108 protein-coding genes, 2 tRNA genes and 1 pseudogene (1 of these 111 running past the window's edge) are annotated in these 113,935 nt (G+C 69.4%); 41 read left to right on the top strand and 70 right to left on the bottom strand.

Features of this window, described 5'->3' with window-relative positions; genetic code table 11:
* Nucleotides 1-318 carry the 5' portion of a resuscitation-promoting factor gene (locus FL583_RS07225; RefSeq protein ID WP_142703695.1) on the bottom strand. It extends 690 nt beyond the left edge of the window, so the window shows 318 of its 1,008 coding nt (coding positions 1-318); it begins with the start codon at nt 316-318; its stop codon lies off the left edge, out of view.
* Nucleotides 319-631: 313 nt separating this feature from the next.
* A complete protein-coding gene (locus tag FL583_RS07230; protein WP_142703696.1) occupies nt 632-1,663 on the bottom strand; it encodes an aldo/keto reductase in 1,032 nt (343 codons plus the stop codon).
* Nucleotides 1,664-1,732: 69 nt separating this feature from the next.
* Here FL583_RS07230 and FL583_RS07235 point away from each other — a divergent pair, with 69 nt between their 5' ends.
* Nucleotides 1,733-2,356, top strand: coding sequence for a TetR/AcrR family transcriptional regulator (locus tag FL583_RS07235; RefSeq protein ID WP_142703697.1), 624 nt, complete (start codon nt 1,733-1,735; stop codon nt 2,354-2,356).
* A gap of 1,260 nt (nt 2,357-3,616) precedes the next feature.
* Here the strand turns inward: FL583_RS07235 and FL583_RS07240 are convergent.
* Both FL583_RS07240 and metG read right to left on the bottom strand, forming a co-directional pair.
* Complete coding sequence (locus FL583_RS07240; RefSeq protein WP_142703698.1) at nt 3,617-4,432, bottom strand: TatD family hydrolase; 816 nt, start codon at nt 4,430-4,432, stop codon at nt 3,617-3,619.
* On the bottom strand, nt 4,429-6,219 hold the full coding sequence (metG, locus tag FL583_RS07245; RefSeq protein ID WP_142703699.1) for a methionine--tRNA ligase: 1,791 nt from the start codon (nt 6,217-6,219) through the stop codon (nt 4,429-4,431). Before metG ends, FL583_RS07240 begins: the two co-directional genes overlap by 4 nt.
* Before the next feature lie 105 nt (nt 6,220-6,324).
* Between metG and FL583_RS07250 the strand changes: the two genes are divergently transcribed.
* The gene (locus FL583_RS07250; RefSeq protein ID WP_142703700.1) at nt 6,325-7,236 is read left to right on the top strand and encodes a hypothetical protein; all 912 of its coding nucleotides are present in this window, start codon (nt 6,325-6,327) and stop codon (nt 7,234-7,236) included.
* A gap of 11 nt (nt 7,237-7,247) precedes the next feature.
* On the opposite strand, the gene rsmI is transcribed toward FL583_RS07250, so the two are convergent.
* On the bottom strand, nt 7,248-8,087 hold the full coding sequence (gene rsmI / locus FL583_RS07255; RefSeq protein WP_205751911.1) for a 16S rRNA (cytidine(1402)-2'-O)-methyltransferase: 840 nt from the start codon (nt 8,085-8,087) through the stop codon (nt 7,248-7,250).
* On the bottom strand, nt 8,084-9,235 hold the full coding sequence (locus tag FL583_RS07260; protein ID WP_142703701.1) for an FAD-dependent oxidoreductase: 1,152 nt from the start codon (nt 9,233-9,235) through the stop codon (nt 8,084-8,086). Before FL583_RS07260 ends, rsmI begins: the two co-directional genes overlap by 4 nt.
* 61 nt (nt 9,236-9,296) lie before the next feature.
* On the opposite strand from FL583_RS07260, the gene FL583_RS07265 reads away from it, so the two are divergent.
* The gene (locus FL583_RS07265; protein ID WP_205751912.1) at nt 9,297-9,764 is read left to right on the top strand and encodes a MarR family transcriptional regulator; all 468 of its coding nucleotides are present in this window, start codon (nt 9,297-9,299) and stop codon (nt 9,762-9,764) included.
* 7 nt (nt 9,765-9,771) lie between these two features.
* Here FL583_RS07265 and FL583_RS07270 read toward each other — a convergent pair whose 3' ends face one another.
* Genes FL583_RS07270 through FL583_RS07290 form a run of 5 tightly spaced genes read right to left on the bottom strand, consistent with a single transcriptional unit; the run spans nt 9,772 to nt 15,516 of the window.
* Nucleotides 9,772-10,776, bottom strand: a complete 1,005-nt coding sequence (locus tag FL583_RS07270) for a DUF6879 family protein (RefSeq protein WP_142703703.1) — start codon at nt 10,774-10,776, stop codon at nt 9,772-9,774.
* On the bottom strand, nt 10,773-11,750 hold the full coding sequence (locus FL583_RS07275) for an SCO2521 family protein (RefSeq protein ID WP_338081117.1): 978 nt from the start codon (nt 11,748-11,750) through the stop codon (nt 10,773-10,775). Before FL583_RS07275 ends, FL583_RS07270 begins: the two co-directional genes overlap by 4 nt.
* The gene (locus tag FL583_RS07280) at nt 11,747-12,718 is read right to left on the bottom strand and encodes an SCO2522 family protein (RefSeq protein WP_142703705.1); all 972 of its coding nucleotides are present in this window, start codon (nt 12,716-12,718) and stop codon (nt 11,747-11,749) included. Before FL583_RS07280 ends, FL583_RS07275 begins: the two co-directional genes overlap by 4 nt.
* Nucleotides 12,715-13,635, bottom strand: coding sequence for an SCO2523 family variant P-loop protein (locus FL583_RS07285; protein WP_142703706.1), 921 nt, complete (start codon nt 13,633-13,635; stop codon nt 12,715-12,717). The genes FL583_RS07280 and FL583_RS07285 overlap by 4 nt, the downstream gene beginning before the upstream one ends.
* Before the next feature lie 6 nt (nt 13,636-13,641).
* Nucleotides 13,642-15,516: an SCO2524 family protein gene (locus FL583_RS07290; RefSeq protein WP_142703707.1), complete on the bottom strand. Its 1,875-nt coding sequence runs from the start codon at nt 15,514-15,516 to the stop codon at nt 13,642-13,644.
* Between the two features lie 229 nt (nt 15,517-15,745).
* Here FL583_RS07290 and FL583_RS07295 point away from each other — a divergent pair, with 229 nt between their 5' ends.
* Complete coding sequence (locus FL583_RS07295) at nt 15,746-16,600, top strand: GNAT family N-acetyltransferase (RefSeq protein ID WP_170323531.1); 855 nt, start codon at nt 15,746-15,748, stop codon at nt 16,598-16,600.
* Here the strand turns inward: FL583_RS07295 and FL583_RS07300 are convergent, their stop codons facing one another.
* From FL583_RS07300 to FL583_RS07330, 7 genes are all read right to left on the bottom strand, one after another.
* Nucleotides 16,601-17,158 (bottom strand): hypothetical protein, encoded by a 558-nt coding sequence (locus tag FL583_RS07300; protein WP_142703709.1) that lies wholly within the window; start codon nt 17,156-17,158, stop codon nt 16,601-16,603. It abuts the gene before it with no gap.
* Nucleotides 17,159-17,196: 38 nt separating this feature from the next.
* Nucleotides 17,197-17,949: an SCO2525 family SAM-dependent methyltransferase gene (locus FL583_RS07305; protein WP_142703710.1), complete on the bottom strand. Its 753-nt coding sequence runs from the start codon at nt 17,947-17,949 to the stop codon at nt 17,197-17,199.
* A 160-nt stretch (nt 17,950-18,109) separates the two neighbouring features.
* Nucleotides 18,110-19,048: an SCO2521 family protein gene (locus FL583_RS07310; protein ID WP_142703711.1), complete on the bottom strand. Its 939-nt coding sequence runs from the start codon at nt 19,046-19,048 to the stop codon at nt 18,110-18,112.
* Between the two features lie 18 nt (nt 19,049-19,066).
* On the bottom strand, nt 19,067-20,044 hold the full coding sequence (locus FL583_RS07315; RefSeq protein ID WP_142703712.1) for an SCO2522 family protein: 978 nt from the start codon (nt 20,042-20,044) through the stop codon (nt 19,067-19,069).
* Nucleotides 20,041-20,955, bottom strand: a complete 915-nt coding sequence (locus FL583_RS07320) for an SCO2523 family variant P-loop protein (RefSeq protein ID WP_142703713.1) — start codon at nt 20,953-20,955, stop codon at nt 20,041-20,043. The genes FL583_RS07315 and FL583_RS07320 overlap by 4 nt, the downstream gene beginning before the upstream one ends.
* Before the next feature lie 2 nt (nt 20,956-20,957).
* On the bottom strand, nt 20,958-22,817 hold the full coding sequence (locus tag FL583_RS07325; RefSeq protein ID WP_142703714.1) for an SCO2524 family protein: 1,860 nt from the start codon (nt 22,815-22,817) through the stop codon (nt 20,958-20,960).
* Between the two features lie 30 nt (nt 22,818-22,847).
* On the bottom strand, nt 22,848-23,828 hold the full coding sequence (locus FL583_RS07330; protein ID WP_142703715.1) for an SCO2525 family SAM-dependent methyltransferase: 981 nt from the start codon (nt 23,826-23,828) through the stop codon (nt 22,848-22,850).
* 470 nt (nt 23,829-24,298) lie between these two features.
* Here FL583_RS07330 and FL583_RS07335 point away from each other — a divergent pair, with 470 nt between their 5' ends.
* Nucleotides 24,299-24,805, top strand: coding sequence for a GNAT family N-acetyltransferase (locus FL583_RS07335; RefSeq protein WP_142703716.1), 507 nt, complete (start codon nt 24,299-24,301; stop codon nt 24,803-24,805).
* On the opposite strand, the gene FL583_RS07340 is transcribed toward FL583_RS07335, so the two are convergent.
* Nucleotides 24,745-25,593: an SCO2525 family SAM-dependent methyltransferase gene (locus tag FL583_RS07340; protein WP_142703717.1), complete on the bottom strand. Its 849-nt coding sequence runs from the start codon at nt 25,591-25,593 to the stop codon at nt 24,745-24,747. The two genes, FL583_RS07335 and FL583_RS07340, sit on opposite strands and share 61 nt — an antisense overlap.
* Before the next feature lie 317 nt (nt 25,594-25,910).
* Here FL583_RS07340 and FL583_RS07345 point away from each other — a divergent pair, with 317 nt between their 5' ends.
* The gene (locus tag FL583_RS07345; protein WP_170323532.1) at nt 25,911-26,843 is read left to right on the top strand and encodes a GNAT family N-acetyltransferase; all 933 of its coding nucleotides are present in this window, start codon (nt 25,911-25,913) and stop codon (nt 26,841-26,843) included.
* Here FL583_RS07345 and FL583_RS07350 read toward each other — a convergent pair.
* From FL583_RS07350 to FL583_RS07375, 6 genes are all read right to left on the bottom strand, one after another.
* A tRNA-Ala gene (locus FL583_RS07350) sits at nt 26,832-26,908 on the bottom strand. The genes FL583_RS07345 and FL583_RS07350 overlap by 12 nt on opposite strands.
* Before the next feature lie 96 nt (nt 26,909-27,004).
* On the bottom strand, nt 27,005-28,045 hold the full coding sequence (locus tag FL583_RS42385) for a hypothetical protein (RefSeq protein ID WP_142703719.1): 1,041 nt from the start codon (nt 28,043-28,045) through the stop codon (nt 27,005-27,007).
* 180 nt (nt 28,046-28,225) lie between these two features.
* A complete protein-coding gene (locus FL583_RS07360; protein WP_142703720.1) occupies nt 28,226-28,840 on the bottom strand; it encodes a GNAT family N-acetyltransferase in 615 nt (204 codons plus the stop codon).
* Between the two features lie 74 nt (nt 28,841-28,914).
* The gene (locus FL583_RS07365; protein ID WP_142703721.1) at nt 28,915-30,186 is read right to left on the bottom strand and encodes a molybdopterin molybdotransferase MoeA; all 1,272 of its coding nucleotides are present in this window, start codon (nt 30,184-30,186) and stop codon (nt 28,915-28,917) included.
* On the bottom strand, nt 30,183-31,112 hold the full coding sequence (locus FL583_RS07370; RefSeq protein ID WP_142703722.1) for a UTP--glucose-1-phosphate uridylyltransferase: 930 nt from the start codon (nt 31,110-31,112) through the stop codon (nt 30,183-30,185). The genes FL583_RS07365 and FL583_RS07370 overlap by 4 nt, the downstream gene beginning before the upstream one ends.
* Before the next feature lie 61 nt (nt 31,113-31,173).
* Nucleotides 31,174-32,628 carry a HAMP domain-containing protein gene (locus FL583_RS07375; RefSeq protein WP_142703723.1) on the bottom strand — a complete coding sequence of 485 codons (1,455 nt, stop codon included), beginning with the start codon at nt 32,626-32,628 and terminating at the stop codon, nt 31,174-31,176.
* A gap of 46 nt (nt 32,629-32,674) precedes the next feature.
* On the opposite strand from FL583_RS07375, the gene FL583_RS07380 reads away from it, so the two are divergent.
* The 3 genes from FL583_RS07380 to mscL all read left to right on the top strand — a co-directional run bounded on the left by FL583_RS07380 (nt 32,675) and on the right by mscL (nt 37,046).
* The gene (locus FL583_RS07380; protein ID WP_142703724.1) at nt 32,675-33,316 is read left to right on the top strand and encodes a 5-formyltetrahydrofolate cyclo-ligase; all 642 of its coding nucleotides are present in this window, start codon (nt 32,675-32,677) and stop codon (nt 33,314-33,316) included.
* Between the two features lie 104 nt (nt 33,317-33,420).
* On the top strand, nt 33,421-33,780 hold the full coding sequence (locus FL583_RS42710; RefSeq protein ID WP_142703725.1) for an FmdB family zinc ribbon protein: 360 nt from the start codon (nt 33,421-33,423) through the stop codon (nt 33,778-33,780).
* Nucleotides 33,781-36,665: 2,885 nt separating this feature from the next.
* Nucleotides 36,666-37,046, top strand: coding sequence for a large conductance mechanosensitive channel protein MscL (gene mscL / locus FL583_RS07395; protein ID WP_142703726.1), 381 nt, complete (start codon nt 36,666-36,668; stop codon nt 37,044-37,046).
* 1 nt (nt 37,047) lies between these two features.
* On the opposite strand, the gene FL583_RS39990 is transcribed toward mscL, so the two are convergent.
* On the bottom strand, nt 37,048-37,215 hold the full coding sequence (locus FL583_RS39990) for a hypothetical protein (protein WP_170323533.1): 168 nt from the start codon (nt 37,213-37,215) through the stop codon (nt 37,048-37,050).
* 75 nt (nt 37,216-37,290) lie between these two features.
* Nucleotides 37,291-39,900, bottom strand: a complete 2,610-nt coding sequence (locus FL583_RS07400; RefSeq protein WP_205751913.1) for a penicillin acylase family protein — start codon at nt 39,898-39,900, stop codon at nt 37,291-37,293.
* A gap of 80 nt (nt 39,901-39,980) precedes the next feature.
* Between FL583_RS07400 and FL583_RS07405 the strand changes: the two genes are divergently transcribed.
* Nucleotides 39,981-40,982, top strand: coding sequence for an MBL fold metallo-hydrolase (locus FL583_RS07405; protein ID WP_142703727.1), 1,002 nt, complete (start codon nt 39,981-39,983; stop codon nt 40,980-40,982).
* 12 nt (nt 40,983-40,994) lie between these two features.
* On the opposite strand, the gene FL583_RS07410 is transcribed toward FL583_RS07405, so the two are convergent.
* Nucleotides 40,995-41,597, bottom strand: a complete 603-nt coding sequence (locus FL583_RS07410) for a TetR/AcrR family transcriptional regulator (RefSeq protein WP_142703728.1) — start codon at nt 41,595-41,597, stop codon at nt 40,995-40,997.
* Nucleotides 41,598-41,939: 342 nt separating this feature from the next.
* On the opposite strand from FL583_RS07410, the gene FL583_RS07415 reads away from it, so the two are divergent.
* The 5 genes from FL583_RS07415 to FL583_RS07430 all read left to right on the top strand — a co-directional run bounded on the left by FL583_RS07415 (nt 41,940) and on the right by FL583_RS07430 (nt 47,482).
* A complete protein-coding gene (locus FL583_RS07415) occupies nt 41,940-43,304 on the top strand; it encodes an amino acid deaminase/aldolase (RefSeq protein WP_142703729.1) in 1,365 nt (454 codons plus the stop codon).
* Between the two features lie 10 nt (nt 43,305-43,314).
* Nucleotides 43,315-44,637, top strand: coding sequence for a D-arabinono-1,4-lactone oxidase (locus FL583_RS07420; RefSeq protein ID WP_142703730.1), 1,323 nt, complete (start codon nt 43,315-43,317; stop codon nt 44,635-44,637).
* A gap of 391 nt (nt 44,638-45,028) precedes the next feature.
* Nucleotides 45,029-45,187: a hypothetical protein gene (locus tag FL583_RS39995; protein ID WP_170323534.1), complete on the top strand. Its 159-nt coding sequence runs from the start codon at nt 45,029-45,031 to the stop codon at nt 45,185-45,187.
* Between the two features lie 116 nt (nt 45,188-45,303).
* Nucleotides 45,304-46,314, top strand: a complete 1,011-nt coding sequence (locus tag FL583_RS07425; RefSeq protein ID WP_142703731.1) for a glycosyltransferase family 2 protein — start codon at nt 45,304-45,306, stop codon at nt 46,312-46,314.
* 28 nt (nt 46,315-46,342) lie between these two features.
* Nucleotides 46,343-47,482, top strand: a complete 1,140-nt coding sequence (locus FL583_RS07430; protein ID WP_142703732.1) for a lysylphosphatidylglycerol synthase transmembrane domain-containing protein — start codon at nt 46,343-46,345, stop codon at nt 47,480-47,482.
* A 49-nt stretch (nt 47,483-47,531) separates the two neighbouring features.
* Here FL583_RS07430 and FL583_RS07435 read toward each other — a convergent pair whose 3' ends face one another.
* From FL583_RS07435 to FL583_RS07475, 9 genes are all read right to left on the bottom strand, one after another.
* On the bottom strand, nt 47,532-48,266 hold the full coding sequence (locus FL583_RS07435; protein ID WP_142703733.1) for a class I SAM-dependent methyltransferase: 735 nt from the start codon (nt 48,264-48,266) through the stop codon (nt 47,532-47,534).
* A 5-nt stretch (nt 48,267-48,271) separates the two neighbouring features.
* A complete protein-coding gene (locus FL583_RS07440) occupies nt 48,272-49,393 on the bottom strand; it encodes a glycosyltransferase (protein WP_142703734.1) in 1,122 nt (373 codons plus the stop codon).
* A gap of 62 nt (nt 49,394-49,455) precedes the next feature.
* Entirely contained in the window at nt 49,456-51,057 is a 1,602-nt protein-coding gene (locus tag FL583_RS07445) for a phospholipase D family protein (RefSeq protein WP_142703735.1), read from the bottom strand.
* Between the two features lie 30 nt (nt 51,058-51,087).
* Nucleotides 51,088-53,703, bottom strand: coding sequence for a class III lanthionine synthetase LanKC N-terminal domain-containing protein (locus FL583_RS07450; protein ID WP_142703736.1), 2,616 nt, complete (start codon nt 53,701-53,703; stop codon nt 51,088-51,090).
* A gap of 499 nt (nt 53,704-54,202) precedes the next feature.
* Nucleotides 54,203-54,655 (bottom strand): hypothetical protein, encoded by a 453-nt coding sequence (locus FL583_RS07455; protein WP_142703737.1) that lies wholly within the window; start codon nt 54,653-54,655, stop codon nt 54,203-54,205.
* Nucleotides 54,656-54,781: 126 nt separating this feature from the next.
* Nucleotides 54,782-55,339 (bottom strand): MarR family winged helix-turn-helix transcriptional regulator, encoded by a 558-nt coding sequence (locus FL583_RS07460; protein ID WP_142703738.1) that lies wholly within the window; start codon nt 55,337-55,339, stop codon nt 54,782-54,784.
* Nucleotides 55,340-55,471: 132 nt separating this feature from the next.
* Nucleotides 55,472-55,957: a DUF421 domain-containing protein gene (locus FL583_RS07465; RefSeq protein WP_142703739.1), complete on the bottom strand. Its 486-nt coding sequence runs from the start codon at nt 55,955-55,957 to the stop codon at nt 55,472-55,474.
* Nucleotides 55,957-56,475, bottom strand: a complete 519-nt coding sequence (locus FL583_RS40785; protein WP_205751914.1) for a hypothetical protein — start codon at nt 56,473-56,475, stop codon at nt 55,957-55,959. Before FL583_RS40785 ends, FL583_RS07465 begins: the two co-directional genes overlap by 1 nt.
* A gap of 8 nt (nt 56,476-56,483) precedes the next feature.
* Nucleotides 56,484-56,951 carry a MarR family winged helix-turn-helix transcriptional regulator gene (locus FL583_RS07475; protein WP_142703740.1) on the bottom strand — a complete coding sequence of 156 codons (468 nt, stop codon included), beginning with the start codon at nt 56,949-56,951 and terminating at the stop codon, nt 56,484-56,486.
* A 54-nt stretch (nt 56,952-57,005) separates the two neighbouring features.
* Here FL583_RS07475 and FL583_RS07480 point away from each other — a divergent pair, with 54 nt between their 5' ends.
* Nucleotides 57,006-58,280 carry a multidrug effflux MFS transporter gene (locus tag FL583_RS07480; RefSeq protein WP_205751915.1) on the top strand — a complete coding sequence of 425 codons (1,275 nt, stop codon included), beginning with the start codon at nt 57,006-57,008 and terminating at the stop codon, nt 58,278-58,280.
* Nucleotides 58,271-58,343: transfer RNA gene (locus tag FL583_RS07485), tRNA-Arg, on the top strand. Before FL583_RS07480 ends, FL583_RS07485 begins: the two co-directional genes overlap by 10 nt.
* A gap of 16 nt (nt 58,344-58,359) precedes the next feature.
* Here FL583_RS07485 and FL583_RS07490 read toward each other — a convergent pair.
* Nucleotides 58,360-58,674 (bottom strand): annotated as a pseudogene (locus FL583_RS07490) (tyrosine-type recombinase/integrase); the annotation flags it as partial.
* Between the two features lie 875 nt (nt 58,675-59,549).
* On the opposite strand from FL583_RS07490, the gene FL583_RS07500 reads away from it, so the two are divergent.
* Complete coding sequence (locus tag FL583_RS07500) at nt 59,550-60,842, top strand: P-loop NTPase family protein (RefSeq protein ID WP_170323535.1); 1,293 nt, start codon at nt 59,550-59,552, stop codon at nt 60,840-60,842.
* Nucleotides 60,843-61,111: 269 nt separating this feature from the next.
* Nucleotides 61,112-62,398: a tetratricopeptide repeat protein gene (locus tag FL583_RS07505; protein WP_170323536.1), complete on the top strand. Its 1,287-nt coding sequence runs from the start codon at nt 61,112-61,114 to the stop codon at nt 62,396-62,398.
* 655 nt (nt 62,399-63,053) lie between these two features.
* On the opposite strand, the gene FL583_RS07510 is transcribed toward FL583_RS07505, so the two are convergent.
* Both FL583_RS07510 and FL583_RS07515 read right to left on the bottom strand, forming a co-directional pair.
* A complete protein-coding gene (locus tag FL583_RS07510) occupies nt 63,054-63,593 on the bottom strand; it encodes a hypothetical protein (protein WP_142703743.1) in 540 nt (179 codons plus the stop codon).
* Nucleotides 63,594-64,142: 549 nt separating this feature from the next.
* Nucleotides 64,143-64,859 (bottom strand): TetR/AcrR family transcriptional regulator, encoded by a 717-nt coding sequence (locus FL583_RS07515; protein ID WP_142703744.1) that lies wholly within the window; start codon nt 64,857-64,859, stop codon nt 64,143-64,145.
* 58 nt (nt 64,860-64,917) lie between these two features.
* Here FL583_RS07515 and FL583_RS07520 point away from each other — a divergent pair, with 58 nt between their 5' ends.
* Entirely contained in the window at nt 64,918-65,778 is an 861-nt protein-coding gene (locus FL583_RS07520) for an SDR family NAD(P)-dependent oxidoreductase (protein WP_142703745.1), read from the top strand.
* Between the two features lie 86 nt (nt 65,779-65,864).
* Here the strand turns inward: FL583_RS07520 and FL583_RS07525 are convergent, their stop codons facing one another.
* From FL583_RS07525 to FL583_RS07550, 7 genes are all read right to left on the bottom strand, one after another.
* Nucleotides 65,865-67,952 carry a xanthine dehydrogenase family protein molybdopterin-binding subunit gene (locus FL583_RS07525; RefSeq protein ID WP_142704013.1) on the bottom strand — a complete coding sequence of 696 codons (2,088 nt, stop codon included), beginning with the start codon at nt 67,950-67,952 and terminating at the stop codon, nt 65,865-65,867.
* 2 nt (nt 67,953-67,954) lie between these two features.
* A complete protein-coding gene (locus FL583_RS07530; RefSeq protein WP_142703746.1) occupies nt 67,955-68,914 on the bottom strand; it encodes an FAD binding domain-containing protein in 960 nt (319 codons plus the stop codon).
* Nucleotides 68,911-69,408: a 2Fe-2S iron-sulfur cluster-binding protein gene (locus FL583_RS07535; RefSeq protein ID WP_142703747.1), complete on the bottom strand. Its 498-nt coding sequence runs from the start codon at nt 69,406-69,408 to the stop codon at nt 68,911-68,913. Before FL583_RS07535 ends, FL583_RS07530 begins: the two co-directional genes overlap by 4 nt.
* Nucleotides 69,409-69,437: 29 nt before the next feature.
* Nucleotides 69,438-70,271, bottom strand: a complete 834-nt coding sequence (ppk2, locus tag FL583_RS07540; protein ID WP_142703748.1) for a polyphosphate kinase 2 — start codon at nt 70,269-70,271, stop codon at nt 69,438-69,440.
* A 72-nt stretch (nt 70,272-70,343) separates the two neighbouring features.
* Nucleotides 70,344-70,814, bottom strand: coding sequence for a protein kinase family protein (locus tag FL583_RS07545; RefSeq protein ID WP_142703749.1), 471 nt, complete (start codon nt 70,812-70,814; stop codon nt 70,344-70,346).
* Nucleotides 70,815-70,824: 10 nt separating this feature from the next.
* Nucleotides 70,825-70,980 carry a hypothetical protein gene (locus tag FL583_RS40000; RefSeq protein WP_170323537.1) on the bottom strand — a complete coding sequence of 52 codons (156 nt, stop codon included), beginning with the start codon at nt 70,978-70,980 and terminating at the stop codon, nt 70,825-70,827.
* A 751-nt stretch (nt 70,981-71,731) separates the two neighbouring features.
* Entirely contained in the window at nt 71,732-72,175 is a 444-nt protein-coding gene (locus tag FL583_RS07550) for a winged helix-turn-helix domain-containing protein (protein WP_142703750.1), read from the bottom strand.
* An 81-nt stretch (nt 72,176-72,256) separates the two neighbouring features.
* Here FL583_RS07550 and FL583_RS07555 point away from each other — a divergent pair, with 81 nt between their 5' ends.
* Entirely contained in the window at nt 72,257-72,685 is a 429-nt protein-coding gene (locus tag FL583_RS07555; protein WP_205751917.1) for an EVE domain-containing protein, read from the top strand.
* The gene (locus FL583_RS07560; protein WP_142703752.1) at nt 72,678-73,190 is read left to right on the top strand and encodes a flavoprotein; all 513 of its coding nucleotides are present in this window, start codon (nt 72,678-72,680) and stop codon (nt 73,188-73,190) included. Before FL583_RS07555 ends, FL583_RS07560 begins: the two co-directional genes overlap by 8 nt.
* Here the strand turns inward: FL583_RS07560 and FL583_RS07565 are convergent.
* The gene (locus FL583_RS07565; RefSeq protein ID WP_142703753.1) at nt 73,184-73,948 is read right to left on the bottom strand and encodes an AraC family transcriptional regulator; all 765 of its coding nucleotides are present in this window, start codon (nt 73,946-73,948) and stop codon (nt 73,184-73,186) included. The two genes, FL583_RS07560 and FL583_RS07565, sit on opposite strands and share 7 nt — an antisense overlap.
* A 63-nt stretch (nt 73,949-74,011) precedes the next feature.
* On the opposite strand from FL583_RS07565, the gene FL583_RS07570 reads away from it, so the two are divergent.
* Entirely contained in the window at nt 74,012-74,539 is a 528-nt protein-coding gene (locus tag FL583_RS07570; RefSeq protein ID WP_142703754.1) for a TIGR03086 family metal-binding protein, read from the top strand.
* A gap of 2 nt (nt 74,540-74,541) precedes the next feature.
* On the opposite strand, the gene FL583_RS07575 is transcribed toward FL583_RS07570, so the two are convergent.
* Both FL583_RS07575 and FL583_RS07580 read right to left on the bottom strand, forming a co-directional pair.
* The gene (locus FL583_RS07575) at nt 74,542-74,970 is read right to left on the bottom strand and encodes a hypothetical protein (RefSeq protein WP_142703755.1); all 429 of its coding nucleotides are present in this window, start codon (nt 74,968-74,970) and stop codon (nt 74,542-74,544) included.
* Nucleotides 74,971-75,032: 62 nt separating this feature from the next.
* Nucleotides 75,033-75,455 carry a Fur family transcriptional regulator gene (locus FL583_RS07580; protein ID WP_142703756.1) on the bottom strand — a complete coding sequence of 141 codons (423 nt, stop codon included), beginning with the start codon at nt 75,453-75,455 and terminating at the stop codon, nt 75,033-75,035.
* A gap of 100 nt (nt 75,456-75,555) precedes the next feature.
* On the opposite strand from FL583_RS07580, the gene FL583_RS07585 reads away from it, so the two are divergent.
* Nucleotides 75,556-76,512, top strand: a complete 957-nt coding sequence (locus FL583_RS07585; protein ID WP_142703757.1) for a 2-hydroxyacid dehydrogenase — start codon at nt 75,556-75,558, stop codon at nt 76,510-76,512.
* A 212-nt stretch (nt 76,513-76,724) separates the two neighbouring features.
* Here the strand turns inward: FL583_RS07585 and FL583_RS07590 are convergent, their stop codons facing one another.
* Together FL583_RS07590 and FL583_RS07595 are read right to left on the bottom strand one after the other, a co-directional pair.
* Entirely contained in the window at nt 76,725-77,015 is a 291-nt protein-coding gene (locus tag FL583_RS07590; protein WP_142703758.1) for an HAD family hydrolase, read from the bottom strand.
* A 54-nt stretch (nt 77,016-77,069) separates the two neighbouring features.
* Nucleotides 77,070-77,276 carry a hypothetical protein gene (locus FL583_RS07595; RefSeq protein WP_142703759.1) on the bottom strand — a complete coding sequence of 69 codons (207 nt, stop codon included), beginning with the start codon at nt 77,274-77,276 and terminating at the stop codon, nt 77,070-77,072.
* 231 nt (nt 77,277-77,507) lie between these two features.
* Between FL583_RS07595 and FL583_RS07605 the strand changes: the two genes are divergently transcribed.
* Nucleotides 77,508-78,401 carry a tyrosine-type recombinase/integrase gene (locus FL583_RS07605; RefSeq protein WP_142703760.1) on the top strand — a complete coding sequence of 298 codons (894 nt, stop codon included), beginning with the start codon at nt 77,508-77,510 and terminating at the stop codon, nt 78,399-78,401.
* Between the two features lie 527 nt (nt 78,402-78,928).
* Entirely contained in the window at nt 78,929-79,504 is a 576-nt protein-coding gene (locus FL583_RS07610) for a hypothetical protein (RefSeq protein WP_142703761.1), read from the top strand.
* Between the two features lie 200 nt (nt 79,505-79,704).
* Here FL583_RS07610 and FL583_RS40005 read toward each other — a convergent pair whose 3' ends face one another.
* From FL583_RS40005 to sigK, 4 genes are read right to left on the bottom strand one after another with little or no spacing between them, the layout of a single operon-like run.
* Nucleotides 79,705-79,857 carry a hypothetical protein gene (locus FL583_RS40005; RefSeq protein ID WP_170323538.1) on the bottom strand — a complete coding sequence of 51 codons (153 nt, stop codon included), beginning with the start codon at nt 79,855-79,857 and terminating at the stop codon, nt 79,705-79,707.
* 12 nt (nt 79,858-79,869) lie between these two features.
* Entirely contained in the window at nt 79,870-80,211 is a 342-nt protein-coding gene (locus tag FL583_RS07615; RefSeq protein WP_142703762.1) for an MmcQ/YjbR family DNA-binding protein, read from the bottom strand.
* Nucleotides 80,211-80,921 carry an anti-sigma factor gene (locus FL583_RS07620; RefSeq protein ID WP_142703763.1) on the bottom strand — a complete coding sequence of 237 codons (711 nt, stop codon included), beginning with the start codon at nt 80,919-80,921 and terminating at the stop codon, nt 80,211-80,213. Before FL583_RS07620 ends, FL583_RS07615 begins: the two co-directional genes overlap by 1 nt.
* Nucleotides 80,918-81,505, bottom strand: a complete 588-nt coding sequence (gene sigK, locus FL583_RS07625; protein ID WP_142703764.1) for an ECF RNA polymerase sigma factor SigK — start codon at nt 81,503-81,505, stop codon at nt 80,918-80,920. Before sigK ends, FL583_RS07620 begins: the two co-directional genes overlap by 4 nt.
* Nucleotides 81,506-81,647: 142 nt before the next feature.
* Between sigK and FL583_RS07630 the strand changes: the two genes are divergently transcribed.
* From FL583_RS07630 to FL583_RS41535, 3 genes are read left to right on the top strand one after another with little or no spacing between them, the layout of a single operon-like run.
* Entirely contained in the window at nt 81,648-82,487 is an 840-nt protein-coding gene (locus FL583_RS07630) for a helix-turn-helix transcriptional regulator (protein ID WP_142703765.1), read from the top strand.
* Nucleotides 82,488-82,520: 33 nt separating this feature from the next.
* Nucleotides 82,521-83,276, top strand: a complete 756-nt coding sequence (locus tag FL583_RS07635) for an SDR family NAD(P)-dependent oxidoreductase (protein ID WP_142703766.1) — start codon at nt 82,521-82,523, stop codon at nt 83,274-83,276.
* 56 nt (nt 83,277-83,332) lie between these two features.
* A complete protein-coding gene (locus FL583_RS41535) occupies nt 83,333-84,034 on the top strand; it encodes an alpha/beta fold hydrolase (protein ID WP_142703767.1) in 702 nt (233 codons plus the stop codon).
* A 30-nt stretch (nt 84,035-84,064) separates the two neighbouring features.
* Here the strand turns inward: FL583_RS41535 and FL583_RS07645 are convergent, their stop codons facing one another.
* From FL583_RS07645 to FL583_RS07660, 4 genes are all read right to left on the bottom strand, one after another.
* A complete protein-coding gene (locus FL583_RS07645; protein ID WP_142703768.1) occupies nt 84,065-85,042 on the bottom strand; it encodes an ABC transporter substrate-binding protein in 978 nt (325 codons plus the stop codon).
* Between the two features lie 39 nt (nt 85,043-85,081).
* Complete coding sequence (locus FL583_RS07650; RefSeq protein WP_205751918.1) at nt 85,082-87,040, bottom strand: ABC transporter permease; 1,959 nt, start codon at nt 87,038-87,040, stop codon at nt 85,082-85,084.
* Nucleotides 87,037-88,101, bottom strand: coding sequence for a quaternary amine ABC transporter ATP-binding protein (locus tag FL583_RS07655; RefSeq protein ID WP_240746613.1), 1,065 nt, complete (start codon nt 88,099-88,101; stop codon nt 87,037-87,039). The genes FL583_RS07650 and FL583_RS07655 overlap by 4 nt, the downstream gene beginning before the upstream one ends.
* Before the next feature lie 238 nt (nt 88,102-88,339).
* Nucleotides 88,340-89,635 carry an esterase-like activity of phytase family protein gene (locus tag FL583_RS07660; protein ID WP_142703771.1) on the bottom strand — a complete coding sequence of 432 codons (1,296 nt, stop codon included), beginning with the start codon at nt 89,633-89,635 and terminating at the stop codon, nt 88,340-88,342.
* Between the two features lie 128 nt (nt 89,636-89,763).
* Here FL583_RS07660 and FL583_RS07665 point away from each other — a divergent pair, with 128 nt between their 5' ends.
* The 4 genes from FL583_RS07665 (at nt 89,764) to FL583_RS07680 (ending at nt 95,890) form a co-directional block, all read left to right on the top strand.
* Nucleotides 89,764-90,555: a CAP domain-containing protein gene (locus tag FL583_RS07665; protein ID WP_170323539.1), complete on the top strand. Its 792-nt coding sequence runs from the start codon at nt 89,764-89,766 to the stop codon at nt 90,553-90,555.
* A gap of 21 nt (nt 90,556-90,576) precedes the next feature.
* A complete protein-coding gene (locus FL583_RS07670; RefSeq protein ID WP_142703773.1) occupies nt 90,577-94,182 on the top strand; it encodes a CHAT domain-containing protein in 3,606 nt (1,201 codons plus the stop codon).
* A gap of 65 nt (nt 94,183-94,247) precedes the next feature.
* On the top strand, nt 94,248-95,045 hold the full coding sequence (locus tag FL583_RS07675; protein WP_142703774.1) for a PrsW family intramembrane metalloprotease: 798 nt from the start codon (nt 94,248-94,250) through the stop codon (nt 95,043-95,045).
* A 44-nt stretch (nt 95,046-95,089) separates the two neighbouring features.
* Nucleotides 95,090-95,890, top strand: coding sequence for an SDR family NAD(P)-dependent oxidoreductase (locus tag FL583_RS07680; RefSeq protein WP_142703775.1), 801 nt, complete (start codon nt 95,090-95,092; stop codon nt 95,888-95,890).
* A 66-nt stretch (nt 95,891-95,956) separates the two neighbouring features.
* Here FL583_RS07680 and FL583_RS07685 read toward each other — a convergent pair whose 3' ends face one another.
* Together FL583_RS07685 and FL583_RS07690 are read right to left on the bottom strand one after the other, a co-directional pair.
* On the bottom strand, nt 95,957-97,141 hold the full coding sequence (locus tag FL583_RS07685; RefSeq protein WP_142703776.1) for a zinc-dependent alcohol dehydrogenase: 1,185 nt from the start codon (nt 97,139-97,141) through the stop codon (nt 95,957-95,959).
* A gap of 56 nt (nt 97,142-97,197) precedes the next feature.
* Nucleotides 97,198-98,379 carry a sensor domain-containing phosphodiesterase gene (locus FL583_RS07690; protein ID WP_142703777.1) on the bottom strand — a complete coding sequence of 394 codons (1,182 nt, stop codon included), beginning with the start codon at nt 98,377-98,379 and terminating at the stop codon, nt 97,198-97,200.
* A 119-nt stretch (nt 98,380-98,498) separates the two neighbouring features.
* On the opposite strand from FL583_RS07690, the gene FL583_RS07695 reads away from it, so the two are divergent.
* The 5 genes from FL583_RS07695 to FL583_RS07715 all read left to right on the top strand — a co-directional run bounded on the left by FL583_RS07695 (nt 98,499) and on the right by FL583_RS07715 (nt 103,518).
* Complete coding sequence (locus FL583_RS07695; protein WP_142703778.1) at nt 98,499-100,361, top strand: sensor domain-containing diguanylate cyclase; 1,863 nt, start codon at nt 98,499-98,501, stop codon at nt 100,359-100,361.
* A 238-nt stretch (nt 100,362-100,599) separates the two neighbouring features.
* Nucleotides 100,600-101,076 carry a hypothetical protein gene (locus FL583_RS07700; protein ID WP_142703779.1) on the top strand — a complete coding sequence of 159 codons (477 nt, stop codon included), beginning with the start codon at nt 100,600-100,602 and terminating at the stop codon, nt 101,074-101,076.
* Between the two features lie 14 nt (nt 101,077-101,090).
* Nucleotides 101,091-101,783: an SDR family NAD(P)-dependent oxidoreductase gene (locus FL583_RS07705; protein ID WP_142703780.1), complete on the top strand. Its 693-nt coding sequence runs from the start codon at nt 101,091-101,093 to the stop codon at nt 101,781-101,783.
* Between the two features lie 115 nt (nt 101,784-101,898).
* A complete protein-coding gene (locus FL583_RS07710) occupies nt 101,899-102,678 on the top strand; it encodes a hypothetical protein (RefSeq protein ID WP_142703781.1) in 780 nt (259 codons plus the stop codon).
* A gap of 15 nt (nt 102,679-102,693) precedes the next feature.
* Nucleotides 102,694-103,518 carry an SDR family oxidoreductase gene (locus tag FL583_RS07715; protein ID WP_142703782.1) on the top strand — a complete coding sequence of 275 codons (825 nt, stop codon included), beginning with the start codon at nt 102,694-102,696 and terminating at the stop codon, nt 103,516-103,518.
* A 37-nt stretch (nt 103,519-103,555) separates the two neighbouring features.
* Here the strand turns inward: FL583_RS07715 and FL583_RS07720 are convergent, their stop codons facing one another.
* Nucleotides 103,556-104,284 carry an ABC transporter permease gene (locus FL583_RS07720; RefSeq protein WP_142703784.1) on the bottom strand — a complete coding sequence of 243 codons (729 nt, stop codon included), beginning with the start codon at nt 104,282-104,284 and terminating at the stop codon, nt 103,556-103,558.
* Entirely contained in the window at nt 104,281-105,234 is a 954-nt protein-coding gene (locus FL583_RS07725) for an ATP-binding cassette domain-containing protein (protein ID WP_142703785.1), read from the bottom strand. Before FL583_RS07725 ends, FL583_RS07720 begins: the two co-directional genes overlap by 4 nt.
* 62 nt (nt 105,235-105,296) lie before the next feature.
* Here FL583_RS07725 and FL583_RS07730 point away from each other — a divergent pair, with 62 nt between their 5' ends.
* Complete coding sequence (locus FL583_RS07730; RefSeq protein WP_142703787.1) at nt 105,297-106,325, top strand: helix-turn-helix transcriptional regulator; 1,029 nt, start codon at nt 105,297-105,299, stop codon at nt 106,323-106,325.
* Here the strand turns inward: FL583_RS07730 and FL583_RS07735 are convergent.
* Together FL583_RS07735 and FL583_RS07740 are read right to left on the bottom strand one after the other, a co-directional pair.
* The gene (locus FL583_RS07735; RefSeq protein WP_142703789.1) at nt 106,296-106,961 is read right to left on the bottom strand and encodes a response regulator transcription factor; all 666 of its coding nucleotides are present in this window, start codon (nt 106,959-106,961) and stop codon (nt 106,296-106,298) included. The genes FL583_RS07730 and FL583_RS07735 overlap by 30 nt on opposite strands.
* Nucleotides 106,949-108,115 carry a sensor histidine kinase gene (locus tag FL583_RS07740; RefSeq protein WP_205751920.1) on the bottom strand — a complete coding sequence of 389 codons (1,167 nt, stop codon included), beginning with the start codon at nt 108,113-108,115 and terminating at the stop codon, nt 106,949-106,951. The genes FL583_RS07735 and FL583_RS07740 overlap by 13 nt, the downstream gene beginning before the upstream one ends.
* A 157-nt stretch (nt 108,116-108,272) precedes the next feature.
* On the opposite strand from FL583_RS07740, the gene FL583_RS07745 reads away from it, so the two are divergent.
* Entirely contained in the window at nt 108,273-108,689 is a 417-nt protein-coding gene (locus FL583_RS07745; RefSeq protein ID WP_142703790.1) for a DUF6069 family protein, read from the top strand.
* Here the strand turns inward: FL583_RS07745 and FL583_RS07750 are convergent.
* The 4 genes from FL583_RS07750 to FL583_RS07765 all read right to left on the bottom strand — a co-directional run bounded on the left by FL583_RS07750 (nt 108,650) and on the right by FL583_RS07765 (nt 112,375).
* Nucleotides 108,650-109,372 (bottom strand): FAD:protein FMN transferase, encoded by a 723-nt coding sequence (locus FL583_RS07750; RefSeq protein WP_142704015.1) that lies wholly within the window; start codon nt 109,370-109,372, stop codon nt 108,650-108,652. The two genes, FL583_RS07745 and FL583_RS07750, sit on opposite strands and share 40 nt — an antisense overlap.
* Before the next feature lie 80 nt (nt 109,373-109,452).
* Complete coding sequence (locus tag FL583_RS07755) at nt 109,453-109,911, bottom strand: FMN-binding protein (RefSeq protein WP_205751922.1); 459 nt, start codon at nt 109,909-109,911, stop codon at nt 109,453-109,455.
* Between the two features lie 11 nt (nt 109,912-109,922).
* Entirely contained in the window at nt 109,923-111,308 is a 1,386-nt protein-coding gene (locus FL583_RS07760) for a ferredoxin reductase family protein (protein ID WP_142703794.1), read from the bottom strand.
* A gap of 80 nt (nt 111,309-111,388) precedes the next feature.
* On the bottom strand, nt 111,389-112,375 hold the full coding sequence (locus FL583_RS07765; protein WP_240746627.1) for a LacI family DNA-binding transcriptional regulator: 987 nt from the start codon (nt 112,373-112,375) through the stop codon (nt 111,389-111,391).
* 134 nt (nt 112,376-112,509) lie between these two features.
* Between FL583_RS07765 and FL583_RS07770 the strand changes: the two genes are divergently transcribed.
* The gene (locus FL583_RS07770; RefSeq protein ID WP_142703798.1) at nt 112,510-113,286 is read left to right on the top strand and encodes an ATP-binding cassette domain-containing protein; all 777 of its coding nucleotides are present in this window, start codon (nt 112,510-112,512) and stop codon (nt 113,284-113,286) included.
* Nucleotides 113,287-113,935 lie beyond the last annotated feature (649 nt).

The raw sequence follows: 113,935 nt of genomic DNA on the forward strand, positions 1-113,935 counted from the left end.
CACGGCGCCGTTCAGCGGAAGGCGCGAGCTCCTGGACGCGGACAGTTTGACGTCGCGCCGTCCCATGCTCAGTTCGTCGAGCGCCTCGTCCACAGTGGGCGCGGTGACCCAGACCTCGCGGGTCTCACCGTCCACGGTGACCTTGAGCTTGCGGGCCCGGTCGATCTCGATCGTGTCGCCCTTGCGGACCTCGGAGTCCAGCGCCGGGATGACCTCGTCGCGGTCGCCGACCTTCACGTCGGCGGCGGCCAGCACACCACGGACGTCGTCCGCGTGGGTGTGCACGGTCTGCTGCTCTCCGTCTACACGGAGGGTCACGGCGCGATCGGTGGCTACCCAGGCACCTCCTCCGACGAGTAAGGCCGCGACCGAGGCGATCTTGATACCGGTAGCTACTTTTTTCGCGCGTGGCGAGCGGTCCTGCACCCTGCTCCAGACCTCTGAGTACCCGGGCAGGACGGTGATGCGAACTGCGGTCCACCCCGGCTATCCGGGCCGCTGGGCGACCCGACGGGCCACCATACGTGGGGTTCTTCCACGCGGCCACCCGCACAAGCAGGGATTAATACGACATACAATCCGTGTGAGGTCCGATTTGTAACGGGGTTCCGGGGTGTTTTCGTGGCGGTGATCACGCCGTCAGGGGTGGGTTGATCCGGGCAAATCCCTCCTGGCGGTGGTACGGGAAGTGGGGATACGGAGCGTTACGAACGCTGGCTTCGTCGAGTCGGCGCACCTGCTCCGGGGCGAGCGTCCAGCCGACCGCGCCGAGGTTCTCGCGCAGTTGCTCTTCGTTGCGGGCTCCGATGAGGACGGAGCTCACGGTCGGCCGTTGCAGGAGCCAGTTGAGGGCGATCTGGGGCACGGTTTTGCCTTCCTCCGCGGCGATCTCGTCGAGCACGTCGACGACGCGGTAGACGTCTTCGTCGGCGACCGGAGGGCCGGCCTCCTTGGTCGCGTGCAGGCGGCTGTTCGGCGGGAGCGGGGTGCCGCGGCGGACGCGGCCGGTGAGCCGGCCCCAGCCGAGCGGGCTCCAGACCGTGGCGCCGACGCCCTGGTCGGCGGCGAGCGGCATCAGCTCCCACTCGTAGTCGCGGCCGACCAACGAGTAATAGACCTGGTGGGAGACGTAGCGGGGCCAGCCGTGGCGGTCGGCGAGCGCGAGCGATTTCATCAGCTGCCAGCCGGCGAAGTTGGACACCCCGACGTAGCGGATCTTGCCCGCGCGGACCAGGTCGTCCAGCGTCGAGAGCGTCTCCTCGATCGGGGTGTGAGCGTCGAAGCCGTGCAGGTGGAAGACGTCGATGTAGTCGGTTTCGAGTCTTTTCAGGGCGTTCTCGGCCGCTCGGGTCAGGTGGTGACGGGAGGAGCCGGCCTCGTTCGGACCGTCGCCGGTGGGGAGGCCGGCCTTGGTGGAGAGCAGGACGGCGTCGCGGCGGCCCTTGATCGCGGCGCCGAGGACCTCTTCGGAGGCGCCGTCGGAGTACACGTCGGCGGTGTCGAACATCGTGACGCCGGCGTCGAGGCAGAGGTCGACGAGCTTCTTGGCCTCGTGGACGTCGGTGGTGCCCCAGGCGCCGAACAGGGGGCCGCGGCCGCCGAACGTGCCGGCGCCGAAGCTCAGGACCGGGACCTCGAGGCCGCCGAGTCGTCGGTAGTCCATGGTTCTCCCTCCTAAGGGAACTAGAGTTCCGTTAGGAACCGTAACACTAACGGAACTGGAGTTCCATTAATGGAGTTTCGCCCTGGGGGACGCACGGCCCGGGTGCGCGCTGCCGTGCTGCGGGCGGCCGAGGACGCGCTGATCGAGAACGGGTTCGCGGGCCTCGACCTGGCGGACGTCGCCCGCCGGGCGGTCGTGGGCAAGACGACCGTGTACCGGCGCTGGGGGACGGTGCCCGCGCTGGTCGCGGAATTGTTGACCGAGATGGCGGCGTCCTCGTCGCCCCGGACCGAGTCCGGGTGGCTGGACGAGGATCTGCGGGCGAACGCCCGGCTGGTACAGCGGACGCTGACCGATGCCCGGCAGGGGCCGCTGTTCCGGTCGATCCTGGCCGCGGCGCTCACGGACGCCGGGACCGCGGCCGCACTGCGGGACTTCTACGAGGTGCGGGTCGCGGAGTGGGCGCCGGTCGTGGAGGCCGCGGTCGCGCGGGGCGAGCTGCCGGCCGGGACGGATCCGGAGAAGGTGATCCGGGCGGTGTCGGCGCCGCTGTACTACCGCCTGCTGACGGCGGCCGGTCCGGAGGAAGCCGACGCCGACGCCGCGGCATCCGTAGCGGCCGCCGCCGCCCGAGCGGGGGCCTTCCGAAGCCCTGGCCCGCCGGTTCGGGGAGCTGACCGTTCGGCGGGGTGAGGCGGTGGGGAACGAGCCCTTGGCGGGGCCCTACCGCCGTCCCGGGCCGTCGGCCGCCGCGTCCGCGACGGCGCGGTCGACGATGCGATCGATGGCGGTGCTGACCGGCAGGACGCGCCGGAAGGGATGCCTCGACGGAGACCGCCCACGGACAATGGAGCGCGGACCGCGTCAGGCAGTTCCGCCGGGGAGGGCCGAGGCCCGTGCTCGACCGAGCAGCGGAGGCCAGTCAGCGCCGCGAGCGGTTGCTGATCACCGCCGGCCCAGCCGGCGAGCCACGTCCCCGCGCCGAAGCCGATACAGCCACCGGCCGCGACGGGGTCTGGCTAGCACGGGGCGCGGCCGTCCCGGAAGCACAGCCACCCCGAAGACACAGCCGACACGGCCGCAGCCACCCCGAAGGCACAGCCGACGCGGCCGCAGCCGTCGCGGGCGCGCAACCGTCGCGGGCACGCAACCGTCGCGGGGGCGCGGCCATCCCGGGCCGCAGCCGTCGTGGAGGCGCACCCGTCGCCGCGGGGCGCAGCCATCACGGGAGCTGCAGCCGTCCCGGGGGCGTAGCTAGCGCGGGGCACAGCTGGCGCGGAGGCGCACCCGTCGCCGCGGGGGCGCAGCCATCACGGGAGCTGCAGCCGTCCCGGGGGCGTAGCTAGCGCGGGGCACAGCTGGCGCGGAGGCGCAGCTGGCGCGGGGGCGTAGCTGGCGCGGGGGCGTAGCTGGCGCGGGGGCGTAGCTGGCGCGGGGGCGTAGCTGGCGCGGGGCGCGGCCATCCAGGGGCGCAGCCGTCGTGGAGGCGCACCCGTCGCCGCGGGGGCGCAGCCATCGCGGGAGCTGCAGCCGTCCCGGGGCGCGGCTGGCGCGGGGGCGCGGCCGTCCCCGGGGGCGCGGCTGGGGCGCCCCTCCCAGAGGCGCTGCCGTCCAGAGGCACGGCCCGCGCACGACCTGGCCCGCGCACGACCTGGCCCGCGCACGACCTGGCCCGCGAGCCACCTGCGTTGCTGCGCAATCGGCGCCACCGTCCCGACCCCATCGCCGCCGCCGCGGCCGGCCCCGGCACTCGACACCGAGACCCACGACCGGCATCACACCGCCGAATGCAGCATCAACCGCGCCACGCGCCCCACGCAGTCGCCTCCGCCGCGACCAAGACCCGCCCCTCGACCCTGCGCATCGCCGCGATCAGCTCAGCACACCCGACGGTGCGTCCGCCCGGCGCAAACCGACGAGCCGCCCAGCGCAAACCGGCCGGGCACGCGCCCCTCAGCCGGCCGGGCCGAAGATTCGATCTCCCGTGGCCATCATCGTGGCCGCCAATTCGTCGACGTCCTCGCCGCGGTATTCGGCGATCGCCCGCAGCGTCAACGGGATCAGGTACGGCGCATTCGGGCGCCCCCGGTACGGCATCGGCGTCAAGTACGGCGCATCCGTCTCCACCAGCAACAACTCCCGCGGCGCGACCGCCACCGCATCGCGCAGATTCTGCGCGTTCTTGAACGTCACCGTCCCGGCGAAACTCATCACGTACCCGAGCGACGCACACCGACGCGCCATCTCCGCGTCGCCCGAGTAGCAGTGGAACACCACGCGATCGGGCGCGCCCTCCGACTCGAGCACCCGGAAGATGTCCGAGTGCGCGTCCCGGTCGTGGATCACCAGCGCCTTGTCGTACTGCTTGGCCAGCTGGATGTGCGCCCGGAACGAGTACTCCTGGGCCTTCACGCCGTCGGGACCGGTGCGGAAGTAGTCGAGCCCCGTCTCGCCGATCCCGCGCACCTCCGGCCGCGCCGCCAGCGCCTCGATCTCGCGCAGCGAAGCGTCCAGATCAGAGACGTCCGGAGCCTCGTTCGGATGCAGCGCAACGGTGGCCGACACCGACGGATGGACCGCGGCCAAGTCCGCGGCCCACACCGACGACGGGACGTCACAACCGACCTGGATCACCCGGGTGACGCCCACCGCCGCGGCCCGGGCCAGGGCCGCGGCGGGGTCGCCGCCCACGATGTCGAGGTGGGTGTGGCTGTCGAGAACGGGTGTCCTCAGCGGCGGCGGGTCAGGTGGGGCCTCGCCCCGACTCACTCCCCCTCCAACCGCTTGATCTCGTCCTCCACGATCGACTCGTCGAGCTTCTTGAACACCGGCTTCGGCGGCGCGAGCGGCCGGCCGACCTCGATCGGCCGCGACGCCCACCGGGCCTGCGCGGCCGCGTAGTCGCCCTGGATCACCGGGTAGTCGGGTCCGCCTTCTTCAGAAACCTCGCGGATCTCCGGCGACCCCGACCACACCCCGCTCTCCCCCAGCAACTCGTGGATCTTCTGCGCCGAGTGCGGCAGGAACGGCGTCAGCATGGCCTTGCAGTCGTCGACGACCTGCAGCGCGGTGTACAGAACCGTGTCCCGCCGCTCGTGCGTCGAAGGATCCTTGAGCGCCCACGGCGCCTGGTCCGACAGGTACTTGTTCGCGTCCCCGACGACCCGCATCGCCTCGCCGAGCGCCGCCTTGAAACGCGACCGTTCGAGCAGCCCACCCACCGTGGCGAACGCGGCTTTGGACGAGTCGAGCAGCGCCGCGTCGGCCTCGGTGAGCGTCCCGGGAGTGGGCACCGCCCCGACGTTCTTGGCCGCCAGCGAGATCGACCGGTTGACGAGGTTTCCCCAGCCCGCGACCAGCTCGTCGTTGTTGCGGCGCCGGAACTCCGTCCAGGTGAAGTCGGTGTCCTGGTTCTCCGGCCCGGCGGCGGCGATGAAGTACCGCAGCGAGTCGGCGTCGTACCGGGACAGGAAGTCGTTCACGTAGATGACGACCCGGCGCGACGACGAGAACTTCTTGCCCTCCATCGTGAGGAACTCGCTGGAGACGACCTCGGTCGGCAGCTCGAGCGTGCCGTACTCACCCGGGCTGCCCCCGTGCGCGCCGAGCCCGTTGTAGCCCAGGAGCTCAGCCGGCCAGATCTGCGAGTGGAACGTGATGTTGTCCTTGCCCATGAAGTAGAACGAGGACGACTCGGGGTTGCACCACCACGACTTCCACGCGTCGGGCTCCCCGGACCGGCGGGCCCACTCGATCGACGCCGAGAGGTACCCGATCACCGCGTCGAACCAGACGTAGAGCCGCTTGTTGGCGTTGTTCTCCCAGCCGGGCAGCGGCACCGGGACGCCCCAGTCGATGTCCCGCGTCATCGCCCGCGGCTTGAGGTCGTCGAGCAGGTTCAGCGAGAACTTGAGGACGTTCGGCCGCCAGTCGGTGCGGGTCTGCAGCCAGGACCCGAGCGCCTCGGCCAGCGCGGGCAGGTCGAGGAAGAAGTGCTCGGTCTCGACGAACTTCGGCACCTCACCGTTGATGCGCGACTTCGGGTCGATGAGGTCGGTGGGGTCGAGCTGGTTGCCGCAGTTGTCGCACTGGTCGCCGCGGGCGCTCGGGTAGCCGCAGATCGGGCAGGTGCCCTCGATGTAGCGGTCGGGCAGCGTCCGGCCGGTGGACGGGCTGATCGCACCCTTCGTCGTCTTCTCGATCATGTACCCGTTGCGGTGGAGCGTCTTGAACAGCTCCTGCGCCACCGCGTAGTGGTTACGGGTGGTGGTGCGGGTGAACAGGTCGTACGACAGCCCGAGGCCTTGCAGGTCGTCGACGATCACCCGGTTGTAGCGGTCGGCGAGCTCGCGGGGAGTCACGCCCTCCTGCTCGGCCTGGACCAGGATCGGCGTCCCGTGCTCGTCGGTGCCCGAGACCATCAGTACCTTGTTGCCCGCCATGCGCTGGTACCGGCTGAAGACGTCGGAAGGAACGCCGAATCCGGAGACGTGGCCGATGTGCCGCGGGCCGTTTGCGTAAGGCCACGCGACCGCGGTGAGGATGTGACGGGTCATGCATCTACCCTAGGCCGTCGGTAGGAAAGCATTTCCTCCCCAGGGCGGCACGCCGAACGCGGGGCGGTGCGACAAATCGGACACCGCGCGCGGTCCAATGGATCCGTGGGTACCAGCAAAGACGCGTCGCCGGCCTTGGCTACCGAGGTGCCGACATTGGCCGAGCCGGTCCTCTTCGAGATCGACGCTCCGCGGACGATGCCGATGCCGGCTCTGCCGCCGGTCCTCCCGGAGGACCCGCCGGTCGCGATCGACCTCCCGCCGCACGAGATGCCCGGCACGCAGCCGCTGCCGTTCGAGCTCCCCGACGCGCCGTTCGCCGGGTCCGCCCATTCGGCCGACGACGACGAGCCGGACATCGACGGGCTGGCGTCGCTGCGGAGCCACCTGCGCGCGGCCCTGGTGAGCGAGCGGATCGCCGGGGCCAGCGTCCGCCGGACCGCGTCGCACGCGGCGAGCCGCCCGGTGCCCGTCGCGCTCCCGCCCGCTCCCCGCGGACCGGCGCTCGGTGGCCCGGAGCTGCGCAACCCCGTCACCGGCCTGGTGCTGGCGATCGCGCTCGGGCTGCTGGCGCTGTTCTTCGCCTCGGTGAGCGCGACCCCGTTCTGGCTCGCGACCGGCGTCGGGAGCACCGGCACCGCGACCGTCCTCCGCTGCCAGGAACGGACCCTCGGCGACACCTGCACGGCCCGCTTCACCCCGGCCGACCACGCGTTCGCCCAGGACGTCCGGCTCGCGAACGTCTCCGCGGCCCAGCTCCGGCCGGGCACCCCGGTGCCGGCCCGGCTGCTGCACCGCGACAGCACCGTCGCCTACGCCGGCCCGGCCGGCGACCTCCACCTGCGCTGGGTGCTCGGGTTCCTGCTGGTGCTGGCCTGCGGCGTCGGGATCGGCGCGGCGACCGGCGTCCCGCGCCTGCGTCGCGAGGGTCCGCAGCGCGTGGCCGCGCTGTGGATCCTCTCGCTCCTCGGCCCGGTCCTCCTGCTGGCCGCGAGCCTGGTCATCGCGCTCTTCTGACCCCGACGGGGTCAGGGCGCGTGCTTGGCCGCCTGCACCGCGTCGTAAACGACACTGCGGGGGACGCCGACGGCGCCGGCGACTGCTCGCATGGCCTCTTTCCGTGGCACTCCCCCGGCCTCGGCCAGTGCGACGCGGCGGGCCAGTTCGGCCGGCTCGGGGACGTCGTCGGGGCCGGGTCGAGGGGCTCCCCCGACCACGACCGTGATCTCGCCCAGCAGCCCGTCGGCGGCCCAGATCGCGAGCTCGCCGAGCGTCCCCCGACGTACTTCTTCGTGGGTCTTGGTGAGCTCGCGGCAGACGGCCGCCGGACGTTCGGCGCCGAAGGCGGCGACCGCATCCTGCAGGGACGATCCGATGCGCCGCGGGGACTCGAAGAACACCATCGTGCGCGGCTCGGTCGCGAGGGACGCGTAGGTGGCCCGGCGCTTGCCGGGGGCGTGCGGGAGGAATCCCTCGAAGCAGAAGCGGTCGGACGGGAGGCCGGAGAGCGTCAGCGCGGTCGTGACCGCGGACGGACCGGGGAGCACTTCCACGGGGATCTCGGCCGCGATCGCGGCGACGACCAACCGGTAGCCGGGGTCGGAGACGCTCGGCATGCCGCCGTCGGTGACCAGCAGCACCGTGTCGCCGGCCCGGGCCCGGTCGACGACGGCGGGTACCTGACGCTGCTCGGTGACGTCGTCGAAGCGGATGACCTGGCCGCTGATCGTGATGCCGAGATCGGCGGCCAAGCGCTTCGCGCGGCGGGTGTCCTCGGCCGCGACGACGTCGGCTTTCTGCAGGGCATCGCGCAGACGGTCGGTCGCGTCGCCCGGGTTACCGAGGGGAACGCCGGCGAGGATGATCACTTCTCCAGTATCACGGGCTCGTCCCAGTCGACGTGGTACCGGTACATCCAGTCGTTGTTCATCGACCGGGACGCGAGTTTCAGGAAGAGCGGCATCATCGCGTCCCGGATGACGCGGCCGACCGGGCCGGCGGCTTTCATGTTGCTGGTGCGGGCGCCGGCGGCGACGACTTTCTCGACGCGGGGACGCCGGATACCGGTGTAGGTCTCGAGGGCCTGGTCGGTCGGCAGGTCGCGAAGGCACTTGGCCAGCACGACGCCGTCCTCGATCGCCATCGAGGCGCCCTGTCCGGAGGACGGGGACGTCGCATGGGCGGCGTCCCCGGCCAGGACCATCCGGCCGCGGTACCAGTGCGGGACGACCGGCAGGTCGTACGTGGCCCAGGCGCCTATCGGGGTGGTGGACGCTTCGATCAGCGCGGTGGCCGGGCCGTCGTCGTCCTTGAAGAGGTCGAGCAGGTCGATCCGGGCCAGCTCGGACGCCGACGGCGGGTGCGGGAACGGCGGGTTGGCGAACCACCAGACCTCGCCGTTCGGGGCCGGGACGTAGCCGAAGAACGCGCGCTTGCCGAAGATCATCGTGAACGTGCCCGGCTCGGCGCCGGTATCGACTCCGGTCGTGTACCCGCCGGTGTTGAGGACGGGAACGTAGCGGGGCGTCGGGGCGTCCGGATCGATCGCGGTGCGCGTGGGCGAGTGGAGGCCGTCGCAGCCGATGATGACGTCGGCAGTGGCCTCGGTGCCGTCGGCGAAGACGGCGGTGTCGTCGGTGATGCGCACGAGTCGCTTGCCGTACTCGATGGGAATGCCCCGGCTGAGGGCCTCGTCGCGTAAGGCGCGGTAGAGGTCGGCCCGGCGGATCGTGCGGCTGACCGAGTCGTCGGTGCCGTGGGACATCGTGCCGAGGACCCGGCCGGTACCGCTGCGCATGACCATCCGGGGCGTCTCGAAGGCCGCCTTCTCGATGGCGTCGGCGGCCCCCAGCACCCGGAGCGCGTCCATCCCGTTGCCGGCGAAGGTCAGGAAGAGGCCGGCGTCGTCGGCGGTGTGGTCGTGACGTTCGTAGATGGTGGCGTCGATGCCGGCGCGCTGGAGCGCGATGGCAGTGGCGGGCCCGGCAACGCCGGAGCCGATGACGAGCGCTCGCATGAGTTCACCTCTCGAGACTTATTTCGTTCGGACGAACTAAGTATTAGCTAGCATGTCAAGCGTGGGAGCAGACCGGGAGGACCTGATCGCCCAGCTGGACCTGGCCGGGAGGGTGCAGAGCACCGTCGCGGTGATGTTCCATACGGCGCTGGCCGAGCTGTCGGGGCTGAGCGCGACCGAGCAGAAGGCTCTGGACCTGATCGAGCGGTTCGGGCCGCTGACGGCCGGCGAGTTGGCCGAGAGGTCGGGCCTGGCGCCGGCGTCGGTGACGGGGTTGCTGAGCCGGCTGGAGCGCAAGGGCTTCGCGAGGAGGGTTCCGAACCCGGACGATCGGCGGAGCGTGCTGGTGGAGATGGTGAGGGGGCGGCTGGACGCGATCGGGCCGCATTTCCTGGAGTTGCTGAGGCCGTTGCATCAGCTGTACGACACGTTCACTGACGACGAACTCCGCGCCGTTCTGCGGTACTTGACCGCGGCATCCCAGATCCAGCAGGAGGCGACAACTCGTCTACCCAAGCCGGACCACTGACCAGGTCTCAGCGAGAGTACGACGGGAGCGGCTCCCCCAAATCCCAGAGATACTCGAAATCCGCCGCCCGCTTGCGTATCTGGCCGATATCCAGAACCAGCTTCGTATTCAAGATCGATGGATTCGCGATCGCGCGGCTGGCCGATACGACGGTCTCGTAGCTCACGCTGTTATCGAAAATAATGAAGTCGCGTAGATCCATGTGCGATTGAGTGATGTGGCTGTAGTCGAGCACACGCACGTCGATGCCGGCGTCTTTCTGCGCGGAACAGATCGCGTTGAACTCGCGATCTGTCGGCAGATCCGGCTTGTCGAAGATGAAAATGCGCCGAACCGTCACGCCACGCTCGGCCACCGCATCATGCTGCGCCTGCAGGTAGCGCCGGCCGAGCGGGCTCTGCCAGAAGCCGTCACCGAAGCTTTCTCCGCCGGCGTCCACCGTCGCGAAGCTCGTCGCATCGATGTGTGAGCGGCTGATGTCGGTCAGCCCGATCAACCAGTCGCGGTCTTCACCCTCGTAGGTCGCTTCGCCGGCCGCCAGCGCCTTCAAGAACGACGAGGTCCGGCTGATCTCGTTCTGCGCGAACTCGTACACCAAACCGGAATCACCGGGCTTGATCAGGATCGCGTGCTGCACCATCTGAGTGACTGCGTCCGACCGCGCCGCGGTCTGCTCCAACAGTCCGAACAGAGAAGCGGCGTCATTGATCTGGACGAACGCTCCGTGCACCAGATCGTGAATGCTTCGCTCGTGTTCGACCTGACGCGCTTCGATCGATTGAAGCCGGTTGTCCAACTCCATCAGGTACTGGACCAGCAGGACGATGCCCCCGAGAAACACCGACAGCGTGAGCGACATCAGCGCGGCCTGATCGTCCGGACCGATCTCGCCGCTCGTGAGGTTCGTGAGTCCGTAGGTGAGCCCGCCGATGCCGAGCGACACGAAGATTCGCCGAATGAGTCGGCCGTTGGTAGTCCTCAGCGCGGCCCGGACGCGCCCCGGCTCGGTCATGCGACGTCCGTAGTCTGCTGAGCGCGGTCCGAGGCCTCCTCGAGAAGCCCGACGGTGTGCAGGGCTAGCTGGTCACGGATACGGGAGACCTGGATCTGCCACTGCTCGGTCAAGCCGGCCGCGCCGTCCAGGGCCTGCCAATACGGGCGGAGCGTCTTGTCCATCCGCGCCGCGGGCATCCAGAGATGCAGGAAGCGATCGATGGTAGGGCGCAACCTCGCCAAGCACTTCGAGTCGACGCCCAACTCCAGCCGACTCCTCTGGATCGCGTCGAGCACGATCGTCAGCAGCCAGTCGTGCATCGCGACGGCGGCGCAGAAGTCGTTCACCGCACGAGCTGAGAGCGCAGCGCCGGACATTCGAATGGTTCGGTACTCGCCAGACTCGACGGACAGCTCGACTTCGGGCCTGGATTCCGAATACTCGAGGATCCATCGGACCCGCGTCCTCGGTGTCCAGATCGCTACCGCCTGGTCCAGCAACGGCGATTCCTGGATATCGACGTGGAGCCGATCGGCAATCGCCGCCAGGTTGGGGAGGGCGGTCTCGGACGTCCTCCACGCGGACGCGACGTGATGCAAGTTCGCCGGGCTGACCGTCTCGATCACACCAGGTCGGGAGAGGTAGTGACCCCACGGCATGCGTCGGCCCGCTGTGCCCTCGATCAGCGTCGCCACCGAGGCGGCCTGCAGGATCTGGCCAGCGGTGATCGACGCCTGCGTGGCCACCGTGCCGACAGCGCGAGGCCGACCGCCCGCGGTAGCCGACAACCGGCAATCGATGCCATCGAAGAGATCGGGTGAGACCACGGAAGGAACTGGACGCTGTGACGACCGGACTTCTTGCCCCAGCCGGAGCGCCAAGATTCGCGCCGATACCGCTTGTGACACCGGCACGGAATGTCGAAGAAGCCCGGTGTGTACCTCGCCCACTATCAGCACTGCGGCCCCCCGGTGAGCGTCGAGCCGACTCACGGGTCGCCGGCCACGTTCCCATCCAGAACGTAGTTGATTCGCCGAATGATTTCGGCGGGAAGCCGGAATCCTTCGGCGCTACTTCGTTGAGTGATCGTCTCCTGTATCGCATCGTCCACAACGATCTGACTCAGAATCACCTGTACCGCGAGTTCTACTTGCAGAAAGCGGTTCGAAAGAACTGAACACGTTTGGTATGCACAGAACGGAGCGGCGTCAGGTTCGAGTTGGACGATCGGCGGCAAATCATCCCAGCTCCTCGCCGTTTCCAGCCTAGGCGGCTCCGGAACCATCACTGGTGACCCGTTGTGACGCACCATTCCAAGGCGAACAAGTTGCCAAATCGCGGCCAGAAATGACACCGACCAGAGGCGCTCGCCCTGGTCTTCCCACCAGAGTTCGACGTCGACGAAGATCGAGTGACGGCGCGCCGAGGTCTGCACGGCCGGAGCCCACTTCCGTGATCCTGACATCGCCGGCGCCACGCCCTCCTGCGCGCGCCTGCCATTGCTCAGCCAGCCGGACTCGAGCACCGGCGGCCGCGATCCATCGGTGTCCAGCGAGGGCTCAGGCACGAGTTGATGGAGCACCAGGGTTGCCAAGTCGACGTCGTTCGCCCGCGCGCACGACGCCTCACGGACGAGGTAGTCGATCGACAGCCCAGCTTCCGCGGCCGCTTCGATGATCGCCGGGATCACGACCTGCGGGGTGCTGAACGGTGCGAAGTAATCGTCGATCAGAAAGCACGTGCTGATCCGAGGACGACGCCCCCCGGATGGGCTGTACCGCTTGATTGCCCCTGGCACCCAGTCCGCCACCGATGCGAAGTGCTCCCGGAGCTTGCTGCCCTCGGGGTCGAAATCCTCGCGGTAGAGATGGCCCAGCTCGATTGACAGGTGGGAGAGCGGGATCTGGCTCGTCTTGACGCGCGCGGTGGCTTCGCTGAATTCCGCCCTGACGTCGCTCACAGCATCTCCCAGCACTTCCGGTCGAACAATCGGTCGGCGAGGCTCTCGAACGCCTCGAGAGTGTCCAGGTTCGCCACCTGACGCGCGTAGACGTCATCGTCGAGCAGCAGTTGCTCGCGCCACTGCAACATTGGTTCGAGAGGGATCTCGCCGAGCATCATCGTGTGCCCCAGTCCGTGCTTTCCGGCGAGTTCCTGCAGCTCCCGATTGCACCGCCGTAACCACGCGACCTGTGCCGGACGAAGACCGGACAGCTGGCTCGAATCCGGATCGACGACCGCCGTCCGGACGAAGCGCACCAGCGGTTCGGGGTTTCGTCCGGCGCTGGCGAGGATCCCGTTCTCTCCGAACACCAATCCGGACGCCGCGATGATGTGCTGCTTCGTCCAGCGGTGGAAGACCAGCCACCGGGACTCGACGCCCTTCAACAACGGAGACCGAACCGCCTCCAGCACCAGGTCGGTCGCGTACGACCGCCCGGCGCTCAGGTCAACCAGGCAGAGTCCGAACTCCTCGTCCAGCGTCCGGAACAATCGCGCGACCTGCTTGACGTCGCCGGCCACCCGGGGCAACTCTCCGCCACCTTGATCCCCGGGGAGGAGGACGAGCCGCCCACCGCTCGTCGGGTTGTCGCGCATCTCCGAGCGGTCGGTGGTGCGCCAGACGTCCAGCCGCACCGGGTCGCTGATCTCGCCCTGCACATAGGAGTGCAGACCGCGGCCATTCCTGGCGCCATGGACCTTCGGGATCCCGCGTGCGGCTTCGTTGATGTGGAAGATCGCTCCGGACGTCGGTGACCCGAAGTCGAAGTCGAGATAGCAGACGTCGTCGCCGTGCAGTGCGCGACGATACGCAACGTTGCTCACGGTGACGGAACGACCGGTGCCGCCCTTGTCGGAAGTCGCGAAAACGATCACGGCGGCTCACTCCGCCGCGTTCTCTTGCGCGGCTTCCAGCTCGTCCAGCCCCCGCAGGACTTCGCTGGCCAGCGCGTCCGCGGTGGCCGGTGTCTCGGCCAGGACACGCTGGGCCCGCTGAAGTTTGGAGCGCAACTCCTGCAGGCGTCCGCGCACGGAGGGCCCGGCCTCCATCGCACCGGCGAACAGCTGGCGGTCGACCAGCTGCTCAGCTTCGGTGATCCGATCCCGCGCTTGTTGGGCCAGCAGGTCGCTTCTCGTCGGCTTCGTCAGGATCACGTCGGACAGCATGACGAGGCACTCCATCACGCGTTCGGTGTGGTACCAGGACGGCCGGTCGACGACTGCGCCGTCGCGTGCGGCGTCCGGCAGGTCCCAGGACGCCGGTGCCTGATCCCAGAGCGAGCCTGGCTGCCCGTCGTCCATTCGCCGTTCCGCTAGGTGGTCCCATACCTGATCGATCAGCGCAGTCAGCTGACTCCGCAACTCCGGACTGCGTGCGAGGATCGCTAGCGTCGCCGCCCGCTTGAGGAGCATCACCGAGAAGTCGGAGACGACCCAGTTCAGCTGCGGTGTCGTCGCCGTCTTGGTGCCGCCGAGGCGCAGCGGGACACCGGGCCAGTGCAGCTCGACCGCCACGTCGTTCGCCAGCGGACGCCGGGTGACCCGGCCACGGCTGCCCAGTTCCTGCAACACCGAGAGCACACGACGGAGATCGCTGTCCGGCGCACACCGCTTGCTCAAGTCGTGGGTGACCAGCGAGGCGACGAGGAGACTGAAGTAGTCGGACTCTTCGCCGTCACTCGTCCGCCAGGGGATGTCTTCGAGTGGCCACCGATCCTCAGCGAGCCGGACACCCGTCGTCGTCTCCGAACTGGCGATCGTCGCCCAATACGACCGCGTGAGGTCGTACCGGAGCTGCAACGCCTGCGCCAGGCGCTGCTGTTCTTCGTTCAGGAGGCGAAGCACACGGGTTCGCTCCGACGTGAGGTCGACGATCCCGGCCAGGGCGCTTGTGGTGAAGTACAGCTGCGGGCGATCCTCAGCGAGCCCTTCGGCCTGGGGGCCGACGTCCTCCGTCGTCGTGATCTCCGGCGCTCCGGCCAATGTCCCCCAGGTCCAGCCACACTCGAACAGCTGCGACGAATCGCTCAGGTCGTCGACGACCTGACCCGAACCGATGGTCAAGCCACGGAGCCCCGACCGGACCTCCTGCAACCGATCATTCAGATCCGCCACCAGACGTTCGCTCGACTGTCCGCGCTTGCCGACGGTGCGCAGCAGCGTTCGCCAGGGCAGCGAGTCTTCGCCGAAGACGTTCACCGTGAAGCTCCGCAGCAGGCCGACCATGGCCGCGCTGAGCCGCCGGCTGGCCAGCGTTTCGAGGTGGTCGACCTTGACCAGGAGGTCGGTACGCGTGATCTGACGCCGGAAGATCCGGACGAAGCCGAGTGTGGCAAGTGTCAGCGTCACGGAAATCGAGTAGGAGTCGACGACGTGCAGCCTCAACTGGTCGTCGGTGACCTTCGTCCCTGCCTCAGCCGACCGGAAATACGATCCGCCGGAAAAGTCAGGGGCTCCCGTCTGATCAGTGTAGGTCTGCAGGTACTCGGTTAACAGGTCTAGGAGCCGACGTGGCAGGTCGGAACGGTCTCCTATTCTTGCGAGGGCGGCCAGCATCGCCTTCTCGGTATTGTCTGGACGGTCAAGCTGAAAGCTCTTGACCAGCGAGGCCGGGTACATGATGCAGAGGAGTTGCTCGGCGTCGGAGATGGAATTCCGTCCGAACCGGCCTTCCCAACCCCACTCCTCGTCAGCCCTGCTGTAATGTGCGACCGCGCGCCAGATTTCGAGCATCTCACGCCGTGGCTGCAGTCTCATCGGGCCATCCCCTCCTGACGCGCCGAATCAAGGCGCTACCGCGTTCGGGAATCGGATATATCTTACATAGATACACGTACTGGAAGTACCGGCTCCGCCGGCATACTGCTTGATCGAACCGCGGACCAGCGCTCATCGTATTAGTCCTGGGGACTGTGCACGTCGCCTTGCCAGCGATCCGCTATACATGCACAATCGCCGCGGACCTCCGAACATTCGAAGGATTGGTGTGACTGCACCCGCCGAAGATCTTCCCGATGACGTGGCCGTTCGAATGCGCTCGTGCCGACCGGACGATCTAAACCAGGTATCTGACCTCGACCACCAAGCATTCGGCCGGAACTCTCCACCGCGCTTCGTGTTCGCGCAGCTCAGGGATATTGTCGGATCCGGCTTCCGGGTCGTCGAGCAGCACGGTGAAATCGTCGCCTATACAATCTCCGTTCAGACCGGCACCCTGTTGAGCGCGACGGCTCCGGGTCCGGGCCGCATCAACCTATTGGCCGAGGTTGAGAAGGAAATCAAAGGCGCCGCTGCGACAAGCACCGGCATCGGGCACCCAACGCATCATACGATGCTGCCCGGTAAGCTCGCGCCCAAATATGAGATCCGCAGATTCGCAACCTCGGATATCGATGAGCTCTACCAAGTGGAGAATCAAACATTTGTCGAGGATCCGTATCCGCGGCGCCTGCTCGGCCGACTGGGCGCCGTCTTCCGGGACGGATTTCTCGTGGCTGAGCGCCATAGTCGGCACGCTGCCCCCGAAATCGTCGGCTCCCTCGTTTCCGTCGTCGACGCCGGCTGCCCCGGAGTCGGCTGGATCATGTCGCTCGGAGTTCTCGAAGCTCATCGCCGAGAGGGCGTCGGCACCTGCCTCATGAACGCGGCAGAGGCGTACCTCCACGAGGCCGGCTGCGAAAAGATCAAATTGACGGTCGACCCCGTGAACAAGATCGCTCTCCACCTCTACCAGCAACGGAACTATGCACTGGTGGAGCGCATCGACGACTATCACGGAACTGGCCGGAGTCGCCTCCTGATGGTGCAGGACGCGAGCGATGCACCGTCCCATCGACGCTAGTCACGGTCGAGCAGGAGTGATCTGGCGACTGCGTATGACAATCAATACGCTCAGCGCGATTCCGAGCAACGCCAGGTAACCCGCGAATGCGGTAACCGCAAAACCTCGCTCGGGCGACGACGCGTACGTGATCAACCCACTGGCGGCCAGCAACCCGTACAGCCTCCAATTCTCCGTCGCCGGATCTACGAATGCTTTGCGGAAGGTCGGCACCGCCGCTAAAGCATCGGCGACGATCGCGAACAGGATGGCCAGCCGCGCCTCCCAGAAGACGGCCCAGAGGATCAGCCCGACCGCCGCCGCGACACCACAGGCCACATCGAAGCGCGAAATCCGCCACGTGGAGTTACCGTAGAATAGAGCAACGAAGAAAATAACTGTCGGATCGAGTCCGACCACGAACGTGACGAGCGCTGGAAGCCCTACCCCCTCGCTGAGTTGAGCCGCAAAGGCCAAGTACGGCCCGATGGACCAGAACAACCAGGTCACCATGTGCGGCACTATTCGCCGTTGTACGACTTGCGAGACGAAGATCCCGCCGTTGACGAGGTTGATCACAGCCGCGACGTATATGAACTCCGGCGGTAGTAGCAGCGCTAGCCCCTCTTCCGACCGACGGCGAGAAGCATCCCCGCGTATCCGTGGCGGAGGGGTGCATCCGAGGCAGGAACGTACCAAGTTTTCAGCTCATCGGCTAACGAGCCAAGTGATTCCTTGATCTTTTCTTGCTCGACCGAGACGGCCGGGTACGACGCGCCATCAACGTTGTAGCCATCAGATTCGACCATGAACGCGCTCGCGAATGGCGCGCCCCTCTTCAAGATGGCGAAAAATTTGGCCACCGCCTTCTCGAATTCGTCCTTCTTGTCAGTCAGTGACTCCGCCACGAAGAACATCGTTCCGATGTCATAGGTCGGATCAGAAACCAGTCTGAACAGATCGCGGCGTTCCACTGATGTCTTGCTGGACAAATCGGCCCGCGGGTTCCTGACGCTCCGATACGGCTCCACCGTGCTCAACTCGCGCCAGAAAGGATCCCAGTATCTGGCATAGCCGGCAGCTCCGTGCACCTGTTCCCTCAACCATCTGACGTTCGATACCGAAAAGTCCAGGAGTATCAATCTTCCGACATGAGGGAGCATGGCGAACGCAGGATACAAATTCGGCCCGGCCCCCAAATCGACCCCGATCGAATCCGGCGCCGGGGCGCACGCGACGAAATGGTCTCGCATGAGACCCAGGAAGTACTGATCGTCGGGCCGAAGCTTCGCATAGTTGGTGTCGGCATATCGCTTCGCATTGAAATGCGCCCAATCGAAGGCGCGATTCCCCTTCGGCTTCGTCGTCATCAGCGCCCCCGCATCCGTGACACCCTGACACAGGCGGCCGCCGACTAGCCGTCACGTCGCCGAGTTCAAGAGTAAGGGCGCGTCGAACATCCCACGGTGGTTTCAATGAAACCAGGAACAAGGAAGCAGTACCGATGACGGAGGGACAGCAGGGAATCTCCTACGCTGACCGCCGCGGAGCTACGGAATCCCGTTGCATCGCTATCCCGTACATCTGTAGTTGATCCCGGACGCGTGCGACCTGCGTTTCCCATTGCCGGCTGAAGCCGGACGCCCTGTCGACCTGCTCCCAGAGTCCGCGAAGTTGATCGTCGGCCCGGGCCGCGGGCATCCAGAGGTGAAGGAGGTGATCGACTACCGGCTGTAGGTCGTTGACCACGCGCGGACTCATCCCGTCGTCGAGTCCGCTGCGCCGGAGCAGGTCGAGCAACGACGTGAGTAGCCAATCGTGCCGGGCGACGTCAGTTGCGAGGATCGCAGCGTTCTGGGGTGTCACGCTCGACGACGATATTCGCAGCGTGCGGAGTTCGTCTTTTTCGACATTGAACTCGATTCGGTCCACTCCATCCGCCGGGTCTTCGAGGATCCACCGCAGGTTCGTACGGTTGGAGCGAAATGGTTGTCGACCGTCGAGCCGGTTGGAGTGCTGGACATCATCCAGCACCCGGGCGGCGATGCTGCCGAGATCGAGCCCGGCGCCTTCGTCTGCCCTCAGGAAGCCCGTCTGAATGGCGTCGATCTTGAACGAACCGATCGTTTCGGCGATGCCTGGCCGCGCGATGTAGTACGACCAGGGCCGTCGGCCCGACGAGGAGGCCGGTTCTACCTGAACCGTCGCCGAGGCCTGCAGGATGCGCCCCCCCGTCAGGAACGCCTTCTCCGAGACGACTCCGACCAGCCGCGGACGCTTGCCGGTCGACACCTCCAGAGTGCAGTCCACCCCCGTCAGACGGCCGGAGTACTCGGCATAGGCAATCGGCCGTTCACGCGTCCGCACGGGCACGCCGAGCGTCAGGGCGAGCACTCGACGTGCATCATCGTCGGTCAGCGGCTGCGAGTTCCGAAGGAGACCGGTCCGAACCTCACTCAGAACCAGCATGGTGTCACTCGTCCTTCGTCACAGACCCAAGAACAGGTAGCTGACCCGATCGACGATTTCCGTAGGCAGCCGGCAGCCCTCGTCCTCCGCGCGTTCGCTCACCTTCTCGGCTACGGCCGGATCCACTCGTACTGAGCTGAGGATTGCCCGCACGGCATGCTCGGTCGGCAGGAAGCGGTTCGTCATCAGGGAGACCGTCCGATGGGCAAAGAACGACGCGGCCGACTTGTTCACCTGCATGACCGCGGGCAGGTCGGACCACGTCTCCGGCCAGTTCCCGGAGGAGTCCTCGAGCACCGCATCGATGCCGACGACCTTGGTGACGGCCTTGTCGTCGTACCGCAGTAGTCCCAAGCGGACCAGTTGCCAGACTGCAGCCAGAAACGCGCAGGACCACTTGAGCTTCTCGTCGGCGCCGTTGCGCAGCTCCACGTCGAGAAAAACCGAATGTTTCCGGGCGGCGTTCTCGATCGGCTGCCGCCACTCGCCCTTGGGCGCCATCGCCTTGCCCTCGGGATAACCCGGCGAACGGATGCCGTTGCAGAGCCACCCGTCCTGGGTGAGTGGCGTGCGTGTCCCGTTCGTGCCGGGCGGCGGGTCCGGTACGAGTTGGCCCTGGACCAGCCAGGCCAGCTCGATACCGTCCGCCTCCGCGCAGCCGGACTCCCTCGCGATGTAGTCGATCGGCACGCCGACGGCCGCTGCGGCGCGGAGAACCGCCGGAATCACCTGCGCAGGCGAGTAGTCGTCCCGGAAGTAGTCGTCGATGAGGAAGCACGTACTGACCCGTGGCTTCCGGCGGGTCACCGCGAGTTCGTTCCGCGCCACTTCCACCCACGGCGCTAGACGTTTGAAATACGACTCGATCGCCGCGTCGCCTCCGGCGAAGTCCTCCATATAGAGGTGGCCGAACTCGATCGAGAGGTGCGACCAGTTCAACGCCTCGACCCGCCGCCGCTCGCTGGCCTCGCCCTGGATCGCGATGATCGAGCTCACAGCGCCTCCCAGACGTCCTTACGCACCTGCATGGCGAGGTCGATGAATGCCTTGACCGTCTGCTCGTTGGCGACCAGTTTGTGAGTATCGTCCTCGAGAATCAACTGTTCGCGCCACTGCAACAGTGGGTCCAGCGGCACCGTTCCCAGCGTGGTCGTCTGCCCGAGACGATTCTTGCCCGCCAGCGCGGTCAGTTCCTGATCGAATTTGTGCAGCCACGAGATCTGCCCGGACCGGAGACCTTGCAACGCCTCGGCCTCGGGATCCACGTACGCGGTACGGACGAATCGGAGGTTCCGCTTGAACTTCGCCGGATCGTGCCCGTGCTCCTCCGCATTGGCGAGGATGCCGTTGTCGCCGTAGACCAGTCCGTTCGCCGCGATGATGTGCTGGCGCGTCCAACGGTGGAAGATCAGCCACCGCGCATCGGTGTGGACGAGATCCGGCGTCCGGGTCGCTTGAAGGACGATGTCCGTCGCGAAAGATCGACCGGCGCTCAGGTCGACCAAGCAGAGATCGAACTGTTCGTCGAGACGTCGGAACAGGCGCGCGCAACGCTCGACGATCGCCGGATTCGAACTGAACTCACTGCCGCCTTCGTCTCCGGGATAGAGCACCAGCCGCCCCGAGTTGCGCGGCCGGCGGCGGAGTTCCGGCCGGTTGGTCTGCTCCCAGACGTTCACCGCAACCGGGTTCGGGCCGTCGTCGAAGAGATAGGTGTGCAGGCCGTCGCGGTTGGGCGTGCCGCGAGACTTGTCGCTGATCTGGAAGATCGCGCCCGCGGTCGGAGATCCGAAGTCGAAGTCGAGGTAACACGCGTTGGCACCGTCCGAAGCGGCCTGATAAACGATGTTGGCGCTGGTGACGGACCTTCCAGTGCCGCCCTTGTCAGAGGTCGCGAACACCAGCATCGCTACATCGCTTCCGCATTCGCCCTGGCGACCGCCCAGTCGTCCAAGCTGAGCAGAACCTTGTTGCACTTCGCGACCGAGGTCGCCGGCGAGTCCGAAATGATGTCACGCGCTCGGGCCAAGTCGGTCTCCATCCCGCGCATCTCAGCCACGATCTTCGGATTGTTCAGCGCGCTGCTTCGCTCCTGCTCCTGGTCGAAGCGCGCCTCGGCCTCGCCCAGCACCCTCCATGCGTGTTCGATCAGTTCATCGCTCGAGAACTGGCGGCTCTCGAGGACTCTCGACAGCACGACCAGCGATTCGACTATTCGCTCGGTGTAGTACCACGACGGCTGGTCTTGCCGATCGAGACCGGCTTGCGGGAAGGCTTGCGATGGTTGGTCCCAGAGTCCGGCCGGCCCTTTTTCGGATTCCTCGTCCCGGAAGCGCCGACGGAGCAGGTAGTCCCAGACGCGCTCGGCCAGATCGAGGAGGTCCTGGCGTAGCTTCTGACTTCGAGCCAGGCCGGCCAGCGCCACGATCCGCTTGAGCAACGTCGCCGCGAAGTCGGACACGATCCACTGGAGTTCGACCGTGCCGACCGAGTCACTACCGACGAGCGTGAGCTGCACCCCAGGCGCGTGGAGCTCGATCGCGGGATCCCGCTCGATCGAGCGACGGGTGATTCGCCCCCGTCCCGCCAACTCCACGAGCACGGCGAGGATCTTGCTGAGCTCCGTATCCGTCGCCCGGCTCCGGTCCAGATCTTCGGAGACCAGCGACGTCATCAGCAGCGTGAAGTAGTCGGACTCCTCCGCATCGCTGGTACGCCACGGCATGTCTTCCAGCGGCCACTGGCCGTTGCCGAACGTCGCGAGTGTGGCCCAGTACTGGCGGGTCAGGTCGTACCGGAGTTGCAGCGCTTGCGCCAAGCGTTGCTGCTCCTCGTTGAGAAGGCGGAGCACTCGCGTCCGCTCCGTGGTGAGGTCGAGAATTCCGGCCAGGGCGTTCACCGTGAAGTACAGCGATGGGCGCCCGGGCGCCACGCCATCGTTCTGCGGGCCGATCTCCTCGGTCGTCTCGATCTCCGGCGCGCCGCGGATGATGCTCCAGGACCACCCGCATTCGAACAACAGGTTGGGATTGCCGAGGTCGGACTCGACCTGACCGGATCCGATCGTGAGGTCCCGCAGTCCGGCGCGCACTTCCTCGAGCGACCTGCGAAGCCGGGCGATCACCGTCTCTTTCGGCTCATTGCTCTGGTTCGCGGTGCCGTAGAGGATCTCGCCCGACCGCGATTCGACCGGGAAGACGTTCACGGTGAAGCTCCGGAGCAGGCCGACCATCGCGGCGCTCAATCGCTTGCTGGCCAGCGCCTCGAGCGTGGCGATCTCCTCCAGAACCTCCGGGCGGGATACCCGGGTGCGGAAGATGCGCACGAAGCCCAGCGTGGCCAAGGTCAGCGTGAGCGAGACGGAGAACGACTCGACGATCGGGAGAGCACGTTGATCGGGGCTCACCTTGTCCACGTCCGGCCCGTCGTGCGGACCGTAATACGTGCCGCCGGAGAAGTCGGGCGCCTGGTCCTTGGCGACGTAGTTCTTCATGTACTCGGTCAAGATGCCGACCAGGCGGCGCGGGATCTCGATGTTGTCCCCAAGTAGCCGCAGCGCTCGGACCGAGTCCCGGGAGGTCTGATCGGGGTCGTCCAGTTTGAGGGCCTTGACCTCGGAGGCCGGATACATGATGCAGAGGAGCTGCTCGGCATCGCTGACCGAGTTCGGCTTGACCCGGCCACCCCAGGTCCACTTGCCATCGACCACCGTGGCCTCAGCGACGGCGGCCCAGATGTCCAGAAGATCTTGTCGCGGTTGTGCCTTCATCGTCGAGTAGACACCTCCGGAGACATTCGATCAGCACCTGCGGCCCATGGCGACGAGCATCGCGTGGTGATCGGCACGGAGCTGTTCGCCGTTACCGTAGGTCACCCTCGCTACGTCGTCGAGAGTAGCGATGTCAGCGAGCGCCAATGTGATCTCGTCCTTACCTACGCCGAAGGCAGGGAACTGAATGCCATCAACCTCGTAACCGTGCGAGTCTTCCATGAACGCAACCGCAAACGGCGCACCCGGATGCAACGAGCCGATGAATTTGGTCATCGCGCCCGAGAACTCCTCGTACTCGGTCGACATGGACTCGGCCACGAAAAACATCGTACCGAGATCGTACGTGTCCACGGGCAGATCGAAGAGGTTCCCCTGCCGCACTTCGGCCTTTTGCCGGAACATCGTCCGCGGGGAGCGCACCCGCTCATAGTCGGGACGGCCGCCCCGCAGGATCGACCAGAAGTCCAACCAGTTGTGATCGAACTTCAGCCGCTGCTGCTTCAGCCAGGCCACGTTCGCGGCACCGCGTTCTATGAGGTGCACCTTGTGCGCGAACGGCAACATCGATAGCGCGGGATACAGGTTGGCGCCGCATCCGACGTCTACGGCTACCACAGTAGATGCCGCAGGCCTCTCGGAATCACCCACACCCCTCGAGTTACCTTTTACTCCCGGCCGGAACTTCAGACCCGCCTGCGCGAAGTGATCGCCGATGAGATTGACGATCTGCCGATCATCGTCTCGCACGCGCCGATAATTGACCGCGATGTACGACTCCGGATCAAATTGATCCCAGTCGACGTCCGCATTTCGCACTTTGACTCGGCGCGATTTACTCAAAGGCGGAGTCACCCAACCGAGCAAACTAATCAGCGAAACAACGGAAAGAAAGCGGCGAATCTTCCGCGTCCGCCGCTCACGAACGACCGGCTCCGTCTCGGCACTGATCGCCGACTGCGCCCCGGAAACGCTTAAATCAACATGACTTTGGACATCTTGACCAAACACCGGAGAGCTCCAGCAGGTTCATGAATGAGTGGGAAGTAGCGCGCGCACAGTTCTACCACGCCGAGGGTAAGCCGCATGAGCCGCTATGAAGATCGCGTGGACAACACCCGAGAGCTGGGTAGACAACACATAACCGTTCGGCCCACTCAGGCCAATATGAGCCGTGAACTCGTTCCGCCGCGATACGCCCGGCGTCCCCGGAATCACGCTTGAGCGAAATGAGCGCTATGCGCTCTATTCCTATTTAGACCGGTTCAGCGCGACCCGCGTGACCGCAGAACGCGCCGACGCAGGAGCGTCGACAAACCGACGTGGACGGACACTTGGGCGAAATTTGAAATCGATCGTCACGTCAGCCCCACTGGGAACCGATGACGGCAAATCAGGCCCGCCACTTCGAATGGCAGGTAATATCCGTTTACTCCGACAGATTTTCGCATATCACTCCGAGCTAGGGAGACGAGCAGAGAGTGGCAAACGAAGACCGGTCAGCGACGACTCTACTGCCTCTGCAACCCGGGTACAGCATTCGGCACTGCGAACGGAAAGACATCGACGCGGTGACAGTGGTGGAACGCGAGGCTTTCGCCGGCAAGACGCTCTACCCCGATTTCTTCTTCGCCCAGACGCTGGACATCAATCCGGAAGGATTCTTCGTCGCGCACTATGACGAACTCGTTGTGGGTTACGTCATCGCCGCGCTCGGACAAGGCACCGGCAAAGGATGGATACAGTCACTCGGCGTCGTTCCGGCGCACCGGCGGCGCGGCGTCGGCAGCAACCTGACGGCGCACGCCGAGAAATTCATGGTCGGGCAGGGACAAAAAGAATCCGTACTGACCGTGGATCCGGACAACGACGTCGCCCTTCGCTTGTACCGACGCCTCGGGTACACGCAGATAGAAATGCTGAGCGGTCACTTCGGCAAAGACGGCGACCGCTTACTGATGGGCCTGACGCTGGAGGGGTCCGAGTAGTCGAGCGCGCACGACCAGGCCTCTGAGGACATCGACAGCTCAGGCTTCGCCCGACCCACCGCGAGAATCATCCCGTCGTAGCCGGCGCGCAGCGCATCGCCCGAGGAGCCGGCCGGTTCGTAATGGACAGTCAAGCCCTCGGCCGCCACCGACAGCACCTGCCGGACGTCCTCTTGGCCGATCCGCACGGCCGGAAAGTGGGTGTCGCCGACGTCGTAACCTTTGGAGTTCTCCATGAACGCCGCCGCAAAGGGTGCGCCCGGCTTGAGAGCGCCGAGAAACCGCGCGACGGCCGTCTCGAACTCCGCGGCGCTGTTCGAGATGGACTCGGCTACGAAGAACATCGTCCCCATGTCGTAGCGGTCGTGCGGACGGAACGAGAAGATGTCGCCCTGGACGACGTCGGCGGTCTTTCGCAGCGCCGCGCGCGGGTCGGTCACCACCGCGTAGCGCGGGTTCCCGAGCAAGACCTTCCAGAACGGATCCCACGACGGGTCATAGGACGCGACCTGCTCCTCGAGGTAGCGCACGTTCTGTGAACCCCGATCCAGCAGGGTCACACGCTGGACGAACGGCAGCATCGCCAGCGCGGGGTACAGGTTGGTACCGCTGCCGAGATCGACTCCGATCGCGCTCGGCGGCAGCTCGAAGTCAGCGAAGAAGTCCCTCATCGCTTCGATGAAGCGATGGTCGTCGCCGCGCAGCGTGCGGTAGTTGTGGTCGAGGTAGCGACCCGCGTCGAACTCGTCCCAGTTGACGTCGCAGTTCCGCCGCGTCCAGTTGACCAATGCGGGCTCCGTCGTGTCGGCAAGTTCTTCGCATATGCCCGGCTTAGGGCATCATAGCGAAAGACCTCCCGCAAGGTCCCTCCTGTGACAAAGACGCGCGATGCTGCCGTTCGGTTCATTTTCCGGTGTGAGGCTAGAGGCGCTGCGCGAGGCCAGGTCGCCGGCGAGCCGGGTGCGCCCTCCTCGCCTCGGACGGCGAGGCCGGACTTTGGATCCACGGTCGCTACACTCCGTGGTGCTTCAGCCAGTCGATCCACGGTAATCAACAACCAATGGCGCAGGCAGCAGACCGTGACGACCCAGTTGGCCGGATACGAATGAACGTGAAGGTCCGAGCCTTTCGAACTGAAGATCTTTCAGCTGTCCATCCGGTCGAGACTGGCCTTTTCGGCCGCGAAGCTCTTCCGCGATTCGCGTTTGCGCAGTTGCTCGACATGGTCCACGACGGATTTCAGGTCGCCGAGGTTGATGGCAAAGTAGTCGGGTACGTCGTTGCCGTCCGGAAGGACTATCGGGCAGAGCCGACCGTCCTCACCAGCGCGATGCTCCCGATCCCGGGTCATGAGCACCTGCTTCCGCGCCTAACGGCAGCGGCGACAGTCGCTGCCGCGAACGCCTACCCGGTCGGTGTGAGTGGCACTCCGGACCAGCCCGCCGAGACGCTCGGGTATTGCGTCCGACGTTTCCGCGTCGACGACGTCGAGAGCCTGTTCGAGGTCGAGCTGAGCGCCTTCGGCGGCGAGCCCTACCCGCGGCGGCTGTTCCGTTCGCTGGCGGTACTCGGCGACGGCTACTTCGTGGCCGAGCGCCTCGACGAGCGCCGCGCGCCCGAGGTGGTCGGCTACCTTGCCGCGTTTCGGGACACGAACGACCAGAAACTTGGCTGGGTCATGTCGATGGCCGTGCACCGAGAGCATCAGGATCGGGGCGTCGGCACCCGGTTGCTGGCTGCCGCCGAGAAGTACTTTGCCGACAACGGCTGTCGCGAAGTCATGCTTACGGTCGACCCGCAGAACGCGGTCGCACTGCATCTTTATGAAAAGCGGCATTACACCGCGATCGAGATGCACATCGACCACCACGGGCTGAAGCTGTCGCGGCTCCTGATGCGGCAGCACTCCTACGTCGACCAATATGTCGCGCCGACCAGGCCGCTCGACATCCGGCCCGACAATCGATCAGGGTCAACCAGGCAAGACAAAGGCCAGCTCCCCGAACGGAGAACTGGCCTTCAGACTTGGTGGAGATGAGGGGATTCGAACCCCTGACCCCCTCGATGCGAACGAGGTGCGCTACCGGGCTGCGCTACATCCCCAAGCCCTCGACTACCTTACCAGCACTCTGAGAGTGCTTTCACCCGCCCCGGACCCGCAGGCCCGGGGCGCGCAGGGAGCCCGGCGGCTCCGACCCATCAACCGTTGACAACCCGCGGCAGGCGGGCCTCAGCGGCCCTCGCCTCACGCCGCGCGACCGCATCCCGCCGTACGGAATCCCGCGTCGCCACCGCAACCGGCCGTACCGCCCAGGCTCCATCCGCCGCCAGGTACACCTCACGGCCCGCCGCGGCCAGCACCCGCACCACGTCCCGCGCCGGGCGCTCACGCTCGGCCCTCGGCATCGCCAGCCACCCCGCGGCCGCACCAACCGCCTCGGAGCCCAGCCAAGCCTCGCGGTCGGCACCCGCCGGCACCTGGCGCAGCGCCCGGCGGACGAACGCCTCGGCGCGGTGGGCACGCGCACGCGCCACCAGCGCTTGGGCGTGCCGCTCCTGGGCTTCGCGCTTCTGGCGCTCGGCGGCCACCGCGCGCAGCCGGCCCAGCAGGCCGGCGGCCACTACCGCCGAGACCACGGCGCCGATCAGGAACGCGGCACCGAGGAACAGGCCGACCACCGCCTGGCCGACGACCAGGGCAGCCAGGATGAGCACCAAGCGGCGACGCCGGGCGCGCTGCAGCTCCGCGGCCCGCCGGACGGCCGCCGCCGGCACGACGGTCGGCCGCGCCGACGGAGGGGCCGGAACCACGCTCACCGGGCGGTTGGCCGCCACCGGCATCGCCGAGACCGGGATCGGCACCGCGCTCGTCGGCCGGTTCCCGTTCGCCGGCCGCCGCACCCGAACCCGAGTCCGCGCCCCGGAAACCGGCGCCCCAGCCCCGGCCCCGTCCAACACCTCACGCACCAGCGAAGCCCGCACCGCGGTCAAGTCCCGGCCCTCAGCCGTGACCCCGTGCGCCGTCCGCACCGCAGCCGGGACGATCAGCGACGTCGGCGGCCGCACCGGGCCACCCGACGGCACCGTCCGACGACGACGCTCCCGGGGAAGCACCCGCATCGACGAAGCACGAAGCTCCGCCTGACCCCGCAGTGCGGTGTCGTAGCGGTGGGCCAGGGCCGGCATCAGGATCAGCACCCCAGCAGCAACGACCAACGCGAGCAGGACAGACGACGGCATAAGCCCTCCCTCCCCAGATCCGGCGGAATTACACGTACGTAGTTCTGAGGCTACGAGCAAAGTCCAGGACATTCGGGAACTCAACGGGCGTGTCTGGTTCTCGACCACAACAACACCCGCAACAAGAGGAGGGCACTATCGGAGATTCAGTTGGCCGATCGGGACATCTGTCCCGGACGATCAGGACACCCGCGCGCTCCGCCAGCGCGCCAACAGCCCGGCCGGCGCCACGTCCTCCACCGTCAACGCGTAGCCCACGTGATCCCGCCACCCACCGTCGATGTGCAGGTACCGGGGGTGGAATCCCTCCTGCCGGAAGCCCAGCTTCTCGACGACCCGCCGGCTCGAGGTGTTCTCCGGCCGGATGTTCACCTCGATCCGGTGCAGCGCCGCGTGCGCGAACGAGAAGTCCACCGCCATCGCCAGCGCCGTCGGGATCACCCCACGGCCGGCGACCCGGCTATCGACCCAGTAACCCGCGTACGCCGAGCAGAACGCCCCCCGGACGATGTTCCCCAGGGTCAACTGGCCGACGAACTCGTCCTCGTACGTGACGACGAACGGCATGATCTGGCCGAGCCGCACCCCGCGCCGCAGCGACCGGTACAGCTCGTAGTAGTCACTGACCCGGTGCCGGTCGGCCCACGGGCGCATCGAGGTCGGCTCCCATCTGGCCAGCCACTCCTCGTTCGCCAAGCGCACGTCGGACCACGCACGCGCGTCACGGATCCGGTGGGGGCGGAGGCCGACCGGGCCTTCCGCCAGGGTGGCCGGCCAGCCGGGCAATGCGGTCATCGGCGTCCTCGCGGCGGTAACTGGTGCCGGAAGCTTAGACACCTTCCGCGCCAATGCGCACGGGCGCCCGAAGATCAGTTGCCCAAGAGCAGTGCCGGGACCTCCGCTCCGGCCGGGACATCCGTCGTCGCCTCCGGGATCGCCAGCAGAGCGTTCGCCGTCGCGTACCCGGTGAGAAATGCCTCACCCCCGCCGAGTGGCTCCGCGTCGTAGCCCGAAACCCGCGCCGGCCGGAACTCCCGGACTCCCGCCCGCGACCGCATCGGCGACAGCACCCGGGCCAGCACCGCCGTGCGGAACACCTGCGAGGCGCCGGCCAGCCGGCGCAGCATCGGCCGCAGCACCAGCTCGAAGCCCAGCAGCGCGCCCGCCGGGTCCCCCGGCAGGCACAGCACCGGCATCCGCGTCGGACCCACCCGTCCGTACCCGACCACCAGTGGCGGTTCCATCCGCAACGTCTCGAAATGGACGAGGTCGTCGAGACCGAACAACCGGCGCAGCACGTCGGTGCGACCGCTGCCGGTACCGCCGGTGGTCACCAGCAGGTCGGCGCGGTGGGCGTGGTTCTCGACCAGCACCCGCAGCGCCTCGTCCTCGTCCGGCACGATGCCGACCCGGTGGGCGTGCGCACCCGCTTCGCGGGCCGCGGCCGCGATCCCGAGCGAGTCGACGTCGACGACCCGCCCCGGTCCGGCGCCCGGCCGCGACGAGTCCACGAGCTCGTCCCCGGTGGCCGCGACCAGCACCCGCGGCGGTGGCGAGACCAGCACCGAGTCGACCCCGGCCGAGGCCAGCAACGCGATGGTGGCCGCGGTCACCCGGGTGCCGGCCGGCGCCAGTACGGCCCCCGCCGCGACGGTGCTGCCCCGTCGCCGGATCCCCTCGCCCGGGCTCGGCACCCTTTCGATACGGACGCTCGCCAGCCCGCCGTCCGTGGCGTCGCCGGGCACGATCGCGTCGGCCCCGGCCGGAACCGGCGTCCCGACCGTCACCGTGTAGCTGGCCCCGGCCGACACGGTCGCCGGCTCCCAGGACGCCGCGGTCAGGTCGCCGATGACGTGCAGCCGGACGTCCGCATGGTGCTTGGACGGATCATCGGACCACTGCGCGTCACCCAGCGCGTCGTTCGAGCGGACGGCGTAGCCGTCGACGGCGGCGACGTCGAACGCGGGCACCGCCGCGGGAGCGACGACGTCCTCCGCGAGGAGGACGCCGAGCGACTCCAGCAGCGCCATCGGCAGTGGGCGCAGCGGCTCCAGATCGGCCAGCGCCGTGTCCACGAAACGCTGGGCCCCCGCACCCAGCAGTTCCGGTCGTACTCCGAGCAGCCCCCCCGAGCCGGTCACGCCAGTGACGTCCGTACGTACTCGGTGAGCCAGTCGCGGAATTCCGACCCGAGCTCCTCGTGGTCGACGCCGAGCTGGACGACGGCCTTCAGGTAGTCGATCTTCGCTCCGGTGTCGTAGCGGCGGCCCTTGAACACGACGCCGTGCACCGGGGTGCCCTCGGCCAGCAGCGCGGCCATCGCGTCGGTCAGCTGGATCTCGCCGCCCGCGCCCGGCTTCGTCTCGCGGATCGCGTCGAAGATCTCCGGCGGCAGCACGTAGCGGCCGATGATCGCCAGGTTGCTGGGGGCGTCGTCGGGCTCGGGCTTCTCGACCATGCTGGTCACCCGGACGATGTCGCCGAGGTGGCCCTCACCGGTGCGGCCCGTGGTCTCGACCGCGACGATGCCGTACCGCTTGATGTGCTCGCGGGGCACCTCGAGCAGCGCCAGCACGATGCCGCCGTGCTCGGCCTGGACGTCGAGCATCGTCGGCAGGATCGGGTCGCGGGCGTCGATCAGGTCGTCGCCGAGCATGACCGCGAACGGCTCGTTGCCGACGTGGGAGGCGCCGCACAGCACGGCGTGGCCGAGGCCCTTGGGCTCGCCCTGGCGGCTGGTGTTGATCGCGGCGATCTCCGACGACCGGCGGATCGCCTCGAGGCGCTTCGTGTCGCCCTTGGCCTCGAGCTGCTGCTCCAGGTCGGGGCGGCGGTCGAAGTGATCGACCATCGCGCTCTTGCCCCGGCCGGTGACCAGCAGGACGTCGTCGAGCCCGGCCGCGGCCGACTCCTCGACGATGTACTCGAGCGCGGGCTTGTCGACGACCGGCAGCAGCTCTTTCGGCACCGCCTTCGTCGCCGGGAGGAACCGTGTGCCCAGTCCGGCGGCCGGGATCACGGCCTTGCGCGTCGAACGGGACTTGTTGGCGGCAGAAGTGTCGACCATGTCGGGAGACTAGCCAACAAACCCAGGCGCGTCTCCGTCGGCTGACGGGTGTCGGCCGAGGTTAACGGCGGCCGACCGGCAGGGAGATCCGCCAGGGATTGGAGCTGACCGTCACCCGGGCCGACCCGTGCAGCAGCGCGTTCTCGAGCGCGACCGCGGCCTGCCCGGCGAAGCTCCGCACGGTCAGCAGGTCCCCGTCGTCGAAATCGTCTCCGCCCAGGCGGTCGTAGAGCGCGAGCACGCCGAGCAACCGACCGCCGGGCAGCGCCGGAGGGTGGGGCGGTCCCACGATCGGGACCGCGATGAACGTCCGGCAGTCCGGCTCGTCCGCGCTGAGGTGCACGTCCGCGGTCACCCGGCCGATCCGGCCTTCGGCCGTGGCAGCCACCCCGCCGAGCAGTCCCTCCCCTACCTTCACTCGGACGTCCGACGGACGGACGCCGCGGGCGGCGAGCCCGAGCGCGCGTTGCCCGACGAGGTGCGAGTCGCGGGCGAGCAGCACGATCCCGCCCTCGGCCGCGGTCGTCGCGACGACGCTCTCGAGGATGACTTCGAGGATCCGATCGACGTCGTTCGTGCTCGACATCGTGTCGCCGAGCAGGGCCAGCGTTCTTCGGAGCTGGTCCCGGCCGGCCGTGAGCGCGGCGACGTAGGCCTGCATGCTGCGGGTCATCCGGTTGAACGTGCCGGCCAGGTGCCCGATCTCGTCGCGGGCGCGGACCGGGACGCGGGCGGCCAGGTCACCGTCGGCGACCTGCTCGGCGGCGAGCGCGACCTCCTGGAGCGGCTTGGTGAGCGCGCGGGCCAGCACGTTGGCGGCGACCAGCGAGGCCCCGGCGGCGGCCAGGACGACGAGCGTCAGGGCGCCGTAGAGAGCGGTGGCGTCGGGGGCGGGGGTGGTGAGCGTGGTGTCGAGCGGCCGACCGGGGGCCGGGGGGATGCGGCGCTGTCGGGTGGCTGTTCCCAGGGCATCGACCTGGACGCCGGGGATCCTCACCAGGCTCTGGAGATCGGCGGGGGTGATGGTGAGCGCGGTGGTGACCCGTCCCGCCGGGGCGCCGTCGGATCGGTGCAGCGGGACGGTCGCGGCGATCAACGTCGGACGTCCGTGCGGTGGGGTTCCCCGGGTGCAGTCACCCCAGCCGGGGTCGGGCTCGCGGGGGTCGGTCAGGCTGAGGCCGGCCGGGCCGGCCGGGCCGGCCGAGGCGACGACCGCGCCGGACGTGTTCTCGACTCGGGCCGCGTCGGCGAGCCCGCGGGTGACGACGAAGGTCGCGGCGGCCGTGGGCCGGTCGCCGCGCGAGATCGTGGCCGCCAGCGCCTCGGACGCGGCCCGGGCCCGCTGGCAGACGCTCTGCACCGCGGTGCCGACGACGGTCGCGGCGGCGTCCAGCCGCTCGGTGGCCCGCTCCTCGGCCAGCCGGGTCGCTCCGATCCCCACCGCGACCGCGCCGAGCAGCAGCGGCCCGAGCACCACCGCGAGCAACGACGCGGCCAGGCGTCTGCGTAGGGTCATGGCGACCTCCCTGGGTCTCTGTTGCCGGTCGCCGAGAGGAGCAGTGATGAGCTCGATCGCGGCGAAGGCGGCGAAGGCGGCGCTGCGGGCCGCTCGGCGGAACGCTCGCGCCGAGCGTTTTGCACGGCTCTCCCCGGCCGAGGTCGCCACCGAGAGCCGTCGCCTGGTCGCGCATCTTCTTGCCGGACTCAACGAGCGCGGGGTGTGGTCGGTCGCGGCATACGTTCCGGTCGGTTCCGAGCCGGGTGCCATCCCCGGGCCGCCGGACCTGTTCGGCGCACCGAGGGTCGGCCTGCCGGACGCCCTCCGCGAGGCTGGGATCGGTGTGTTGCTGCCGGTCAGCCGGCCAGACCGCACGCTCGACTGGGGTGGGTACGAACACCGGCAGGAGCTGGTGCGGGGGCCGCACGATCTCTGGGAGCCGCCGCCGGAGGCGATCCTCGGGCCGTCGTCCCTGGATACGGTGGACGCGATCGTGGTGCCGGCGCTGGCCGTGGGGCGGGACGGGTCGCGGTTGGGTCGGGGTGCGGGGTATTACGATCGGGCGCTGGTGGCTGTGGCGCAGAGCACACCGTTGATCGCGTTGGTGTACGACGACGAGTTGCTGGAGTCGGTGCCTGCTGAGCCTCATGACCGGCCGGTCACGGATGTGGTGACGCCGGGTGGGGGCTGGGTTTCGCTCTTGTGAGGAGAGCGACAGTGGTCGCGAACTGGCGTCTGAGCGCGGAATATCGCACACTTGGCACTCGTTCGACCTGAGTGCCAAGCGAAGCTCCAGCTTAGGAGGCGGCCGTGCCGACCTACCAATACAAGTGCACGGCCTGCGGCCACCGGCTCGACGCGGTCCAGTCGTTCTCCGACGCTCCGTTGACCGAGTGCCCGAATTGCCAGGGTGAGCTGCGGAAGCTGTTCTCGTCGGTGGGGGTCGTGTTCAAGGGCTCTGGGTTCTATCGGACGGATTCGCGGTCGGGGTCTTCGAGCTCGGAGCCGGCGAAGAGCACGGCGGATTCTTCTTCTTCCTCGACGAAGTCGGACAGCTCTTCTTCTTCGTCCTCGTCGGGGGGGTCGGGGTCTTCTGGGTCGTCGGGGTCTTCTGGGACCTCCGGGTCGTCGGGCTCGTCGGGTTCGTCTTCGACGAAGGCTGCGGTCTAAGTCGCGTAGGTCTTTCCAGCCGGTCCCTAGCAGGTGGGGGCCGGCTGGTTGCGTTTGTGCACGGGGTGGGCGGTTGTCCACAGGGCGGGTGGCGTGGGCGTGGGGGGTGGGGGTTCGGGGCTTAGCGTCGCCCGGGGAGGTGGGGCGGGCGCGGCGGACGGAGCGGCTCGATGCCCCGCGGTTGTACTTGCCTCGGGTCACGGTCCGGGGCGTCTGCGCGAGCGTGTTGGTGGCCGCGGCCGCGGTGATGGTGGCGGTTGATCGGGGCAGCGCGCCCGGCGAGGGCGCACCGCCGCCCACGACGACGGCGGGTGCTCCGACGACGGCAGGCGCTCCGACGACGGCAGGCGCTCCGACGACGGCAGGCGCCTCGACGACGGCGGGCGCTCCGACGACGCGGGTCTCGACGACGGCAGGGGCTCCGACGACGGCGGGGGTTTCGACGGCGGCAGGGGCTCCGACGGCGGCGGCGACGGCGGTTTCGACCGCGGAGCCGGAGCCCGCGCACTCCGGCTCGGCAGGCAGCAGCCCGACCTCGAACGGCGGCCCGGTCTCCGCTGCTGGCGGCGTGGCACCGGGCGGCCCGGATCCGCGGACCGGCGCCGCACAGGAAGGGACCCCGCTCCCCAACCCCGCCCCAGGGGGCACCGCTGCCCGTTACGGCAACCCGGTGCCGGATCGCACCACCCAGCCGGATGAGAACGCTGGGACCAATGGGCGCACAGGGCCACCCGCAACCACCGAAAAGGGCGACAACGCCGCGAGGAGCCGCAGCGGCTCTTAGCGCCACACCTCGCGGGGGGCGCCGGCGCACGCGGAGACCCGCATGTCTTCGCCCAGCGTCAGGCCAGCCGGCCAGACGGGATCAGGCGTCACCGGACCGCGACGACACCGGACCAGCCGCCGATACGAGCAGCCGCGGAGTTCTAAGCAGCCGCAAGGGCTGGGTGGCCGCGGGGCCGCGCGGGGCCACCCATGACCGCGCAGCGGCGGGAGGCCGCGCACCGCCGGGAGGCCGCGCAGGGCTGATGGGCCGCGCAGGGCTGATGGGCCGCGCAGGGCTGGGTGGACCCCATGCCCGCGCGAGCCACACGGCACACGGGGCTGAGTAGTCGCGCAAGGCTGGGTGGACCCGATGCCCCCGTCGGGCAACACGGCCGCACGGACTACAGAGGGGGCAGACAGCCGCATGGGGCCACATGGCCGCCCGGGACTGGATAGCCGCGCGAGGCTGGGTGGCCGCGCAGCAACGGCGCTCGGCGGCGTACGGCGGGCAGGGTCGCTCGAGATCGCCCACTAGCTCTGCGCCTTGCCGCAGCGTCGGAACGAGCGGTCGGGACGGCCGGTGAAAGCCTCGGTTCGCAGCGGCGCAGAATCACCCGGCAGCATCCGACCGGCGGCCATTTCCTACCGGAGGGACGCGCCGATCATCGGCCCGCCCCCACGCCGAGGCGCAGGCTCTGCCTTGCGCGATCGGCCGGCGTCGAGCAGAGCGGAGGGCGGGCGGCAGCACCGGCCCGAGGCCCTTAGCGGCAGAACGCCTGCCGAGCGGCGCCCATCTAGCGCAGGTCCGGCGAAGCCGTTGCGGCATCGTGGAGCCAGCGCCACGGACAAATCAGCTCACGGATGTGGCTCAGCAGCGCGCATCTGCCGAGTGGGCGCGCGTTGAGCGGTGGGTCCGGTCGGTGTGCCGGCCCCGGAGGCGACGGCAGGGTTCACGATCGCCGGATCGACGATGCACCAATATCGCGGTGCGGGCAGCACCGGCCCGAGGCCCTCAGCAGCAGAGCGTCTGCGAGCCCGGTGCACTTCCGGCGCCGGTCTGGTCGAGCCACTGCGGCATCGTGGAGAGCCGCGACGGACAGTGCGTCTCGCGGTTGTGGCTCAGCAGCAGGCATCTGACGCGTGGGGCGCGCCGAGTGGTGGGTCGGTGAGCACGGTGCCCGGAAGCGACGGCAGAGTCCGGGATCGCCGGTGCACCCCTGCCGCGGTGCGCCTGTGCCGTGGGCGGGCGGCACCGGCCCGATTCCTCGGCGGTAAAGCGTCTGCCGAGCCTGGCGCGCGTTTCGCGCAGGTCCGGCGAAGCTGCTGCGGCATCGTGCAGCGGTCGGCCCGGACAGTGCAGCTCCCGCTGGGGGCTCAGCAGCGGCATCTGCTGAGTGGGGCGTGCGCCGAGCGGTGGGTCCGGTGAGCACGCTCCCGGAGGCGACGGCAGAGTTCACGATCGCCGGATCAGCGGTGCGCCCATGCCGCAGAGCCCGTACGCCGTGCCCCGGTGCCCCATGCCGCGGTGCAACGGTGCCCCCGCGCGGCGGTGCAACGGTGTGCCCGTGCGGCGGATGCGCCCGCGCGGCGGTGCAACGGCGCGCCCGTGCCCCCGGTGCGCCTGTGCCCCGGTGCGCCTGTGCCCAGGTACGCCCGTGCCCCGGTGCGCCTGTGCCCCGGTGCGCCTGTGCCCAGGTACGCCCGTGCCCCGGTGCGCCCGGGCTGCGCTGTAGCGGTGCGACCATGCCGCCGCGACCGCGCCGCCGCGACCGCGCGGCGGTGTAGCGGTGCGCTCGTGCGGCGGTCCGTTTGGGCGGCGGCTCGGCGGCGCGGGAGATAAAGCCGATGACCTCGACCACGCGCACCAGCAACAGGCCCGTCCGGACTCGCTCCAGGGATTCGCCCCCGGCCGGGAGAGGCGCCGGCCCTAGCCGAGAACTGCCCTGCCCTCGCGCCCGCGAGCACGACCGACGGCTCCGTTACAGTGCGGTCGCCCGGCCTAGAACCGCCTCATCGCGGGATTCGTCGCGGCCACTGCGAGGCACTAACAAACTGCCCCGTCCCGGACGGGACGAACTACCTACCAACCCCCACTCACCGAACCCTCGAGGACAGCGCACATGTTCAGTGGATTCCGCGACTTCATCCGGCGCGGCAACGTCATCGACCTCGCCGTCGGCGTCGTGATCGGCGCCGCCTTCACCACGCTGGTGTCCCAGTTCGGCAAGTCGTTCCTCACCCCGCTGATCCAGCTGGTCACCGGCGGCAACAAGGTGAGCGGAACGTTCAAGATCCGCGAAGCCGTTTTCGACTACGGATCGTTCATCACCGCGCTCATCGTGTTCCTGCTGACCGCCGCGGCGTTGTACTACGTGGTGGTCGCTCCGATGAACCGGCTGAACGAGCTGCGCCGGCGTGGTCAGGAGCCCGACCCGGCCCCGCCGTCCGAGGAGGTCGTCCTCCTGACCGAGATCCGCGACGAACTGCGGAACCGGCGCTGAGTCACGCGTCCCAGTGCGGGGGACGATCCTCCAGCAGCTGCAGGTCGCGAAGTTTGCGGGCGGCGGCGTCGCGCCAGTCGGTGTCGACGTCGTCGGCCGTCTGATCAGGGAGAACGATGAGGTCGGTGTCGTCGACCATCGGTACCTCGCGGTCATCGTCCGACGCCATGCTCCCCGTCCTTCCACGCTTCCTGCGGTTGACCCGCCCCAAGCCTACGCGGCTCGCGACACCCCTGGATCCGCCTCAAGGCGTCAGATTCTGGACATACTTCGCCTCGGATCGGATCGTTTCCGGGCGCCACCTCATCGCCGTTGTCTCACCGTTCCGCCAGAGTTCAACCTGGTCGCTGTAGTGATCGGAGAACGGATGGCCGGACTCCCCGGTCAGGTTCACCCAGCGTGACCGGTCGAGGTCGGCCAGGTCGACGACCATCCGCATCGACGGCACCCAGTCGACCTGATAACCGTCCGGCGCGTACGACCCGGTCGCGTCCACCACGCTGCTGCCGCCGGCCAGCTTGTACGGCCCGCGATTGAAGATCGCCTCGATCAACCCGATGCCGGAGTCCCCGAACGACTGGTTGCGGATCGTGAGCGTGTGCAGGTCACCCCACCGCCACTCCGACGGGTCGTCGCCGAGCCGGTCGGTCAGCTCGTCCACGGCATCCGACGACGCCAGCCGCAGGATGTCGTCCCGCTTCTCCACCGCCGCCGTACCCTTCCGGTCCCACCAGGGCGACGTCGGATCACGCAGCAGATTGCTCACGACCTCGAACCAGCGGCTCCCGCCGTCCGGCCGTAGATCCGCAGGCAGCTCGTCGAACGTCCGCGACAGCAGCGCCCGCCAGACCGCGTTGAAGTACGCGGCCGCGGCCGAGTTCTCGGTCTGGTTGTAGTCCCACGTCTTCAGCAGCGACGTCGAGTCGAACGGCTCCAGCAGCGGCACCAGTTCCTTGGCGATCCCGCTCTGAGTGTCCATCTGAATCTCCGACATGTCGGCCGCGTCGATCTTCCCGACCGCGAACTTCGCCTGGAGCCGGGCCTCGATCCGGGAACTCCGGTAGCCGTAGTCCCAGTCGTAGCCCAGGATCGGCCCGGCCCCCTCGGCCACCGGCGCCTGGTTCGCGGTGACGACGTATCCAGCGGGCGGGTTGTAGGCGTACGGCATCTGCTCGAACGGCACCGAGCCCGCCCAGTCGTAGCTGGGATTCCAGCCCGGCACCGGGAACAGCCCGTCGCCGCTGCCGCGGACCGGGATCGTGCCCGGGGCCTGGTAGCCGATGTTCCCGTCGACGTCGGCGTAGATCATGTTCTGGGCCGGCACTGCGAAGTTCCGGGCGGCCGCCCGGAACTGGTCGAAGTTCTGCGCGGTGTTCAGCGCGAACAGCGCGTCCGCGGTGCGGCCGGGCGTCAGCGCGGTCCACTGCAGGGCGACCGCGTAGGCCGGCGACGCCGGCCTGGCCTTCTGCGTCGGCACCCCGGCCGCGTCCACGCCCGGTTTCGCGCCGACCTTCCTGAGGTCCGCGTCCTGGTCGGACAGCAACGGTCCGTGCACGGTGCTGCGAATCGTCAGTCGGACGTCGTCCCCGCCGGCGACCTTGATCGTCTCCGTGCGGGTGACCAGCGGAACCTGGTCGCCGTCGCGCTCGTACGAGTTCCCGTCGACCTTTTCCAGGTACAGGTCGGCGACGTCCGGCCCGAGGTTCGTGAAGCCCCAGGCGATCCGGGCGTTGTGGCCGATGACGATGCCGGGGACGCCGGAGAAGCCGAACCCGGAGACGTCGACCGGGCAGGCCGCGCTCGCCCTCGTGCAGTGCAGGCCGATCTGGTACCAGATCGACGGCATGACCGGCCCGAGGTGCGGGTCGTTGGCCAGCAGCGGCTTGCCGGTCGTCGTGTGGGTGCCGGAGACCACCCAGGAGTTCGATCCGAGCCCGTCGCCGATGCCGAGCAGCTGCGGGATCCGGTTCAGCCTGTCCCCGAGGTCTTCGAGCGACCCGCTCAGCGAGCTCAGCGCGGCCTGCACGGCCGCGTCCGGGCCGGTGCCCCCGCCCCCGCCGCCCGCGGTACCCGGCCGGGCCGCCCCGGAGGATCGGCTCGGCGACGTCGGGGACGGCGCCGACGGCTTGAACGCCCCGTCGACGATCGCGCCGGACTTCAGGATCGGCGGGTGCTCCTGGTACGGGTAGGCCGGGAACAGCTCGTTGATCTGGTCCCAGGTGAGGCCGGCGGCCAGCAGCCGGGCCCGCTCCAGCTCCTCGGACATGTTGCTGCGCAGGTCCCAGGCCATCGCCTTGAGCCAGGCCAGGCTGTCGACCGGCGACCACTTCTCGATGCGGTACCCCGAGTTCTGCAGCTTCAGCACCGCGTACTCGACGCCGGCCGACGTGCCCTGGTGCTCGCTGATCCAGGCGTTGACGCCGGCCGCGTACGACTCGAGCCAGCTCCGGGTCTGCGGTGAGAGCAGCGGCAGCTCCTGCTCGGCGACCCGGCGCCAGCCCATCGTCCGGATGTACTTGTCGGTGTCGACCTGCGACTTCCCGAACAGCTCGGAGAGGCGGCCGGCGGTGACGTGCCGACGGAAGTCCATCTCCCAGAACCGGTCGGTCGCGTGCAGGTAGCCCTCGGCCTTGAACAGGTCGTCGGCGTTGTCCGCGTAGATCTGCGGGACGCCGTAGGAGTCCCGGTAGACGTGCACGGTCGACGAGAGCCCGGGCACGGCCACGGTCCCGGTCCAGTCGGGCAAGGATTTGCGGAACGTGAAGAACACCGTGCCCGCCACCAGGCAGGCCACCACCACGATCGTGATGACCAGATACAGGCCGAACAGCCGCAGAACCCTAACCGCGTTCACAACCGGAGAATTTAAGCCCTGGGGCACTCGCCGGGCGCAGTTAGCCTGGTAATCAGCTCTCTGGAAAAAAGGGGTGGCTCATGTTGGACGCCGACCGGCTCGCCCGCGCTCGTCGAACCCGCCTCAACGCCGACCGCCGCAAGCGCGGCGACCGGATCTGGCCCGAGTCCTTCACCGACCGTCTGACCAGCCCGCTCCCGGGCCCCAGGGAGCAGCTCCAGCTGTTCCGCAACGGACGCCCGAAGGTCGACCGCGCCGACGCCGTCGACATCCCGGTCGACCGCTCCGGCTTCGTCCGGGCGACCGGCCAGGAGCAGCTCGTCGTCACCTGGGTCGGGCACGCCAGCTACGTCGTCCAGATCGGCGGGCTCACCGTGCTCACCGACCCGATCTGGTCCGACGCGATGCCCGGCGTCGCCCGCCGGGTCACGCCGCCCGGCGTCGCCTGGGCCGACCTGCCCCCGATCGACGCGGTCGTGATCAGCCACAACCACTACGACCACCTGGACGCTCCGACGATCCGGCGTCTCCCCCGCGACACCCCGATCCTGGTGCCGGCCGCGCTCGGCGAGTGGTTCACCCGTCGCGGGTTCACCGACGTCAGCGAGTTCGACTGGTGGGAGTCGACGACGCTGGCCGGCGTCGCGTTCGACTTCGTGCCCGCCCACCACTGGAGCCGCCGGTCGCTGACCGACACGTGCAAGACGCTCTGGGGCGGCTGGGTCCTCACCGACGACGCCGGCCGGCGTCTGTACTTCGCCGGCGACACCGGCTACGGGCACTGGTTCAACGAGATCGGCAGCCGCTACGCGGGCATCGACCTCGCGCTGCTGCCGATCGGCGCCTACCACCCGCGCTGGTTCATGCAGCCGGTGCACCTGGACCCGGAGGAGGCCGTGCGCGCGTGCGGCGACCTGCGCGCGACGCGGATGGCGACGATGCACTGGGGCACGTTCGTGCTCACCGGCGAACCGCTCACCGAGCCGCGCGAGCGGGCCCAGCGGGCCTGGGCCGACGCCGGGCGCCCGCGCGAGGACCTGTGGGACCTCGCGGTCGGCGAGTCCCGCGAGCTGCCTCGTTGAGCGCGAGCCCGGCTACTCCCGCGATCCCAGCTGCACGTACCCCTCGAGGTGGATCCGCAGCATCCGCCGACCCTGGGTGAGCACTTCCTCGTCGCCCTGCGGATCCCGGCTGAACGCGAACTTGATCAGCGCGTCCGCGACCTTCGTCGTCGTCAGCAGGGCCAGCCGTAGCGACGGCGTGTCGACGACGCCGAACCGGGTGTGCAGCAGCGTGGCGACCCGCCCGGCCAACACCGAGTCGTTGTCCTGGGTCGGGTCGAGCAGGTGCGTGTCGACGATGTCGCCGAAGCGCACGGCCCGGAACCCGGGGTGATGACGGCACAGGTCGACGTAGATGTCGAAGGCGCCCTCGACCGTCGCCCACCAGTTCTCGTAGCCGCTCTCGGCCAGCATCGTGTCGAGACGCTCGGCGAACACGGTCATGTTGCGGGCCGACAGCGCCTTCACCGCGGCCCGCTTGTCGGCGAAGAACTGGTAGAAGGACCCGGGCGAGACCCGGGCCCGGCGGGCGATGAGGCTCGTCGTCGTCGCCTCGTAGCCGCGCTCGGCCACCAGGTCGCCGGCCGCGTCGAGGATGCGCTCGACGCGCTGCCGACTTCGCTGCTGGCTGGGCATCCTTCGGAGCGGCTCGGCCGAGGAGTGCTCGGGAAGCCACAGGTCGGGCTCACGCCCCGGGCCCCGTCTCGGACCCGGACGCGCTCCAGCACGACCGCCGAGCGGTCGTGACGGCTTTCCGGGGATCTGCGCCGTCTGTCGGACTGTGGTCACGGACTGAGTATCTCTTGTGAAGACGCTTCAGAGGTGCACGGCCGGACTTAGGCTGTGGTCCGGCCCGATCCGGACCTGGGGAACGACGACTGGAGGCGCCGGATGGCACGGCCCGGCAATTCACCTGGCAATTCGCCTGGTCACGCGGGTTTCCCCGGCTCCGAAGGCACACCCGACGATTCGCCGACGATGCCATTGCCGGCCGCCCACCCGGCCGCCGAAACAGAGCCTCGGCGCGCGCATCCCGCACCCGCTCAGCCCCGTACCCGCGGTGGTTCGCCGCATAGCGTAGAAAAAAGTGCGGAACCGGACATCGAGCCGCGCAACCACCTGTCGCCGGAGGCGACCTTCGCCCGGCTCGAAACGGCGACCGCCCACCTGGAGCCACCGTTCGCGATCCTCGACCGGAGCGCGTTCCGCGCGAACGCGGTCGCGCTGACGCGGCGGGCCGCGGGGACGCCGATCCGGATCGCCAGTAAGTCGGTCCGCTGCCGGACGGCGCTGATCGAGGCGCTGTCGCTCGACGGGTTCGCCGGAGTGCTCGGGTACACGCTCCCGGAGGCGCTCTGGCTGGCCGCGGGCGAGGGCGCGAGCGCGTTCAGCGACGTGGTCGTGGGCTACCCGACCGCCAACCGGGCCGCGCTGAAGCAGCTGGCCGACGACGAACGGCTGGCCGGCCGGGTCACGCTGATGATCGACTCGATCGACCAGCTCGACCTGATCGACGAGGTCGCGCCGCCCGGACGCCGGGCCGAGCTCCAGGTCTGCCTCGACCTGGACTCCTCGCTGCGGATCGGGCGCCGGGTACACATCGGTGTACGGCGGTCGCCGGTGCATACCCCGGCCGACGCGGCCGTGCTGGCCCGGCGGGTCGCGCTCCGGCCGGGTTTCCGGATCACCGGCGTGATGTCGTACGAGGCGCAGATCGCCGGGGTCGGCGACGCGCCGCCGGGGCGGTTCTTCCGCGGGCTGGCCGTCCGCTGGATGCAGCGGCGCTCCTGGAAGGAGCTGCTGGAACGGCGGGCCACGGTGATCGACGCGGTGCAGAACGCGCTGCAGCAGGTCGGGGCCGAGCCGCTGCGGTTCGTGAACGCGGGCGGCACCGGCAGCGTGGAGAAGACCGCCGCGGATCCGGTGGTGACCGAGGTCGCGGCCGGTTCCGGCCTCTACGGGCCGACGCTGTTCGACACCTATCGCGCGTTCACGCCCCGCCCGGCCGCGATGTTCGCGGTCCAGGTCGTGCGCCGTCCGGCCCGCGGCTGGGTGACCGCGGCCGGTGGCGGGTGGATCGCGTCCGGTCCTCCCGGACCCGACCGCTTGCCGACGCCGGTTTTTCCTCCGAACCTGACGATGGCCCCCACGGAAATGGCCGGTGAGGTGCAGACTCCGCTGCATGGCGACGCTGCGGACGCGCTGAAGCTCGGTGACCGCGTGTGGTTCCGGCACGCGAAGGCCGGCGAGCTCTGCGAGCACGTGGACGTCCTGCACGTCGTCGACGGAGACCGGGTGGTGGACGTGGTGCCGACCTACCGGGGTGAAGGCCGAGCATTCTGAGGAGCAGCCGATGACGGTCGTGGCGCCGCCCGCCCAGACGTGGGTGAACTGGGGTCGCAATCAGCGCTGGACACCGGCGGCGGTGGCGACACCGGCGAGCGTCTCCGACCTGGCCGCTGTGCTGATGGAGGCAGCCGACCGCGGGCTGCGGGTCAAGCCGATCGGCGCCGCGCACTCGTTCACCGCGATCGCGGCCACCGACGGGGTCCAGATCTCGCTGGACGCGCTGACCGGCGTGGTGCGGGCTGATACCTCGTCGGGGCTGGTCACGCTGCGGGGCGGCACCCGGCTGCGGGACATTCCCCGGCTGCTCGCGCCCTACCGGCTGGCGATGACGAACCTCGGCGACATCGACTCCCAGTCGATCGCGGGCGCGATCTCGACCGGCACGCACGGCACCGGCGCGTCGTTCGGAGGCATCGCGACGCAGGTGCGGGGGCTCACGCTGGTGCTGGCCGACGGGTCGGTCGTCGAGTGTTCTTCCTCGGTGGAGCCGTCGCTGTTCGAGGCGGCCCGGCTGGGGCTCGGGGCGATCGGCGTGATCGCGGCCGTGACCCTGCAGTGCGAGCCGGCGTTCTTGCTGCGTGCGGTGGAGAAGCCGATGCCGCTCGGCGCGATGCTCGACTCGTTCGACGACCACTGCGAGGCCCACGATCACGTCGAGTTCTACTGGTTCCCGCACACGTCGGGGACGCTCTACAAGCAGCACACGCGGCTGCCTGCCTCGTCCGAACGGCGGCCGCTCTCCCGGGGCCGGGCCTGGTGGGACGACGAGTTCCTCTCGAACACGGTGTTCGCGTGGGCGTGCGAACTCGGACGGGCCGCGCCGCGGGCGATCCCGCCGCTGGCCGCGGTGTCGGCTCGGGCGCTGAGTGCGCGGGAGTACACCGACCACTCCCCCGCGGTCTTCACCACGCAGCGGCGGGTGCGGTTCCGGGAGTCGGAGTGGTCGATTCCGCGGGCGGCCCTGCGTGAGGCGATCACGGCCATCGGCCGGGTGATCGACCGGCGCGGGTGGCGGATCTCTTTTCCGGTCGAGGTGCGGGTCGCGGCGGCTGACGATCTGTGGATGTCGACGGCGTACGGGCGGGATTCCGCTTACGTCGCGGTGCACCAGTACCACCGGACGCCACACGAGGAGTATTTCCGGGCGGTTCAGGAGATCATGGTGGGGTTGGAGGGGCGGCCGCATTGGGGTAAGTTGCACTATTTGGATGCCGCTGGGTTGGCTGGGCGGTATCCGCGGTTTGGTGAGTTCCTGGAGGTTCGGGATCGCGTGGATCCGACCCGGCGGTTCGGGAATGCGCACCTGGAACAGATTCTCGGGTCGTAGGGCGCAGCCCGACGGTCCCGGCTACGACGGAGGCTCCGCCCCAGTCGGCTGCGTTGCCTCCCGGCAGACCTTCCGCACCGAGACGGCTGGGGGCGTGTTCGAGAAGTCGGTCGTTCGTTGGTGATACGTGGCTCGTGGCGCCCTGACGAACGCCGAATGGGAAGTCCTGGCGGCGGTGTCACCGCCGACGAAGCCGAGTGGTCGGCCGCCGCGTCCGCCGGCACCGCCCCGGCGAGCGCCTGAACGGCCCGGGCTTGCCGGCCGACCGATCTCGGCGGGCCGTGCGCGAATTTTGTCGGGGGGTAGTGGTTACATCGATGTAAGTCAGAGCTGTAACCCCCTGGAGGTGGACATGCGAGCCGAGCGTTGCACCGATTGCCGAAATGGGTTGGTGTCCGCGGAGGCGTGGGAGGCCTGGTTCGCCCGCTGCGACGAGGCCGCCGAGATCCTGCTGGACGAGCGGCCCGACTGCGAAGAAGAGATCGAGTGCCCGTCCTGCGGCGGCACCGGGCGCCGCCGGCGGCAAATCGTCCACCGGCACGCTGCCTGATCCACCGTAAAGGCCGATTTCACCAGCGTTTTTCGGGTGACCCATCGTGAACGGCTAAGCTGTCGCACGCTTCGACAAAACGCCCGGCAGCCGCATCGACACCCCCGCGAGAGGCCATGAACGCCGACCCGACGACCACTCTCACCGAGGCCGCTACCCCGCACGCCCGTCACGCCAGCGTCAGCGGTGGCGACCCCGCGCAGCCGCAGGGTGCGCTCAACGAGCTCGACCACGGGCCGAACACCCTCGACGCGACGATCGTGCTGCCCTGCTACAACGAGGGCCCGCACGTTCTGCTCGAGCTCGAGCGCATCACCCAGGCGATGGACGCCAGCGGCTTCCGCTACGAGCTGCTCGTGATCGACGACAAGTCGACCGACAACACGCTCGAGGTGCTGCAGGAGGCGCTGCCCCGGTTCCCGCGCATGCGGCTGATGCCGTTCCAGCGCAACGGTGGCTCGGGTACCGCGCGGCGGATCGGTAGCGCCGAGGCCTACGGGCGCATCGTGGTCTGGACCGACTCGGACATGACGTACCCGAACGAGCGGATCCCCGAGTTCATCCAGTACCTGATCGACCACCCCGAGACCGACCAGGTCGTCGGCGCGCGCACCACCGAGCAGGGCACCCACAAGTTCCTCCGGGTGCCGGCCAAGTGGGTCATCCGCAAGGTCGCCGAGACGCTGGCCGGCACGAAGATCCCCGACCTCAACTCGGGCCTGCGAGCGTTCCGCCGCGACGTCTCGCTGCCGTACCTGCGCCTGCTGCCCCCCGGCTTCAGCTGCGTGACGACGATCACGCTGTCGTTCCTGAGCAACCAGCACACGGTCGACTACCTGCCGATCGAGTACGCCAAGCGCGCCGGCACGTCGAAGTTCCACTTCGTCCGCGACGCCTACCGCTACATCCTCCAGGTGCTGCGGATGGTCATGTACTTCAACCCGATCAAGGTGCTGATGCCGCTGGCGTTGGTGCTGCTCGGCGTCGGGTTCGTGAAGGCGATCGTCGATGTGGTCATCTACTTCTTCCGCATCACGACGAACTCGCTGCTGCTGATCGTGACCGGCCTGCTGATCGCGTCGGTGGCGCTGCTCGCCGACCTGATCGTCCGCTCCCGGGCCGACTGACTTGCCCACTCAGGGTGGTTCCACTGCTTTGCCGAACGACGCGGAGGTCTCCGACGGTGAGTCGGTGACCGACGCGTCGTCGGGTTTCGGCCCCAATGCCGACGCTATGCACAGCGCCACCGCAAGCGCCGAGCTGTCGGCGGTGCCCAGCGAGCCTGAAGAAGCCGCGGTCGAGTCGGCGGAGATCGCGTCCGGCGGGCACCCCGGCGAGCCTGCCACTCCGAACGGGGGGCGCGGCCGTGCCCCGAAGGCGCGGCGCGGCCGGGCGGTGCTGATCACCGCCGCGAAGGTTCTGCTGCTCGTTCTGATGATCGCGTTCGCCGGCTGGGCGCTGGCCAAGAACTGGGACCGGTTCACCGAGGCGCTGCGGGAGCTGAACCCGTGGGTCGCGGTCGGGTCGCTACCGCCGGTCGCGTTGGCGATGTTCTGCGCCGCCCAGGTCTGGCGGACGCTGCTCTCCGACCTCGGCGCGCCGATCCCGGCCTGGGCCGCGGCCCGGATCTTCTTCATCAGCCAGCTCGGCAAGTACCTGCCCGGCTCGGTCTGGTCGATCGCGACCCAGATGGAGCTCGGCCGCCAGTACAAGGTGCCCCGGCGGGTCGGGTTCGCGGTCGGCGTGCTGGCGCTGCTGCTGACCGCCGCGGTCGGGCTGCCGGTCGCGGCCGTGACGCTGCCGCTGGCCGCTCCGGACGTGCTGGGCCGCTACTGGTGGGGGATGCTGGCGATCCCGTTCCTGCTGGCGTTCCTGCACCCGCGGGTGCTCGGGCCGCTGGCGAACTTCGCGTTCCGGCTGATCCGCCAGCCACCGTTGCCGAAGCTTCCGTCGCTGCTCGGGATGACGAAGGCGGCCGGGTGGCAGGTGCTCGTGTCGGTCTGCTTCGGCGTCCACGCGTGGATCCTGCTGATGGGCCTGGGCGCGCCGGTCGGGCCGTCGCTGCTCGCCGGCGTCGGCGGGTACGCGCTGGCCTATGCGCTCGGTCTGCTCGCCATTCCGCTGCCGGCCGGGCTCGGTGTCCGCGACACGGTGCTGCTGGCGACGTTCGCAACCGTGGTGAGCGGGCCGCAGGCGGCGGTCGTCGCCGTGCTCTCCCGGGTGGCGCTGACCGTGATCGACCTCGCGCTGGCGTCCGGGTTCCTCGCGCTGAGCCGCCGGGTCAAGAGCTCCTGACGACAACGAATCGGGGCTTCCGGCAACGCCGGAAGCCCCGATTCGTTGTTCAGCCCTTGGGGCCGGTGGCGACCGCAAGAAGCCCGATGCCCTTCGAGGGGGCCAGTTCCTGGATCAGGGTGAACGGGGCCATGCCGAGCTTCAGCACCTGACCGGCGGCCTTCTTCGGCTGCAGGAACCGCCCCGAGGTGGCGCCCCGCTCCTCGATCACGTCCGAGACCGGCGCGGCGGGCTGCTCGAGCTTCTTGGCCGAGACCCGGTTGCTGACCGCCTCCAACGCGTAGCCGACCGGCCAGCCGTAGCGGCGCACGGCCACGTCGGTGCACCCGACCGACGTCAGCAGCTCGGTCAGCTGCTCGGCGCTGTACCGCCGGTAGTGCCCGACCAACTCGTCGGACGGCCCGAACCGGTGCTGGTCGGCGGGCACCGACACCATCAGCTTGCCGCCCGGCTTGACGAACTGGACCCAGTCGGCCAGCACGTCTTTGTCGTCGGCGATGTGCTCGAGCACCTCGAACGCGCACACCAGGTCGAACTCGGCGCCCTCGGGCACCTTGTGGTGGTCGCCGTGCAGGACCGTGCCGTCGATGCGCGACGAGGCGGTCTGCCACGACGACTCGTCCGGCTCGACGCCGGTGTAGGTCGCGAGCTGCGCGAGCCGGGCACCGACCGCCCCCTGGCCGCAGCCGAGCTCGAGGATGGTCTTCGGCGCCAGGCGCTCCAGCGTCGGCCGGACCACCGCCCAGCGCAGGTTGGCCCGTGCGGTCAACGGAGGGGTAGGCATGTCGTTCAACCTCGCGTGGGGACTGGAGTGTTTACTCGGTCGCGCAGCGCCGCCACGACCCGGGCCGGATAGAAATGCTCTTCGGCGTGCTGACGGGCGGTGGTCTTGGCGGTCTTGAGAGCGGCCCGGTCGGCCGCCAGCTTCCGGAGCGCGTCGGCCAGCGCCTCCGCGTCCCCGGCCGGCACGTAGATCGCGGCCTCGCCCACCATCTCCCGCTGCGGCGGGGTGTCGGACGTGACGACCGCGCAGCCTGCGGCTGCACCCTGGTACACCTTGGTCGGGACGACGTTCTGCGCCTTCGCGGTGGTCCCGAAAATGCCCAGGCTGACGTCGTGCGACGCGACGAAGGCGGGGAGGTCGGGCCCGGCGACCCAGTCGATCCATTCGACGTTCGGGTTGGCGGCGGCGCGGGCCCGGCAGTCGGCGTGGTCCTGGCCTTTGCCGACCATCGTGACGTGAATGCCGGGTTCGTCGGCGAGCAGCGCCAGTGCGTCGCCGAGGTAGGCGGTGCCGTGCAGGGGCGTGAAGAGCCCGACGAACACGACTTGGAGTGGCTCGGAGTCGGCGCGGTCGGCGGTCTGGGCGGCGAACCAGGCGCGGGTTGCGCCGACCGGAGTGACGACTGCTTTGTCGTGGGCATCCGTGGGGAGCGCGGCCAGGTGCTCGGGCGTATCCACGACTACGACGTCGGCGCTGTTCAGCGCCTTGCGGTCGATCCAGCGGAGCAGCTTCTGCTTGGCGCCGCCCGAGCCGGCCAGCCCCCGGTCGGTCGCCGTGCCGGCCGCCGACACGAGGTGGTCCAGCACGATCGGCGTCTTCCGGAACAGGAACCGCGCCAGCCGGACGTCGAAATGACCGAGATAGCCGACCAGGACGGCGTCCACCTCGCCGTCCTTGCGGGCGCGCCGGGAACCGGCGACCAGGCGGGACCAACAACGGCCCAGCTGCCAGGCCAGGACCGGCAGCCGCCAGGGCTGCTTGAGCATCTGCACGCGGCCCGCGGTGTCGAGCGGCAGCGGGTCGTTGACCTCGACGACGTCGTCGCCGGCCTCCCGCAGCCCGTCGATCAGCACCGCCACCCGGGGGTGCCGATGGACGTCGTAAGTGCCGAAAGCCAGCCAGCGCACCGAGCCAGGCTACCGGGCGGGCCCCAAGAACCCGAATCAGCCGCTCGGCGTCGGCGCCACCCTCAGAAATCGTCCGCTCTCCGGAGCTTTCGCGGGCGTCCGTCCGGATCCAGCAAATACTGGTACAGCGGATCCGCCCACACCCCGGCCAACCTCGGCAAACTCGCCGGCCGATATGGCCTCAACCGCCCCGCCGGGCGCTCACCCTTCGCCCCCTGCCGATGCCACTCGTCCAACCCCTCGGCCGACTTCGCGAACGCGTCGAACGCCGCTTTCGGGTCCGCCAAGGCGTCCAGATCGGCATCCGAGAGCTCCAGGTGCTCACCGGCCAGTGACAACCGCAGGTTCCGGGCGTAAGCCCGGGCGCCGTCACCGAGGCCGGCCGGATCGACGGGCTCGCGCCGGTCGCGCTCCTCGTCGATCACCGCGCACGACAGCTCCGAGTCGTAGGTCCACGACCTCCGATTGAGGTTGTCGGACCCGACCACCGCCCAGATGTCGTCGATCACGCAGACCTTCGCGTGCACGTACACCGGCGTGCCCTCGCGGTTCTCCGGCCCGTACACCGCGATCCGGTCCGGCGCGACCGCGCGCAGCTTGTCCAGCGCCCGGTTCCGGCCGAGGTTCTCGCCCGTCGTCGACAGCCCGGTCTGGTCGGGAAAGGACGGCACGACCGCGATCAGGTGCAGGTCCGGGTTCGCCTTCAGCGCCTCCGCGAAGCAGGCCGCCACGTCGGACGACCACAGGTACTGGTCCTCCAGGTAGATCAGCCGCCGCGCGCGCTTGAGCGCCTTCAGGTAGGCGCGCGCGATGCTGCGCTCGCCCTCCGGCGCGAACGGGTAACTGTTCCGCCGCCGGTGCGGGTACGTACGCAGGATCTGGACGTGCTGGGAGCCCGCATTCGGAGGGTCGTCCGGCTGGTCGGGCAGCGGGTCCGGCGTGATGTCACGATTCGAGACCCGATCCCGGGCCACGCGCATCGGGTTGTTCGACAGCGGGCTCGGGTCCTCCCACCGCTCGCGGAACACCGTGTCCACGTCGCCGACCGCCGGGCCCTGGATCCTCACCTGCACGTCGTGCCAGGGCGGACGCTCGCCGTAGACGTCGGGCATCGGCTGGGCCTGGGGGTCACCGGCGTGATCGGCGTCGTCACGCCGGCTGTGGCCGAGGTCGATGCCGCCGACGTAGGCGATGTCCCGGCCGGGGTCGCCGGGATGCCGGACCACGACGAACTTCTGGTGGTGCGAGCCGCCGGTGCGGACCCGCATGTCGAGCAGCACCTCGCCGCCCGCTTCCTCGATCTCCACGCCGAGGTGACGGTTCTCCTCGGCGCTGAACTGGAGCTTGTCCAGGTGCGAGCGCCAGACCAGACTTTTGACGACGACGCCCCGCTTGGCGGCGTCGCTGAGGACCGAGCGGACGGTCCGGTCGGGCTCGGCGAGCAGCTCGTCGGGGTCGCCGCGCCAGTCGGTGAAGAACAGGATGTCGCCTTTTTCGGCCGCGTCCACCGCGTGGAGCAGGTCGGCGAAGTACGTCGCGCCGTGGATGAGCGGCCGGACGTCGTTGCCGCTCGTCCAGGCCGCGCCGTCGGGGTGGCGGGAGTCGAGCCGGGTCGCCGGGTTGCCGCGCTCGTCCGCCGAGAGGAACCAATCGTCGAGGGGCATGCAGTGCCGATACCCCCTACCGGCGGAGGCTTAATCAGGCCCGGCCAGGCCGGGGAAGCGAATCCGCTCGCCGGCCTCACCCAGACGCAGACGGAGCGCGAGATGGACGATCCCGCCGAATCCCACCATCAGATCCGGGCCGACGTGCTCCGGGCCGTCGACGACCCAGTACACGTCGCGCCGGCCTCGGCAGTGGCGGGCGGCGAGCGTTCGGCCGATCTCAGCCGCCGGTTCCGCGAATTCCGACGTGTCCAGGGTGGCTCCGACGTCGAGGAAGATCTCGGCCAGGCCGGCCGTGCCGTGGCAGAGCGAGAGGTTCGCGGCGTTTCCGTGCATTTCGCGTCCGCGCAGGCACTGAAGCGCGATCTTCCGCCACTCGGCACCACCCGTGCCGGCGTAGAGCTCGGCGAAGAAGAGGGAGATGCCCGGCGCACCGTGGCACCACCAATGCCAGTGCTGCGGGTGCTGGTCGCCGTAGGGCCAGGACAGCGCCCCTCCGGATGCCTCGGCGCAGCGGCGTAACCAGTCCCCCGCACGCTCGGCCGCGGCCATCGCCTCGGCCGATCCGGTCCGGCGCGCGACGACGGCCATCCCGTAGCCGATTCCAGCGACGCCGTGCGCGAATCCGGTCAACGTCTCGCCGGACATGCCCGGAACGCCGTCCGGCGTCACCCAGGATCCGTCGGCAGCCTGCGTGTCGATCAGACGAGCAGAGAGACTCCCGATCCGGGCCGCACATCGCGCCCGTAGTACGTCGTCGTCGAGCAGCGGTTGCAACTCGCCGAGGCCGGCCAGGACGCCGGCGGCGCCGTGGGTGAAGTCCAGCAACGGGATCTCGCCATCCAGCACCGGCTCCCAGAGATGCTGGGCGTCCTCGTCGGAGAACGTCACCAACCTGGCCGACCGGGCCCGGTACAGGCCGATCAGTACACCGGTCTCACCGAAGTGCAGACCGGGCAGACCGTAGTCGGACGCGCGGGTGTCGGCGAGGAGCCACTGCCCGTTGGCCTCGACGACCTTCCGATGTTCGTCGGAGAGCGTCAGGTGCGGTGACGCGGTGGCGCTGAGCGACAGGACGCCACTCGCTCCTCGGTTGAGGCTGCGGCGCAATTCGAGGTGTGAGCCGGCCGACGGCCCCGGCAACGGAACCGAGAGCCACCGGTTCGCCGTGTCCAGAACGGCCGGGCTCGTCAGGGTGTCGAGCGCGGCCGGGAGGAGCCCGGTCAGGTCGGGCGTCGGAACGACGCCGGGGTCGGTCGTCGGTTCCAGCCCGGCGCAGATCTCGGAGACCGTCGGGCGGTTCGCGGGATCGACGTCCATTCCGGCGCGGATCGCCGCCCACAACGCCGTCGGCACCGACCGGCCGAGGTACCGCAACGACGCCCAGTCGTCCGAGGCGGCCGGCGCGGGCAGCCGGCGCGGGTCGATCGAAGTGAGGGCGAAGAGCACCAGCGCCGCAAAAGCGTGGACGTCCATGGCGGTCGTGGGAACCGCGTCGGTCCGTTGCTCGGGGGCCAGGAAACCCGGGGTGCCCTTTCCGAACGGCGCGGCTTGTTCGTCGGCACGCCAGGCCAACTCCAGATCCGACAGCAGCACGCGCTCGTCGTCGGTGAGCAGGACGTTGGAGGGAGACAGGTCACGATGCACGATCCCGAGCCGGTGAAGCCCCTCGACCGCCCGGCCCACATCGCGGAGCCGGTCGAGAACGCTCCCTCGATCCACGGATGTGCAGGCATCGATCGACCGGTGATCCAACCGACGGCGCAGCCATTGTTCGAGGTCGCCGCCGCGCTGGAACTCCAGCGGCAGGACGTGCCCGCCGGGGAACTCGACGAGGTCCTCGGCCGGCGGAGCCAGGCCGGCTCCCGCTGCGATCGCGTGCATCCGACGCTGATGGGTGAGGCGGTCCCGGACGTCTCGGCCGTGGAGATCCGTCAGCGCGTTGAGGCGACCGAACTTGAGAATCATCGGCCGGACCGACTCGGAGGCCGTGTCGAAAGCTTGATACAGGCCACCCCAGGGCCGCCCGTGAAAACGGTCGACGACGAAGTAGCGCTCGCCGATCATTCCCTCGGGTTCGGGAAGGCGGTCACGGCGGAAACGAGCGGGCGTCCGCCCGTCGAAGGCCTCGAAAAACCGGCGTTCCGCCGTGGCGTAATCGTAAACGTCGCGGACCAGTTCCCCGTCCGCTTCGATGAGGCTCTCGGATTCCCCGAGCGCGGTCCGGCGGATGATCGGATTGAACGATCCGTATCGGACGAACACCGGGCCGCCGAGCCAGACGTCGTCCGGTACCTGCGGGCCGGTGAGATCCGGGAAATCCCGCCGTAAGGCGTCTACCAGCGCGACGAACTCGTCCTCGGAGCGCGGGTAGATGGTCGCGCATTTACCGACCTGGGTGTCGCCGAACGAACCCTCGTTGAGCAGTGCGACGATCTCGGCCGACATGGCAACTTTGAACGGGACGCCGATCGAATGGCATTTCTCGATCAGACCGTCGGTGAGCGCGACCAGTTGGCCGGGACGGCACGAGAGATGAATCTTCCAGCCCTGCTGCTGCTGGGTACGGCCGACTTTCAGCCACGGCCAGCTGACGTCGTATTTCACTGATTCGTCGGCGAGCGTCGTCAGAGCGAGATCGGTCATCGGATCCTCCCTCGGGCGGAAGGGGCAGCCCCGCGGGCCCGCGTAGCTGCCCCGACCGCTTTCTAGTCCGGTCAGCGCCACCGGCGGGGTCGGCGACGCTGCACACCCGGAGGACGCTCCGAGGCCGGCACCACGACCGGATCGAAGCCGGCGGTGACCCCGCACGAATCGCCGCAGGTGTTGCCGCAACTGGTTCCGGTGCAGGTCACCGAGCAGGTGACCCCACCGCAGGTGCCGTCGCACGTGAAAGTGGTGCAACTGCACGTCTGACTCGCATCGCACCCGGTTGCCGGATCGGCCGAGTGCACGCCCGGGTGCGGCGCGGGGCCGAGCAGCCGCGCCAGCCGCGACTGCGCCGACTCCGTGCTGGAGTGGCGGATGTCGTTCCTCGACAACTCCCCCGGCAGCCGCGAGTCGCTAGCCGGTCCGAGCAGGAAATCCCGCACCAGGTCCGGATTTTCTCGCAGCAGTTCGACCAGCCGGGAAAATTCGTCGGCCTTCATCGAAAGACCGGTTGCCGACCAAAATTGCCGAAGTTGCCGCCACCGGGGTCGACGATGTTCGTCGTGAAACCGCAGCTGTTGCCGCAGGTGTTGTCACAGCTCGAGGAACACGTGTTCCCACACGCCTGAATCGTGTCCCGGGCGCGGGAGAAGAACGTCTCGGCCACGACCACTTCGGGCTGGTCGACGATGTTCGTCGTGAAGCCACAGCTCCCACCGCACGTGTTTTCACAGCTGGAGCTGCAGGTGTTACCGCAGGCGTTGACGACGCCGATCGCGCGCGCCACGGTTTCCGCGGGTGACCGTCCCATCAGCGAACCGATCTGCGCCCGACTGAGGGAATCCTTCATGTCCGGAACGAGAGTTTCCGGGGAAAAGATGAGATTGTGCAGGTATTCCGGCTCGCGCTCGGCCCGAGCGACGATTGCCGCAAATTGCTCCTGATCCATGATTTCTCCTGATCCGAAAGCGCCGTTGATCGGTCAATCGCTCGAGCGATGTCCGATGTTAGGCAGGCGAACGGAGATCAGAAATCAGGGTTAGCCACAATTCTGCCGCAGACTCGTTCAGTGAGCTCAGACCGCGATCGGCTCGGCGTCGGCATTGGTATTGGGCGTTGCCGTTGGCGCGGCGGGCCCCGCGGGCTCGGCCGAGGTGGACGGCGCCGGGATGAACGTCGGGCCGGGGCGGTAGGCGGAGGCGACGGAGTCGGCGAACCGGCGCAGCGAGCGGGCGAAGGTGACGACCTCGTCGTCGGACCAGTCCGCGAGCCCGCGCGAGATCAGCTCGACCATCTGGGTCCGGTGTTCGCGCAGGGTCTGGAGGCCGCTGTCGGTGATCGCGAGCCGGTGGACGCGACGGTCGGACGGGTCGGTGGCCCGCGCGACCATGCCCGCCTCGATCAGCGTCGCGACCTGGCGGCTGATCACCGAGAGGTCGACCCTGAGCCGCTCGGCCAGGTCGCTGGCCCGCTGCTCCCCTTCCGTCGCGAGGATCCCCAGCGTGGGGATGGCACCGGCCGCCCCGACGTTGTTGCTCCCGACCGCCGGGGCGACCCGGTGGAACTGCCGCTTGATCTCACCGATCGCGGGCAGCTGGTCGAGCAGCTGGGCACATGCCTCCTGCGACGCCATTGCCGCCTCCTAGTTAGTTGCTATGACCAACCATAGCGCGGATCTTGCGTTCCGCCATCAAAACGTGCGTGCTGAGCGACACACATTGCGGCGAATCATCACATAAGGAGGCGTCGGATCGATCGAGGTGGATCAACCGACCGGCGGCGGGTCGTCGGCGCCGCTCTTGCCGTTGCTGTCGCTGCGGGCGAAGAACGAGATCCGGCCGTTGGTCTCCATCACCGCGAACTTGATGTCGGCGAACCGCTCGAAGCCCTCCTGGCGGGCCGCGCCGATCAGGTCGTCCATGGACAGACGCTCCATCCGCATGGTCTCGAGCACCGGCTCGCCGTTCTCGACCACCACGTAGGGGACGCCGTGGACGAGCGGCCGGGTGCGCCGGTAGCGCCGCTGGAGCCAGCCCAGCCCGATCGTGAGCAGCGCGAACACGCTGATCGCGAGGATCCCCGAGGTCACCGAGTAGTCCTGCTGGGTGACCGCCTGCTGGATCAGGTCGCCCATCGTGACGTAGAGGAGCAGCTCGAACGTGCTCAGCTCGCCCAGCGTCGTGCGGCCGACCACCCGGGTGATCAGCCAGAGGAAGAAGAACATCACCAGCGCGCGGTAGACGATCTCCATCAGGGCATCAACCAGGTGCGGAAGCGGACGGTGGCCACGGCTTTCCCCTTGCTCAGAAGGCGGAGCTCCCCGTCGGTGCCGAGCTGGGACGACGGCTGGATGTAGGCGTCGAAGCTGAGCCGGAAGTCGCGGGCCGGCGGCCGGTCGAACGTCAGGTACAGAAACCGGCCGTCCGACGTCTCGGCCGACGGCTCGGGCTCGAAGCCCTGGCTCTCGAACAGCTCGAAGTACCGGGCGGTGACCGCGAGCTCGATGTCGTCGTCGAAGCCGGCCGGGTTGCTGACGTAGACCCGGAACGGGGCGTCCAGCCCGGCCCGGGCGACCCGGGCGTACTGGACCGTCAGCGTGTAACCGTCAGCCGTCGTCTTGGCGGTGCCGGACCGGACGCCGAACGCGCCGACCGCCCCGAGCAGGACGACGAGACCGAGCACGGCGGTCGCGGCGCGCCGGAGGGCCAGCTTGCGTGAGGCGTGGCGCTGATCGGGGCGGACCGCGTCCCGCAGTAGTTCGGCGCGCACCGCACCTCCTACCGTTCTCGTAGCGCTTGTACCAAAGCGCGCAAAGCTGGCACAGCTCCCTCTAGTGACTCTCTGTACCCCGGTTCCAACCGGCTAAGCGCGGCGTCGAGGTGGGCGTCCCAGCTGTGCTGGAGGCGTTCGAGGTCGCAGTGGGCCTGGTCGGTCAGCGTCAGGCGGGCGATGCGCCGGTCGTTCGGGTCGGCCGCGCGGATCATCAGGCCGCGGGCGACGAGGCTACGGACCGCGGCACTGACGTTGCTGCTCTTCATCCGCAGCTCGCGGCCGACCGCGCTGACGCTCGCGCCCGGGTGCCCGGCGACGAAGCGCAGCACGTCCCGCTCGGAATCGGGCAGCGGCACCAGGTTCACCTCGGCGTGCGCGGCCGCACGGAGCTGCCGCGAGACGTCGTGCAGGTGCGCCGCGAGCTCGCCTGAGAGGGAGGCCACAGCCGTCGGGGCTGTCTCCTCGGAGGACATGGACCGATACTAACTTATGTATGAAGTTATAGATTTTATCGTTGGGGTCGCTGAGTGTCTGCTGTAGCCGTTGACCGCCCGGTTCGTGCCCGGGAGTCGTTGTCGCTGGTCGCCGTGCTCGTGCTCGCCTTGCTGTCGGCGATCGCGCCGTTGGCTACCGACATGTACCTGCCCGGCTTTCCGACGATGGCCGACGAACTCGATACGGACGCCGCGAGCATCCAGCTGACGCTGACCACGTTCATGGCCGGGCTGGCGATCGGCCAGCTCGTGATCGGGCCGTTGTCCGACCGCTGGGGCCGGCGACGTCCGCTGCTGGTCGGGGCGGCGGTCTGCGTCGTGGCGTCCGCCTTGTGCGCCGTGGCGCCCAACGTCGGAGTGCTGATCGGCCTGCGGTTCCTGCAGGGGTTCTCCGGCGCAGCCGGGGTCGTGATCGGCCGGGCGATCGTGGCGGACACCGTCCGCGGGGTGGCGGCGGCCAAGATCTTCTCGCTGCTGATGACGATCGCCGGCATCGCGCCGGTGGCGGCGCCGCTGTTGGGCGGGGTGCTGCTCGGGCCGGTCGGCTGGCGGGGGGTCTTCGGCGTGCTGACCGCTCTGGCGGTCGTGATGCTGGCGGGGTCGTTCTTCGCGCTGCGCGAGTCGCTGCCGGTGGCGGCGCGGCAGGCGGGCGGGTTCTTGTCGGTGGCGCGGGGCGCTCGCCTGGTCTTGGGGAACCGGCGGTACCTGGGCTACGCGCTGGCGATGATTTTCGCGATGGGGGCGCTGTTCGGCTACATCTCGGCGTCGCCGTTCGTGTTGCAGACGATCTTCGGGCTGTCGTCGGGCTGGTTCTCGGTGGCGTTCGCGGCGAACGCGCTAGGGGTGACGTTCGGCAGCCTGGCGAACGCGCGGCTGGTGGGGCGGGCCGGAGCCCGGCGGCTGCTGGTCGTGGGCCTGGTCTCGCTGCTGGTGTGGTGTGTGGTTCTGGTCGTGTTGGCCGTCTCGGGCGGCCTGCGGGTGTGGTCGGTGCTGCCGCTGTTGTTCCTGTGCATCACGTCGCTGGGGTTCGTGATGGGAAACGCGACGTCGCTGGCGATCGCCGAGGCGCCGTCGGCCGCGGGCACCGCGTCGGCCGTGATCGGGGCCGGGCAGTTCACCGTGGCGGCGGTGGTGTCGCCGTTGGTGGGGCTGGGTGGGTCGGGAACCGCGGTCCCGATGGCGGTCGTGATGGTGGTGTCGGCGGGCCTCGCCGTGGCGGCGTTCGGGTTGCTTACTAGTGGGCGGGGGGTGGGGGGTTACCGATACGCTGGGGGCGCTCCGGCTACTTCGTCGGGTGCGCCCTCGTAGCTCAGGGGATAGAGCACCGCTCTCCTAAAGCGGGTGTCGGCAGTTCGAATCTGCCCGAGGGCACGTCTGTTTTCGCTGGTCACGGCGTTTCCTCCTTCCCCTCTTCGTCGGTCTTGTCGTCGGCAGTCCGCATCTGGTCCGCATCACCGTGGCCGACACCCTCGTCGAGCCGGTCGGCGAGGGTGTCGAGGTCGTCGTCAAACAGACCCGCGTAGACGTCGAGCGTCATCGCTGCTGAGGCGTGGCCGAGCATCTGCTGCACGGCTTTGACGTTGGCGCCGGCCGACACGGCGAGGCTCGCCGCCGTGTGCCGCAGTTCGTGCGGCGTGAGTCCGGGCAGCCCGATCGCGGTGGCCGCCTTGTCGAACGAGCGTCGCCGGAAGTTGGGCGACCGTCTCGACAACGACATCGCACCCGCAGCCAAGGCCGGCCTTGCCACCGTCTGGATCCGGCGAGGTCCGTGGGACTTTGTCCAACAGCCGAGTGATCCCAATACGCCAGCAGCTTTCCGCGAGACCATACCTACGGTGGCCGTCGCTAATCTCACCGATCTACATCGCCAGCTACTTTCGACCAATGCGTAACTCGCGTCTCAGTTCAGAGGGTGAGCGACCTCGCACCCGTAGCGATCGCGTCCCACGCCGAGTATCGTGGTGGCGACGAGGGGAGTAGCCCCGCGGTCCACCCGGTCAATACGGCAAGCGTCTGCGCGGCGCGAACCCCGGGCACCGGCTCACCAAGGTGGGTGGCGAGACCTCGGACACGTAATTCGCCGTGTCCGAGGGCCTCCAGCGCGAAGGACCCCGGACCCTAGGTGAACTAGGAGTCCCGATGTTCGACCTCCCTGCGCTTGGGCTAGTACCCAGCGTCATCGCTGTTTTGCTGTTCGGCGCTCGGCCCTTAGCTGTTGCTGTCCTCTCCTTTGTGGCTACCTTCTCCAAGGCGCCAAGCCGTCGGGAGCGCGCCCGACGCGTCTTGCGCGACTTGCTCGGGTTGAGTGACCGCGGCGAACCCCCGCTCGGGCGATGAACCCGGTGAGAACTTTCTCCTCTGCATCAAGCCCTAGGCTGCCCGCGGGTCCGCCCAGGACATGCGGCCTGACGGCCGTTCCTGGGCCGCCCGCGGCATGGGAGGAACCTGGACGCACCGAACGCCCAGGCCGCCCTGAAACATCTACTGCCTCCCCGCGCCACGTGGCAAGATCTGCCTATGGGCGCGCGCAGTAGAGACAGACGGAAGCCCTCGATTGTCCTCCTTGCAGTCGAAATCATGGCAGTAACAGCTACGGGACTCGCCGTAAATCTGCTGACGAATGCGTTGCCGAAATCCTGGGGATGGCTGAGTGACTGGCGGATCTTCGCAGGCATAGCCGCGATTTCTGTAATCGTCACATTCGCGATTCAATGGGTCAAAGGTCGGAATGCCGCCGTATCCGAGGACCCAGATCAGATCGAGGAAAGTACTGTAGGAGGTTCGGCCGCCGCAGACCAGTCGGCACGCGCTACCGGTACCGGTTCCATAGCGATCGCTGGACACGCAAATAACTCGATACTCGCCACAGGCTCGGATGCTCGGATCGATGCACGAAAGAGCATCGTCGTAGAAGGCAATCTTTCCGTCCCAGCTAACATGCCAGTTACTAAGGGAATTCGCAACTTACCTCGACCGCCATCCTATCGGTTCGTAGGGCGCACAGATACATTAAGTCAACTGCATGAACTTCTTCAAAGAGGCCCTGGAGGGGTTCTTGGGCAAGCAGTTCAAGGATTGGGCGGGGTCGGCAAAACCGAGGTTGCGCTCCAGTACATAAAGCAGTGGGGCCCGCAGTACGCCGGTGCATGGTGGTTGAATGCTGAGACATTTGAAAGCATAGAAACTGAACTAGCAGGACTAGCAGGCAGTATCGATCCAACGGCTGCCGCAGCGCTCGATACCCCGAAAGCTGCAGACTGGGCACTCGACTGGCTATCTACTCACGAAGGCTGGCTTGTCGTTTTAGACAATGTCTCAGAGCTCGAACATATCAGTCGCATCGTAGCCACAACATTAAACGGCGGAAGCATACTAGTTACCTCCCGTAGGCAAATCCCATGGAGCAGCCTCGGACTCGGATCAATATCTATTTCCTCATTGCGAAGAGACGCCAGCATAAGTCTGCTAAGTCGGGTGATGGGTGAAGGATCCGAAGACGCAGACGCCGCGCTGCTAGCCAGCGACCTCGGCGACCTTCCCCTAGCTCTAGAGCAGGCTGGCGCTTACCTGGCACAATCTAGGTCCGTCTCGATTGCGAACTATCGAGAGCGCCTCAAAGGTCAACCTCTGGCGGTCTTGAGTGAGGTAGCAGAGGGAACGCCAGCCGATAGGGCCGTAGCGGCCACCCTAAAGATTACAACAGACGCCATCGCCGAGAAATATCCATTTGCCCTAGAAATTCTAGCGATACTTTCCTACTTCGCGCCGCAAGGAATCCCGACAGAGATCGTTACGATCGGGCCAGAGGACCAGAGGACCAGCGGCCACGAGTTGAGCGCGCGTTTCGAGTTCTTGCGTCGTACAGCCTAGTCACTTTTAGTGAAGACGGTCAGAATTTAAGCATCCATCGCCTGGTTCAGGCAATCACTCGTGCCCACCAGCAGGACGACTCGGCACATACGAGCGCCCTAATCCTCCTGGTAGCGTTGTCACCTAAACAATCGGTCGACGTAGAGCACTGGGGCCGCTGGAATGGCCTGCTACCGCATATTAATGCCGCGACAAGCGTAGCGATTCAAAGCGACAACCATCTAGCACTTCAGATGGGGGCAGCACTACTCGATTTAAGCTCACTGTACATGGTTACTCGGGGTCGCCAAGCTGAATCAATCGACCGATTCAGGCGCGCGATCGATTTTGCCACGAAGGCAAGTGGATCTAACGATCGAAGTACTCTAACCGCCAAGGCGAATCTCGCCTTCACCTTAAGTGCCATAGGTCGCTATGGCGAGTCGATTGCTTTATATGAAAAAACGATTGCGCAACTATGTGAAGCAGTCGGTCCCGAAGATCGCGACACCCTAACTGCTCGCTCGAATTTGGCTAATACCTATAGAGAGTCGGGTAGCCCTACCGAGGCGGTCGCCCGCCACGAGGCCATCCTCGCCGCGAGGCGGAGGACTCTTCCAGCGGACCACGCAGACATTTCAGTCTCGCTCCACTGCCTTGCTTCGGCGTACGCCGATATGGGCCGCCTTGATGAGGCACTGTCTCTTCACGAGACAACACTACAAGCCGATGAGGAACGAGAATCGAGAAGTAGCACACTAAGCCTTCTCTCCTCGAAGCAGAATCTCGCTAGCGCTTATGAGAGTGCTGGCAGGTTAGAGGACGCATTGGCGTTGTATGAAGAGGTTGCGAAGGCTCGGGCTGAAATCCTAGGTGACAATCATCCTGATACGCTTACGTCGGAAAGCGACATCGCATATATTCATCAACAACTCGGACATGTCCGGACCGAAATTGAGATGAACGAATCCGTGCTGTCGCGTCGGCTGGGAGTTCTCGACCCAGACAACCCTGAGATACTGACATCGCAGAATAATCTGGCCGCCTTATGTGTAGAGAATGGACAATACAAGAAAGGAATCAGTCTCTACAAGAAGGCTATCGACGGTCGTCGTCGGACTCTCGGTCGTCATCACCAAGATACTTTGGCTAGCCAGGCGAATTTGGCTGGTGCCCTTCATTTTGGCGGTGAAACCGATCGTGCTATCGGCCTAGCCAGGCGCGTCTTCGGTGACGCTCTTCGGACATTCGGCTCAGATCACCGAACCACGATGCTTGCACGCAGCAATTTGGCTGGCTTTCACGGCGAAGGGCGGCCCAGAGATGCAATTCCTTTGATCGAGGAGAGCCAAAAGGCCGTGCTTCAGCGCCCGGATATTATGCCGCCACTGCAAAAACTCGCTGAACGCGCGACATTAGGTATCTGCTATTCGCGGGTCGGCCGCTACGCTGAGTCCGTTTCACTGTTGAAGGAATGCGAAGAAGTCGCCAACAAGATGTTGGGGACGGCCCACCCATTAACGTCAAGGATTCAACGCGCCCTGACAGAAGCTCAGCATATGGACAGCAGCCAGTGATTGCCGCTTCCTTTTTGCACCGATATTCGCATCCTGTACGCTCCACTAATGACGGACCTAAACAACGCCGTGAATTGATGAGCGGATGGTGGGCCAGAGTCGAGCGATCACACCCTTGCGCTTCCAAACAGAGACGGGCGTCTGCGGACGTAATCAACCGATCCTGCCTTCTCGCAAGGGCCTGCCTGTACCGAGTCCGTCGAAGGACGGTCCAGCCCATGGATGGTCTTCGAGTAGCGGCCGGACTCCGAATGCGAGTAGTAGACCGACCGCAGCGGTTCGAGTCGCTACCTCCTTCGAGACCATTGGCTCGATCGGGTGGCCGCGATCAATCAACAGCCCCATCACTACGGCAATCACGTCGGACGCGTGGCAGCCGTCTGGAGCGACGGGCGGAGTCTCGGTTGGCCCGTCATGCGGGGCGTCGCGAAGGTCGCTCATGCGTCGCCCCCCGGTATCCTTCCCTGTGCCTCTGCCGTAAGTACGGCGTCGGACCATTTGACCTGTTCGCATGGCCACGCTGGCGGCGTGATCAGGTGCAGCGCTGACACACACTTGCGTCGGCCGAACGCGTCGGGCTCGGACGGCATATGCAGTTCACGCACCCCGCGAGCTGTGGCGACGTCCTCCTGGGTCAGCTCCCGATGCCAGCGCATCACTGATCACCGTCCGAACCGAGCAGCGCCACGTAGGCGTGGTTCGTCGTCGTCCGATCCGAACACGCGGCATCGAGGAGCGCCCACGCGAGCTCGTCGCCGGCCTCCTCGTTCATCCACCGCGCGGCTGCGTCGACGACGGCGATGCGCTGCAACGGCGGCAGCCCACGCTCGCGGTCCTTCAGCACCGCAACCGCCGCGAGCCGCTGCGCCGTCGTCACGCGATCGGACACCCGCACCGCGCAGCGCGTAGCACCTGTATCGCCAGCCATTGCTGCGCCAGAGTCGAGCGTCAGCGCCAACGCCCGCTCAGTCACGCACGACGAGCGCAGCGTCGCGAACACGAACGCCACCTGCGACCAGTCTTCGAGCACGTGCGCCAAGACGTGCGCCCGCGCACGCGTCATCCGGAGAACGACCGCGGGCACCTGGCCGCCACTCTCAGGATCGAGGATCGTGCTTGCGTCAGCCTCGACGATCTGACCGTCGTCCAGCTCAACCCGGAACCTGAGTCCGGGCACGTCGATAGAGTCCGTCACTGGGTCTTCGCCCTTCTAGCCAAGGGTGGGGATCAAGGCCCGGGACGGTGTTCCAGCACCGACCCGGGCCGACTTGCAACCGGGTGCCTCTATCCGACCGCGGTAACGGCCGGTACAGAAGGTCCGCAACTAGTCCGTTCGCGGCTGACCAGCTAGTCCCCGCACTAGCTCTCACCAGAGAACGAGCAAGCGACGGCTAGCATCCACACAGGACGGTAAGCGCAAGGGCAGTCCGCATCCAGTCCGCAGGACGCCGAAACCGGCGTCAAACAGCGGCAAGCGCCGACCACCCCGCGCCCAGCTCAGCGCACGTACACGTAGCAACCAAGGGTTACTGGGTGTGATCTCCTAAGGCGGGTGTCGGCAGTTCAAATTTGCCCGAGGGCACGTCTGTTTTCGAGGTTCACGGCGTTTCTTCCTCCGCCGACAGGGCGAGGCCAGGCTGCGCCCCCTGTGCCCGTTGATATCGGTGACCGACCGCTCGACGAGGGACCTGGACGCATACCTTCAGCCGGGTGGCGGACGGCCGATCTGGCTCAGCACTCGTGCTCAGGGCGCGAAGCCTCGTAGGAGCGCGGCCAGTACGCGCTCCAGGCGCGGTTCCACCTCCACGATCGCGTGGCCCAGGCGTGGGTCGCTGCGATAGAGCGCCTCCACCTCCGGCCCCGGCGTCGCCATCTGCCAGAGCGCCCCGGCCATCGAGGTGGCCGTCGCGATGAGGTCGACGCCCTGCTGCTCGGTGAGGCCCGGCCGTAGGCGCTGGAACTCCGCCACCAGCGCGCCGACCTCCTCCAGCGTCACCAACTTGAACTCCCGCACCGACTCGAGCGACACGTTCCGCTCGAGGTTCAGCGGCGCCTGCGCCAGCAGGTCACAGAACAGCGGACGCGAGACCAGCGACTCCGCGATCACCGCAGCCACCCCCTCCGCGCCCGCGCCCGCGGCGCCCGCGACGCCTGCCGCGCCCGCGACGCCTGCCGCGCCCGCGACGCCTGCCGCGCCCTCAGCGCCCGCCACGGCGGCCGTGGCCAGCGACGCACGCAAAGCCGCCGACCACTCCCTCCACCCCTCCGCGGTCAACCGCAGAAAGATCTGCTCCCGCGTCTCGAAATACCGCAGCATCGCCGACTTGTGCATCCCCGTCGCATCCGCGATATCGGTCAGCGTCACCCGCCGCACCCCCCGCACGGCCGCCAACCCGCGCGCCGACTCCAGGATCGCCTGCTCGCGCTGGTGCTTCGCCTCCACCGACCTCGCCCGCTGCACGTCCCCACCCTACCGCAACCCTGTTGCGTTATTAACGAAACCGCGTTTTACTAAGGGCATGTCCGTTTGGTTCATCACCGGTTCGTCCCGCGGCTTCGGCCGCTCCCTCGTCCAGGCTGCGCTGGACGCCGGCCATCAGGTCGTCGCCACCGCCCGTAAGCCGGACACGCTCGCCGAGTTCGGCGACCGGGTCCTCGCCGTCCCGCTCGACGTCACCGACGCCGAGGCCGCGAAAGCGGCCCTGAACGCCGGCGTCGAACGCTTCGGACGCATCGACGTCGTCGTCAACAACGCGGGCTACGCCAACGTCGCTCCGATCGAGACCGGCGACGAGGCCGACTTCCGCACCCAGTTCGAAACCAACTTCTGGGGCGTCTACCACGTCTCCCGGGCCGCGATCCCGCTGATGCGAGCCCAGCGGCACGGCACGATCGTCCAGTTCTCGTCGATCGGCGGCCGGGTCGGCGGATCACCCGGCATCGCGTCCTATCAAGCCGCCAAGTTCGCGGTGGACGGGTTCAGCCGCGTGCTCGCGGCCGAGACCGCGCCGTTCGGGATCCGGGTCATGGTCGTCGAGCCCAGCGGCTTCGCCACCGACTGGGCCGGAGCCTCGATGACGGTCCACGACATCCCGGCCGACTACGACTCCACGATCGGCGTCATGCAGCGCCGGGTCCGCGCGAACGACGCCGGCGCGGCCGGCGACCCCGACCGCGCGGCCCGGATCATCGTCGAGGCGGCCGGCCGTACGAACCCGCCGTCGCACCTGCCGGTCGGAGTCAACGCCGTCGAGATGGCCCGCGCCTACTCGGAAGGCCAGCTCGCCGAGGGCGCGGCCTGGGCCGCCGTCGGCCGCTCGGCCGACTTCGCCGAGCCCTTCCCCGTCCCGCTCCCGCCGGACGAGGTCCGCTCCAACTGACGCCCCGCGGCGGCGGTCCGGTTCCCTTCCCGCCGCCGCGACGCCGGACCGTCGCCGGCAACCGGGGCGCCGGTGCCCCGTCCTTCTCAAAGACTCCCGAGCAGCTTGTCCAACCTCACCGGCAGATCCCGCACCCGTACCCCCGTCGCATGCCACACCGCATTCACGATCGCGGCCGGCGACCCCACTATCCCGATCTCCCCGATCCCCTTCACCCCGAGCGGATTCACCGACAGGTCCTCCTCGTCGATCCACACCGCCTCGATCGACTCCACATCGGCGTGCACCGGCACGTGGTACTCGGCCAGGTCGTGGTTCACCCAGTCACCGGTCGAGGCGTCCAGGACGCTCTCCTCGTGGAGCGCCATCCCCATTCCCATCGTCATCCCGCCGATGAACTGGCTCCGCGCGGTCCGCGGGTTCAGCACCCGCCCCACCGCGTACGCCCCGAGCAGACGGGAGACCCGCACCTCGCCGGTGTCCGCGTCCACCCGCACCTCGGCGAAGTGCGCGCCGAACGCGTGCTTCCCGGAGTTCTCCCGCGACTTCACGTCCGGCGTCGTGTCGAACGTCGCCGAGAGGCCGTCCGGCGGCACCGGCCCGGTCAGCCGCGACAGCTCCTCCCGGAGCAGACGGCACGCCCCGTCGATCGCCCAGCCCCACGATGCGCTGCCCGACGAGCCACCGGCGATCGACGCCCGCGTCAGGCCGCTGTCGCCGATCCGGACCGTGACGTTCTCCAGCGGCACGCCCATCCCGTCGGCGGCGATCTGGTGCAGCACGGTCCGCGAGCCGGTCCCGATGTCGACCGCGGCCAGCGTCACCTCGACCCGGCGCTCCGGGTCGATCCGCACGGTGGCCGTCGACGGCATGACCATCGACGGATAGGTCGCCCCGGCCATCCCGGTCCCGACCCACCAGCGGCCCTCCCGTCGCTGCCGCGGCTCGAGAGAGCGCCCGGCCCAGCCGAATCGCGACGCACCCAGCCGCAGGCACTCCACGTAGTGCCGGCTGCTGAACGGCGTCCCGTCCTCCGGCTCCACGTCCGGCTCGTTGCGTATCCGCAGCTCGATCGGGTCGATCCCCAGCGAAACCGCGAGCTCGTCCAGCGCACCCTCCAGCGCCACCATCCCCGGCGCCTCGCCCGGAGCGCGCATCCACCGGGGCGTCGGCATGTCCAGCCGGGCCAGCCGGTGGGACGTCCGCCGGTTCGGGGCCGCGTACATGTGCCGGGTCACCACCGCGGTCTGCTCGGCGAACTCGAACAGCCGGGACGTCTGCTCGACGACGTCGTGGGCGATCGCGGTCAGCTTCCCGTCCGCGCTCGCACCCAGCCGCACCCGCTGGATCGTCGGCGTCCGGTGACCCACCATCGTGAACAGCGCCTGCCGGGGCAGCGCGAGGCGCACCGGCGTGCCCACCACCCGCGCCGCCATCGCGGCCAGGATCGCGTTCGGCCGCGCGCTGCCCTTCGACCCGAACCCGCCGCCGACGTGCTCCGCGATCACGTGGATCTGCGAACGCTTCAGGCTGAATACTTTCGCGACCTGGGAAGCGATCGCCGACGGTCCCTGATTCGAGTCGTACAGCACGAGGTCGTCACCGACCCACATCGCCGTCGTGGCGTGCGGCTCCATCGGGTTGTTGTGCAGCGCGGGCGTCGAGTAGGTCACGTCCACGGTGGCCGCGGCCGCGGCCAGGGCCGCGTCCACGTCCCCGGCCGAGGTGTCCGACGGAAACGCCGGGTTGACCTTCTCCGGCGTGTAGAGGCCGGGGTGGTCCGGCGTCAGCTCCGCGTCGTGCTCCTCCTCCACCAACTCCATTCGGACGCTCTGCGCTGCGCGCCTCGCGGCCTCGAGCGTGCGGGCGACGGCCAGCGCGACGACCTGACCCCGGTAGCTGATCCGGGGCGACTGGAGTACCTGCAGCTCCGGGTCGTCGCCGGACTCCAGGCGGGGCGCGTTCCCGTGCCACAGCAGCGCCAGCAGCCCGTCGTCGTCGCCGGGCTCGATCGAGACGACGTGGCCGCGCGCGATCGGCGCCTGCACCACCCAGGCGTAGGCGACGTTCTCCACCGGGTACTCGACCGCGTACCGGGCCGTGCCGGTGACCTTCAGCGGTCCCTCGATCCGCGCCACCGGCGTTCCGATCGACGCGGTCCGGGTCGGTGTCATCGTCATCGCGAGACCTCTTCCAGCGTCGCGGCGACCAGGTTCCGGATCAGCGTCAGCTTGAACGCGTTGTCGGGCAGCGGTTCGGCCGCGGCCAGCTCGGCGTCGGCCGCGGCCAGGAACGCGTCGCGAGTGGCCGGGCCGCCGCGCAGAGCCGATTCGGCCACCCGCGCCCGCCACGGCTTGTGCGCCACCGCCCCGAACGCCAGGCGCACGTCGTCCACCACGTCGTCCGTGATGCGGACCGCGGCGGCGACCGAACCGACCGCGAACGCGTACGAGGCCCGGTCGCGGGCCTTGCGGTAGGTACTCGGGAAGCCCAACGGCGGGACGTCGACCGCGGTGATCAACTCACCGGGCTGCAGCACCGTGTCGCGCGACGGATCGTCTCCGGGCGCCCGGTACAGCTCCGAGACCGCGATCTCGCGCGAGCCGTCGGGACCGGTGACCTGACAGACGGCGTCCAGCGCCACCAGCGCGACCGCCATGTCCGACGGGTGCGTGGCGATGCAGTGCTCGGACGCCCCCAGGATCGCCAGGTTCCGGTGGTCGCCGGTGCGGGCCGGGCAGCCGCTGCCCGGCGTCCGCTTGTTGCAGGCCTTGGTGACGTCGGTGAAGTACCGACAGCGGGTGCGTTGCAGCAGGTTGCCACCTGTGGTGGCCATGTTGCGCAGTTGGCCGGACGCGCCCGCGAGGAGCGCCTGACTGAGCACCGGGAAGTGCCGCCGGACGACCGGATGCGCGGCGAGCTCGCTGTTCCGGACGCCGGCGCCGATCCGGAGACCGCCGTCCGGCCGGCGGACGACGTCGTGGAGCGGCAGCTGGTTGATGTCGACCAGCGTGTCGGGCAGCGCGACGCCGAGTTTCATCAGATCGACGAGGTTCGTGCCGCCGGCGAGGTACGTGCCGCCCAGCGCGACGGCTTCGTCGATCTCGGTCACGGGCCGGTAGGCGAACGTCTTCACCGGGCCGCCTCCAGGATCGCGTCGACGATGTTCGGGTAGGCGCCGCAGCGGCACAGGTTGCCGCTCATCCGTTCGCGGACCTCCTCGCGGTCGAGCGCCGGGGTCTCGCCCTCGGTGACCGCGCTGGGCCAGCCCTCGTCGAGCTCGCCGAGCATCCCGACCGCCGAACACACCTGGCCGGGCGTGCAGTAGCCGCACTGGAAGCCGTCGTGCTCGAGCATCTCGCGCTGCACCGGATGGAGGTCGTCCGGCGTGCCGAGCCCTTCGATCGTGGTGATCTGCGCCGACTGCTGGGAGATGGCCAGGATCAGGCACGCGTTGACCCGCCGGCCGTCGAGCAGCACGGTGCACGCGCCGCACTGGCCGTGGTCGCAGCCTTTCTTCGCGCCGGTCAGCCCCAGGTGCTCGCGGAGCGCGTCGAGGAGCGTGGTCCGGGGGTCGGCGGTGAGATCGTGCGGTGTGCCGTTGACGGTCAGTCGAAAGGATTCGGACATACCGCCGATCTACCCGGCCCGCTCGGCATTTAACTCGCCAGCGTCGCCGTGTGGTCCGGGACGAACCGCTGGGTGTCGCGCGGCGGCCGCTTGTACCCCGAAGACTTCGGACGCTTCGGCAGCGCGATCTTCGGCTCGCTGACGTGCTGGTACGGCACCGTCGACAGCAGGTGCGCGATCATGTTGAGCCGGGCCGAGCGCTTGTCGTCGCTCTCGACGACCCACCACGGCGCCTCGGGGATGTCGGTGTGCACGAACATCTCGTCCTTGGCCCGCGAGTAGTCCTCCCACCGGGCGATCGACTCGACGTCCATCGGCGAGAGCTTCCACCGGCGCAGGGGGTCGTCGAGCCGGGACTCGAACCGGCGCTGCTGCTCGGCGTCGCTCACCGAGAACCAGTACTTGCGCAGCAGGATCCCGTCCTCGACCAGCATCCGCTCGAAGAGCGGGCACTGGTGCAGGAAGCGGCGGTACTCGTCTTCGGTGCAGAAGCCCATGACCCGCTCGACGCCGGCCCGGTTGTACCAGGAGCGGTCGAACAGCACGGCCTCCCCGTGCGTCGGCAGGTGCTGGACGTACCGCTGGAAGTACCACTGGCCCTTCTCGCGCTCGGTCGGCGCGGGCAGCGCGACCGTGCGCGCGTAGCGGGGGTTGAGGTACTGGCTGACCCGGCTGATCGTGCCGCCCTTGCCGGCCGCGTCGCGCCCCTCGAAGATCACCAGCAGCCGGGTGCCGCTCTCGCGCAGCCAGGCCTGCATCGTGACCAGCTCGGTCTGCAACCGGAGCAGTTCGGCCTCGTAGTCCTTCTTCCCGATCCGGGCCGGCCGGGCCTCTTCATCGACGTCCACGCTGCGCTTAGCCATCCGTGCGCCTCCTCTGCACCCTGCCCGACCCTACGTGCTGCGGCTGCGCGGGCCGGAAAGCACTCTGTGTGTCTATCGGAGAGTGGCGTCCAACCGGTCTCGGTGGGCGGCGGCGAGGAAGGCGCCCGGCTGCCATTGCCCGTCGGCCTGTCGGTAGACGGTGTTCTTCGGCGACAGGTCGTTGTGGCAGACGACCTCCCCGCCGGCGGCCAGGACGCTCCCTGCGGTCAGATCGTGGAGTTCACGTACCAGGCGGGCCACGGCGACCAGGGAGGCGTTCGATCGGACCACTGTCTGACTCTCACGTTCCCAGGGCACGAAGCCGTCGAGGTAGGTCAGCATCTCCCGGCCGTGCTCGTCGAGGCCCAGCAAGCGCGGCGCGGCCGGCCAACTTCGGCTCTCGAGCAGGGACAACACCTGGTGGGTGTAGGCCGCCGAGGGCGGCGGGGACCGGCGCACGACCTGGCCGGTCCGGACCACCGCGTTGACGAATCCACCGGGCAGCGGCTCCTCGATCGATGGGTCCGAACGGTCCTGCGTCATCGCCCGCTCCTCAACCCGTCCGCTCGACGACCCACCGCGATCCGAACGTAGCCACCCATGCCTCCTCGCCAACGACCGCACCGGCGCCGGGGTGGTTCGTCGACGAGGTCAGGATCGCGTCGTTGTTACCGGTCAGCGCCGGTCGGGTGGCCGGTGGAAGGCTCACCGGCCGGTCTTGAACGCGGTCGTTCGGAAGCTGCGGACCGATGCGCCGGCGCGCGAGATTCCGCGGGAGACACGGGTCGTGAAATACCGCGTATGAGCGGCTGCGGACGGCCCCGGGGATCGGGTGCTGACCACGCGCGGGTTCACGATGATGCGGTCGGGTAGATCGCGCGGACCTACCCCGAGGACTCGAGCGTCGTTCGGGCGCGCTAGCGCGCCGCCGGCGCCCGCGGGCGCGGGGCGGCATGAAGGGCTCCCCGCGTACGGGCGGCCCGGGGCGCTGCGGTCGCGGGTGAGGCGATCGGGTTATCTCGCGGAGGTCGGAGATGTCGGCGGCGGGGCCGGCCAATGACCGTCTGGTCGACCGACGGTCAGTCCGCAGACAAGCCGCAACGGCTGCGGCCGCTCGACGACGCCCCGGTCGCCAGGCTGGGGCGAGGCCGGCTGCGGACACGACCTGACCGCATCCCTCGCCGCCCTGCGTCGGCCCGCGATCGCCGCGACGATCCCGAACGCTCGAAACACCTCGCCCGGCGGGCGGCCACCGGGCAGCGCTTCGCTGTTCGCGGTCCGCCGGTCGAGGCCGGCGGTCGGCCTCGGTCGCGCGTCGCGTCATAGAACTGGCTTGTCCGCGCTTGCCCGGTGGGATCGATCGCGAGGTCGGTCCGGTCCGACCCGGGTGGGCCGGATACGCAGCCCCTTGACGGATCCGGCCGCGTGCTGGGGCCCGGACCAGCTTCGCCGACCTCTCGCTAATCCGGGGCCCGGTACGCGCCCTGGCCGTGTAGGACGACGACCACGCCCTCGAATTGGAGCTCCTGGTACGCCCGGCGAATCGTGTTGCGGGACACCCCGTACTGCTCCATCAGCTTCGACTCGCTCGGTAGCCGATCAGCCGGACCGAACTCGCCCGCCAGGAGGCGCTCCCGCAAGCCGTCCATGACCACCCGGTACGCCGTCCGCTGGACGCCATTGCGGCGCTCGGGGGGCGCGACCCTGCGCCCGTGACCGGGGATCACCTCGATCGTTCCCTCTCGGGCCAGTAGCGCCAGGGCTTGGCGCATCGGGCCTCGTTGGGCTTCGAGCAGCTCGGCGAGCTTCGGCTCGGGCGGGAGCATGCTCCCGGGCGCGAACGCTCCCTTGCCGATGAGCTCCCGTAAGTCCACCGCGATCCGGCGGTAGGAATGCTCTGCCACGTCTCCCTCTCAAATTTGTCGCGACCCGGTGCTCTGATAGTACCTATGGTTGGGACGAGTGTACAAGATAGAATCGCGAACGTGTCCCTCCGGAATCAACCTCTTGGCGCCTGGCTCCTCAAAGGCAACGCCGACCGCGCCGACCTGGCCGCCCGGTTCGCTGAAGAGCCGCGCGTCTCGCAGTGGTGCGTCCAGCCGAGCTACCGCACCCGTCTGATGCGCCCGGGCCAACCGGTCGTGTTCTGGGCCAGCGGCCGCGACGGCCGGCGCGTCGGGTTCTGGGGCCTCGGCGCCCTGGCCGGCGAGCCGGAGCTCGACCCGGACGACGGCCGCTGGCACGTCCCGCTCGACCTCACGATCGCCCCCGAGCACGCCCGCGTCCCGCGCGACGAACTGCGCGCCGACCCCCGCCTGCACGACCTCGAGATCTTCCGCCAGCCGCAGGGCTCGAACCCGTCGTACCTCACCGTCGAGCAGCTCGAGGCCCTCCGCGAGCACTTCGATGAGTGACTACCTGGCCGTCGTCGCCTGTGGATCGCCGCTGGCCGCGCGCGTCCACGAGTTCGCGACGGCGGCCCTCGACCGCGGCTGGCAGGTCCGCGTCGTCGCCACCCGGGAGGCGATGAACTGGGTCGACGCCGACGCGGTCGAGCGCGTCACCGGCGTCGCCCCGCTCGTCGAGCAGCGCCGCCCGGGCGAGCCGAAGCGCTTCCCGACGCCCGGCCGGGTCATCGTCTGCCCGGCCACGTTCAACTCGATCAACAAGCTGGCCACCGGCATCATGGACAACTACGCCGCCGGGCTGGTCTGCGAGGCGCTCTCCAGCGGCACCCCGCTGACGATCGTCCCGCTGGTGAGCGGCGCGCTCTGGGGCCACCCGGCCTGGGCCGCGCACCTCGCGCTCCTGCAGAAGGCCGGGGTGACGCTCGTCGACGTCCGATCCGGACGGATCAACGACCCCGCACCCTGCGACGACTTCAGCCGCGAGTTCGACCCGGCATGGCTGTTTCAGTAACGCAGCGCGTACCGGCTCGGCGGCTCACCGAGGATCGCCGTGAAGTCCCGCGAGAAATGCGCCTGATCCGCGTACCCCAGCTCGGCCGCCAGCGCCGCCCAGTCCACCGCGGCCCCGTCAGCCAGCCGGGACGTCACCTCCAGCAGCCGGTACCGCCGGATGCACCACTTCGGCCCCACCCCGACGTACTCCGCGAACAGCCGCTGCAGAGACCGCACGCCGACGCCCAGCCGGGATGCCAGCGCGTCGACCCGGGTCAGCGCCGGGTCCGCGGCGATCACGTCCACCGCCGCCGACGCCTCCCGGCCCGCCGGGTCGACCGGCGGTCGGTCCGCGCGAAGGACCTGCTCGACCTCGTCCACCAATTGCTCGTCGGCCAGAGCGGACGGCAGCACCACCGCGCGGTCGAAGACCGCGTCCATCGGCACGGACCGGTCGGCGATCGCCGACACCGGCCCGCCGAGGTACGGCCGGAAGCCCCCCGGCCGGAACGCCACCCCGAGGGCGCGGCCCTCGCCGGCCAAGGTCCGATGATGGAACCGGCGCAGCGGCCCGCGCACCTCTCCGGCCTCCTCGCCGACGAACGACAGGTGGACGCCGACGGTCGGCGGCAGAAGCTGCCGGTAAGGGGGCTGACCGCGGAGGTCCCAGCGCGCGATCCAGTAGTGGTCGACGAACGGCGCCAGGTCGGGCGACGGCGGCACCGACGAGTGCCGCTGGAACGACGCCCACCCGCCCCGGAGCCCACGCGCATCCACACGTCGAACCTAGTCGCGTTTGTTCAAGACAGCCCTGACCAGCGACTCCTACGGTTGGCGACCATGCACACCCTGGTATCCGCCGCGGTCGGCCCGACCGCCGAGATCATCGCCGCGATCGGCGACGAACAGCTCGACGCGCCGACGCCGTGCCGCGAGTACGACGTGCACGCGCTGCTGGAGCACCTGTCGTACTGGCGCCCGTCGCTGGTCGGAGCGGCCCGCAAGCAACTGGTCGAGCCCGGGAGCTCCGACGCGACCCTGGACGAACTCGTCGACGCCTGGAGCGAACCCGACGCCTGGGCCGGAACCACCCGGATGGGCGGCCCGATGGAGATGCCCGCGTCGCTGGTCGGCGAGATGGTGCTGGGCGAGCTCGTCGTGCACGGCTGGGACGTCGCGCGAGCGACCGGACAACCCGTGACCTGGGACGATGCCGTGCTGAAAGTCGTCCACCAAGGTCTCGGAGCGACCGCGAAGCAGGGCCGGGAGATGGACCTCTACGGTCCGGAGGTGCTGGTGGCGGCGGACGCGCCGCTGCTCGACCGGATCCTCGGCCTCACCGGCCGCGACCCGCGCTGGCCGGCCTGACCTCAGCCGTGGCTGGTCGCGGCCGCGACCGCGATCATCGTCCGCTGCCGGCGGCGGGCCTGCGCGAGCACCGCGAAACACGCGGTCAGCACGACCAGGTCGCGGTCGGCCCAGGCCCCGCTGACCTCGACCGTCGCCGTCTTCCGGAACCAGCCCGATTCGCGGACGACGATCCGCGCGCCGTCGCGGGTGAGCTCGGCCGAGTGGCGGCCGGGCTTCCACTGGGCGGGGCCGTCGGGGAGCATCGCGCCGGCCGGGTCGAGGCGGACCGAGTTGCCGGCCCGGACCGCGACGCCCCGGAACTTGGTGACCTCGACCGGCCAGGTGCCGGCCGGGGTCGTGATGTCGCCGTGGCGTGGCGAGCGGCCCAGGTGCAGGGTCGACGTCTTCGCGAGGTGGTAGGTGCGACCGTGCTTGGTGAGCGTGTCCATGTCTCCACGATCGGCGTTCCCGGCCGTGGGCACATCGCTCGCAGGTCGCGGCCCGTTGCTACTTAGGTCGGAATCTGACACGTGGGGCAGAGCCCCCAGAACACGACCTCGGCCTCGTCGACCGCGAACCCGTGGTTGTCCGACGGCATCAGGCACGCGGCCTCACCGACCACGCACTCGACGTCGACGATCACGCCGCAGGAGCGGCAGACCAGGTGGTGGTGGTTGTCGCCGACGCGGGTCTCGTAGACCGCGGGCGAGCCGGCGGGCTCGATCCGGCGGGTCAGCCCGGCCGCGGTGAGCGCGTCGAGCACGTCGTAGACGCCCTGGGTCGAGATCGCGACGCCCTCGCTCCGCACCCGGCGCGCGACGACGTCGGCCGTCACGTGGGGCTCGACGCGGAGCGCCTCGAGCACGGAGGCGCGCTGCGCGGTCACGCGCAGACCGGATTCGCGCAGCAGGGCTCGCGTGTTGTCGTCGACCACGGATCAAGCATCAGTCGGTATCTGGAACGAGTCAAGTCTGAGAAGTCGGGATTGCCCGCTGGTGACCGTCGGGCACCGGACACCTGGTAAGCAAGGCGCCATGAAGATCGTCGTCACGCAGCCGGTGCACGCGGACCAGGTGGAGCGGCTGCGGGCCGCCGGGCACGAGGTGGAGGAGCTCTCCTCGCCGCGCGGCCTGACGGCCGACGAGCTGCGCGACCGGACCGCGGGAGCCGACGCGCTGCTGTCGCAGCTCTCCGACCGGCTCTCCGCTTCGGTGTTCGAGGGCACGACGCTGAAGATCGTCGCGACGATCGCCACCGGGTTCGACAACATCGACGTCGCGGCCGCGTCGGCCGCCGGCGTGGTCGTGACCCGGACGCCCGGTGTGCTCACCGACGCGACCGCCGACCTCACGATCGCGCTGATGCTCGCGGTGGCCCGGCACCTGCCGTCGTCGGACGCTTCGGTGCGGGCGTCCGGGAGCACGGGTCCGTTCCGGCTGCTGTACGAGCCGATGGGGATCGACATCTCGGGGACGACGATCGGGATCGTCGGCCTGGGCCGGATCGGCGAGGCGGTCGCCCGGCGGGCGCACCTGGGGTTCGGGATGAACGTCCTCTACACGGCGCGGTCATCGCACGAGGTGGGGTTCCCGGTGTCCCGGGTTCCGCTCGAGGAGCTGCTGGCCACGGCGGACGTCGTGAGCCTGCACGCTCCGCTGACCGACGAGACCCGGCACCTGATCAACCGGGACACGCTGGCGGCGATGAAGTCGTCGGCGATTCTGGTCAACACCGGCCGCGGTGGGTTGGTGAACGAGGTCGAGCTGGCTGCCGCCCTGCGGGCGGGCGAGATCGCGGGAGCGGGTCTCGACGTGTTCGAGAACGAGCCCGACGTGCATCCGGATCTGATCGCGTGCGGTGATCGGGTCGTGCTGACACCGCACGTGGGGAGCGCCACCGCGAAGACGCGCCGGGCCATGACGTCGCTGGCCGTCGACAACGTCCTGGCCGTCCTGGCCGGAGACGCGCCGATCACCGCCGTACCGAAGTAACCGGCGCCGTCGGCGTCGTGCTCTAGCGAGGCGGAGATGTTGGGGGCTTGTGAATGGCTGGTCAGCTGGCGTTTGCGCTGGCTAATTCGGTCGGCCGGTTCCGGGCTCTCGGCCGGTAGCCCACGTCGTCGCAGGCAGGCTCAGTTGGCCCGGGATCGCCTCGGTCGTCGACCGGAACAGGGATGTGTCTCCGGCCTGTCCGGCGGTGCTCATCAGCGCCAGTGGCGCTGCCCCTCCTCGGCCACCAAGCGAATCCCGGCAACGGTTTCGTCGGGACGGTGACCGCTGACATCGGTGAGCTGAACAGTCTGGTTGCCGGCGATGCCGACGAAGTACCCGGCCTCGCGTAGCTCGGCGAGGCACTCGCGCGCGTCTGGGTAGACGTCGAGGGCGTTGAGGTACTCGCCCATCCCGGCGTCAAGTCGTGCTCGACGTTCCTTCTCCAGGTCGAAGCGCGGCTTGGAGTGCTCGAACACAGTCCGGTAGTCCTCGCCGCGCGCCAAGGGCCGAGTGCAATCTGCTGATCGCACACGCCGCTCCTTCGCTCGACTGCCGGCTCATTCTGGTCGACGGTCGGGGAGAGCCGCCAGCAGAAGGAGTTCGTCGGGATCGAGCACAGGAACAGGGGCCCAGTTGACGACACCACGCTTGTCGTGTCGACCTGGGCCTTCGTCGGCTTCGGCCACCTCACTGACGGCGACGCCGCCCTCGCCGCGTCCGCAGCGGCGCGAGCGCGCGAACAGCGGGAGATCGCCCGCGAGCACATCAACTCCGACCAGAAGGGAGCCGCACGACACCTACCCCCATCACGCGCCTCGACCCGCACGCCGACCGGCTCTGGTCGATCACCGAGACCTCGACCCAACTCGGCGTTCCTGTCGGGACCCTCCACCAGTGGCACCACCGTCAGATCGGCCCGAAGCCCTACCGGGTGGTCGCTTCCTGAAGTACGACCCGGCCGACGTCCGTGCCTGGCTTGGAAAGCAGGTGGCCTGATGAGCGTCGAGAAACGTCCGAACGGAAGGTGGCGGGCGAGGTACCGGGACGCCACCGGCGAGGAGCATGCCAAGCACTTCGACAGGAAGGCGGAGGCCGAGCGCTGGCTGTCGTCGATGCGGGCGGCGCCGTCCCGCGGCGACTGGATCGACCCGGCGCTCAGCGAAATTACTGTCGGCGAGTGTTCGGCCGGCTGGTTCGCTGCACAGGTTCAGCTCGAGCCGTCGACGCGTGAGCGGTACGCCTCGGTGCTGCGGAACCAGATTCATCCGCACTGGGAGCGCGTCCCACTCTCGGGTGTCAACCATGCGGATGTGGCGGCCTGGGGCGTCCGGCTGTCGAACGACGGGCTCGGCGCGCGGTCGGTGCATAAGGCGCACCGCGTTCTGAGCCAGATCCTCGACCTGGCGGTCCGGTACCGGCGGCTGTCCACGAACCCGGCCAAGGGCGTCCGGTTGCCGCGAGCGGACCGCCCGTCGAAGCGGTTCCTGACCGTGGTCCAGGTCCGCGACCTCGCCGACGCGGCCGGCCCCGACAAGACACTCGTTCACGTCCTGGCCTACTGCGGGCTCCGGTTCGGGGAGCTGGCCGCGCTCCGGGTCCAGGACGTCGACCTCGCCCGGCGGCGCATCCACGTCGAGCGGTCGGTCGTCGACATCAACGGCCATATGGTGTCCGGCTCGCCGAAGTCCTCGTCTACGCGGGCCTGTTCGGCGACGACCTTGACACCCTCGCGGACCGCCTCGACGACATCGCTGGTGCGGACCAGATGCGGACCGCCGACGTACGTGAACTGCAAGAACAGACGTGCCCTCGGGCAGATTCGAACTGCCGGCACCCGCTTTAGAAGATCACTGTCCGCAGTCCCCTGTTGCTGCGCGTACGCCTGCTGAGTTCCCGGAACAGGAAAGCGCAATAGAAGTGAATCGATAAATCGATCCATCTGGGACTTCTTCCAAACGAACTTCCGCTGGAAGCCAGAAAGGCGGACTCTGACTCGGGGGCGGGGTCAAAGTTAGGGACTAGTATGTCGCCTTCGTTTAGGCGCCTAACAAGTCCGTGAACGTCAAAGTTAGTTCCGAAGTATGAAAGTGGCTCCAGGTTAGGAATCGAGTCGTGATCCTCGCTCTCGTCGATAACCTGGACGTTCAGGGAATCGGAGTCCTGACTGTCGGCTGACATCAGAGCTCACTTGGCTCCTGCAACGGGTAAGTAGCACAGTACAGAGCAAGACAGCCACTGGGCCTTGCTGCGTCGCCCTGGGGACCGGCCGCCAGGCCGCATGCTCCCGGGCGGCCGTGGCGACTTGACCATGTGGAGAAAGTTCTCACCTGGTTGAGGGCTGCCTCATCCAAGAAGACGTCAAACGCGCAGGGCCCTAGACTGCTCCACCGTGATGAGTTGCCTCGACTGTGGCCAAATGCTGGTTGACGTGCCCGTGGGTGGGCCGTGTCCCCAGTGCGGCGGCGGCCGGCGAGATGCGACGGTCTACGGCTCGGTCGTGATGGCAGCGTCCGCCGTACTAACCGCCACCGCAAGCGTCGGTTATCACCCCGGACGGCCGTGGCAGCAAAAGTGGCGCGATACTCAGTCCGACCTTCGGCAACTGGAAGCGGTGTATGCCGGGCCTGGCGTCAATAACGAGACAATGCGCCGATACGTCGAGGCCTTCTTCAAGGACTGCCAAGAGCTCGCAGACTGGCTCACCCATGGAGGTGGTTCGTCGAACGCCATGGATTTCGTCCACGAGGATGCAGATCTTCGCCTCTGCGATGGAATGGCGCAGACAACTAAGCACCATACGCGAGTAAGGGGAAAAGACCCGGTTACCGCACAGGTCGCATGGATCCACGGCGGCCATCATCCCAGGGCCGAACTCGAATGGTCGACGCCGGCCGGGGAGGGTGGAAAGGTGGATGCGCTCGATCTGGCTCGCCGATGCATCGCAGCGTGGGAACGCTACTTTGCGCTTCACTCACTCGACGCGGCGGGTTGAGTGAGTGCCGCAGACCTATATGGCGCTGCGGATCGCCTCCCAAGGGCTACGAGCGTAGGTAGGCACAAGCTGGGCTCGACGTTGCGGAGCGCTGCAGGTATCGCAGGGTCTGCAGGTTGCTGAACGTAACCCCAGGGACCTCGCCTAATCCAGACAGTGAATAAACCCCGGGCCCAGAACCCGGTGGCGGTCTCCTCCTTCTAGTTGGCGAGGATTTCGGTATAGGACAGGCGGGAGCGGTTGTCGATCGCGGTCGTGGCCTGCCGGTCGCGGTCGGCCCAGCGCGCGGCAGCGGTGGGTGAGGCCTGGAAACGGTCGGCGGCCCGCCGCACCGACCAGTGGAGACGAGCCACGCGAGCTGCCGCCTAAAGGCCGGACCTGGCGACCACGCTCTTGGGCGCGGTGGCTCGCCAGGCGTCGATCAGGTGCTCCCGCATCGCCGCGGGATCGACGCCCTCCAACCGAACCTGCACCCACCCGTGCCGCCCCACGTACCCCGGCACCCCGTAAACCTCCGGGTTCGACGCCACCAGCGCTCCCTGCTCCCCCAACGTCGCCTTGAACGTGGCCGTCGGGTCGGCGCTCCCATCCGCCGAGCACGACGCGAACATCTTCTTCCGCACCCGGAACGTCGGATGCCCCCACGTCTCGACCTCGACCGCCTCCGGCAGCGCCAGCGCCAGCCCCCTCAGCTCGTCCACGTTCATCAGGCCACTCCCACGGTCGCGCGAATGTCGGTCGGCCCCTCGGCGCCGCCCTCATCCTCCAGGCTCACGGCCAGCGCATCCCCCGGTCCGAGGTTCCGCACGACCAGCGAACCGCTGCGCACCCCCGGCTTCAGCACCCCCAACGACGTCGCCGCCCCGCCGTCCACCCGCCACAGCTGGTACGTCTTCCCGTCCGGCGTGCGGGCCAGGTCGTCGTACGTGAGCACGGCCGCTCGCTGCGACGCGGAGTACACGGCCGTGAAACGGCCGGTTCGAACGTCGGCCGACACCGCGCGCTTCGCGTCCGGCGCGGCCAGCACCCTCGCGGTCTCCTCCTGCAGAGCCACCACCCGGGCCCGCTGGTCGTTCACCCGCTCCTGCTGCACCGCCCACGTCACCCCGACCGCCCCCGCCAACACAGCGGCCGCCGCCGCCACCGCGACCAAGAAACGCCCACGCGGCCGCCGAGAGCCACCCGGTACCACCGCGGGAAGCTGACGCGTCGCCCTGGCCGACGCCAGCACCCGGTCCCGCATCCCGGCCGGCGGTACCGCTTCCGCTCCCAACCGAGCAGCAGCCTCGCGGAACTCGGCCACTTCCTCGGCGCACGCCTCGCACGTCCGCAGGTGCCGCTCGACCGCCGCCCGCTCCACGTCGTCGACCGCGTCCAGCGCATAGGCGCCGTTCAGCAGGTCCGGGTGTTCGTTCATCGGCCCACTCCGAGGCAGTCGCGCAGCCGGATGAGCCCGTCACGCATTCGTGTCTTCACCGTCGGTACCGCGAGGTCGAGCGTCGCCGCCACCTCGCGGTACGTCTGCCCGCCGTAGTACGCGAGCGTGATCGCCTCCCGCTGCACGTCGGTCAGCCCGCGTAGGCACCGTCGCACCTGCTGGTGCTCCAGGCGACCGGCCACCTCGTCGGCCACCGCGTCGTAGGCCGGTGCCTCCGGCACCGCGGCCCGCTGTTCGCGGTCGGACGCGGCCTGGGCCGACCGCACCCGGTCGACGGCCCGCCGATGCGCCAACGTCAAGATCCAGGCGGACGCGGTCCCGCGCGCCGGATCGAACCGGGCCGCGGTGCGCCAGACCTCGACGAGCACCTCCTGGGCGACCTCCTCGGCCTGCGAGGGGTCGCGGACCACCCGCAGGACCAGCCCGTAGACGCGCGGAGCGACCTCGTCGTAGAGACGGGTGAATGCGTCGTCGTCGCCCCGCCCCACCTCGATCAGCATCGACCCGAGCGCATCGGCCGGTGACTTCTCCGGCGCACCCTGAGCGCGCCGCCAGCGTTCCATGCCTGCGAGCCTCCTCGAATTCCGCCGCCGTCGGAAGCTATTCGGAGCCGCCCGCGCGCCGGATGGGTCGGTAGGCAGGGACAAAAGATCCCTGGATGATCGCGTCCTTACTGTTCACCGCGGCCGGGGGCATGCTGGAGCCATGACGGACCGGGCACAGTTGGCGGAGTTCCTCCGGGCGCGCCGGGAGGCGCTCCAGCCGGAGGACGTCGGCCTTCCCCGCGGTTCCCGGCGGCGCACCGGCGGGCTCCGCCGCGAGGAGGTCGCCGCGCTGTGCGGGATGTCGACCGACTACTACACGCGGATCGAGCAGCAGCGCGGGCCGAACCCGTCCGAGCAGATGCTCGCGGCGATCGCCCGCGGCCTGCACCTGAGCCTCGACGAGCGGGACTACCTGTTCCAGCTCGCCGGGCACACCGCACCGCAGCGGGCGTTCCGGTCCGACCACATCAACCCCGGCATCATGCGCATCCTCGACCGGCTCGACGACACCCCGGCCCTGGTCCTGACCCGCCTCGGCGAGACGCTCCGGCAGACCCGGCTGGCCACCGCGCTGCTCGGCGACCAGCTGAAGTTCACCGGGATGGCCCGGAGCACGGTCTACCGCTGGTACACCGATCCACGCTCGCGGCTGATCTACCCCGAGGAGGACCACCCGATGCACGGGCGGGCCTTCACCGCCAAGCTCCGGGACGCGTACCGGCTCGAGGGCCCAGGCTCGCGGTCCGCGGCGCTGGTGGAGACCCTCCTGAAAACCAGCCCGGAGTTCGCCGCGATCTGGGCCGAGCACGACATCACCGCCGGCTACCCCGAGTTCAAGCGGATCAGCCATCCCGAACTCGGGATCCTCGAGGTCCAGTGCCAGACGCTGCTCGACCCCGACCAGTCCCAGACGCTGCTGGTCTTCACGGCCGCGCCGGGCACCGAGAGCCACGAGAAGCTCCAGCTCCTCTCGGTCATCGGCGACCGCGTCGACGTCTGATTCACCCAAATGCACCACGAGATAGGGATACCCATGTCCAAAATCGCCCTGATCACCGGCGCCAACCGCGGCCTCGGCAAGAACACCGCGCTCGCGCTGGCCGAGGACGGCGTCGACCTGATCCTCACCTACCGGTCGAACGAGGCCGAGGCGGCCGCGGTCCTCGAGGCGGTCCAGAAGCTCGGCCGTACGGCCGTCGCCTTCCGGCTCGAGGTCGGTGCCCTCGAGACCTACGACGAGTTCACCGCCGACGTCCGGACCGCGCTCGAAGAGCACTGGGGACGGGAGAACTTCGACTACCTGGTGAACAACGCGGGCATCGGCATCTACGCGTCGATCGCCGACACCACGCCCCAGCAGTTCGACGAGCTGATGAACGTCCACCTGCGGGGCGCGTTCTTCCTGACCCAGGCGATGCTGCCGCTGATCGCCGACGGCGGCCGGATCGTCAACCTCTCGACCGGCCTGGCCCGGTTCACCAAGCCCGGGTACGCGGCCTACGCGCTGATGAAGGGCGGGGTCGAGGTGTTCACCCGGTACCTGGCGGCCGAGCTCGGCCCGCGCGGGATCACCGTCAACACGCTGGCGCCCGGCGTGATCGCGACCGACTTCGCCGGCGGCGCGGTCCGCGACACCCCGGCCATCCAGGAGGCGCTGGCCCAGGAGATCGCGCTGGGCCGCGTCGGGCAGCCGGACGACATCGGCGGCATCGTGGCCGCGCTCCTCGACGACCGCACCGGCTTCATCACCGGCCAGCGCATCGAGGCCTCCGGAGGCACGCTCCTCTGACGGCGCGGCCCAGCACGACCCTCGGGAACATGCGCGGCTGACATACAGTCCGGCCCGTGTCGAACCCGCGCCTACCGGTGGCCATCGCCCTGATCGCGGCGGTGGTCGCCGGCGTCGTGTGGGGGCCGGGTCTCGTCGTCCGCCTGGCGATCGTCCGCAGCCATCCGTACGCGCTCGACCGGTTCTACCGCCAGGACGTCGACTGGCACGCCTGCCGAGCCGAGTCGGACGACCTCGGCACGCGCTGCGCGGAGGTCACGGTGCCGCTGGACTACGACCGGCCACCGGGCCGGACGACCACCGTGTCAGTGGCCCGCCGTCTGGCCACCGACACGAAACACCGGGTCGGAACCCTGCTGCTCGACACGGGCAGCTCCCTCGACGGGATGAGCGAGGTCGTGGATCGCGCGCCGACGGTCGCGGCCCGGCACGACCTGGTGGCCGTCGATCCGCGGCTCTCCGGTCGCGGCCTGGTCGTCCAGGATCTCGACGTCCTGCGCAGCGCCCTGCTCGAGGAACGCGTGTCGTACCTCGGCTGGTCGTCGGGCGGGGCGCTCGGCGAGGCCTACGCCCGGACGTACCCCCGGCACGTACGCCGGGTGGTGAGCGACGGCGCCGGGCGGATCGCCGGGGATCCGCCCACCCTCCGGGTCACCGGGAACTACCTCTTCGACGGCAACCGCTGCGTCGCCCAATTCGTCCAGCAGTACCTGGTGGAGAACCAGCTACCGCCGCGGGACGCGGTCTGCCCACGCTGAGCAGCAGCGTGGGCAGACCGGTCACGGGCCTCAGGTGCCCTGCAGCCAGGCGTCCACCTTGGACTTGTTCGCCTCGACCCACTTCTTGGCCGCGGCCTCGTCGGACAGCTTGTCGACCGCGATCGACTTCGCGACCGCGTTCTGGTCCTCGGACGTCCACTTGAAGTTCTTGATCAGCGTGTACGCCGGGCTACCGGAGTCCGCGAACTTCTTCGCGACGATCTTGTTCAGGTCGTAGTCCGGGTAGTCGCACGCGACCTTCTTCGGGTCCGCGTCGCAGCCGGGCTTGTACGGAGGCAGCTTCACGTTCACGGCCGGGACCTCGTTGAGGAACCACTGCGGCGTGTAGAAGTACGCGAGCAGCCACTTCTTCTGCTGCTCGGCCTGCCGGAACGCGGTGATCAGCGCGGTCTCCGACCCCGAGTACACGACCTTGAAGTTCAGCTTCAGGTTCTGCACCAGCGCGGCGTCGTTCGTCACGTAGGACGGGTCGCCGTCGAGGAACTGCCCCTTGTCGCCGGACTCCGACGTTTTGAACTGGGCCGCGTACTTGTTCAGGTTCTTCCAGTCGAGGACGTCCGGGTGCTCCTTGGCCAGCCACGGCGGGACGAACCAGCCGATCTTGCCGGGCACGCCGGTCGAACCGGCGTCGACCGCGACCTTCTCGTCGGTGATGTACTTCTTGGTCAGGTCCGGGTGGCCCCAGTTCTCGACGATCGCGTCGACGACGCCGGTCGAGAAGCCCTGCCACGACACCTGCTCCAGCAGGTTCTTCTTGACGACCTTGCAGCCGAGCTGGGTCTGCGCGACGTAGGCGATGACCGCCGCGTTGGCCTCGTAGCCGACCCACGGGTTGACCGCGAGGTTGACCGTGCCGCACTTGCCCTTGCTACCGGCGTCGCTGCTGCCGGCGTCGTCGCCGACCTTGGCGCCCCCGCAGGCGGAGGTGACGAGCGCCAGCACCGCGAGCGGTACGACGAACTTGAGCCTTCGGAACTTTCTGACCACTACGGCTCCCTAGAGCTGGGGATTCGAGGGGAGTTGAAATCAGCGTTCCCGGGCCGCGGCCCGGGAGATCCGGTCGAGCAGGATGCCGAGCAGGACGATCGCGAGGCCGGCGGCCAGGCCCTTGCCGAACAGGCTGGCCTGGGAGAAGCCCGCGACGACGTCGTAGCCGAGCGCGCCGGCGCCGACCAGCCCGCCGACGACGACCATCGCCAGCACGTAGATCAGCCCTTGGTTGACCGCCAGCGTGATGCCCCGGCGGGCCATCGGCACCTGGACCTTGGTGATGATCTGCCAGCTGCTCGACCCGACGGCGGTGGCCGCTTCGACGGTCGTCGGGCTGACGCCGCGGATGGCGTCGGCGATGATCTTGATGCAGACCGGAGCGCCGTAGACGACCGCGGCCACGATCGCGGTGAAGCGGCTGGCCGCGAACAGGCCCAGGAACGGCACCAGGTAGACGAACGCGGGCATCGTCTGGGCCGCGTCAAGCACCGGCCGGATGACCGCGTCGGCGCGGCTGCTCCGTCCCATCCAGACGCCGATCGCCAGCCCGAGCAGCGCCACCACGACGGTGGCCACCAGCGTCGCGGCCAGCGTCACCATCGCGTCCGACCAGACGCCGGTGCCGATCAGCAGCGCGAGCAGGATCGCCGACAGCAGCGCGGTGCGCCAGGTGCCGAGCACGTAGGCCAGCGCGGTGATCGCGACGAAGACCAGCCACCAGGGCGACTGGCTGAGCAGCGACTCCAGCGGGTTGATCACGGCGGCGGTGAAGCCGTCCTTGAGGCCACCGGTGAAGCCGGACAGGTGCAGCGCACACCAGTCGCTCACCGAGGTCGCGGCCTTGATGATCGGTGACCCGAAGTTCGGACTGTCCGGGAACTCGGCCGCCCAGAGGTAGGTGTAGGAGAGGTAGGCGCAGATCAGCGCCACCACTCCCCCACCGGCCAGCGCGTAGCGCCGGACCGGCGAGGGTGGCGCGCCTGCGGCACGCTCCTGCTCCACGCGGACGCTCGCCGCCGTCGTGACCCGGTCGAGGATCACGGCCAGGACGACGATCGACAGCCCGGCGTTGAACGCGGTGCCGACGTCGAGGGTCTGCAGTGCCCGGACCACGACCTGGCCGAGACCGGGCGCGTCGATCAGCGCGGCGATCGTGACCATCGAGAGCGCGGCCATGATCGTCTGGTTGATGCCGATGACGATGCTCGGCTTGGCCATCGGGAGCAGCACCTTGCGCAGCAGCTGGTTCCGGGTCGAACCGAGCGACTCACCGGCCTCGACGCTGTCGGTCGGGACCTCGCGGATGCCGTGCGCGGTCAGCCGGATCACCGGCGGAACCGCGTAGATCAGCGTCGCGATCGTGGCCGCGGCCGGGCCGATCAGGAACAGCAGCGTGAGCGGGGCCAGGTAGACGAACGTCGGCATCGTCTGCATCAGGTCGAGGACCGGGGTGACGACCGCGTTGAACCGGTCCGAGAGGCCGGCCCAGATGCCGAGCGGGATGCCGATCAGCAGCGACAGCAGCACCGCGGTGATCGTCAGCGCGAGCGTGTCCATGCTTTCCTGCCACAGGCCCTGCGTGCCGATGAACAGCAGGCCGACGACGGTCAGCAGCGCGACCCGCCAGTTGCCGAACGCCCAGGCCGCGTACGTGGCCAGCGCGACGACGCCGAGCCAGCCGACGTAGGGCAGCGGCCGGTCGCCGACCGGCTGGGAAATCAGGTGCTGCAGGAACACGACGATCTGGTCGATGCCGACCTTGATCTCGTTGAAGAAGTACAGGAACAGCGGATTCGAATTCCGATTCGCGCCGACCGAGTCATTCAGGTCGTTGAGTGACGAATGGAAACCATTGATGTCGGCCGGTGCCAATGCCAGGGTTTGTTTACCGTGAAACGCCACGTACCCGATCAGCCAGACGACGATGATGCCGACGACGGTCCAGCCCTTGTTCGGCCGGACGGCCACCTGGGTGCGGGGAAGCGCGACGCTCACGATTCGGCCACCACCCCGAGCACCTCCGGGTCCCCGACGACGCCCAGCAGCTCGCCGTCCGCGACGACCTTCACCGGGGCCGACGCCTCCAGCACCGCGCGCACCGCGTCCTTGACCAGGACGTCCGGGCCGAGCTCGTACTCGCCGAGCGTCTCGTCGGCCGTCGGCGGGCGCATGATCCAGCGCAGCGTGAGCACGTTCGCCTTCGGCACCTCCTGCACGAAGTCGCGGACGTAGTCGTCGGCCGGCGCCCCGACCAGCTCGGCGCCGGTGCCCATCTGGACCATCCGGCCGTCGCGCATGATCAGGATCCGGTCGCCGAGCTTGAGCGCCTCGGACAGGTCGTGGGTGATGAAGACCATCGTCTTGCCGACCTCGTGGTGCAGGCGGATGACCTCGTTCTGCATGTCCCGGCGGATCAGCGGGTCGAGCGCGGAGAACGGCTCGTCGAACAGCAGGACGCTGGGGTCGCCTGCCAGCGCACGGGCCAGCCCGACGCGCTGCTGCATGCCGCCGGAGAGCTGCTTGGGCAGCGACTTCTCGAACCCCGACAGCCCGACCAGGTCGATGACGTCCTGGGCGCGCTGGAGCCGCTCGGCCTTCTTCTCGCCGCGGATCTCCAGCCCGTAGGCCACGTTGTCGATGACCCGGCGGTGCGGTAAGAGCCCGAAGTGCTGGAACACCATCGAGACGGAGTGCCGTCGCAGCTCGCGCAGCGACTTGTCGTCGGCCTGGCGGATGTTGCGGCCCTGGATCAGCACGTCTCCGGCGGTGGGCTCGATCAGCCGGGTGAGGCAGCGGACGAGCGTCGACTTACCGGACCCGGAGAGTCCCATCACGACGAACACCTGGCCGGGCTCGACGTCGAAGCTGAGGTCACAGACCGCGGCCAGGCAGCCGGTCTTCTCCTTCAGCTCCGCGCGCGGGAGCGCGGCCAACTCGGGGTCGGCCGGAACGCGCTCGGCCCGGGGTCCGAAGACCTTCCACAGGTTGCGGACGCTGATGTCGGCGTCGGAACCGACGTCTGTATTCGGGGAAGCTTCAGCCGTCGATGCGGTCACGTCGGAAATCCTCACGCCGAATCCGTTGCGCATCATGCAATCAGGCGCACTGAGTGCAACACAGACTCTTGCGCAGGGCAGAGAGTGTCAAGCCTCTCCCGAACAGAAACAGCGAATTAACGGCTACGTCGTTATCCACCGGATATTCGCGCGCGCCGGACTGCCCGGCGAGGGTGATCTCCGAAGTCCCCACCCGGTCGGTCGACCGCGGATTCGGTCGACCGGCCGGGCGATCCGGCTATGGCAGACGCACGTACTGCAGCTGGGTCTGGATTCCGCTGTCGACCAGGTTGCCGTTCGCGTCGAAGGCCGCGGCCCCGTCGGTCATCCCGAAGTCGTTGTCGTTGACGATCGCGATCGTCTTCCGGTCGACCAATGCGATCCCCTCGATCTTCTTCGGCACGCCCGGGGTGGCGCCGAGGTCGATGACCAGCTTCTTCGGCGGCACCGGCACGCCGGTCGCCTCCTCGAGCGACGGCGACGTGGCCGGGTCGTCCCACTTCGAGCCGAGGATGTTCGTCGCCTTGCGCAGGTCGATGCGGTAGAGGCGGGCCGCGTTGTCGGTGCGCTCCTCGACCAGGACCGTGTGGTTGTCGATCCCGATCACCGCGGACGACTTCAGCGCGCTCGGGTCGTCCTCGCTCGGGTCGACGGTCGAGACCGCGTCGAACCCGTAGGCGTACTCGGCCACCACCTTCCTGGCGTGCGTCGAGAAGCGCACCAGGCGGGTGGTGCGGGACGCGTCGCCGGCGTCGCCGTCCGGGTTGGACAGCGGGCTCTGCAGGACGATCACCAGGTCACCGCCCGGCAGCAGGCCGAGGCCTTCGAACCCCCGGTTGATCTTCCGCTTCGCGAAGATCGCCGGGAGCGACTCGACCACCGGATAGTCGGTTCCGGTCAGACCCAGACCCTTGGGGACGTAACGAGCGAGGACTTTTCCGCTCGGCGAGACGTGCACCAGCGAGGGGCCGTACTCGTCGGCGAGCCAGAACGAGCCGTCCTTGGCCCGGACGATGCCCTCGGTGTCGAGGCCCTCGGGGTCGTAGTTCAGCGGGGTCGCCGCCGCGTAGTCGTACGGGGCCTCGTCGTGCGTCTTCTGGTTCGGGAGGCCGGTGACGCCCTTGCCGTGCCGGTTCGTGATCGGGATCGCCTTGATCACCTGGATCGTCGAGCCCTTGACCCGGATCCGGACGATCGCCGGGTCGAACGACGGCACCGGGAACGTGCGCCGGTTCTTCCCGTCGACCTTGATCTGGCCGTTGGGGCCGCGGTCGGTGATCGCCCAGAACTCGCCCGGGACCCCGGTCGGGTACAGGTCGCTACCGATCCCGCCGAGGTCGACGTTCCGGTCGTTCGTGACGCTGCCCGGCAGCAGGGAGTTGCTGAACCGGGCGAGCGGGATGTCGGGCAACGTCGCCGTCTTCAGGACGGTCCCGCCGGAGGTGGCCGCGCTGGCCGGCGTCCCGGTCGCTGTGAGCGCTGTGAGCGCCACGGCGCCTGCTACTGCCAACGAAAGGATTTTCACGCTCCGCAGCGTGGGCCGGGGACCGGGCGGCCGAGTTACGGCGGGATGAACTCCGGCACTTAGATCCCGCGCAAAGTTGCCTTAAGCGCGGCTGAACGCTGTTTCCGTGGCGAGTGTGATTGGTGAGGCTGGACGTCGTGAGCCATCGCCGTGCCCCTTCTCGTGTCCGGCTCTGGGTGGGCGGTGTGGTCGTCGTGGCCGCCGTGGCTACGGCCGGTATCGCGGTGACGGGCCTGGTTCGGGCCGATGAAGGGTCGGGCGGCGACAAGGCGGCGATCGAGGCGGCCGAGACCGTGGCCCCGCCGGCGGTCGACGACCCCACGCCGTGTTGTGCGCCGACGTCGTCGGCGGGTTCGTCGGCTTCTTCCTCGGCGTCGCCGGGTTCGGTGCGGCCGCGCTTACCGGGCGGGTCGCCGACCGCGGCGACCGGGCGCGCGCCGAGCAGCCCGAAGCCGAGCCCGCGGCCCTCGGCCACGAGGAAGACCTCTCCGCCGTCGTCGACGACGACGGGCTCGGCCGAGCAGCGCGTGTTGGCCGTCATCAACGCGGCCCGGGCCGAGAACGGCGCCGGACCCCTGTCGATGAGCAGCGGCCTGGTCGCCAGCGCGCACGATCACAACCTGGTGATGGCCGACGGGTGCGGGCTCTCCCACCAGTGCGACGGCGAGGGCGGCCTCGGAGACCGGATCTCCGCGGCCGGCGTGGACTGGCGCTCGGTGGCGGAGAACATCGGTACCGGCGGCCCGGTGGCCGACACCGAGAGCGCGCAGGGCGACATGGCGGTGCGGCTCACGAACGACATGCTGGCCGAGGTCCCCCCGGACGACGGTCACCGCAAGAACATCCTCAACCCGGACCTGTCGAGGATCGGAATCGACGTGATCATCGTCGACGGGACGGTCTGGCTCACCCACGACTTCGCGAACTGATCTGGCTCTACCATCACGCCCGTGACCTCGGGGGGCGGGAATTTCGACGAGGCGTCCGATCTTCTCGATCGCGCGCAGGAGACGCCGGACGACACGGTCGTCGCGGCCGCTGTGGACGCGTGGAGCCGGTTGGCCGCGTCCTACCCGGATGACGCCGACACACTGCGAAGCTACGGGCTCGCACTCGATGCCCGGTACGAGTTCGGCGGCGATCCGGACGATCTCGATACGTCGATCGAGATCTTCCGGACGGCGCTCGGCCGGGCCGGGGACGCGGACGATCGGCACCGGCTCCAAGTCCTGATCGGAATGGGTTTCGTCTCCCGAGCCCAGCTGACCGGAACACCGGCCGACTGGGACCGCGCCGTCGCCGAACTCCGGACGGCCGCGTCCGAGGCGCTGGACGGCGGGCTGACGGCGGGGATGCTGGGCGGGGCGCTCCTGATGCGCACCGATCGCGTAGGCACCGACCTGGCGTCCTTGAACGAGGCCGTCGACTGGTTCCAGCGTGCCGTCCAGGCCGGGAGCGCCGACGGATGGCTACGCGTCGGCCTCGCTGAAGGCCTGTGGCGCCGGTACGAATTCGCCGGAGATCCATCGGACGTCGACGCGGCGATTTCGGCGGCCCGCGAGGCCCTCGGGGAGGATCCCTCGGCGGTCGGCGGAGCGTGGGGAGTCCTCGGGCTGGCCCTCCAATCGCGGTTCGAGCGCACGAGCGACCGCGCCGACCTGGAGGCGGCCGTCGAGGCGCTCCGAATCAGTCTCGACGGCGATCCCGAGGACGCCGGTCGCCTGAGCGACCTCGGTCAGGCTCGAATGGCGCGGTACGTGGCCACCGGCGATCCCGCCGACCTGAATGCCGCCGTCAGCCTCACCTCCCGGGCCCTCGAAGTCTCCGAGACCGGCCCCGCGGAGGTGACGAGCCGAGCGAACCGGCGATCCAATCTCGCCGCCGCTCTGATCCTCCGGCACACGGTGGTCGGGAGGCCGCAGGACCGGGAGAACGCGATCGCGCTGCTGCGTCGATCGATCGCGGATCGGCCACCCGGCCATCCGGCCAACGTCACCGACCTGGCCAACCTCGGTAGCGCGCTCCTGCTGGCTTACCAGGAGAGCGGCGACCCGCGGCGACTCGAGGAAGCCCTCGCGGTTGGCGCGTCCGCGATGACGGTCCCCAGCAGTCCGGTGGAGATGGGCAGTCTGGCCGCCAACCTCTCGACCATGCGTCAGGCCGCGTTCGTCACCACGAGTTCCGACGACGACCTCGACGACGCGGTCGGCCGCGCGCGGGAGGCGCTGGCCGCCGTTCCCGACCGGCACTACCAGCGCGCCCGGCTCTGGTACGCGTTGGGCCTCTCGCTGTTGACCCGGTACGAGCGTCGCGGCTCGGTCGCGGACCTCGACGAAGCCGTCCAGGCCGGCCGGAGCGCGGTCGGCGCCACCTGGCCCGGCCATGCGATGCGGCCGCTCGCCCTCTCCGCGCTGGGCTCCGCACTGCTCGTGCGGGGCACCGGGCTGGGCATCGGGGCCGACCTCGACGAAGCCGTCGTCGCTTCGCGCGGAGCCGTGACTCAGTCACCCGCCACCGCGCTGGACCTCGGTGTCTACCGCGGGCAACTGGCCGCGACCCTGCTGGCCCGAAACACCGCGCACGATCTCGACGAGGCCATCGACGTGCTCCGCACCGCGACCGCCTCCAACCGCCTGCTGTTCAACCAGCCGATCCTCCTCACCCGACTGAGCACCGCGCTGGAGGGGCGGGCGCGTCGCACCGATTCGCTCGCCGATCTCGACGAAGCCGCGGCCGCGCTGGACGACGCTCTCCGCCTGACGCCGGCCGACCATCGCTACCGAGCACTCGTGCACTCCGTCCGCAGCGACGTCGCCGCACGGCGGTACGCGCTGACGGAGACCCGCGCCGAGCTGGACCGAGCGATCGAACTCGCCCGGGACGCGGCCGGCACCGCTCGAGCCGACGATCCGTACCGCGCCCGGTATCTGGCCGAACTCGCCGTGCTGCTGCGCGAGAGAGAGGAGCCGACCGACCTCGACGAGGCTCGCGACGCCTACCTCGAGGCGGCCGCCATCCCCACGGCGACGCCCGCCCTGCGCGTCCGCGGCGCCCGGCACGGGGGTTTGATGCTCGCCGCCACCGATCCGGCGCGGGCCGCCGAATTCCTCGAACAAGCGGTGCGGTTACTCCCCGAGGCGGTCCCCCGCCGGCTGGCCCGCAGCGATCAGCTGACCGCGATCGACCGGTATCCCGGCCTGGCCGGAGACGCGGCGGCGCTGGTCCTCGCCGATCCGACCCGTCCCGGGGCCGAGCGCGCGGCGCGGGCCCTCACGCTGCTGGAAGCCGGCCGAGCCGTCCTGCTGAGTCAGGCGCTGGACGTGCGAACCGACCTCGACGAATTGCGCCAGGCCGCGCCCGCACTCGCGACGCGATTCGGCGAGCTCCGCGAGCGGCTGGACGCGGTCCAGCACGAGCCGATGTCGACCGGCGACGGCGCGTCGGCGTCCGCGGCCGATTCCCGCCAGGAACTCGTCGAGCGCTACGCGGACGTCATGACTCGGATTCGCGCGACGCCGGGATTCGCCGACTTCGGCTTACCGCCTCCGGTCGAGAAACTGCTGGCGGAGGCGTCGGAAGGACCCATCGTCACGTTCAACGTCGGCGGATCGCGCAGCGACGCTCTGATCGCGACTCCCGATGGGGTCCGTGTGGTGGCGCTGCCGGATCTGAGCCAGGACGAGGCCATCAACCAGGTCAACCGATTCCGTGACGCGCTCCGGCTCGACGACCAGTCCCGGCTGGGGGAAATCCTCGAGTGGCTCTGGGATGTCGCGGTCGGGCCGGTGCTGGAGGTGATCGACGCCCCGCGCGTCTGGTGGGCCACCGGAGGACTGCTCGCGCTGCTTCCCGTCCACGCGGCCGGGCGGGCCGACGGGTCCGTCTCCGCGCTGGACCTGGTCGTCTCTTCCTACACGCCGACCATCCGGGCCCTGGCGCATGCGCGCCGGCTGGCCGCCCGGCGCACCGGGCCGGCCGGGCGTTCGCTCGTCGTCGCGATGCCGACGACGCCCGGGCTCGGCTCCGTCGGTGATCTGCGCTACGCCGCCGAGGAGGCGCGACGGGTTGCGTCGCTGCTGCCCGCGCCGACGTTGCTCGACGACGGACGCTCGGCCACCCGTGACGCGGTGCTCGACGCGTTGCGGACGTGTGGCATCGCGCACTTCGCCTGCCACGGCATCAGCGACTCGTCCGATCCGTCCCAGAGCCGGCTGCTCCTCGGCGACCACCCACTGACGGTCGCGGACCTGTCGGCCGCGGATTCCGGCGAAGCCCGGCTGGCTTTCCTCTCGACGTGCGACAGCGCGCTGGCCGGGCGTCTCTTCGACGAGGGCATCCACCTCGCGTCCGCACTCCAACTGGCCGGCTTCCCGCAGGTCGTGGCCACGCTCTGGGAGGTCTCCGACCGGGTCGCGGCCAGGTTGGCCGAGCACTTCTACCAGGAGCTGCCCGGACGCGGCGGCGCGCACGCCCTGCACACCGCGGTCACGGCGCTGCGCCGACGCTACCCGGCGACGCCGTCGCTCTGGGCCTCCTACGTCCACGCCGGTGTCTGACGACCCGATGTCTTCTGTGCGACATCGGGCCATGATCTGATACTTGCCGGGGAAGGGAGCGGGTCATGGAGCACGCGCGTCGCTGGTCTTGGGTGGGCGTTCTGGTCGTCGGGCTGGCGTTGTTCTGGCTCGTCCGCCGAGCCACGCTGCACACCGACAACCCGAACCTGATCCCCTCCCTCATCCTGCTCGGCGCAGCCGTCATCCCGGTCACGTTCGTCGCGTTCATCGCCGGACGTCGGATCGCCTACGGGGTGTCCGGCGGGACGCTGGCCCTGACCGCGCTGATCGGCGGGGTCATCGGCGTCGTCACGGCCGGCGTGCTGGAGTTCGACACGCTGCACGACCTGGGCATGCTGCCGATGGTCGCGGTCGGGCTGATCGAGGAGTCGGCGAAGCTGATCGCGCCGCTCGCGCTGGTGTTCTTCCTGAAGCCCCGGCGCCCGGCCGACGGGTTGCTGATCGGCGTCGCGTCCGGGGCCGGGTTCGCGACGCTGGAGACGATGGGCTACGGGTTCGTCGAGCTGATCCGGTCGAACGGCAGCATCTCCGCCCTCGACGACGTGCTGTTCCTGCGCGGGGTGCTCAGCCCGGCGGCGCACATGGCGTGGACGGGCCTGACCGCGGCCGCACTCTGGTACGCCGCCGAGCGCGGCTGGCAGACGTCGGCCGTCCTGCGTTTCGTCGGAGTGTTCGCAGTGGCGGTCGCGTTGCACGCGACCTGGGATTCGTTGGCGAACACCGTCGCCTACCTGATCCTGGCGATCATCAGCCTCGGCCTCCTCGGGGTCACCACCCACCGGGCGTCGGTCGAGTCCCGGTCGACTCTGCTGTCGCCGATCGCTCGCGAGAAGCACGCATAGGTCCGACCTCTCCGGGCACGTCAGGGCCCGAGGAGGTGACCGACATGGCGGAACAAAACCCCTTTGCGGTCGTGACCGGGGCATCGAGCGGAATCGGCTACGAACTGGCCCGGCTGTTCGCGGCCCACGACTTCGACCTGTTGCTCGCGGCCGAGGACGAGGACATCGTCGCGGCAGCGATCGACCTGCGCCGGGACGACGCCCACACGGTCGAGGCCGTCCGGGTCGATCTGGCGACCGAGACCGGCGTCGAGCAGCTGTACCGGGCGATCGAGTCGTCCGGGCGAGCGGTGGACGCGATCGCGCTCAACGCGGGGCGGGGAGCCGGCGGGGACTTCACGCGGGAGACCGACCTGCGTGACGAGTTGGAGATCATCGACGTCAACGTCCGGTCGACCGTGCACCTGGCCAAGCGGGTGCTGCCGGGCATGGTGCGGCGGGGCGCGGGCCGGGTGTTGTTCACGTCGTCGATCGCCTCGACGATGCCGGGCACCTATCAGGCGGTCTACAACGCCTCGAAGTCGTTCGTGCAGTCGTTCGCCGAGGCGATCCAGGCCGAGCTGAAGGACACCGGGGTGACGGTCACGTCGCTCATGCCGGGGCCGACCGACACGAACTTCTTCGAGCGCGCCGACATGATGGACACGAAGGTCGGGGCCAGCGACAGCAAGGACGACCCGGCCGACGTGGCCAAGCAGGGCTTCGAGGCGCTGATGGCCGGCAAGCCCCGGGTGGTGGCGGCGAGCTTCTCCACCAAGGCCCAGGAAGCCGCGGCGAAGGTGATGCCCGACCGGCTCAAGGCCGAACTGCACCGCAAGATGGCCGAGCCCGGCTCGGCCGAGTGATCCGGCGGCCGGGCCGCGTTCGCGGCCCGGCCGGCCCGATCAGGGCTTGAGGACGACCCGGCCCGATCAGGGCTTGAGGACGACCTTGATGCAGCCGTCCTTCTTCTCCTTGAACATCTCGTAGGCCTGCGGCGCCTGCTCCAGCGGCACCGCGTGGGTCCGCAGGTCCTCGGTGCCGAGCGGGTCGCCGTCGCCGGTGAGCGCGGGCATGATCTCGTCGACCCAGCGCTTCACGTGGGCCTGTCCCATCCGGAGCGTCACGCCCTTGTCGAACAGGTCCATCATCGGGAACGGGTCGGCCTGACCACCGTAGACGCCGATGATCGAGACGGTTCCGGCCCGCCGCACCGAGGCGAACGCGGTCCGCAGCGCGGCCATCCGGTCGACCCCGACCTTGTCGATGGCCTTCTTCGCGAGCGCGTCCGGCAGCAGGCCGGCCGACCGCTGGGCGAACTCCTGGAACGGCGTCCCGTGTGCCTCCATCCCGACCGCTTCGATGACGCCGTCCGCGCCGCGTCCGTCGGTGAGGTCGGCGATCGCGGCCGGGACGTCGTCGCACTCCCGCTCGTCGATGACCGTGATGCCGTGCCGACGGGCCATCTCCAGCCGCTCCGGGACGTTGTCCACGGCGATGACCTGGTCGGCGTTGAGGTAGCGGGCGATCCGGGCCGACATCTGGCCGATCGGACCGAGCCCGATCACCGCGATCGTCTGCCCGGGCTGGAGGTCGGCGTAGCGGACGGCCTGCCAGGACGTCGTCAGCACGTCGGACAGGTAGAGGAACCGCTCGTCCGGGTGCTCGTCGGGCACCTTGATCGGGCCGAAGTGCGCCTGCGGGACCCGCAGGTACTCGGCCTGGCCGCCCGGGACCTGCCCGTACAGCTTCGTGTAGCCGAACAGCGAGGCGCCCTTGCCCTGGTCGACGTTCTGCGTCGTCTCGCACTGGGCGTAGAACCCGCGGCTGCACATCCAGCAGGACCCGCACGAGATGTTGAACGGGACCACGACCCGGTCGCCGGGCTTGATGTGGGTGACCCCGGACCCGACCTCTTCGACGATCCCCATCGGCTCGTGCCCGAGGATGTCCCCCGGGTCCAGGTACATCCCGAGGACGTCGTAAAGGTGCAGGTCGGAGCCGCAAATGGCGGTGGAGGTCATCCGGACGATCGCGTCCGTGGGTTCCTGGATCGTGGGGTCCGGAACCGTTTCGACCGAGACCTTCTCCGTGCCCTGCCAGGTCAAAGCGCGCATCGTGGCACCTTCCCGTCCGGTTGTCGTCCGGGGCGTGATGCCCGATCGAGCCTTACCTATTCGGTGAGGGCGCGCACGGTCATCGGCAGCGGACCCGGCTTGGCCATCAGGTAGCCCTGCCCGAGTTCGACGCCGAGTGCCAGCAGCATCTCCCGCTCGGCCGGCACCTCGATGCCCTCGGCGATCAGCGCGGCGCCGATGTCCCGGGTGAAGGCGACCAGCGAGCGGGTGAGCGCCTGCCGCACCGGGTCGGTGTCGATGCCCCGGATCAGCTCGATGTCGAGCTTGATGGCGTCCGGCCGCAGCTTGAGGATGTGACGCAGGCTGGCGAACCCGGCCCCGGCGTCGTCGACCGCGATGTGGACGCCGGAGCGCTGCAGGCGCTCGGTCACCGCGGTCAGCGCCGCGTAGTCGCTGACCTGGGTGTGCTCGGTCAGCTCGACCGCCAGCCGCTTGCTCGCCCGCTCGATCAGCACGTCCTGCACGGCCGGCGTCAGCAGCGCCTCGGCCGACAGGTTGACGCCCATCCCGATGTCGTCCGGCAGGTCGTCCAGGCGCTCCAGCGCCCGCTGGACCGCCAGCAGCTCCAGTTCGACGCCGAGACCGGCCCGGTCGGCCGCCGCGAACGCGTGCGCCGGGGTCGGCAGCGCCGGGTCGTCGAATCGGGCCAGCGCCTCGAACGCGACCACCTTGCCGGTGCTCAGCTCGACGATCGGCTGGAACACCATCCGCACGGCCCCGGCGTCGAGGATCGACCGGATCCGCTCGGCGTCGTCGCACGGCGCCTTCTGCGCCGGCTCCAGCGGGCTGCCGACGTGCTCGCTGATCAGGTCGGCGATCAGGGCCAGGAAGCGCTCGGACTGCTTGTCGAGATCCGGGTTGGGAGACCGGTTGAGCACGCAGAGCATGCCGCCGACCTGCCCGTCCCGCTGCCGCCAGGGCACGCCGACGTAGGCGCCGATGCCGTGCTGCGCGGTGGCGGTGAGGTCGCGGGTCACCGGGTGCCGACGGGTGTCGGGAATCACCGGAGGGAGCTGCCCGGACACCACCCGCATGCAGTACGAGCCGTCCAGCGACAACCGCTCGTCGAGCGTCACCTTCATCGCGGCCGCGTCGCCGCTGGCCGCCCGGACGATCTGGTCACCCGCGCTGAACTCGGACATCCAGGCGAGGTCCATGCCGAGGTGGCGGCGCGCCAGGCTCAGCAGCCGCTCGACCTGCTCCCAGTCCCCGGACATCCAGCCCCTTCCGGATCACGCGTGACGCCTGGCTCCGGCGGAGTACGGTTCCAGCGGCCACCTGATTTCCATCGGCGTCCATCACCGCCGGCTGAGCAGAACGGGCGGAGGAGGGCGTGATGCGGCGTTCTGGCTTACTCGGAGCCGCATCCACCGACGTCGTTTTGCTAGCACTCGTACTGGGTTGGGTGCTGGTCTCGGCCTGGCTGATCTTCGCCGGCGCGGACGAGCCCGGCCGGACGACGGTGTTCTGGGCGGTCCAGTTCCCCGGCGACTCAGTGTTCTTCCTCAGCGCCCGGCGCCTCACCCGGCACTACCGCGGAGACCGGAAGGCGCACCGGTTCTGGCGGCTGATGGCCGTCGCGGCGGCCGCGTTCATGGTCGCCGACCTGCTCCGGGCGATCGAGGGCGTCGTCGGGCTGGAGTCCACCGCGCCCGGCCCGGTGCAGCTGACCTGCTTCTCGGTGGGCCAGGCGGTGTTCGTCGCCGCGCTGATCGCCTACCCGATGGTGAACGGCGACCGGAGACGGTTCCTGCTCGACGCGGTGATCGTGTTCTTCGGTGTCGGGGCGATCATCTGGTTCCTGCTCACCGACCCGCGGGCCGCGTCCGCGAACAGCCTCGACGTGTTCAGCGCGCTGCTGATCGGGGCCGAGGTCACGCTGGTCGGCTTCCTCGCGGTGAAGCTCGTGCTCAGCGGGCACAGCCCGGTGTCGCTGCCGGCCGCGACGCTGATGATCTCGTCGGCGATCGTGCAGATGCTCCAGACCTCGGTGCTCCCGATCTATGCTGCCCCGCTGAGCGACGGGGCGTCGCTGGCCATCCAGTTGCTGCCGACCGTGCTGATCGCGGCCGGGCCGCGCCTGGAGGTGCTGCGGGTCGGGATCGAACCGGCTCCGCGGCCACCCGAGCCCGGCCGCCCGTACAGCCTGCTGCCGTACGCGGTGGTGGCGGTCGTCCAGTTGCTGCTGATCGGGACGCTGCTCGTCGACCCGGTCGTCAACCTGCGGCTGTGGGGCATGGTCGTGGCGACGGCGCTGGTCAGCACGCTGGTCGTCGTCCGGCAGCTGCTGTCGATGAGCGACAACGAGCGGCTGATCGGCCAGCTCGGGCGGCAGAAGGAATGGTTCGGCTCGCTGGTCGCCCACTCGTCCGACATGACGCTGGTCGTCGACGACCGGGACGTCGTCACGTACGTGTCGCCGGCCGCCGAGCGGGTGCTCGGGATCCGTCCGGAGCGGCTGGTCGGCGTGAAGCTCAGCCAGTCGCTGCACGTCGAGGACTTCGACCGGCTGCAGGTGGGGTGGGCCGCGCTGCGAGCGGCGCCGGGCGCCGCCTGGACCGTGCAGGTCCGCCTACGTACGGCCGGCCGCGGCTGGCGCTGGCTGGAGACCATCAACACGAACCTGCTCGAGGTCCCGGCGATCCGCGGGATCGTCTGCAACTGCCGTGACGTCACCGACGCCCGTGAACTGCAGGAACAGCTCCGCTTCCAGGCCGAGCACGACGTTCTGACCCAGCTGGCGAACCGGCGGCTGTTCACCGAGCGGCTGGCCGGGGCGGGCTCGCCGGTCGGCCTGCTGGCGATCGATCTCGACGGGTTCAAGCCGATCAACGACACCCACGGCCACCACGTCGGGGACGCCGTGCTGGTGGCCGTCGCCGAGCGGATCCGGCGCTGCGTCCGGCCGACCGACACCCCGGCGCGGCTCGGCGGCGACGAGTTCGCGGTACTCATGCCGGGCGCGGCGGCGGCGAACGCGGAGCGGATCGCGACCCGGGTCCGGGCCGTGCTGGCCGAGCCGATCGTGATCGGTGCGCTGCGGCTCTCGGTCGGAGCGAGCATCGGCGTGGCCGTCGGCACCGGCGACGACCCCGACAGCCTGATGCGTCAGGCCGACGCGGCGATGTACCGGATGAAACGCCGGGCCCGGTTCTCGGATGCAACGTGGCCGGCCGAGCCGGCGACGGACGGGGTGTGACTGGCCCGCGACTCGGCGCTGCCCTGGCTGCTGGCCGTCGCCACCAACGTCAGCCAGCACCAGCAGCGGTCGGCCCGGCGTCGGGTGGCGCTGGCCGGTCGTCTGGTCGCCGACCCGCCGGAGGTCGACCACGCCGACGACGTCGCCGCCCGGCTCGACGACCAGCGGCAGATGGCCAAGGTCCTGCGGGTGGTCCGGCTGGCTGGCGCCGGTCGCCGCGGCCGTCGCGGTGCTCGTCGTGCTGGGCGTCGTCGTCACCGTGCTGCGCGGCCGGGGGGACGACCGTGTCGTGCCCGCCACCAGCACCCCGAGCGCGGTGCCGTCGTTCATCGGGCCGCCACCGACCGGACGGATCGAGTCGATCGTGCCGGAGTGCGCGAAAATGTACGGGAACGGCGTTCCGGTGGCAGCCTGCTCGACCTGCACTGGATCTCGGCCCCCTAGCTACGGCGGGCGGGTGGCCGCGAACGTCGCCAAGATGACGCTGACCGTGGGCGACGACACCGTCGACGTGCACCTGCAGGACCACACGTTCGCGGTCCGGTACGACTACCAGGGCAAGCGGCCGGATCCGGTGCTGAAGGCCTTCGACGCGAACGGGAACGCCCTGCCGGGCCCGGGCTACGCCGGGTGCCTGACGCTGCCCAGCGGCGAGCGGCTCAGCGACGCCCCGCCGAGCGGCGGCACGTGCCCCCAGGCGGTCGCCTGGCCCTGAGTAGCGTGAGGGCCATGGATCTCGACGGGGCGGTAGTGCTGGTCACGGGGGCGTCGGCCGGTATCGGGGCGGCGACGGCCCGGCTGGCGGCGAAGGCGGGTGCCCGGGTGGTGCTCGCCGCTCGTCGCGTCGATCGGATCGAGGCGCTGGCCGACGAGCTGCCGGACGCGATCGCGATCCCGACCGACCTGGCCGACTCCGGCCAGATCCCGACCGCGGTGCAGGTCGCGCTCGACACCTACGGCCGGATCGACGTGCTGGTCAACAACGCCGGGCAGGGCCTGCACGTGCCGCTGGAGGAGGTCGAGGCGGACGACTTCCGGGCCGTGCTGGAGCTGAACGTCGTGGCCCCGCTGATCGCGATGCAGGCGGTGCTCCCGGCCATGCGCCGCCAGGGCGCCGGCGCGATCGTCAACGTCAGTTCGGGGACGTCACGCCGGGTCTTTCCCGGGCTCGGCGCGTACGCGGCGACGAAGTCCGCGTTGAACATGCTTTCGGCGGTGGCGCGGGCCGAGTGGGCCGCCGACGGCGTCGTCGTCTCGACGGTCTACCCGGTGATCACCGCCACCGAGTTCCACGACGTGCTGCGGGCCGGGTCGCTGACCGCGCGGCCGGGCATGCCCCCGGCGCAGTCGCCCGAGCAGGTCGCCGAGGTGATCCTCGAGCTGATCCGGTCGGGCGAGGAGGAGGCTGTTCTCTCGTACTGAACCGCTTCTGTTCGGACCGTGACGGTACGACCGTCCGGCGCGGCACGGGGTGATCACGCCCGCGCCTCGACCATGGCGTTACCGATTCCAGGTCCGAGAGGAGCGAGGTAACACCATGAGCTACGACCACTACCAGGACCCGAGCCAAGGGGGCTGGTCCGGGCCGCCGTACGCGGTGAGCCCCGCCGGGCCGGTGGAGAACCCGTACCCGCCGGCTCCGAACCGGCCCAACACCGTGCTGATCGTCGTCGTCACCGTGCTCACGACACTGGTCGTGAGCGCGCTCGTCGTCTGTGGGCTGGGGACGTTCGGCGTCGTGCTGATCGGGGCGTCGGCCGACTCGTCGACCTCGGCGTCCCCGTCGTCGTCATCCTCGTCGGCATCGCCGAAGCCGAGCGCGACCGCGTCGCCCGGCGGGGAGCTCGTGCGGCCGGCCGGAGCGCCGTTCAGCTACCGGATGCCGGTCGGCTTCCACTCCCAGCCGGCGCCGACCTCCAGCGGCGGTCCGACCCCCACCGACGGGGCGAGCCCGCAGGCCGAGCCGCTGACCGAGTACTACGAGACGTGGTCGGCCCCGACCGGCGGATCGGTGTGGGACTACCTCTACGTGGCCTCGTTCCCGCTCACCGAGAACGCGAGCGACGGAGCCTTGACGACCCGGCTCGACACGTGGGTCACCCAGATCGGCCAGGACCCCAGCACCCGCGCGGCCGTGAAGGTGGGCAAGTACTCCGCGTACAAGTACTCGTTCGCCGACGCGGCCAAGGGCGCCTGGGACTACTTCGTCTACGACGGGCGGACCGTCGTCGACGTGACCTGCTCGTGGTCGTCCGACCAGGTCGACATCCAGCGCGGCTGCCAGGAGCTGCTGAAGACGCTGACGGTCACCGGCTAGAGATACGGTCGAGCCATGACGTCAAAGGTCTGGTTCATCACCGGTTCGTCCCGCGGGTTCGGGCGCGAGTGGGCGATCGCCGCGCTCGACCGCGGTGACCGCGTCGCGGCCACCGCCCGGAACACGTCCTCGCTCGACGACCTGGTCGCACAGTACGGCGAGAACATCCTGCCGCTCGAGCTCGACGTCACCGACCGGGCGGCGGCGTTCGCGACCGTCAAGACCGCGCACGACCACTTCGGGCGCCTGGACGTCGTCGTGAACAACGCCGGCTACGGGCAGTTCGGGATGATCGAGGAGATCTCCGAGGAGGAGGCGCGGGCGCAGTTCGAGACGAACGTGTTCGGGGCGCTCTGGGTGACGCAGGGCGCCCTGCCGTTCCTGCGGGAGCAGGGCAGCGGGCACATCATCCAGGTCTCGTCGATCGGCGGGATCTCGGCTTTCATGAACATCGGCATCTACAACGGCTCGAAGTGGGCGCTCGAGGGGTTCAGCCAGTCGCTGGCGCTGGAGGTGGCTCCGCTCGGCATCCACGTGACGCTGGTCGAGCCGGCCGCGTACTCCACCGACTGGGGCGGCTCGTCGGCCCAGCACGCCACGCCGATGCCGGCCTACGAGAAGGTGCGCGAGATCTCGGCCGAGAACCGGAAGAAGCGCGTGTCGTCCCCCGGGCATCCGGAGGCCAGCCGGGCGGCGATCCTCAAGGTCGTCGACGCCGAGAAGCCTCCGCTGCGCATCTTCTTCGGCGACGGCCCGCTGGCGATCGCGACCGCCGACTACGAGTCACGCCTGGCCGAGTGGCGCGAATGGGAGCCGGTGAGCATCGAGGCCCACGGCTGAGTTGTCGGGGGCGCAGGAGTGCGCCCCCGGCACCACCTCAGTCCCGGGCCATCGCCCGCACCCCGATGAGCAGCCCGCCCGCGGCGACCAGCACCGCGGCCAGCGCGCCCCGCGCGACCGTCTCCGAGAACACTTCCCCGTCGAACAGCACCCGCTCCGCGTCGACGACGTACGTCAGCGGGTTGAAGTGCGAGAGCAGCCGAAGCCACCCCGGGCCACCCTCGAGCGGCAGCAGGATGCCGGCGATCAGCAGCAGCGGGAACAGCAGCGTCTGCTGGACCGTCCAGAAGATCCACTCCTGCCCCCGGCTGGCCAGCGCCAACGCGTACGACAGGGCCCCGATCCCGACGCAGAACCCGGTCAGGATCACCAGCCCGACGACCACGCCGGCGACGTGCAGCTCGAAACCGAACGGCACGGTCACCAGGATCAGCACCACGGTCTGGGCCAGCATCGGCACGATCTCCTTGAGCGCCCGTCCGATCAGCAGCGACGGACGGCTCAGCGGCGAGACCAGCATCCGTTCGTGCGAGCCGCTCTGCATCTCCAGCTGCAGATTCGAGCCGGTGACCGACGTCCCGAACAGACACGACATGACGACGACGCCGGGCACGAACCACTGCAGGCTCCCGACGTCGTCGGGCAGGAGCGGCGCGAACAGGGCCAGGAAGAACACCGGCTGGACCATCGTGAAGACCAGCGAGAACGGGCTACGCAGCACCGGCCGCAGCTCCCGGCTGAAGACGATCGTCGTGTCGCGGATCATGCCGCGGCCCCTTCCCGGAGGCTACGGCCGGTGAGTTCGAGGAAGACGTCGTCGAGTGTCGGGCGCTGGACCTCGACCGCGGTCACCGGAACGTCGGCTTCGTCGAGGCTGCGCAGCAGCTTGGGCACCAGCCGGGTGCCCTCGGGGACCCGGATCGTGACGGTCCGGTCGTCGGTGGAGATCCGGCCGTCGAGGACCGAGGCCCGGGCGGCCGCCCGGGCCGCCTCCTCGGCGGTGCCCAGCGTCAGCGTGATCCGATCCCCCACCTGCGACGACTTGAGCCGGGCCGGGGTGTCGTCGGCGATCAGCTCGCCGTGGTCGATGACCACGATCCGCTCGGCCAGCGCGTCGGCCTCGTCCAGGTAGTGGGTGGTGAGGACGATCGTCGTCCCGTACTCCTCGCGCAGCCGCCGGATGTGCTCCTGCAGGTTCACCCGGTTCTGCGGGTCGAGCCCGGTCGACGGTTCGTCGAGGAACAGCAGCGGCGGGGTGTGGATCAGCCCCATCGCGATGTCCAGCCGTCGCCGCTGGCCGCCGGAGAGCGAGGAGACCAGCCGGTCGGCGACCGCCTCGAGCCCGAGCGACTCGATCAGCTCGGCCGCCCTCGCGCGGGCTGCGGGCCGGTCGAGCCCGTAGGCGCGGCCCTGGCTGATCAGCTCGTCGCGGCCGCGCTGGCTGTGGCCGGCGCCGTTGCCCTGGCCGATGTAGCCGATGCGCTTGCGCACCTCGCGCGGTTCGCGGGCCACGTCGAACCCCGCTACCTCCGCGGTGCCCGAGGTCGGCGCCAGCAGCGTGGTGAGCATCCGGAGCGTCGTCGACTTGCCGGCGCCGTTCGGGCCCAGCAGCGCGACGAGTTCGCCGGCCCGCACCTCGAGGTCGAGCTTCTTCACTGCTTCCACGGTCTTCTTCTTCACCGTGAAATTCCTGGTCAGTGCCGTCGTCTTGATCATGGGACCTACGCTAGGAGCCATTCCGGCCACTTTCTGACCGCAATGTTCGGGAGTCTGGAGCCATGGCCAACACCAGCGAGCGGACCCTCCGGTTGCTCTCCCTGCTTCAGAACCACCGGTACTGGCCGGGTGGCGAACTGGCCGACCGCCTCGGGATCAGCGAGCGCACGCTGCGCCGGGACATCGACCGGCTGCGCGAGCTCGGCTACCCGGTCGACGCCAGCCGGGGCGTCGCCGGTGGCTACCAACTGCGGTCGGGTGCGGCGATGCCGCCGCTGCTGCTCGACGACGAGGAGGCGGTCGCGATCGCGGTCGGCCTCCGTACGGCGGCCGGTGGCGCGGTGGAGGGCATCGAGGAGACGTCGGTCCGCGCGCTCACCAAGGTGATCCAGGTGATGCCGCCCCGGCTCCGCCGGCGCGTCGAGGCCCTGCGGACGTACACGGTCCCGGGTGTCTTCTCCACCGGCCCCACGGTGGACGCCACGGCGCTGGCCGTCATCGCCAGCGCGTGCCGGGACGACGAGCGGCTGCGCTTCGACTACACGGCCCGGGGCGCCGATCGCACGACCCGGCTGGTCGAGCCGCACCGTCTGGTCTCGCTCGGACGCCGCTGGTACCTCGTCGCCTGGGACACCGAGCGCGGGGACTGGCGGACGTTCCGGATCGACCGGCTGAGCGACCCGCGCCCGACCGGAGCGCGCTTCCGGCCGCGGGACCTGCCGGCCGCGGACGCGGTCGCGTTCGTCCGGCGAGGGTTCGCCGACCGGCCGCACCGGTACCTGATCGACGTGCTGGTGCACGCGCCGGAGCCGGCCGTGCGGGCCGCGTTCGGGCGTGAGGCCGACGTGCGTGAGGTGGCGCCGGAGCGGTGCCGGGTGCTCGTCCGCAGCGACTACCTGGAGTGGCCGGTGGCCGCGCTGGGGTGGCTCGGCGCCGATTTCGAGGTGGCCGGGCCACCCGAGTTCGCCGCCGCGCTGGCCCGGATCGGTGAGCGTTTCACCCGCGCCGCCGCGGGCGCTGCCGCCGTGGGCGCAGACGCGGGCGCGGGCGCCGGACGCGGATCAGGCCAGGCCGGCGTCGTGGGCCAGTAGCGCGACCTGGGTGCGGTTGTCGAGGCCCAGCTTCACCAGCACCCGGGTCAGGTGCGACTTGACCGTCGCGACGCTCACGAACAGCTCGGACGCGATCTGCGCGTTGGTCTTCCCGGTCGCGACCGCCAGCACGATGTCGTACTCGCGCGGGCTCAGCGTCGCCAGCGCCGTCCGGGCCTTCTCGTAGGCGCCGGCCTCGACCGCGACCCGGTCGATCAGCTTGCGGGTGACCTGCGGCGAGAGGATCGGGTCGCCCGAGCTCACCCGGAGCACCGCCTCGACGAGCTGGTCGGGCGGGGTGTCCTTGAGCAGGAACCCGCTGGCCCCCGCGCGCAACGCCCGCAGCACGTTCTCGTCGCTGTCGAACGTCGTCAGCACGATGACGTCGGGAGGCTGCGGACGCGCGCGCAGACGGCGGGTCGCGGTCACGCCGTCGATGCGGGGCATCCGGATGTCCATCAGCACGATGTCGGGCGAGTGCGCGCTGACCGCCTCCGGCACGTCGACGCCGTCCGCGACCGCCCCGACCACCGCGATCGTCCGGTCGTTCTTGGCGACGCCGTCGAGCATCATCGTCAGACCGGCCCGCACCATCGCGTCGTCGTCGACGATGAGCACGCGGATCACGTCGGCCACGGCAACTCGACCCGGAGCCGGAAGTCGCCGCTCGGACCGGCGGGGCCGTGCTCGATCTCGCCCCCGGCCAGCTGGACCCGCTCGGCCAGCCCGAGCAGCCCCATCCCCGCGCCGGGGACGCCGGAACCGACGACCGCAGGCACCGGGTTGCGCAGCTCGATCCGCAGGCCGTCGCCGGGCGCCCCGTCGAGGACGAGCGTCACCGGGACACCGGGCGCGTGCTTGCGCGCGTTCGTCAGTCCCTCCTGGACGATCCGATAGGCGGTTCGCCCGGTGGCGGCGGGCAGTTCCGCGTCAGCGTGCCGATCGTCCACCGAGACCGGAGTGCCCGCGTCCCGCGACTCGGCGATCAGCCGGTCGAGGTCGTGCAGGCCCGGTTGCGGACGGGTCTCCGGATATCCCACCGGGTCATCGTCCCGGAGAACCGTGATCACCGCACGCAGTTCCTCCAGGGCCTCGTGCACGCCGGCCCGGATCACGCCGGCCGCGGCCGAGAGCTTCTCCGGGGCCGCGTCCGGGCGGTACTCCAGCGCACCGGCGTACGTGGCCAGCAGCGACAGCCGGTGGGCCAGCACGTCGTGCATCTCCCGGGCGATCAGCGTCCGCTCGGCCAGCCGGGCCTCGGCGATCCGGCGCTCCTGGTCGGCCTCCGCCCGCCGGGCGCGTTCGCGCAGCGAGATGAGCAGCTCGCGGCGGACCCGCATCACCGTGCCCCAGCCGATCAACGCGGCCCAGGCCACCGTGATCAGCGCCAGCCACCACCAGTACCCGATGCTCGGCGTCGGCCGCCAGGCCGCCTGCACGGCCTGACAGGCCACGCTGCCGACGCCGATCAGCGCGGCCAGCCGGAACGGCCGGGACTGCGCGACCAGCATCGTCGCGGCCGACGCGCTGGGCGTCGCGGCCGGTGAGACCAGCGTCAGCACGGCCAGCCCGATCGCGGCCGGCACCGGCCACCGCAGCATCACCGGCGTCAGCGCGACGCCGACGACCCCGACCGCGATGTCGACGACCAACAGGTCGCGGGCGGCCTCCGGGAGGCCGAAGATCGTGACGCCGACGATGAACGTCAGCGCCACCATGATCGGGATCGCGACCCGCGGCCCGGGCACGCGCTCCCGGCCGTACGGGGCGCAGTCGTCGTCGGTAGGCATGGCGTCAGGCTAGGTCGGGGTCTGCGGCGGCGATACCGACCAAGGTCGAAGTCGGCTGCGACCGCGGTGGGAGCGGGTCTCGCCGGGTTGGCGATGTGAGTCCCCGGGCCCGCGCCCGACTCTGATCGGGACGTTACGACGCCTTCAGGAGGCCACGATGTCCCGTTCGATCCTCTCCCGTTCCGCCGCCGTCGGGGCGGCCGCGCTCTCCGCGCTCGTGCTCTTCGCCGCCTCCGGTGCCCACCCGATGGTCGGCGAGCCCGCGCAGGCCGTCGACGCCGGCGCGGTGCTCGTCACCAGCGTGCTGGCCGGGCTGGCCGGGTGGGCGGTGCTGGCGATCCTCGAGCGCACGACGAAGCGCGCATTCCGCAACTGGACCGTGGTCTCGATCGCGGTCTTCGCGCTGTCGCTGCTCGGCCCACTGGGGTCGGCCGCCGACACGCACAGCACCTGGGTCCTCGTCGCGCTGCACTTCGTCGTCTTCGGCGTCCTGTACGCCGGGCTCGCCCGGACGGCGCGCGCCCGCGACTGCGCTCAGGTCAACGTCCCCCAGCGGGCGAAGCCGCTCGTCTGACGGGTGCGTCCGCTGGTGGTGACGGCGAGGGCTTCGAGGTCGGCTTGGGCTTCCGCCCAGGCCAGACCCCGTTCCGGGCCCATCGCGAACGCGGCCGTCGCGGCCGCGTCCACCCAGGCCAGGCGACGGCCGACGACGGTGATGCTGGCCAGGCCCTCCGGTGGTGCACCGCGGTGCGGGTCGACGATGTGCCGTCCGCGTTCGGCGGTGCCGGACGTCGCGACGGCGGCGTCCTCGGCCGTCACCACCGCCACGAGACGGCGGGGACGCAACGGGTGCGCGATCCCGACCCGCCAGGGTCGGGCCGGACCGACCGTCCCGACGAGCTGGACGTCACCGCCGCCGTTGACCGAGTGCGCGGACGACCCGGCCGCGGCCAGTAGGTCGCTGGCCCGCTCGATCGCCCAGCCCTTGACGATGCCGGTCGGGTCGAGAATGCCGTGCGGCGCCTCGGTGAAGTACCCGTCGGTCTTGGCGGAGGCCTCCCGGACCAGCGCGAGCACCTCCCGGACCTCGGGCGGGCACTCGTCCGGGGTGAGCTCGCCCCGGCTCAGCCGGCTGACCACGCTGCCGGGCTGGTAGGTCGAGAACGTGCTGTCGACCCAGTGCAGCCAGGCGATCACGTCGTCGAGCGCGGCGACGCTGACCCCGGACCGGACGTCGATCGAGAAGACCGTGCCCATGCACTCCTCGACCCGGCGGACCGGGGCACTGGGGAGCGCCTCGAAGAGGGCGGCGCTTGCCGGGGCGTCGGCGGTGAGCGTCACAGGCCGGCCTGGTCCAGGGCGCTCTGCAGCGACTCCTTGTAGCTCTTGGTCGTGAACGTGGCCCCGGAGACCGTGTCGACGTCGGCGCTGTTCGCGGCCAGCGTCGCCTGCTGCAGTTTCGGTAGCGCGCCACCGCCGATCGACTTCGACTGGGCGTCCTTGGGGGCGAACTTCGCGATCTCCACCTTGGTGATCTTCTTGCCCGAGACCGTGACCTTGACCTGGACGGACTCGTACGGGTTGGTCGACTCCTTCCCCGTCGCCGTCTTGGCCGGCTGCCCGGCTGTTTGCCCCGCGGGTTGCTTGGCGGCGTCCGCGGAGGGTTCGACGGCGGCCGCCGGAGGCGGGGCCGCCGCCTGCGCGGTCGTGTCGGCCGGGGCCAGGTTGGCCTTGAGCCCCAGCAGACCGCCGAGGCCGGCGATCGTCCCCAGCAGGGCGTAGATGGCTTTCCGCACGAACGGGCTCCTCAGAACTCGAACGACTCGTGATGGATCCGCCGCCGGGCGACGCCGGCCTCGCGGAGCGAGTCCCGGGTGGCGGCGGTCAGCGACTCCGGCCCGCACAGGTAGACGTCGTGGTGCTTCAGGTTGGGGACGAGGTACTCGAGCTGCTCGGCGGCGAGCGGGTCACCGCCGAGCTGTTCCCGGGTACCGACCAGGTAGTGGACGCGGGCCCCGCGGTCGAACGCGATCTCCTCGATCTCGGCCCGGAGCACCAGGTCGGACATGTGCCGGGCGCGGTAGATCAGCGTGATGTCGCCCGGTCGGCCGGGAAGCGTCTCCAGAAGCGTCCGCAAAGGAGTGATGCCGACGCCGGCGCCGATCAGCAGCACCTTGCGGCGGCGGCGGACGCCGCCGGTGAAGGCCCCGTAGGGGCCGCTGGCCATCACCTTCGTGCCGGGCCGCAGCTGGGCGAGCGACGCGCTGTGGCCGCCGGCCTCCTTGACCGTGATCCGCAGCCGGCCGCCGGAGACCGGAGCCGAGAGCGAGTACGGGTTGGACGCCCACCAGCTGTCCGGGGTGAGGAACCGCCAGCGGAAGAACTGGCCGGGCTCGGCCTTGAGTTCGTCCAGGTAGCGGCCGGAGAGGTAGACCGAGACGACGTCCGGACCCTCCTGGCGGACGCCCTCGACGCGCAACCGGTGCCGGGCCGCGACGCGCAGAGGGGTGACCACGCGGTACCAGACGAGCAGCAGCGTGACCACGCCGTACAGCGTCGACCAGGCGATCTGTGCGGGCTTGTTGCCGGCGAAGTCGGCGCCGGTGGAGAACTGGTGCAGGAACGCGAGCGCGATCGCCAGGTACGTGCCGAGGTGGATGAGGTGCCAGACCTCGTAGCTCATCCGCTTGCGGGCCGCGCGGGCCGAGACGATGCCGATGATCACGAACAGGACGGCGCCGATCGTCGCGTAGAGGACGTCGGGGTAGCCGCGGACGAGCGAGAGGCCCTGGCCGACGACCGAGGTGCGCGCGGTGACCGCGTAGCCCCAGGTGATCAGCAGCGCGTGGGCGGTGAGCATCGTGACCGTGTACCGGCCGCCCATCGCGTGCCAGCGGGTCAGGCGGTCGGTGCCGATACCGCGCTCCAGCGCGGGCACGCGGGCCATCAGGCCGAGCAGGATGATGACGCCGTAGCCGGCCAGCAGGCCGGTGATGCGGCCCGCGTTCGTGAGGTAGTCGCCGAGGGTGGAGATCGTCGTGGTGTTCGTCCACCACAGGGCGAGGACGGCGGCGGCTCCGACGCCGATGCCGGCCAGGACCGGGGTGGGGCCGATGCGGAGTGAGGGGGCGCGTCCGGCCGGTGCTCTGACCCCGTGCGCCGGCACGTACTGCTGATTCAGCGTGGCGGTCATGGTTTGGCCTCCTGTGCCGTCCTTGTAAGAGAGGCACGGGGCTCTTCCGGGCCGAGTTCACGTCGGCTCCGATGAAATGGTTAAGAAAACCTTCCGTTGCAGGATTCGCGTTCGACCAGGCGCACCGGGAGCACGGTGAGCCGCTTGAGGCGGCGGCCCGGGTCGTCGATGCGGTCGAAGAGGCGGGTGGCCGCGAAGCGACCGAGTTCCTCGGGGTCCTGATCGACGACGGTGAGGGCGGGTCGCAGGGAACTGGCGAGGGGGAAGTCGCCGAAGCTGACCAGAGCGACGTCGGTGCGCTCGAGCCTCTGCAGGGCGGGGACGATCGCGATCGAGCACTTGGGGTTGCTGGAGAGGATCGCGGTGGGCGGGTTCGGTGCGTCCAGGAGCTCCTCGGCCTGTTCGCCCGCTGCGGTTCCGCCGGCGCCGGCGAAGCGGATGAGGGCTTCGTCCACCTCGATGTCGGCCTCTTCGAGGGCGGCTCGGTAACCCGCGAGGCGGCGGCGGGTCGTGGCGATCCGGACCTCGTCGCCGATGTAGGCGATGCGCCGGTGGCCGTGGCCGATCAGGTGTGCGGTGGCCTGGTGCGCGCCGCCGACGTCGTCCTCGACCACCGTGTCGGCGGTCAGCTTGCGGGGTGGCCGGTCGATGAAGACCAGGCTCGTGCGCGCCTTCCACGGTTCGAGGTAGGACTGGTCGCCGCTGACCGGCGTCGAGATGAGACCGGCGACCTGACGGCCGAGCAGGGCCTCGACCGCGGCGCGCTCCAGGCTTCCGTCGGTACCGAGGCTGGTGACGAACGTGGCGACGCCGCGGCCGCGGGCGACCTGCTCGACGGTGTGCGTGACCGCGGCGAAGAACGGGTCGGAGATGTCGGGGACGGCCAGGCCGATCGCCGGGTCGCGTCCGAACCGGAACGTGCGGGCCAGCAGGTTCGGCGTGTACTGCAGGTCGGCGATGGCCTGCTCCACGCGGGCCCGGACTTCGTCGGAGACGTACCTGTCCTTGTTGACCACGCGCGAGACCGTCTTCGCGCTCACTCCGGCACGTTCGGCGACCTGCCGCATCGTGGCCAACGGCGTCTCCTTTGTCGAGTGAGCGGATGGTACCCGTTATCTGACACCGGTGACATCCGATGCCGATTCGTTACCTGACACCGGTGACAGTGAGCTGTGACACGCTTAGGGTGCGTTACCACCGGATGAACGGGGTGATCCGCTTGACCACACCGCTTCTCGAGGCGCGGGGCTTGAACCGCAGCTTCGGACATGTGCGAGCACTCCGAGACGTCGATTTCGAGGTGTATCCCGGCGAGGTCACGGCGCTGATCGGCGACAACGGGGCCGGCAAGTCGACGCTGGTGAAGGCGCTGTCGGGAAACCTGGAGCTGGACTCGGGTTCGCTGTTCTTCGACGGCTCGCCGGTGACGATCTCGACGCCCCAGCAGGCCACCGCGCTGGGGATGGAGGTCGTGTACCAGGACCTGGCGCTGGCCCCGCACCTCAACCCGGTGCAGAACATGTTCCTGGGCCGGGAGATTCCTCGGCGAGGACCACTGGGCTTGTTCGGTTTTCTGGACGAGAAAGCGATGCGCGCGCGAGCGGTGGCGGGGTTCGCCGAGCTGGGCGGGACGGTGCGGGCGTTGAACGCCCCGGTCGGGTCGATGTCGGGTGGGCAGCGGCAGCAGATCGCGATCGTGCGGGCGATCACCTGGGCGGCCAGGCTCGTCTTTCTGGACGAGCCGACGGCGGCGCTGGGCGTCGTGCAGACGAGGAACGTGCTCGACACGATCAAGCGGGTGCGCGACAAGGGGGTCGCGGTGGTGTTGATTTCGCACTCGATGCCCGAGGTGATCGAGGTGGCGGATCGGGTGCAGGTGCTGCGGTTGGGGACGAGGGTGGCGACGTTCGATGCGGAGCGGACGTCGGTGGATCAGCTGGTCGGAGCGATGACGGGTTCCCTGGAGACGACCCGATGACGAGCTCTTCTCCCGGTCCGGCCGCCGACCAGCCGAACCCCACCCGCGTGACCTCCGCCGAGGGCGCAGACCCGGCCCACGCCACGGCCCCGGCCCCGGCCTCAGCCGGAGCAGGCACGGGCACCGCCGCAGACGCGGGCACCACCGCGGACGCGGGCACCACCGCGGGCGCGGGCACCACCGCGGACGCGGGCACCACCGCGGACGCGGGCACCACCGCGGACGCGGGCACCGCCGCGGGCGCGGGCACCGCCGCGGGCGGGCCGGGCGAATCCACCGCCCTGGGTGGCCCGGCAAGCCTCCGCGCCACCGCTGCGGACGGCAGAGCGAGCGCGCGGCCGACCGCCTCGAACGGCACCTCTCCGGACCCGATGTCCGCGAACAGCGCTTCCGCCCATCCGCACGCTGCGTCCATCACCAATGCGGACGCCGGGCGTACCGCGGGTGGCGCGCCGACCAACCCCGCCGCCGACGGAGGCGGCGCGGCCGAGGAGCCCGCGGGAGACCCGGCCGACGAGTCCACCACCGCGCCAGCTACCGCGGAGACCAACCCGATCACCTCTGAAGGCGGCGCCACGCCGGGCACGACCGGAGCGACCACTCACGCCGTCGCCGCCGACGACGTAACCGCAAACCCCACCGCCGCCGC

It is taken from the genome of Cryptosporangium phraense, assembly GCF_006912135.1.
Lineage (GTDB): Bacteria > Actinomycetota > Actinomycetes > Mycobacteriales > Cryptosporangiaceae > Cryptosporangium > Cryptosporangium phraense.

Bases quoted from the DNA above. Each gene is read 5' to 3' on its own strand.
- FL583_RS07375 (WP_142703723.1), bottom strand. From the start codon at position 32,628: ATGACCCTACGCAGACGCCTGGCCGCGTCGTTGCTCGCGGTGGTGCTC.
- metG (WP_142703699.1), bottom strand. From the start codon at position 6,219: ATGACCCGTCACATCCTCACCGCGGTCGCGTGGCCTTACGCAAACGGC.
- FL583_RS07260 (WP_142703701.1), bottom strand. From the start codon at position 9,235: ATGCGAGCGCTCGTCATCGGCTCCGGCGTTGCCGGGCCCGCCACTGCC.
- FL583_RS07760 (WP_142703794.1), bottom strand. From the start codon at position 111,308: ATGACCGCCACGCTGAATCAGCAGTACGTGCCGGCGCACGGGGTCAGA.
- FL583_RS07360 (WP_142703720.1), bottom strand. From the start codon at position 28,840: ATGACCGCATTGCCCGGCTGGCCGGCCACCCTGGCGGAAGGCCCGGTC.
- FL583_RS07455 (WP_142703737.1), bottom strand. From the start codon at position 54,655: ATGGATCAGGAGCAATTTGCGGCAATCGTCGCTCGGGCCGAGCGCGAG.
- FL583_RS07730 (WP_142703787.1), top strand. From the start codon at position 105,297: ATGGCCAACACCAGCGAGCGGACCCTCCGGTTGCTCTCCCTGCTTCAG.
- FL583_RS07345 (WP_170323532.1), top strand. From the start codon at position 25,911: ATGAACGTGAAGGTCCGAGCCTTTCGAACTGAAGATCTTTCAGCTGTC.
- FL583_RS07575 (WP_142703755.1), bottom strand. From the start codon at position 74,970: ATGGACACGCTCACCAAGCACGGTCGCACCTACCACCTCGCGAAGACG.
- FL583_RS07370 (WP_142703722.1), bottom strand. From the start codon at position 31,112: ATGGTCGACACTTCTGCCGCCAACAAGTCCCGTTCGACGCGCAAGGCC.
- FL583_RS07520 (WP_142703745.1), top strand. From the start codon at position 64,918: ATGTCCGTTTGGTTCATCACCGGTTCGTCCCGCGGCTTCGGCCGCTCC.
- FL583_RS07290 (WP_142703707.1), bottom strand. From the start codon at position 15,516: ATGAGACTGCAGCCACGGCGTGAGATGCTCGAAATCTGGCGCGCGGTC.
- FL583_RS07465 (WP_142703739.1), bottom strand. From the start codon at position 55,957: ATGGAGATCGTCTACCGCGCGCTGGTGATGTTCTTCTTCCTCTGGCTG.
- FL583_RS07710 (WP_142703781.1), top strand. From the start codon at position 101,899: ATGAGCTACGACCACTACCAGGACCCGAGCCAAGGGGGCTGGTCCGGG.
- FL583_RS07415 (WP_142703729.1), top strand. From the start codon at position 41,940: ATGCCATTGCCGGCCGCCCACCCGGCCGCCGAAACAGAGCCTCGGCGC.
- FL583_RS07750 (WP_142704015.1), bottom strand. From the start codon at position 109,372: ATGGGCACGGTCTTCTCGATCGACGTCCGGTCCGGGGTCAGCGTCGCC.
- FL583_RS07680 (WP_142703775.1), top strand. From the start codon at position 95,090: ATGGCGGAACAAAACCCCTTTGCGGTCGTGACCGGGGCATCGAGCGGA.
- FL583_RS39990 (WP_170323533.1), bottom strand. From the start codon at position 37,215: ATGGCGTCGGACGATGACCGCGAGGTACCGATGGTCGACGACACCGAC.
- FL583_RS07535 (WP_142703747.1), bottom strand. From the start codon at position 69,408: ATGTCCGAATCCTTTCGACTGACCGTCAACGGCACACCGCACGATCTC.
- FL583_RS07460 (WP_142703738.1), bottom strand. From the start codon at position 55,339: ATGGCGTCGCAGGAGGCATGTGCCCAGCTGCTCGACCAGCTGCCCGCG.
- FL583_RS07445 (WP_142703735.1), bottom strand. From the start codon at position 51,057: ATGCCCCTCGACGATTGGTTCCTCTCGGCGGACGAGCGCGGCAACCCG.
- FL583_RS07450 (WP_142703736.1), bottom strand. From the start codon at position 53,703: ATGACCGATCTCGCTCTGACGACGCTCGCCGACGAATCAGTGAAATAC.
- FL583_RS07685 (WP_142703776.1), bottom strand. From the start codon at position 97,141: ATGCGCGCTTTGACCTGGCAGGGCACGGAGAAGGTCTCGGTCGAAACG.
- ppk2 (WP_142703748.1), bottom strand. From the start codon at position 70,271: ATGGCTAAGCGCAGCGTGGACGTCGATGAAGAGGCCCGGCCGGCCCGG.
- FL583_RS07605 (WP_142703760.1), top strand. From the start codon at position 77,508: ATGAGCGTCGAGAAACGTCCGAACGGAAGGTGGCGGGCGAGGTACCGG.
- FL583_RS07705 (WP_142703780.1), top strand. From the start codon at position 101,091: ATGGATCTCGACGGGGCGGTAGTGCTGGTCACGGGGGCGTCGGCCGGT.
- FL583_RS07320 (WP_142703713.1), bottom strand. From the start codon at position 20,955: ATGCTGGTGTTCGCGACCTCTGACAAGGGCGGCACTGGAAGGTCCGTC.
- FL583_RS07545 (WP_142703749.1), bottom strand. From the start codon at position 70,814: ATGACGCAGGACCGTTCGGACCCATCGATCGAGGAGCCGCTGCCCGGT.
- FL583_RS07500 (WP_170323535.1), top strand. From the start codon at position 59,550: ATGGCAGTAACAGCTACGGGACTCGCCGTAAATCTGCTGACGAATGCG.
- FL583_RS42385 (WP_142703719.1), bottom strand. From the start codon at position 28,045: ATGCCGTCGTCTGTCCTGCTCGCGTTGGTCGTTGCTGCTGGGGTGCTG.
- mscL (WP_142703726.1), top strand. From the start codon at position 36,666: ATGTTCAGTGGATTCCGCGACTTCATCCGGCGCGGCAACGTCATCGAC.
- FL583_RS07420 (WP_142703730.1), top strand. From the start codon at position 43,315: ATGACGGTCGTGGCGCCGCCCGCCCAGACGTGGGTGAACTGGGGTCGC.
- FL583_RS07610 (WP_142703761.1), top strand. From the start codon at position 78,929: ATGCTGGTTGACGTGCCCGTGGGTGGGCCGTGTCCCCAGTGCGGCGGC.
- FL583_RS07230 (WP_142703696.1), bottom strand. From the start codon at position 1,663: ATGGACTACCGACGACTCGGCGGCCTCGAGGTCCCGGTCCTGAGCTTC.
- FL583_RS07745 (WP_142703790.1), top strand. From the start codon at position 108,273: ATGTCCCGTTCGATCCTCTCCCGTTCCGCCGCCGTCGGGGCGGCCGCG.
- FL583_RS07270 (WP_142703703.1), bottom strand. From the start codon at position 10,776: ATGACCGAGCCGGGGCGCGTCCGGGCCGCGCTGAGGACTACCAACGGC.
- FL583_RS07310 (WP_142703711.1), bottom strand. From the start codon at position 19,048: ATGCTGGTTCTGAGTGAGGTTCGGACCGGTCTCCTTCGGAACTCGCAG.
- FL583_RS07325 (WP_142703714.1), bottom strand. From the start codon at position 22,817: ATGAAGGCACAACCGCGACAAGATCTTCTGGACATCTGGGCCGCCGTC.
- FL583_RS07410 (WP_142703728.1), bottom strand. From the start codon at position 41,597: ATGCCCAGCCAGCAGCGAAGTCGGCAGCGCGTCGAGCGCATCCTCGAC.
- FL583_RS07585 (WP_142703757.1), top strand. From the start codon at position 75,556: ATGAAGATCGTCGTCACGCAGCCGGTGCACGCGGACCAGGTGGAGCGG.
- FL583_RS07615 (WP_142703762.1), bottom strand. From the start codon at position 80,211: ATGAACGTGGACGAGCTGAGGGGGCTGGCGCTGGCGCTGCCGGAGGCG.
- FL583_RS07630 (WP_142703765.1), top strand. From the start codon at position 81,648: ATGACGGACCGGGCACAGTTGGCGGAGTTCCTCCGGGCGCGCCGGGAG.
- FL583_RS07425 (WP_142703731.1), top strand. From the start codon at position 45,304: ATGAACGCCGACCCGACGACCACTCTCACCGAGGCCGCTACCCCGCAC.
- FL583_RS07505 (WP_170323536.1), top strand. From the start codon at position 61,112: ATGGTTACTCGGGGTCGCCAAGCTGAATCAATCGACCGATTCAGGCGC.
- FL583_RS07405 (WP_142703727.1), top strand. From the start codon at position 39,981: ATGTTGGACGCCGACCGGCTCGCCCGCGCTCGTCGAACCCGCCTCAAC.
- FL583_RS07695 (WP_142703778.1), top strand. From the start codon at position 98,499: ATGCGGCGTTCTGGCTTACTCGGAGCCGCATCCACCGACGTCGTTTTG.
- FL583_RS07740 (WP_205751920.1), bottom strand. From the start codon at position 108,115: ATGCCTACCGACGACGACTGCGCCCCGTACGGCCGGGAGCGCGTGCCC.
- FL583_RS07720 (WP_142703784.1), bottom strand. From the start codon at position 104,284: ATGATCCGCGACACGACGATCGTCTTCAGCCGGGAGCTGCGGCCGGTG.
- FL583_RS07235 (WP_142703697.1), top strand. From the start codon at position 1,733: ATGGAGTTTCGCCCTGGGGGACGCACGGCCCGGGTGCGCGCTGCCGTG.
- FL583_RS07725 (WP_142703785.1), bottom strand. From the start codon at position 105,234: ATGATCAAGACGACGGCACTGACCAGGAATTTCACGGTGAAGAAGAAG.
- FL583_RS07690 (WP_142703777.1), bottom strand. From the start codon at position 98,379: ATGTCCGGGGACTGGGAGCAGGTCGAGCGGCTGCTGAGCCTGGCGCGC.
- FL583_RS07305 (WP_142703710.1), bottom strand. From the start codon at position 17,949: ATGACGACGAAGCCGAAGGGGAATCGCGCCTTCGATTGGGCGCATTTC.
- sigK (WP_142703764.1), bottom strand. From the start codon at position 81,505: ATGGAACGCTGGCGGCGCGCTCAGGGTGCGCCGGAGAAGTCACCGGCC.
- FL583_RS07380 (WP_142703724.1), top strand. From the start codon at position 32,675: ATGAGCTCGATCGCGGCGAAGGCGGCGAAGGCGGCGCTGCGGGCCGCT.
- FL583_RS07435 (WP_142703733.1), bottom strand. From the start codon at position 48,266: ATGCCTACCCCTCCGTTGACCGCACGGGCCAACCTGCGCTGGGCGGTG.
- FL583_RS07675 (WP_142703774.1), top strand. From the start codon at position 94,248: ATGGAGCACGCGCGTCGCTGGTCTTGGGTGGGCGTTCTGGTCGTCGGG.
- FL583_RS07635 (WP_142703766.1), top strand. From the start codon at position 82,521: ATGTCCAAAATCGCCCTGATCACCGGCGCCAACCGCGGCCTCGGCAAG.
- FL583_RS07570 (WP_142703754.1), top strand. From the start codon at position 74,012: ATGCACACCCTGGTATCCGCCGCGGTCGGCCCGACCGCCGAGATCATC.
- FL583_RS07475 (WP_142703740.1), bottom strand. From the start codon at position 56,951: ATGTCCTCCGAGGAGACAGCCCCGACGGCTGTGGCCTCCCTCTCAGGC.
- FL583_RS07765 (WP_240746627.1), bottom strand. From the start codon at position 112,375: ATGCGGCAGGTCGCCGAACGTGCCGGAGTGAGCGCGAAGACGGTCTCG.
- FL583_RS07770 (WP_142703798.1), top strand. From the start codon at position 112,510: ATGAACGGGGTGATCCGCTTGACCACACCGCTTCTCGAGGCGCGGGGC.
- FL583_RS07560 (WP_142703752.1), top strand. From the start codon at position 72,678: ATGAGTGACTACCTGGCCGTCGTCGCCTGTGGATCGCCGCTGGCCGCG.
- FL583_RS07620 (WP_142703763.1), bottom strand. From the start codon at position 80,921: ATGAACGAACACCCGGACCTGCTGAACGGCGCCTATGCGCTGGACGCG.
- FL583_RS07525 (WP_142704013.1), bottom strand. From the start codon at position 67,952: ATGACACCGACCCGGACCGCGTCGATCGGAACGCCGGTGGCGCGGATC.
- FL583_RS07715 (WP_142703782.1), top strand. From the start codon at position 102,694: ATGACGTCAAAGGTCTGGTTCATCACCGGTTCGTCCCGCGGGTTCGGG.